General features: G+C 69.3%; 105 protein-coding genes and 1 riboswitch (2 of these 106 running past the window's edge). Of the genes, 36 read left to right on the top strand and 69 right to left on the bottom strand.

Annotated features, from left to right (window positions below; all coding sequences use genetic code 11):
- Both ACFYRH_RS13675 and ACFYRH_RS13670 read right to left on the bottom strand, forming a co-directional pair.
- Positions 1-528, bottom strand: partial view of a thiamine pyrophosphate-binding protein gene (locus ACFYRH_RS13675; RefSeq protein WP_387773218.1) — the beginning only. The gene continues 1,083 nt to the left of window position 1, outside the view; 528 of the gene's 1,611 nt are visible here — the first part of the coding sequence; it begins with the start codon at positions 526-528; its stop codon lies beyond the left edge, outside the window.
- Positions 525-1,310 (bottom strand): cyclase family protein, encoded by a 786-nt coding sequence (locus ACFYRH_RS13670; protein WP_387773215.1) that lies wholly within the window; start codon positions 1,308-1,310, stop codon positions 525-527. Before ACFYRH_RS13670 ends, ACFYRH_RS13675 begins: the two co-directional genes overlap by 4 nt.
- 116 nt (positions 1,311-1,426) lie before the next feature.
- On the opposite strand from ACFYRH_RS13670, the gene ACFYRH_RS13665 reads away from it, so the two are divergent.
- Positions 1,427-1,933, top strand: coding sequence for an NUDIX domain-containing protein (locus ACFYRH_RS13665; RefSeq protein WP_387773212.1), 507 nt, complete (start codon positions 1,427-1,429; stop codon positions 1,931-1,933).
- Here the strand turns inward: ACFYRH_RS13665 and ACFYRH_RS13660 are convergent.
- Genes ACFYRH_RS13660 through ACFYRH_RS13640 form a run of 5 tightly spaced genes read right to left on the bottom strand, consistent with a single transcriptional unit; the run spans position 1,914 to position 7,030 of the window.
- Positions 1,914-2,462 carry a nucleosidase gene (locus ACFYRH_RS13660; protein WP_387773209.1) on the bottom strand — a complete coding sequence of 183 codons (549 nt, stop codon included), beginning with the start codon at positions 2,460-2,462 and terminating at the stop codon, positions 1,914-1,916. The genes ACFYRH_RS13665 and ACFYRH_RS13660 overlap by 20 nt on opposite strands.
- Positions 2,463-2,464: 2 nt before the next feature.
- Positions 2,465-3,613 (bottom strand): flavodoxin-dependent (E)-4-hydroxy-3-methylbut-2-enyl-diphosphate synthase, encoded by a 1,149-nt coding sequence (ispG, locus tag ACFYRH_RS13655; RefSeq protein ID WP_387773206.1) that lies wholly within the window; start codon positions 3,611-3,613, stop codon positions 2,465-2,467.
- Positions 3,614-3,619: 6 nt separating this feature from the next.
- A complete protein-coding gene (locus tag ACFYRH_RS13650) occupies positions 3,620-4,930 on the bottom strand; it encodes a M50 family metallopeptidase (RefSeq protein ID WP_387773203.1) in 1,311 nt (436 codons plus the stop codon).
- The gene (dxr, locus tag ACFYRH_RS13645) at positions 4,927-6,138 is read right to left on the bottom strand and encodes a 1-deoxy-D-xylulose-5-phosphate reductoisomerase (protein ID WP_387773200.1); all 1,212 of its coding nucleotides are present in this window, start codon (positions 6,136-6,138) and stop codon (positions 4,927-4,929) included. Before dxr ends, ACFYRH_RS13650 begins: the two co-directional genes overlap by 4 nt.
- 58 nt (positions 6,139-6,196) lie before the next feature.
- Positions 6,197-7,030 carry an FHA domain-containing protein gene (locus ACFYRH_RS13640; RefSeq protein WP_387773197.1) on the bottom strand — a complete coding sequence of 278 codons (834 nt, stop codon included), beginning with the start codon at positions 7,028-7,030 and terminating at the stop codon, positions 6,197-6,199.
- 79 nt (positions 7,031-7,109) lie between these two features.
- Here ACFYRH_RS13640 and ACFYRH_RS13635 point away from each other — a divergent pair, with 79 nt between their 5' ends.
- The 5 genes from ACFYRH_RS13635 to ACFYRH_RS13615 are packed head-to-tail and all read left to right on the top strand — an operon-like array spanning position 7,110 to position 10,460.
- Entirely contained in the window at positions 7,110-7,814 is a 705-nt protein-coding gene (locus tag ACFYRH_RS13635; RefSeq protein WP_387773194.1) for a type 1 glutamine amidotransferase, read from the top strand.
- 21 nt (positions 7,815-7,835) lie between these two features.
- Positions 7,836-8,411 carry a DUF1707 domain-containing protein gene (locus ACFYRH_RS13630; RefSeq protein WP_387773191.1) on the top strand — a complete coding sequence of 192 codons (576 nt, stop codon included), beginning with the start codon at positions 7,836-7,838 and terminating at the stop codon, positions 8,409-8,411.
- Entirely contained in the window at positions 8,408-8,893 is a 486-nt protein-coding gene (locus ACFYRH_RS13625; protein ID WP_387773188.1) for an NUDIX domain-containing protein, read from the top strand. The genes ACFYRH_RS13630 and ACFYRH_RS13625 overlap by 4 nt, the downstream gene beginning before the upstream one ends.
- Positions 8,894-8,947: 54 nt before the next feature.
- On the top strand, positions 8,948-10,111 hold the full coding sequence (locus tag ACFYRH_RS13620) for an acyl-CoA dehydrogenase family protein (RefSeq protein ID WP_387773185.1): 1,164 nt from the start codon (positions 8,948-8,950) through the stop codon (positions 10,109-10,111).
- Positions 10,112-10,169: 58 nt separating this feature from the next.
- Positions 10,170-10,460, top strand: a complete 291-nt coding sequence (locus ACFYRH_RS13615) for a DUF6458 family protein (protein ID WP_387773182.1) — start codon at positions 10,170-10,172, stop codon at positions 10,458-10,460.
- On the opposite strand, the gene ACFYRH_RS13610 is transcribed toward ACFYRH_RS13615, so the two are convergent.
- Positions 10,439-10,930, bottom strand: coding sequence for a GNAT family N-acetyltransferase (locus ACFYRH_RS13610; protein WP_387773179.1), 492 nt, complete (start codon positions 10,928-10,930; stop codon positions 10,439-10,441). The two genes, ACFYRH_RS13615 and ACFYRH_RS13610, sit on opposite strands and share 22 nt — an antisense overlap.
- A gap of 45 nt (positions 10,931-10,975) precedes the next feature.
- Between ACFYRH_RS13610 and ACFYRH_RS13605 the strand changes: the two genes are divergently transcribed.
- The gene (locus ACFYRH_RS13605; protein WP_387773176.1) at positions 10,976-11,359 is read left to right on the top strand and encodes a nuclear transport factor 2 family protein; all 384 of its coding nucleotides are present in this window, start codon (positions 10,976-10,978) and stop codon (positions 11,357-11,359) included.
- On the opposite strand, the gene rny is transcribed toward ACFYRH_RS13605, so the two are convergent.
- From rny to recA, 6 genes are all read right to left on the bottom strand, one after another.
- The gene (gene rny / locus ACFYRH_RS13600) at positions 11,340-12,992 is read right to left on the bottom strand and encodes a ribonuclease Y (protein ID WP_387773173.1); all 1,653 of its coding nucleotides are present in this window, start codon (positions 12,990-12,992) and stop codon (positions 11,340-11,342) included. The genes ACFYRH_RS13605 and rny overlap by 20 nt on opposite strands.
- 885 nt (positions 12,993-13,877) lie before the next feature.
- Complete coding sequence (locus ACFYRH_RS13595) at positions 13,878-14,321, bottom strand: antitoxin (protein ID WP_387773170.1); 444 nt, start codon at positions 14,319-14,321, stop codon at positions 13,878-13,880.
- Positions 14,322-14,693: 372 nt separating this feature from the next.
- Complete coding sequence (locus tag ACFYRH_RS13590; RefSeq protein ID WP_387773167.1) at positions 14,694-15,098, bottom strand: MmcQ/YjbR family DNA-binding protein; 405 nt, start codon at positions 15,096-15,098, stop codon at positions 14,694-14,696.
- 50 nt (positions 15,099-15,148) lie between these two features.
- Positions 15,149-15,571: a GNAT family N-acetyltransferase gene (locus ACFYRH_RS13585; RefSeq protein WP_387773164.1), complete on the bottom strand. Its 423-nt coding sequence runs from the start codon at positions 15,569-15,571 to the stop codon at positions 15,149-15,151.
- Positions 15,568-16,062 (bottom strand): regulatory protein RecX, encoded by a 495-nt coding sequence (locus ACFYRH_RS13580; protein ID WP_387773161.1) that lies wholly within the window; start codon positions 16,060-16,062, stop codon positions 15,568-15,570. Before ACFYRH_RS13580 ends, ACFYRH_RS13585 begins: the two co-directional genes overlap by 4 nt.
- A 1,900-nt stretch (positions 16,063-17,962) precedes the next feature.
- On the bottom strand, positions 17,963-19,045 hold the full coding sequence (gene recA / locus ACFYRH_RS13575) for a recombinase RecA (protein WP_387773158.1): 1,083 nt from the start codon (positions 19,043-19,045) through the stop codon (positions 17,963-17,965).
- Positions 19,046-19,297: 252 nt separating this feature from the next.
- On the opposite strand from recA, the gene ACFYRH_RS13570 reads away from it, so the two are divergent.
- Positions 19,298-20,089, top strand: a complete 792-nt coding sequence (locus tag ACFYRH_RS13570) for a hypothetical protein (protein ID WP_387773155.1) — start codon at positions 19,298-19,300, stop codon at positions 20,087-20,089.
- Positions 20,090-20,117: 28 nt separating this feature from the next.
- A complete protein-coding gene (locus ACFYRH_RS13565) occupies positions 20,118-20,678 on the top strand; it encodes a GrpB family protein (RefSeq protein WP_387773152.1) in 561 nt (186 codons plus the stop codon).
- 22 nt (positions 20,679-20,700) lie between these two features.
- On the opposite strand, the gene ACFYRH_RS13560 is transcribed toward ACFYRH_RS13565, so the two are convergent.
- Both ACFYRH_RS13560 and ACFYRH_RS13555 read right to left on the bottom strand, forming a co-directional pair.
- The gene (locus tag ACFYRH_RS13560; protein ID WP_387773149.1) at positions 20,701-20,895 is read right to left on the bottom strand and encodes a DUF3046 domain-containing protein; all 195 of its coding nucleotides are present in this window, start codon (positions 20,893-20,895) and stop codon (positions 20,701-20,703) included.
- Positions 20,892-22,094: an LppM family (lipo)protein gene (locus ACFYRH_RS13555; RefSeq protein ID WP_387773146.1), complete on the bottom strand. Its 1,203-nt coding sequence runs from the start codon at positions 22,092-22,094 to the stop codon at positions 20,892-20,894. The genes ACFYRH_RS13560 and ACFYRH_RS13555 overlap by 4 nt, the downstream gene beginning before the upstream one ends.
- Positions 22,095-22,225: 131 nt before the next feature.
- Between ACFYRH_RS13555 and ACFYRH_RS13550 the strand changes: the two genes are divergently transcribed.
- From ACFYRH_RS13550 to ACFYRH_RS13540, 3 genes are all read left to right on the top strand, one after another.
- Entirely contained in the window at positions 22,226-26,863 is a 4,638-nt protein-coding gene (locus tag ACFYRH_RS13550) for an ATP-dependent helicase (RefSeq protein ID WP_387773143.1), read from the top strand.
- Between the two features lie 18 nt (positions 26,864-26,881).
- Positions 26,882-27,667, top strand: a complete 786-nt coding sequence (locus tag ACFYRH_RS13545) for an Fpg/Nei family DNA glycosylase (RefSeq protein ID WP_387773140.1) — start codon at positions 26,882-26,884, stop codon at positions 27,665-27,667.
- Between the two features lie 98 nt (positions 27,668-27,765).
- Positions 27,766-28,224 carry a DUF4262 domain-containing protein gene (locus ACFYRH_RS13540; RefSeq protein WP_387773137.1) on the top strand — a complete coding sequence of 153 codons (459 nt, stop codon included), beginning with the start codon at positions 27,766-27,768 and terminating at the stop codon, positions 28,222-28,224.
- Between the two features lie 8 nt (positions 28,225-28,232).
- Here ACFYRH_RS13540 and ACFYRH_RS13535 read toward each other — a convergent pair whose 3' ends face one another.
- Both ACFYRH_RS13535 and ACFYRH_RS13530 read right to left on the bottom strand, forming a co-directional pair.
- Complete coding sequence (locus ACFYRH_RS13535) at positions 28,233-28,523, bottom strand: helix-turn-helix domain-containing protein (RefSeq protein ID WP_167213467.1); 291 nt, start codon at positions 28,521-28,523, stop codon at positions 28,233-28,235.
- A gap of 163 nt (positions 28,524-28,686) precedes the next feature.
- Positions 28,687-29,280, bottom strand: a complete 594-nt coding sequence (locus ACFYRH_RS13530; protein WP_387773134.1) for a CinA family protein — start codon at positions 29,278-29,280, stop codon at positions 28,687-28,689.
- Between the two features lie 16 nt (positions 29,281-29,296).
- Between ACFYRH_RS13530 and ACFYRH_RS13525 the strand changes: the two genes are divergently transcribed.
- Entirely contained in the window at positions 29,297-30,478 is a 1,182-nt protein-coding gene (locus ACFYRH_RS13525) for a DUF2332 domain-containing protein (protein ID WP_387773131.1), read from the top strand.
- Between the two features lie 431 nt (positions 30,479-30,909).
- On the opposite strand, the gene pgsA is transcribed toward ACFYRH_RS13525, so the two are convergent.
- From pgsA to ACFYRH_RS13485, 8 genes are all read right to left on the bottom strand, one after another.
- On the bottom strand, positions 30,910-31,533 hold the full coding sequence (gene pgsA, locus ACFYRH_RS13520) for a CDP-diacylglycerol--glycerol-3-phosphate 3-phosphatidyltransferase (protein ID WP_387773128.1): 624 nt from the start codon (positions 31,531-31,533) through the stop codon (positions 30,910-30,912).
- Entirely contained in the window at positions 31,530-33,437 is a 1,908-nt protein-coding gene (locus ACFYRH_RS13515) for a MiaB/RimO family radical SAM methylthiotransferase (RefSeq protein ID WP_387773125.1), read from the bottom strand. Before ACFYRH_RS13515 ends, pgsA begins: the two co-directional genes overlap by 4 nt.
- A 65-nt stretch (positions 33,438-33,502) precedes the next feature.
- A complete protein-coding gene (locus ACFYRH_RS13510) occupies positions 33,503-34,261 on the bottom strand; it encodes a helix-turn-helix domain-containing protein (RefSeq protein WP_387773122.1) in 759 nt (252 codons plus the stop codon).
- A gap of 119 nt (positions 34,262-34,380) precedes the next feature.
- Positions 34,381-34,947: a hypothetical protein gene (locus tag ACFYRH_RS13505; protein WP_387773119.1), complete on the bottom strand. Its 567-nt coding sequence runs from the start codon at positions 34,945-34,947 to the stop codon at positions 34,381-34,383.
- Positions 34,948-34,951: 4 nt separating this feature from the next.
- Positions 34,952-37,381, bottom strand: a complete 2,430-nt coding sequence (locus tag ACFYRH_RS13500; RefSeq protein ID WP_387773116.1) for a DNA translocase FtsK 4TM domain-containing protein — start codon at positions 37,379-37,381, stop codon at positions 34,952-34,954.
- Positions 37,382-37,652: 271 nt separating this feature from the next.
- Positions 37,653-38,477: a DUF4184 family protein gene (locus ACFYRH_RS13495; protein WP_387773113.1), complete on the bottom strand. Its 825-nt coding sequence runs from the start codon at positions 38,475-38,477 to the stop codon at positions 37,653-37,655.
- A gap of 13 nt (positions 38,478-38,490) precedes the next feature.
- The gene (locus ACFYRH_RS13490) at positions 38,491-40,584 is read right to left on the bottom strand and encodes a DUF6351 family protein (protein ID WP_387773110.1); all 2,094 of its coding nucleotides are present in this window, start codon (positions 40,582-40,584) and stop codon (positions 38,491-38,493) included.
- A 136-nt stretch (positions 40,585-40,720) separates the two neighbouring features.
- Positions 40,721-41,236: a DinB family protein gene (locus tag ACFYRH_RS13485; RefSeq protein ID WP_387773107.1), complete on the bottom strand. Its 516-nt coding sequence runs from the start codon at positions 41,234-41,236 to the stop codon at positions 40,721-40,723.
- Between the two features lie 110 nt (positions 41,237-41,346).
- Positions 41,347-41,460, top strand: a riboswitch (SAM riboswitch).
- A gap of 16 nt (positions 41,461-41,476) precedes the next feature.
- Here ACFYRH_RS13485 and ACFYRH_RS13480 point away from each other — a divergent pair.
- A complete protein-coding gene (locus tag ACFYRH_RS13480) occupies positions 41,477-42,841 on the top strand; it encodes an aminotransferase class V-fold PLP-dependent enzyme (protein ID WP_387773104.1) in 1,365 nt (454 codons plus the stop codon).
- A 10-nt stretch (positions 42,842-42,851) separates the two neighbouring features.
- Here the strand turns inward: ACFYRH_RS13480 and ACFYRH_RS13475 are convergent, their stop codons facing one another.
- Together ACFYRH_RS13475 and ACFYRH_RS13470 are read right to left on the bottom strand one after the other, a co-directional pair.
- Complete coding sequence (locus ACFYRH_RS13475; RefSeq protein ID WP_387773101.1) at positions 42,852-44,921, bottom strand: prolyl oligopeptidase family protein; 2,070 nt, start codon at positions 44,919-44,921, stop codon at positions 42,852-42,854.
- A 240-nt stretch (positions 44,922-45,161) separates the two neighbouring features.
- Positions 45,162-46,688, bottom strand: a complete 1,527-nt coding sequence (locus ACFYRH_RS13470; protein ID WP_387773098.1) for an alkaline phosphatase D family protein — start codon at positions 46,686-46,688, stop codon at positions 45,162-45,164.
- Between the two features lie 109 nt (positions 46,689-46,797).
- On the opposite strand from ACFYRH_RS13470, the gene ACFYRH_RS13465 reads away from it, so the two are divergent.
- Complete coding sequence (locus ACFYRH_RS13465) at positions 46,798-47,886, top strand: fatty acid desaturase family protein (protein WP_387773095.1); 1,089 nt, start codon at positions 46,798-46,800, stop codon at positions 47,884-47,886.
- Here ACFYRH_RS13465 and ACFYRH_RS13460 read toward each other — a convergent pair.
- The 3 genes from ACFYRH_RS13460 to dapA are packed head-to-tail and all read right to left on the bottom strand — an operon-like array spanning position 47,860 to position 51,535.
- Positions 47,860-48,891, bottom strand: coding sequence for a LacI family DNA-binding transcriptional regulator (locus tag ACFYRH_RS13460; protein WP_387773092.1), 1,032 nt, complete (start codon positions 48,889-48,891; stop codon positions 47,860-47,862). The genes ACFYRH_RS13465 and ACFYRH_RS13460 overlap by 27 nt on opposite strands.
- A 38-nt stretch (positions 48,892-48,929) precedes the next feature.
- On the bottom strand, positions 48,930-50,624 hold the full coding sequence (locus ACFYRH_RS13455; protein WP_387773089.1) for a ribonuclease J: 1,695 nt from the start codon (positions 50,622-50,624) through the stop codon (positions 48,930-48,932).
- Positions 50,621-51,535, bottom strand: a complete 915-nt coding sequence (gene dapA / locus ACFYRH_RS13450; RefSeq protein WP_387773086.1) for a 4-hydroxy-tetrahydrodipicolinate synthase — start codon at positions 51,533-51,535, stop codon at positions 50,621-50,623. Before dapA ends, ACFYRH_RS13455 begins: the two co-directional genes overlap by 4 nt.
- A gap of 229 nt (positions 51,536-51,764) precedes the next feature.
- Here dapA and ACFYRH_RS13445 point away from each other — a divergent pair, with 229 nt between their 5' ends.
- The gene (locus ACFYRH_RS13445; protein ID WP_387773083.1) at positions 51,765-52,289 is read left to right on the top strand and encodes a hypothetical protein; all 525 of its coding nucleotides are present in this window, start codon (positions 51,765-51,767) and stop codon (positions 52,287-52,289) included.
- Here the strand turns inward: ACFYRH_RS13445 and ACFYRH_RS13440 are convergent.
- On the bottom strand, positions 52,280-53,089 hold the full coding sequence (locus ACFYRH_RS13440) for a metal-dependent hydrolase (protein WP_387775267.1): 810 nt from the start codon (positions 53,087-53,089) through the stop codon (positions 52,280-52,282). The two genes, ACFYRH_RS13445 and ACFYRH_RS13440, sit on opposite strands and share 10 nt — an antisense overlap.
- Before the next feature lie 122 nt (positions 53,090-53,211).
- On the opposite strand from ACFYRH_RS13440, the gene argG reads away from it, so the two are divergent.
- Positions 53,212-54,645: an argininosuccinate synthase gene (gene argG, locus ACFYRH_RS13435; RefSeq protein WP_387773080.1), complete on the top strand. Its 1,434-nt coding sequence runs from the start codon at positions 53,212-53,214 to the stop codon at positions 54,643-54,645.
- A 103-nt stretch (positions 54,646-54,748) separates the two neighbouring features.
- On the opposite strand, the gene paaE is transcribed toward argG, so the two are convergent.
- From paaE to paaA, 5 genes are read right to left on the bottom strand one after another with little or no spacing between them, the layout of a single operon-like run.
- Positions 54,749-55,837, bottom strand: coding sequence for a 1,2-phenylacetyl-CoA epoxidase subunit PaaE (paaE, locus tag ACFYRH_RS13430; RefSeq protein ID WP_387773077.1), 1,089 nt, complete (start codon positions 55,835-55,837; stop codon positions 54,749-54,751).
- On the bottom strand, positions 55,838-56,305 hold the full coding sequence (gene paaD / locus ACFYRH_RS13425; RefSeq protein WP_387773074.1) for a 1,2-phenylacetyl-CoA epoxidase subunit PaaD: 468 nt from the start codon (positions 56,303-56,305) through the stop codon (positions 55,838-55,840).
- Entirely contained in the window at positions 56,299-57,033 is a 735-nt protein-coding gene (gene paaC / locus ACFYRH_RS13420) for a 1,2-phenylacetyl-CoA epoxidase subunit PaaC (protein ID WP_387773071.1), read from the bottom strand. The genes paaD and paaC overlap by 7 nt, the downstream gene beginning before the upstream one ends.
- Positions 57,030-57,311 carry a 1,2-phenylacetyl-CoA epoxidase subunit PaaB gene (gene paaB / locus ACFYRH_RS13415; protein ID WP_387773068.1) on the bottom strand — a complete coding sequence of 94 codons (282 nt, stop codon included), beginning with the start codon at positions 57,309-57,311 and terminating at the stop codon, positions 57,030-57,032. Before paaB ends, paaC begins: the two co-directional genes overlap by 4 nt.
- A complete protein-coding gene (gene paaA / locus ACFYRH_RS13410) occupies positions 57,308-58,231 on the bottom strand; it encodes a 1,2-phenylacetyl-CoA epoxidase subunit PaaA (protein ID WP_387773065.1) in 924 nt (307 codons plus the stop codon). The genes paaB and paaA overlap by 4 nt, the downstream gene beginning before the upstream one ends.
- A gap of 164 nt (positions 58,232-58,395) precedes the next feature.
- On the opposite strand from paaA, the gene ACFYRH_RS13405 reads away from it, so the two are divergent.
- The 3 genes from ACFYRH_RS13405 (at position 58,396) to ACFYRH_RS13395 (ending at position 62,111) form a co-directional block, all read left to right on the top strand.
- Positions 58,396-59,586, top strand: a complete 1,191-nt coding sequence (locus ACFYRH_RS13405) for a DUF418 domain-containing protein (protein WP_387773062.1) — start codon at positions 58,396-58,398, stop codon at positions 59,584-59,586.
- 63 nt (positions 59,587-59,649) lie between these two features.
- Positions 59,650-60,261: a GNAT family N-acetyltransferase gene (locus ACFYRH_RS13400; RefSeq protein ID WP_387773059.1), complete on the top strand. Its 612-nt coding sequence runs from the start codon at positions 59,650-59,652 to the stop codon at positions 60,259-60,261.
- Positions 60,262-60,398: 137 nt separating this feature from the next.
- Entirely contained in the window at positions 60,399-62,111 is a 1,713-nt protein-coding gene (locus tag ACFYRH_RS13395) for an alpha/beta hydrolase (protein ID WP_387773056.1), read from the top strand.
- A 400-nt stretch (positions 62,112-62,511) separates the two neighbouring features.
- On the opposite strand, the gene ACFYRH_RS13390 is transcribed toward ACFYRH_RS13395, so the two are convergent.
- From ACFYRH_RS13390 to ACFYRH_RS13330, 13 genes are all read right to left on the bottom strand, one after another.
- On the bottom strand, positions 62,512-65,025 hold the full coding sequence (locus ACFYRH_RS13390) for an ATP-binding protein (protein WP_387773053.1): 2,514 nt from the start codon (positions 65,023-65,025) through the stop codon (positions 62,512-62,514).
- 155 nt (positions 65,026-65,180) lie between these two features.
- The gene (locus tag ACFYRH_RS13385; RefSeq protein ID WP_387773050.1) at positions 65,181-65,624 is read right to left on the bottom strand and encodes a hypothetical protein; all 444 of its coding nucleotides are present in this window, start codon (positions 65,622-65,624) and stop codon (positions 65,181-65,183) included.
- 36 nt (positions 65,625-65,660) lie between these two features.
- Positions 65,661-66,407, bottom strand: a complete 747-nt coding sequence (gene dapB / locus ACFYRH_RS13380; RefSeq protein WP_387773047.1) for a 4-hydroxy-tetrahydrodipicolinate reductase — start codon at positions 66,405-66,407, stop codon at positions 65,661-65,663.
- Positions 66,408-66,452: 45 nt separating this feature from the next.
- Positions 66,453-68,282: a hypothetical protein gene (locus tag ACFYRH_RS13375; RefSeq protein ID WP_387773044.1), complete on the bottom strand. Its 1,830-nt coding sequence runs from the start codon at positions 68,280-68,282 to the stop codon at positions 66,453-66,455.
- A gap of 29 nt (positions 68,283-68,311) precedes the next feature.
- Positions 68,312-69,328: an ABC transporter ATP-binding protein gene (locus ACFYRH_RS13370; protein WP_387773041.1), complete on the bottom strand. Its 1,017-nt coding sequence runs from the start codon at positions 69,326-69,328 to the stop codon at positions 68,312-68,314.
- The gene (locus ACFYRH_RS13365) at positions 69,328-70,326 is read right to left on the bottom strand and encodes an ABC transporter ATP-binding protein (RefSeq protein ID WP_387773038.1); all 999 of its coding nucleotides are present in this window, start codon (positions 70,324-70,326) and stop codon (positions 69,328-69,330) included. Before ACFYRH_RS13365 ends, ACFYRH_RS13370 begins: the two co-directional genes overlap by 1 nt.
- Positions 70,323-71,228: an ABC transporter permease gene (locus tag ACFYRH_RS13360; RefSeq protein ID WP_387773035.1), complete on the bottom strand. Its 906-nt coding sequence runs from the start codon at positions 71,226-71,228 to the stop codon at positions 70,323-70,325. Before ACFYRH_RS13360 ends, ACFYRH_RS13365 begins: the two co-directional genes overlap by 4 nt.
- On the bottom strand, positions 71,221-72,147 hold the full coding sequence (locus ACFYRH_RS13355; protein WP_387773032.1) for an ABC transporter permease: 927 nt from the start codon (positions 72,145-72,147) through the stop codon (positions 71,221-71,223). Before ACFYRH_RS13355 ends, ACFYRH_RS13360 begins: the two co-directional genes overlap by 8 nt.
- Positions 72,144-73,724: an ABC transporter substrate-binding protein gene (locus ACFYRH_RS13350; RefSeq protein WP_387773029.1), complete on the bottom strand. Its 1,581-nt coding sequence runs from the start codon at positions 73,722-73,724 to the stop codon at positions 72,144-72,146. The genes ACFYRH_RS13355 and ACFYRH_RS13350 overlap by 4 nt, the downstream gene beginning before the upstream one ends.
- Positions 73,725-74,081: 357 nt before the next feature.
- On the bottom strand, positions 74,082-75,845 hold the full coding sequence (locus tag ACFYRH_RS13345) for an ABC transporter ATP-binding protein (protein WP_387773026.1): 1,764 nt from the start codon (positions 75,843-75,845) through the stop codon (positions 74,082-74,084).
- Positions 75,842-77,638: an ABC transporter ATP-binding protein gene (locus ACFYRH_RS13340; RefSeq protein ID WP_387773023.1), complete on the bottom strand. Its 1,797-nt coding sequence runs from the start codon at positions 77,636-77,638 to the stop codon at positions 75,842-75,844. Before ACFYRH_RS13340 ends, ACFYRH_RS13345 begins: the two co-directional genes overlap by 4 nt.
- A gap of 65 nt (positions 77,639-77,703) precedes the next feature.
- Complete coding sequence (locus ACFYRH_RS13335; RefSeq protein ID WP_387773020.1) at positions 77,704-79,386, bottom strand: ATP-binding cassette domain-containing protein; 1,683 nt, start codon at positions 79,384-79,386, stop codon at positions 77,704-77,706.
- A 150-nt stretch (positions 79,387-79,536) separates the two neighbouring features.
- Positions 79,537-80,154, bottom strand: a complete 618-nt coding sequence (locus ACFYRH_RS13330) for a TetR/AcrR family transcriptional regulator (protein WP_387773017.1) — start codon at positions 80,152-80,154, stop codon at positions 79,537-79,539.
- Positions 80,155-80,238: 84 nt separating this feature from the next.
- Here ACFYRH_RS13330 and ACFYRH_RS13325 point away from each other — a divergent pair, with 84 nt between their 5' ends.
- Together ACFYRH_RS13325 and ACFYRH_RS13320 are read left to right on the top strand one after the other, a co-directional pair.
- Entirely contained in the window at positions 80,239-80,874 is a 636-nt protein-coding gene (locus tag ACFYRH_RS13325) for a hypothetical protein (RefSeq protein WP_387773014.1), read from the top strand.
- Positions 80,871-82,031, top strand: coding sequence for a cytochrome P450 (locus tag ACFYRH_RS13320; protein WP_387773011.1), 1,161 nt, complete (start codon positions 80,871-80,873; stop codon positions 82,029-82,031). Before ACFYRH_RS13325 ends, ACFYRH_RS13320 begins: the two co-directional genes overlap by 4 nt.
- A gap of 21 nt (positions 82,032-82,052) precedes the next feature.
- Here the strand turns inward: ACFYRH_RS13320 and ACFYRH_RS13315 are convergent, their stop codons facing one another.
- The gene (locus ACFYRH_RS13315; RefSeq protein WP_387773008.1) at positions 82,053-82,616 is read right to left on the bottom strand and encodes a TetR family transcriptional regulator; all 564 of its coding nucleotides are present in this window, start codon (positions 82,614-82,616) and stop codon (positions 82,053-82,055) included.
- Between the two features lie 87 nt (positions 82,617-82,703).
- On the opposite strand from ACFYRH_RS13315, the gene ACFYRH_RS13310 reads away from it, so the two are divergent.
- The gene (locus ACFYRH_RS13310; protein WP_387773005.1) at positions 82,704-83,129 is read left to right on the top strand and encodes a nitroreductase/quinone reductase family protein; all 426 of its coding nucleotides are present in this window, start codon (positions 82,704-82,706) and stop codon (positions 83,127-83,129) included.
- Positions 83,126-83,887, top strand: a complete 762-nt coding sequence (locus tag ACFYRH_RS13305) for an SDR family NAD(P)-dependent oxidoreductase (RefSeq protein WP_387773002.1) — start codon at positions 83,126-83,128, stop codon at positions 83,885-83,887. The genes ACFYRH_RS13310 and ACFYRH_RS13305 overlap by 4 nt, the downstream gene beginning before the upstream one ends.
- A gap of 12 nt (positions 83,888-83,899) precedes the next feature.
- Here the strand turns inward: ACFYRH_RS13305 and ACFYRH_RS13300 are convergent, their stop codons facing one another.
- From ACFYRH_RS13300 to ACFYRH_RS13285, 4 genes are all read right to left on the bottom strand, one after another.
- The gene (locus tag ACFYRH_RS13300; protein ID WP_387772999.1) at positions 83,900-85,213 is read right to left on the bottom strand and encodes a M16 family metallopeptidase; all 1,314 of its coding nucleotides are present in this window, start codon (positions 85,211-85,213) and stop codon (positions 83,900-83,902) included.
- Complete coding sequence (locus ACFYRH_RS13295; RefSeq protein ID WP_387775263.1) at positions 85,210-87,426, bottom strand: polyribonucleotide nucleotidyltransferase; 2,217 nt, start codon at positions 87,424-87,426, stop codon at positions 85,210-85,212. The genes ACFYRH_RS13300 and ACFYRH_RS13295 overlap by 4 nt, the downstream gene beginning before the upstream one ends.
- Positions 87,427-87,702: 276 nt before the next feature.
- Entirely contained in the window at positions 87,703-87,975 is a 273-nt protein-coding gene (gene rpsO / locus ACFYRH_RS13290) for a 30S ribosomal protein S15 (RefSeq protein WP_171670133.1), read from the bottom strand.
- 116 nt (positions 87,976-88,091) lie between these two features.
- Positions 88,092-89,063, bottom strand: coding sequence for a bifunctional riboflavin kinase/FAD synthetase (locus ACFYRH_RS13285; RefSeq protein WP_387772996.1), 972 nt, complete (start codon positions 89,061-89,063; stop codon positions 88,092-88,094).
- A gap of 119 nt (positions 89,064-89,182) precedes the next feature.
- Here ACFYRH_RS13285 and ACFYRH_RS13280 point away from each other — a divergent pair, with 119 nt between their 5' ends.
- On the top strand, positions 89,183-90,190 hold the full coding sequence (locus tag ACFYRH_RS13280; protein WP_387772993.1) for an SGNH/GDSL hydrolase family protein: 1,008 nt from the start codon (positions 89,183-89,185) through the stop codon (positions 90,188-90,190).
- Between the two features lie 40 nt (positions 90,191-90,230).
- Here the strand turns inward: ACFYRH_RS13280 and ACFYRH_RS13275 are convergent, their stop codons facing one another.
- The 8 genes from ACFYRH_RS13275 to rimP form a co-directional block, all read right to left on the bottom strand.
- Complete coding sequence (locus ACFYRH_RS13275) at positions 90,231-91,127, bottom strand: NAD-dependent protein deacetylase (RefSeq protein ID WP_387772990.1); 897 nt, start codon at positions 91,125-91,127, stop codon at positions 90,231-90,233.
- A 20-nt stretch (positions 91,128-91,147) separates the two neighbouring features.
- Entirely contained in the window at positions 91,148-91,987 is an 840-nt protein-coding gene (locus ACFYRH_RS13270) for an LLM class flavin-dependent oxidoreductase (protein WP_387772987.1), read from the bottom strand.
- A 189-nt stretch (positions 91,988-92,176) separates the two neighbouring features.
- Positions 92,177-93,067, bottom strand: coding sequence for a tRNA pseudouridine(55) synthase TruB (gene truB / locus ACFYRH_RS13265; RefSeq protein WP_387772984.1), 891 nt, complete (start codon positions 93,065-93,067; stop codon positions 92,177-92,179).
- An 8-nt stretch (positions 93,068-93,075) separates the two neighbouring features.
- A complete protein-coding gene (rbfA, locus tag ACFYRH_RS13260) occupies positions 93,076-93,513 on the bottom strand; it encodes a 30S ribosome-binding factor RbfA (RefSeq protein ID WP_387772982.1) in 438 nt (145 codons plus the stop codon).
- A 109-nt stretch (positions 93,514-93,622) separates the two neighbouring features.
- Positions 93,623-96,805 (bottom strand): translation initiation factor IF-2, encoded by a 3,183-nt coding sequence (gene infB, locus ACFYRH_RS13255; RefSeq protein WP_387772979.1) that lies wholly within the window; start codon positions 96,803-96,805, stop codon positions 93,623-93,625.
- Positions 96,806-96,983: 178 nt separating this feature from the next.
- Positions 96,984-97,274: a YlxR family protein gene (locus ACFYRH_RS13250; RefSeq protein WP_387772976.1), complete on the bottom strand. Its 291-nt coding sequence runs from the start codon at positions 97,272-97,274 to the stop codon at positions 96,984-96,986.
- 51 nt (positions 97,275-97,325) lie between these two features.
- Positions 97,326-98,318, bottom strand: coding sequence for a transcription termination factor NusA (nusA, locus tag ACFYRH_RS13245; RefSeq protein ID WP_387772973.1), 993 nt, complete (start codon positions 98,316-98,318; stop codon positions 97,326-97,328).
- A gap of 1 nt (position 98,319) precedes the next feature.
- On the bottom strand, positions 98,320-98,868 hold the full coding sequence (rimP, locus tag ACFYRH_RS13240) for a ribosome maturation factor RimP (RefSeq protein ID WP_387772970.1): 549 nt from the start codon (positions 98,866-98,868) through the stop codon (positions 98,320-98,322).
- A gap of 151 nt (positions 98,869-99,019) precedes the next feature.
- Here rimP and ACFYRH_RS13235 point away from each other — a divergent pair, with 151 nt between their 5' ends.
- Together ACFYRH_RS13235 and ACFYRH_RS13230 are read left to right on the top strand one after the other, a co-directional pair.
- Entirely contained in the window at positions 99,020-99,592 is a 573-nt protein-coding gene (locus tag ACFYRH_RS13235; RefSeq protein WP_387772967.1) for a cell division protein FtsK, read from the top strand.
- A complete protein-coding gene (locus ACFYRH_RS13230) occupies positions 99,589-99,996 on the top strand; it encodes a ferritin-like domain-containing protein (protein WP_387772964.1) in 408 nt (135 codons plus the stop codon). The genes ACFYRH_RS13235 and ACFYRH_RS13230 overlap by 4 nt, the downstream gene beginning before the upstream one ends.
- A 1-nt stretch (position 99,997) precedes the next feature.
- On the opposite strand, the gene ACFYRH_RS13225 is transcribed toward ACFYRH_RS13230, so the two are convergent.
- Complete coding sequence (locus ACFYRH_RS13225; protein WP_387772961.1) at positions 99,998-101,389, bottom strand: alkaline phosphatase PhoX; 1,392 nt, start codon at positions 101,387-101,389, stop codon at positions 99,998-100,000.
- Positions 101,390-101,543: 154 nt separating this feature from the next.
- On the opposite strand from ACFYRH_RS13225, the gene ACFYRH_RS13220 reads away from it, so the two are divergent.
- Complete coding sequence (locus ACFYRH_RS13220) at positions 101,544-102,722, top strand: cation:proton antiporter (protein ID WP_387772958.1); 1,179 nt, start codon at positions 101,544-101,546, stop codon at positions 102,720-102,722.
- Positions 102,723-102,744: 22 nt separating this feature from the next.
- Here the strand turns inward: ACFYRH_RS13220 and hisH are convergent, their stop codons facing one another.
- The 4 genes from hisH to hisD are packed head-to-tail and all read right to left on the bottom strand — an operon-like array spanning position 102,745 to position 106,419.
- On the bottom strand, positions 102,745-103,383 hold the full coding sequence (hisH, locus tag ACFYRH_RS13215; protein WP_387772955.1) for an imidazole glycerol phosphate synthase subunit HisH: 639 nt from the start codon (positions 103,381-103,383) through the stop codon (positions 102,745-102,747).
- Positions 103,380-103,979: an imidazoleglycerol-phosphate dehydratase HisB gene (gene hisB, locus ACFYRH_RS13210; protein WP_387772952.1), complete on the bottom strand. Its 600-nt coding sequence runs from the start codon at positions 103,977-103,979 to the stop codon at positions 103,380-103,382. Before hisB ends, hisH begins: the two co-directional genes overlap by 4 nt.
- Positions 103,976-105,094 carry a histidinol-phosphate transaminase gene (locus ACFYRH_RS13205; protein ID WP_387772949.1) on the bottom strand — a complete coding sequence of 373 codons (1,119 nt, stop codon included), beginning with the start codon at positions 105,092-105,094 and terminating at the stop codon, positions 103,976-103,978. The genes hisB and ACFYRH_RS13205 overlap by 4 nt, the downstream gene beginning before the upstream one ends.
- Positions 105,094-106,419, bottom strand: a complete 1,326-nt coding sequence (gene hisD, locus ACFYRH_RS13200) for a histidinol dehydrogenase (protein ID WP_387772946.1) — start codon at positions 106,417-106,419, stop codon at positions 105,094-105,096. The genes ACFYRH_RS13205 and hisD overlap by 1 nt, the downstream gene beginning before the upstream one ends.
- A 101-nt stretch (positions 106,420-106,520) precedes the next feature.
- On the opposite strand from hisD, the gene ACFYRH_RS13195 reads away from it, so the two are divergent.
- The 4 genes from ACFYRH_RS13195 to ACFYRH_RS13180 are packed head-to-tail and all read left to right on the top strand — an operon-like array spanning position 106,521 to position 108,655.
- Positions 106,521-107,192, top strand: coding sequence for an LON peptidase substrate-binding domain-containing protein (locus ACFYRH_RS13195; protein ID WP_387772943.1), 672 nt, complete (start codon positions 106,521-106,523; stop codon positions 107,190-107,192).
- Between the two features lie 60 nt (positions 107,193-107,252).
- Positions 107,253-108,092 carry an SDR family NAD(P)-dependent oxidoreductase gene (locus ACFYRH_RS13190; protein ID WP_387772940.1) on the top strand — a complete coding sequence of 280 codons (840 nt, stop codon included), beginning with the start codon at positions 107,253-107,255 and terminating at the stop codon, positions 108,090-108,092.
- Between the two features lie 24 nt (positions 108,093-108,116).
- The gene (locus ACFYRH_RS13185; RefSeq protein ID WP_387772937.1) at positions 108,117-108,353 is read left to right on the top strand and encodes a ribbon-helix-helix domain-containing protein; all 237 of its coding nucleotides are present in this window, start codon (positions 108,117-108,119) and stop codon (positions 108,351-108,353) included.
- On the top strand, positions 108,353-108,655 hold the full coding sequence (locus ACFYRH_RS13180) for a type II toxin-antitoxin system PemK/MazF family toxin (protein WP_387772934.1): 303 nt from the start codon (positions 108,353-108,355) through the stop codon (positions 108,653-108,655). Before ACFYRH_RS13185 ends, ACFYRH_RS13180 begins: the two co-directional genes overlap by 1 nt.
- Positions 108,656-108,783: 128 nt before the next feature.
- On the opposite strand, the gene ilvD is transcribed toward ACFYRH_RS13180, so the two are convergent.
- Positions 108,784-110,634, bottom strand: a complete 1,851-nt coding sequence (gene ilvD, locus ACFYRH_RS13175) for a dihydroxy-acid dehydratase (RefSeq protein ID WP_387772931.1) — start codon at positions 110,632-110,634, stop codon at positions 108,784-108,786.
- Positions 110,635-110,754: 120 nt separating this feature from the next.
- Between ilvD and ACFYRH_RS13170 the strand changes: the two genes are divergently transcribed.
- The 4 genes from ACFYRH_RS13170 to ACFYRH_RS13155 all read left to right on the top strand — a co-directional run.
- The gene (locus ACFYRH_RS13170) at positions 110,755-111,774 is read left to right on the top strand and encodes an SAM-dependent methyltransferase (RefSeq protein WP_387772928.1); all 1,020 of its coding nucleotides are present in this window, start codon (positions 110,755-110,757) and stop codon (positions 111,772-111,774) included.
- Positions 111,775-111,809: 35 nt separating this feature from the next.
- A complete protein-coding gene (locus ACFYRH_RS13165) occupies positions 111,810-112,694 on the top strand; it encodes a helix-turn-helix domain-containing protein (protein WP_387772925.1) in 885 nt (294 codons plus the stop codon).
- Between the two features lie 10 nt (positions 112,695-112,704).
- Positions 112,705-114,540, top strand: coding sequence for a DNA helicase RecQ (recQ, locus tag ACFYRH_RS13160; protein ID WP_387772922.1), 1,836 nt, complete (start codon positions 112,705-112,707; stop codon positions 114,538-114,540).
- 82 nt (positions 114,541-114,622) lie between these two features.
- A protein-coding gene (locus ACFYRH_RS13155) for a dihydrofolate reductase family protein (RefSeq protein ID WP_387772919.1) crosses the window boundary here: on the top strand, positions 114,623-114,648 show its 5' end (the start). Its footprint extends 544 nt past the window's final position; the window shows 26 of its 570 coding nt (coding positions 1-26); its start codon is at positions 114,623-114,625; the stop codon falls past the right edge of the window.

Raw genomic sequence — 114,648 nt, 5'->3', positions numbered from 1 at the left:
CGCGTCCCGCGCAGGCGGTGGCGCGGCGGCAGATGCGTCAGCCGGAACCTCCAATGCCTGCAGGGAAAGCGGGACATTCAGCAAAACCGTCCGTCGTTCGCGAAGGGCCGTCGCGACGGCGCCCACAGCCTCCACCACCGCAGTCTCGGCCGAAGTGACCCGCGCCGGCACCGCACCCACCGAGCGGGCGAGCGCGTCCTGGTCGACGGAGAAGTTCGAGCGCGGTTCAGTGGCCTCCGCGGCGAGGACGACCATCGGCGTACGGCTCTTCGCGGCCTCGGCGATCCCGGTCATCGCGTTCGTCAGGCCGCAGCCCTGGTGGACCGACAGCGCGGAGACCGTTCCGCTCGTCCGCGCGTACGCGTCGGCCATCGTCGCGGCGCCGCCCTCGTGCCGCGCGGCCACGAACCGTGCGCCGGCGGCGACCAGCGCGTTGGTCAGGTGGAAGTTGCCCGACCCGACGACGCCGAACACCTGGCGGACCCCCGCGGCGGCCAGGTTTCGGCCGACCGCCTCCGCGACGTTCACTGGCGTTCGACCAGGGCCAGCACCCGGGCCGGGGCGCCGGATCCACTCACGATCGGCAGCGGTCCGGCGATCACGACTGAACCGGTCGGCGGCAGCCGGTCGAGGTTCTGCAGCTGCGTCAGCCCGTACTTGTCACTGCCCATGAGATAGGAGTGGCACGGGAACGGCGGGTCGAACGAGTTCGCCTTGCCGGCGTCGGTGCCGACGGTCTCGACGCCGAGTCCGAGTACGTGTGTCTCCTGTGCGACCCACCGCGCGCACTCAGGTGAGAGGCCGGGCGTGTGCGGGCCGTTCTCGTCGGCGTTGAGGAACGCCTCCTGGGAATGGGAGTGAGCGCTCCACCCGGTACGGACGAACAGCCAGCCGCCGTCCGGCAGCGGCGCATGCTCCGCCTCCCAGGCTTTGATGTGGTCGATCTCGACCAGGAAGTCGGGGTTCTTCTCGACCTCGGCGGTGAAGTCCAGCACGACGGCGGGTGCGATCAGCCGCCGCGCCGGGACCGAGGCGACGTCGGCGAGGTCCTTGCCGGTGACCCAGTGGTTCGGCGCGTCGAAGTGGGTGCCGGTGTGCTCGCCGCTGGTGAAGTTGTTCCAGTACCAGGCCGGACCGCGATCGTCGTACCGGCTGATCTCCTCGAGCTCGAACCGCGCCGTCTGCCCGAACTCCGGCGGCAGTTGGATCACCGGCGTCGCAGCGGACAACGGCGAGGTCAGATCCACGACCTCCACCGACCCGTCAGCAAGCGCACCGACGAGCACCGACAACGGCGACGACTCAGTCATCCCGACCTCCACGCGTGGCGAACGAACCACCAGAAAACTAAGCCGCCGACCGAGCCGCGGTAAAGCGTTCTCCCAGCTCTTGATACCGCCCTGAGAATCCCGCCACCATGACCCACATGCTGCTGGGAACCTTCCGCGCCCACCGCCTCCCGCCCGGCGCACGGACAACCGAACGAACCGCCGCCCGCGGGGTTCTCCTCCGCGACGACGAATTGCTCCTACTGGCATCCCGGCACGGCGACTACAAGTTCCCCGGCGGCGGCGTCGAGCCCGGCGAATCCCTCGCCGACGCACTGGTCCGCGAGTTCCGCGAGGAGTGTGGGTACGCCGGGATCGTGGTCGGTGCCGAACTTGGGACGACCCGAGAGGAGACACCCGCGATCGAGCCGGAGTACGACGTTTTCGGCATGACCTCGCACTACTTCAGCTGCACCGGCGGCGCGCCTGCCGGCGAGCCGGTGCTTGACGCGTACGAGGCCGAGTTGGAGCTCACGCCGACGTGGGTCAGCCTGAGTGATGCGTTGGCCGCGAATCGTCGCGTGTTGGCGAGCGGGGTTGGCGTGATGCGCTGGCTGGCGCGTGAGATCGCCGTACTGGAGTGGCTCAGTGGGTGTAGGCGCTGACCCACTCGCCCAGGACTCTTGCGCTCGTGTCGACGAGGGCGGGCCAGTCGAGGGCGGCTTCGTCGGCTGCGTCCGAGACGTGTTTGACGACGCGCACGGGTACGCCGTACTCGCGGCAGGCATAGACGACGCCGTATGCCTCCATGTCGACCAGATGCGCCCGCTCCGCGAGCCTCGCCCGTACGGCGGCATCGGTCACGAAGACATCGCCTGACGCGAGGACCGTCCCGTCACCGCCCTCGACCGGCAGCTCGTCCTGCGGGTCGAGCCCGATGGCGCGGAGGGCGTCCGCGTTCACGTCGTGGTTGATCACTCTGCTCGGCAGGAACAATCCGGACAAACCGTCCCGCAATGCACCGGTGGTGCCGATGTTCAGGACCACCAGATCGGTGGTGTCGCATGCCGCCAGCGCGCGGCTGACCGCCACGGCGGCAGCCGTCTTCCCCACGCCGGTGACGACCACCGGAACGCCGTCCGGAACGTACCGCGCCTCGCCGGCGACGGCGCTGACGACCAGGTAGCCGGTCACGCTCAGCTGACGCTGACGGTCGGCTCGCCCGGCTCGGTGGTCTCCATCTGCTCGGCGATCCGCATCGCTTCCTCGATCAGGGTCTCGACGATCGCCGCCTCCGGGACGGTCTTGATCACCTCGCCCTTGACGAAGATCTGCCCCTTGCCGTTGCCGGACGCGACCCCGAGGTCGGCCTCCCGGGCCTCACCCGGACCGTTCACGACGCAGCCCATGACGGCGACCCGGAGCGGCACCTCCATGCCCTCCAGACCCGCGGTCACCTGCTCGGCGAGCGTGTACACATCCACCTGCGCACGGCCGCACGACGGGCAGGAGACGATCTCGAGCTTGCGCTCCCGCAGATTCAGCGACTGCAGGATCTGCAGGCCGACCTTGACCTCCTCGACCGGCGGCGCGGACAGCGAGACCCTGATCGTGTCGCCGATGCCCTTGGACAACAGCGCACCGAACGCGACCGACGACTTGATCGTGCCCTGGAACGCCGGCCCGGCCTCGGTGACGCCGAGGTGCAACGGCCAGTCGCCGCGCTCGGCGAGCATCTCGTACGCCTGCACCATCACGACCGGGTCGTTGTGCTTGACCGAGATCTTGAAGTCGTGGAAGTCGTGCTCCTCGAACAGCGAGGCCTCCCAGACCGCCGACTCGACCAGCGCCTCCGGCGTCGCCTTGCCGTACTTCTCCAGCAGCCGCTTGTCCAGCGAACCAGCGTTCACGCCGATCCGCAGCGACGTACCGTGGTCCTTCGCCGCCTGGGCGATCTCCTTGACCTGGTCGTCGAACTTGCGGATGTTCCCCGGGTTCACCCGGACCGCGGCGCAGCCGGCCTCGATCGCGGCGAACACGTAGCCCGGCTGGAAGTGGATGTCGGCGATCACCGGGATCTGCGAGTGCCGCGCGATCTCCGGCAGCGCGTCGGCGTCCTCCTGCCGTGGGCAGGCGACCCGGACGATGTCGCAGCCGGCCGCGGTCAGCTCGGCGATCTGCTGCAGCGTCTTGTTGACGTCGTTGGTGGGCGTCGTCGTCATCGACTGCACCGACACCGGCGCGTCCCCACCGACCAGCACGCTGCCCACCTTGATCTGGCGGGTCTTGCGGCGCGGCGCGAGAGTGGGGGGCGGGAGGGCCGGCATACCCAGGTTGATGCTCATGTGTCCTTATCCGTTGAACAGCTTGATGGGGTTCACGATGTCGGCGATGACGAGCAGCACGCCCATCACCACGATCACACTCGCCGCGACGTACGCGATCGGGAGCAGCTTGGCCACGTCGACGTACCCGGGGTCGGGCCGGCCGAACAGCTTCGCGAAGCCGCGCCGGATGCCCTCCCAGATCGCGCCGATCATGTGCCCGCCGTCGAGCGGCAGCAGCGGGATGAAGTTGAACAGCGCGAGGAACAGGTTCAGCGAGGCGAGCAGCATGATCAGGCTCGCGAACTTCGCGCCGACGTCGAGGCTGTTGGAGGAGGCGATCTCACCGGCGACCCGGCTGGCGCCGACGACGCTCATCGGGCTGTCCTGGTCGCGCTGACCGCCGACGATCGACTTCGCGACGCCGACCAGCTTCTGCGGGAACTGGCCGAGCGCCTTCACCGTGGCGACCGTGTAGGTGCCCATCTGGTCGAAGGCGTAGCCGACGCTCTGCCGCTCGAGCTTGTTCTCCGGGGAGACGCCGAGGAACCCGACCGAGACGAACTTGTCCGAGCCCGGCTTGTCCTGGACCTGGTTGACGATCGTGTTGGTCTTCAGGGTGACCTGCTGACCGTTGCGCTCGACAACGATCGTGGCGGCCTTGTCGGTGTTCGCCCGGATCAGCGGGGTGAGCTGGTCCCAGCTGTCGATCGTGGTGCCGTTGAAGGACACGATCCGGTCGCCGATCTGGAACCCGGCCTGCTTGGCCGGAGACAGCTTGTCCCCGTCCTGGCACTTGCGGTCCGGCGAGGCCTGGTCGGCCGGGATCACGCAGTCGGTGACGGTGGAGATCGTGGTCTGCGGGACCTGGGCGCCGTACAGAGTGAAGAGGCCGGTGAAGAGCACCGCCGCGATCAGCACGTTGACCAGCGGCCCGGACGCCATCACGATCAGCTTCTTCCACCACACCTTCTGGTAGAAGAGCCGGCCGTTGTCCTCGGGCGCGATCGTCTCGTACTCCGCCGTCCGCGCGTTCTCGACCATCGACTGGATCGGGCCGGTGTTGGCCTTGCGGACCTTCGTCGGGTCCTCGCCCTTGGCCGGCGGCATCATCCCGATGATCCGGACGAAACCTCCGGCCGGGATCGCCTTGATGCCGTACTCCGTCTCGCCGCGCCTGGTCGACCACACGGTCCGCCCGAAGCCGACGAAGAACTGCGTGACCTTCATCCCGAACGCCTTGGCCGGGACCATGTGCCCCAGCTCGTGCAGCGCTACCGAGAGCAGGACCCCGGCGACGAACAGCACGATGCCGAGGGTGGTGAGCAGCACACTCATGCCTCTTGGTTCTCCCGTACGCCGGTGATCTCACGAGCCCGGGTTCGGGCCCACGCGTCCGCGGCGAGCACGTCGTCGACGGACAGTTCCTGATATGAGGGTACGTCGTGGTCGGTCACCACCCGGGCCACAGTGTCGACGATCGCCACGAACGGTAACCGCCCGTCCCGGAACGCCTGCACGCACACCTCGTTGGCAGCGTTGAACACGGCCGGTGCGGTCCCACCCCGGGTACCCGCCTCGCGGGCGAGCTGAACCGACGGGAACTCGGCGTTGTCGACCGGCTGGAAGGTCCATGTGCTCGCCTGGGTGAAGTCCCACGGCGGCGACGCGTCCGCTATCCGGTCGGGCCAACCGAGCGCCAGCGCGATCGGCACCGTCATCGTCGGTACGCCGACCTGCGCGATCGTGGCCCCGTCGAAGAACTCGACCATCGAATGGATCGCCTGCTGCCGGTGGATGACCACGTCGATCCGGTCCATCGGGATACCGAACAGCAGGTGCGCCTCGATCAGCTCGAGACCCTTGTTGACCAGCGTCGCCGAGTTGATGGTGACGACCGGGCCCATCGCGAAGTTCGGGTGGTCCAGGGCCTGCTCGACCGTGACGTTCTCCAGCTCGCTGCGCGGCTTGCCGAGGAACGGGCCGCCGCTGGCCGTCAGCAGCAGCTTGCGGACCTCGTTCGGCGTACCGCCGCGCAGGCACTGGGCGATCGCGCTGTGCTCGGAGTCGACCGCGACGATCTGGCCCGGCTTGGCCCGCCGCGTGACGATCGGGCCGCCGATCACCAGCGACTCCTTGTTGGCCAGCGCCAGCGTGTTCCCGGCGTCCAGGGCAGCCAGTGTCGCGTGCAGCCCGACCGATCCGTTGATGCCGTTGAGAACCACGTCACACGGCATCGCCGCGAGCTCGCTGGAGGCGTCCGGCCCGGTGACGATCTTCGGGATCCGGAACTCGCCCTGCGCGTACCCCTTGCGCTGCGCCTCGGCGTAGAACGCGAGCTGCAGGTCCTGCGCGACTGTGGCCTTCGCCACGGCGACGACCTCGACGCCGAACTCGAGCGCCTGCTCGGCCAGCAGTGTCACGTTGTCGCCGCCGGCGGACAGCGCGAGCACGTGGAAGCGGTCCCGGTTGCGCCCGATCAACTCGAGCGCCGTGGTACCGATCGAGCCGGTGGAGCCGAGGATGACGACGCTGCGCGGGTTCACGGCGCCATTGTTCCAGGTGCGCACCGATCGTGACGATCCCGGTGCATTCAGCCCGGATTCAACCCAGGTACAGCCTGAACGGAAGCGCTCCGAGCGCGACCTCGTCACCGTCGCCGACCATCGCGGTCTGGATGCGTACGCCGTTCACGTGCGTCCCGTTGGTCGAGGCGAGATCCCGCAGCTCGTACCCGGTCTCGTCGATCCGGAGCAGCTCGGCGTGATGCCGGCTCACCTCCGGGCGGTCCAGGATCAGATCGCAGTCCGGCGCCCGTCCGATCCGGACCAGGTCGAGCAGCGGTACGACCTCACCGGTCTGTCCGACGAGGGCAGGCTGCGGTCCGGTCTCCAGCGCCGCGGCGATCTCCGCCACACCGGCGGTCCGGATCGACAGCGACACGATCAGGTCGTCGCCTTTGTCCACGTGCAGGTTGTGCTGAGCGCCGTACCCCTGCAAGAGGTCGCCGTGCTCGTCGATGACGACCGCGGAGACGTGGTAGTACCCAGGCGGCAGTTGCGCGTACGCCGCGGCACCGAGCGAGGTGGTGAGCACCACAGCGTCGTACTCGCGGTGACTCACGTCGGTGATGGTGATCAGCACCGGGTTGTGCGCTGTGAGGTGCGCCTCGGCGCCGGTGTCGCCCGGGGTGAACTCGACGGTCACCATGGGCGCCGGACGGATCTCGTCCAGGCCGACCAGCCGCCCGACCACGGGCACCGTGCCGGTGGGGATGTCCAGCGGCACGTACTGGCCGTGCGACCGGACCAGGACGTCCAGCTGCGGCCGGGTCCACCCGTTGCGCCGGGCGAGCAGGTACGCGCTGACCATGCCCTTGCCGAAGATGAAGGCGACATCCCCCACCACGGCTCGCACGAATCCACTGACAGGTTCCATCGGCACCCCCAGTGCATCAGTATCCAGGAATCGCGACTCCGGTACGCCGGTGTTCGGTGTGCCGCCGTACCGTTGCCCGGTGACCTCAGTTCCGGCCTCTGTGCTCATCATCGAGAACGACCGCGACAGCGGTCCAGGCAAACTCCTCGATTGGATGGACGACCGTGGCATCTCGCCGCTGGTCGTCCGGGCTTGGGACGGTGAACCCGTACCCGAGACCGTCGACGGCCATGCGGCGCTGATCCTGCTCGGCGGCGGGATGCTCCCGGACGAGGACGAGCGGTCGCCCTGGCTGCCGGCTGAGCGGGCGCTGCTGCGCGACGCGCACGGCCGGGTGCCGGTGCTCGGGATCTGTCTCGGTGGGCAGTTGCTCGCACACACCTTCGGCGGCGAGGTGCAGGGGAAGTACGGACTGCCGGAGAAGGGTGTGACGCCGCTGACGGTGCTGCCTGCGGCGGCAGACGACGTACTGCTGGCCGGGCTGCCGTCGACGGTGCGGGCAGTGGAGAGTCATCAGGACCAGATCACCCGGCTGCCGGACGATGCGGTGTTGCTGATGTCCAGCGAACGGTGCCCGAACCAGATGTTGCGGATCGGCCGCAGCTGGGGCGTCCAGTTCCACCCGGAGGTCACAGCAGACCGGGTACGGCGCTGGAACCCGGAGCGACTGCGCTCGATGGGATTCGACCCCGGAGCGGTCGTCGCCGACGCCGAGCGGTACGCCGTGGAACTCGACAAGACCTGGGCCACGGTCGTCGGGAGATTTCTCGATCTCACGGCCTGACTCGGCGCTACCTTTGGGGGCATGAGTCTGGAGCAGCCGCCGCCCGGCCACCGGGCATCCGACAACGACCGCGAGCGTGCCGCCGCCGTGGTCCAGGAAGCGCACACCGACGGGCGGCTGGACTTCGAGGAGCTCGACGAGCGGCTCACCCAGATCTACTCGGCGAAGACCCAGCTCGAGCTACGCAACGCGACCGCCGACCTGGTCCCGGTCGCGCACGGCAGCTCGCAAGAGCTGACGCTGCGGGCCAAGCACAGCGCGCAGAAGCGTGAGGGCGCGTGGACCGTGCCCGAGCGGCTGACCGCAATCGCCGAGCACTCCTCGGTGAAACTCGACTTCACCGACGCGATCGTGCACTGGGCGGAGATCCACGTCGACGCGCACGCCAAGCACAGCTCGGTCGTGATGGTGATCCCCGAGGGCTGGAGCGTCGACATCGATCAGGTCGACATGGTGCACAGCAGCGCCAAGAACAAGGCCGTCGCACCCCGCGCCGGCGGCGTCCGCCTCCGCGTCACCGGCCAGGCCCGCCACGGCAACATCGTCGTCCGCCACCCACGGAAACGCCACTGGTGGTGGCCCTGGTACAGCAAGTGATCCCGGTCCCCTACGAGCAGACGTACGCAGGCAACCTCCGCCAACAGGTCGGAAACCAACGCCTGATAACCCCCGGCCCACGCGCGGTCATCGTCAACGACTCCGGCGACGTGCTCCTGGTCCGCCGCTCTGACGACGACACCTGGGTGATGCCGGCCGGCGGCCTCGAGCTGGGCGAGTCGATCTGGGATGCACTTGTCAGAGAGGTGCAGGAGGAGACCGGCCTCGTTGTCGAGGCAGCGACACCCATCGCCCTGTACACCGGACCGCAGTACTGGTTCACCAACGCATACGGCGGTGAGCATCAGATGTTCGCGGTGGTGTTCCGGGTCGATCGTTGGAGCGGCTCCCTGGTCGGCGAGACCGACGAGACTCGCGATGCCCGGTTCTTCGCTCGGGATGGGCTGCCTCCGTTGCGGCCGGTGTATCGGGAGACGATCGCTGATCTCGACGCCTTCGACGGAACGCTGATCGTGAAGTAGGCGTGTGGCCTTCCACACCACCTCATCGCCGCCTCCACCGGCTAGCGTGAGCACATGGGTGCTTCTCTGGATCTTGTCGACGTCGACTCCCTGCTGACTTCCGAGGAGGTCGACGTTCGGGCGGCCGCGCGGCGGTTCGCGGATGAGCGGTTGCGGCCTTCGTTGGCGGAGTGGTTCGAGACAGCGTCGATTCCGGCGCGGGAGTTGGCGAAGGAACTTGGTGCGCTCGGGTTCCTCGGGATGCACCTGACCGGGTACGGGTGCGCCGGTCTCGGACCGGTTGCCTACGGCTTGGCGTGTCTGGAGATCGAGGCTGCCGACTCGGGGATGCGATCGCTGGTGTCGGTGCAGGGATCGCTGGCGATGTACGCGATCTGGAAGTACGGCAGCGAGGAGCAGAAGAACGAGTGGCTGCCGCGGATGTCCGCCGGTGAAGCGATCGGCTGCTTCGGCCTGACCGAACCCGACTTCGGGTCCAACCCGGCCGGCATGCGCACGAACGCCCGCCGCGACGGCTCCGACTGGGTGCTGAACGGCTCGAAGATGTGGATCACCAACGGTTCGGTCGCCGACGTCGCGGTGGTCTGGGCGCGGACCGACGACGGCGTGCGCGGCTTCGTCGTACCGACGTCGACGCCCGGTTTCTCGGCACCGGAGATCAAGCAGAAGATGTCGCTGCGGGCGTCTGTCACGTCCGAGCTGGTGCTCGAGGACATGCGGCTGCCGGAGAGCGCGATGTTGCCCGAGGCCCGTGGTTTGTCGGGTCCGCTCGGCTGCCTCAACGAAGCCCGGTTCGGGATCATCTTCGGCGCGATGGGCGCGGCGCGGGACTGCCTGGAGACAGCCGTCGCGTACGCCGGTGAGCGGATCGTGTTCGACAAGCCGCTGGCGGCGTACCAGCTGACCCAGGCGAAACTGGCCGACATGGCGGTCGAGCTGAACAAGGGCGTCCTGCTCGCCGTCCACCTCGGCCGGCTCAAGGAGAAGGGCACGCTCCGGCCCGAGCAGGTCTCGGTCGGCAAGCTCAACAACGTCCGCGAGGCGATCGCGATCGCCCGCGAGTGCCGCACGATCCTGGCGGCGAACGGGATCAGCGGCGAGTACCCGATCATGCGGCACGCCAACAACCTCGAATCGGTGCTCACCTACGAGGGCACGTCCGAGGTGCACCAGCTGGTGATCGGGCAGGCGCTGACCGGGCAGTCCGCGTTCCGCTGACGAATACTCTCCGCAACCTCCGGGTACCGGTTTGCCAACTGCTCAGGAAGGAGCATGTATGCGGATCGGGGCCGGGATCGCACTCGTCGTGGTCGGCGCCGTCATCGCCTTCGCCGTGCGAGACACGTCTGACACGTTCAACCTGACAGCGCTCGGGATCATCATCATGCTCGGTGGCGTGGCCGGGATCTGGCTGTCCTACCGGCTCGCCAACCAACGCCGGCGAAGCGCCCGGCCGGTGATCGACCCGGACGTCGAGCGGCAGTACCGTACGGCGCCGCCGGACCGGGTCGCGGACGAGCCGATCGACGTCACTCCGCGCAGTCCTCAGAAACGCTTCAACAAGTAGTCGCACTCGTCGGCGTGACTGTGGACGACGGTCCCATCGGCTGCCTGCTCGGTCCAGCGGTCGATGACCCGCGGACCTGACCACAGCTCGTACCCGAGCCGCTCGTACAACCGGCGAGCGGCCGGGTTGTCGGCGCCGACTCCCATCCCGATCGCCGCTCGCCCCCACTCTGCCGCGATCGCCTCGGCCTCCCGAATCAGCGCCGTACCGACGCCTTGGCCGCGGACGAACGCGTGCAGGGCGTTGATCTCGGCCGGGTCGGCGGCGGCGCGGAGTTCGTCGTACTTCGACCGTCGCAGGACCATGGTCTGGCCGACGAGTTCGCCATCCCGACGGGCGAGCAGGAACAATCCTTCGTCGCGCTGTTGGACTGCCCAACGATTGCGAATGTGGTGCTGGGCCGCAGGCGCCCCGGCGAGCGACTCGATCAACGTATCGACGTCGGAGCGGGTGGCCGGCCGGATGTCCATCCGCCGACTGTAGGCCGGGTCGCCGCCCGGGTGCACCATGAATTCATGGACCGCAACCGTGAGCTCCTCGAACGTCTCTGGCCGACGGACGGCCGGCTCGCGCTCTCGGCCGAGGCCGAACACGAGCTACGTACGGACGACTACGTGCTGGACATGCCGCAGTCCGGCGAACGCATCGTCGGCCGGGACCTGATGCGCGCGATGCAGCAGGAGTACCCGAACCCGCCGTCGATCCAGATCCTCCGCATCAGCGGCGCCGGCGACCACTTCGTGATCGTCGGCCGCTCGGACTACGACGGCGACATCTACTACGTCGCCAACGTCGTCGAGTTCCGCGACGGCCGCATCGCCCGCGAGACCCGGATCTACGGCGCTCCGTTCGAGCCGCCGCCGTGGCGAGCGAAATACGCTACTTCGCCACCTCGGTAGCCCGGGACTCCCGTACGACGGTCACGCGGATCTGACCGGGGTACGTCAGCTCCTCCTCGACCTGCTTCGCGATGTCGCGCGCCATCACCTGCGCCGCGATGTCGTCGACCGCGTCCGGCAGCACCATCACGCGGATCTCCCGGCCCGCCTGCATCGCGAACACCTTTTCGACGCCGTCGTGGTGCATCGCGATCTCCTCGAGCCGCTCGAGTCGCTGCACGTACGCCTCCAGCGACTCCCGCCGCGCGCCGGGCCGCCCGCCACTCACCGCGTCCGCGGCCTGAGTCAGCACCGCCTCGACGGTCCGCACCTCGACCTCGTTGTGGTGCGCCTCGATGCAGTGCACGACGTCGTCGCTCTCGCCGTACTTGCGGGCCAGCTCCGCGCCGACGATCGCGTGACTGCCCTCGGACTCGTGCGTGAGCGCCTTGCCGATGTCGTGCAGGAACGCGCCGCGCTTGCACAGCTTCGGATCCAGCCCGAGCTCGGCCGCCATCATGCTCGCGATATGCGCCGACTCGACCAGGTGCTTCAGCACGTTCTGCCCGTACGACGTCCGGTACCGCAGCAGGCCCATCGTCCGGGCCAGCTCCGGGTGCAGGTCGGTGATCCCGACCTCCGCCATCGCGTCCTCGGCGGCCCGCTCACACAGCTCCGCGACCTCGCCCTTGCTGCGCTCGTAGATCTCCTCGATCCGGCTCGGATGGATCCGGCCGTCGAGTACCAGCGAGTCCAGGGTCAGGCGGGCGGTCTCCCGGCGTACCGGGTCGAAGCAGGACAGCAACACCGCTTCCGGGGTGTCGTCGATGATCAGGTTCACGCCGGTGGTCTGCTCGAACGACCGGATGTTGCGGCCCTCACGGCCGATGATCCGGCCCTTCATGTCGTCACTCGGAAGATGGACGACCGACACCACGGACTCACTGGTCTGCTCGGACGCGAGCCGCTGCACCGCGCCGGTGATGATCTTGCGGGCCTTCGTCTCGCCCTCGTCCAGCGCCTGCCGCTCGATGTCGCGGACGATCGTGTGCGCGTGCCGCTTGGCCTCGTCCTCGATCGCGGACACCAGCTCGGTCTTCGCCTGCTCGGCGGTCAGATTCGCGACGCCTTCGAGGATCCGGCGGCGCTCGTCGTCCAGGTCCTTGATCTCCTGCTTCCGCTGCTCCAGCTCGGCCAGCAGAGCGGTCACCTCGGTGTGCCGCTCCTCGATCGCGCGGTGCTGCTCGTCGAGCCGCTCCTCGCGTTCGGTCAGCCGGTGGTCGCGCCGTTCCATCTCCAGACGCTGCTCACGCAGATCGTCACGGATCGACTGCGCCTCCGCCTCGGCTTCCCGCCGTACGTCGGACGCGCGCTGCTCGGCGTCCCGTCGTACCTCGGAGGCCCGGTCCTCGGCGGCACGCCGGATCTCCTCGGCCCGCTGCTCGGCCGCCTCCGCGCGGGTCCGCAGTACGGCGGCGTCCTCCTCGGCCTGCCGGCGTACCTGGTCCGCCGCGGACTTCGCAGCCTGCTCCACCTCGAGTCGGGCGGTCGAAGTGTCGACGGCCTTTCGGCGGGAGAGGGTCAAGCCGATCCACGCCAGCAGTCCGGCGATCAGCAATCCGATCAGGGTCAGACCAACAGACATCGCTGTCATCGGCGTCTCCCCTCTCCTTCGAGTCCCACGCGGGACTGTGGCCGTCGGTCGAAGGGACTCGCCACTCCTACGGTCGAGAGGACGGTACGGCGCCGCCGGGGTACGGCTGCGCGGGTGCCACCTCGGTGAGGCGGTACCGACTGCGTTGCCGATCCTGCGGTTCCGTGACGACGGTGTCGCTGCTCACCCGCTGCTCGCGGCCCGCGAACCCCCGTCCGCGGATTGCGTGGTGGCCGCGTTCGCGGCTGTCCAGCGTTTGCCTCGCTTGCTCACCGTGAGTCACCGCTAACACCTGGAGACCACGATGGGCCCGCCTCGCGCCCGGTTCGGCTCGGTCGCCATGCCGTCCGGGATATGCGTGCGGTGCCGCCTATCCGACGGCGCTTTTCAGGACGCCGTCGTCCTTCCTTCAGCTCGGTCGAGCGTGGTTGCGTCTTTTACCGGCCGGCCGTTTCACCGGCCGATCCTTATGTCCGCCACCGTTGCGGTGGGTTCGTCCCTTCTTGGTCCTGAGGCTAAGCGCGCCCCACCAGCCGGTCAAGGCGGACACTCACGCACGCCCCGACCGATCCCCCACCACACCCCGGCGAACCAGACCAGCCTCACCTGTGGTCTACTCCACAACGTCTGTCGCCGAGGTGCGTGACACACCTACGCCAGCCAGCTACCAGCACCAGCCCACACACCGAGGTGCGCGGCACAGCACGCCAGCCAGTCACGCCAACCAACTGCCAAGACCAGCCCACACGCCGAGGTGCGCTACACATCCGCGCCAGCCAGTCGCGCCAGCCAACTGCCAGGGCCAGCTCACACACCGATGCGCGACACGGCAACGCCAGCTGGCGGGCCGGCCCAGACAACTGAGGCGCGCAAACGGCGCCTGGGTCAGCCGGCTGCGGGGCCCGGTCCCGGCGTCGGACGGTCGGAACTCGCGGTCCCGGCCGAGGTCGCGGAGTTCCCAGTCGACTCATCAGACCTCGGCGCCTCACCGCTCGCCGCACTCTCGGCCGTTCCAGCGCTCGAAGGGCCGGCTGCGGCGCCAGCTGCCGGGCCGGCTTGGCCTTGCGCCGGGTCGGCTTGGCCGGGTGTCGAGTCGGCTTGGCCGGGTGTCGAGTCGGCTGCCGACTCGCTTCCGGCCTCATCGCCGCTCTGCTTGTCGACGAACCCGCCGACCTTCTCCTGGACCGCGTCGACCTTCTCCGCGTACTTCCCGCCGGTCTGCTTGTCGATCAGATCGCCGGCTTTCTCGACGCCGGCTTTGATCTTGTCCGGGTTCTGCTTGACGACATTCCGGAGCCAGTTCTTCGCCTGTTCCTGAAAATCGTTCATTGCACCCTCCGCGGTGTCTGGGGCGGATCGACGGAAAATCCCAGCCTACGGACCGGCCCAAATACCGGTCCTACTTCGGATAACACACCGTCATCCCCCACCCGTCAACGCCCCTCGCCGCTCACCCAACCCGATTCCAAACCACCCTCCGTTACAACCCCCACCCCACCCACCCAAATCCCACACCCCAAACCCCATCCCCAGCCGCCCGCCCCACTCACCAAACCGCCAACCCCCAAGCCAACGCTTCGTCGGCCCCAGCTCCGATTACAGCCCCAGCAAGCCGGCCAATCACCGGCCCGCGACCGCCTTGCCAATCACCCCGCGCGGCGGTCCGCCGATCATCAGACCGGTGCTCGACCGCTCACTCGGTCAGCGCTCGGTCGCCTCGCCGTCCAGATGGGCCTTCGCAAGGTCGGCCGGAGCATGCACCAGCCACCCGTCGAGCAGCGCCTCCCGCAGCACCGGCTCGGAGACTTTCTCCAACTCAACCAGCACCGCGGCGTACCCGTTGAAATGCGGAATCGTGAAGAACCCGTCCCCCGCCCGCGCAGCGAGCACCGCTTCCTTCTCCGCGAGATCCTCCACCACGATCGCGAGAATCTCCCCCGCCGGCGGCGTCTCATCGCCGTACCGCTTCAGATCAGCCTTGCTGAACGGCCGCTCCCACGCATACCCCTTGCCACCCACGGCCCAGGTTCGCCGCCCGTACCGAGTCGTCTCCTCGGTCCCCGGCAGCTCCCCGACCAACCGCTCCACATCCCCAATCCCAACCATGCCCCGACGCTACCTCCACTCCGACTCGTCTCCTGGGTAATCCGCCCCGCCTAGCCAGCCCACAACCACGGCCCGACGCAGCGCTGGAACCCAGCCGCCAGATAGAACTCCGCCACCTCATCACTGACCGCCGACACGAACACCACGTCGGCCCCCAACCCCGCCAACCACTGACGGCACTCCCCGAGCAACGCAGTACCCACCCCGCCCGTACGCCGCCCCGGAGCCACCACCAGCTCCTCAACCATCCCGTACGGCTCGTGCCCGTAGTCGACAAACGTCGCGACAACCACCCCAACGACGTCATCACCATCAGCCGCGACAAAGGTCCGGGCTTCCTGCCGCACCACCGGCAACGTCGCAGCACTCGCCGCATCCCCATGCAGCTCCCGCAGCAACTCCCGAATCGCCCCACCATCAACCGCCCCGGCCTCGCGCACCACCACACCCTCGCGAGACTCGGCGGGACTCATTCGGCTTCCAACCCCGATGAATCCAGCAGCGGGAACTCCTCGTGACTCGCATCGAGTTCCTGCTTGACGATGCTCATGGCAAGACCACCCGGATAGCCCTTGCGAGCAAGCATTCCGAGCAATCGGCGCATCGCCACCTGCCGCTCCAGCGAACGCATCGACCGCAACTTCCGGCGTACCAGCGCGCGGGCCGTCTCTTCCTCCTGCTCCGGATCCAGCTCCTCCAGCGCATCCCGCGCCAACTCGTCATCGACGCCACGCCGCCGAAGCTCCTGCGCGAGCGACCGCTTCCCCAGCCCACGCCCGCGATGCCGCGACTCCACCCACGCCTTCGCGAACGCAGCATCATCGATCAGCCCGACATCGGTGAACCGATCCAGCACCTGCTCCGCAACCTCGTCCGGAATCTCCCGATCGGCCAACACATCAGCCAACTCGGCCCGGGTCCGCGGCTGCCCCGTCAATTTGTCCAGCAAGATCGTCCGGGCCACCCCGTACGGATCCGATACCCCATCCAACTCCGGATCCCCCGGCTCCGCGCTCTCCCCCGACCGCGGTCTCCCCCGCCGCCCAAACCCACCCCCACCACGCCGCCCCGTCCGACGCACATTCCCGCCACCAGACCTAGCGGCTCCCCCACTCCGAGCAGACCGAGCCTCCTCGACACCCGAACCCCCCTCAAACGCCGCGCCCACCTCACCAGCCGAACCGACCTCCGACGTCGCGTCGACCTCACCCGCTGCGCGGACCTCCGACGTCGCGCCGGCCTCACCAGCTCCGCCGATCCCAGAAGCCGAATCCACCTCGCCCGCTGCACGGACCTCAGATGTCGCGCTGGCCTCACCAGCTCCGCGGACCTTAGAAGCCAGGCCGGCCTCCTCAGCCGGGCCGACCCCAGCAGCCGAGCCGAACCCAACTGCCGGGCCGAACCCAGCGGCCGCATCGACCCCGGCACCAGGGTCCCCTGCCGCCGAACTGCTTACTTCCGCCGGGTCGGCTTCAACAGACGCGACGACCTCAGCCGACGCCTCGTCCAACGTCGCAGGTGACGTCTCAGGCGACGGCACGCCGGACGACTCACGGGATGCACCACCGGTTGTCCCATGTGAGGCACTGGCAAACGACGCACTTGACGCATCGGCGGACGACACGCCCGACGGGTCGGCGGACGACCCACCTGACGCGTCGGCGGCAGGCGCAGGCGACCCGCCGGCAGAAGGCGCACGCGACGCGCCGGTGGAGGCCTCACCGGTGTTCTTATCCGCGCTGTGATCGGTGCTCTCATCGAGCAGCGCCGCTGGCTGGTCAGTCGATGCCTCGACGTCTGACCGGTTGGGCTTCGCGTGGGCGACCCGTCGCGACGTACCCACCGGACCCGACGAATCGTCCGACTCTCCCCACGGATCGAACCGGCCAGCAGCCGCACGAAGGTTGCGCTCAAAGGCCACCGTCGACGAGCGGCTGTCGGTCGAACGGCGCTCTGCGGACCGGCCGTCGGATGACCGGCCCTCCGCAGACCGTTTACCGACGGACCGGCTGTCGGTGGAGCCGCTCTCTGCGGACCGGCTGTCGGTGGAGCCGCTCTCTGCGGACCGGCTGTCGGTGGAGCCGCTCTCTGCGGACCGGCTGTCTGTGGAACGGCGTTCTGGGGAGCGACCTTCGGTGGGACGGGCGTGGGTGGTGCGGGGCGTAGGGGGTTCGGTGTCGTCGGCGAAGGCGCGTGCTTCGGCCTGTCGGTCGGCGGCCTGGGCTTCGAATGCCTCGGCCAGATCCTCGTCTTGGTCGCCCCACGGATCGGCCGTTTTCGCACCAGCGCTACGGCGCGAGGCGCCACGCCGCGGTACCTGCTCATCCTCCTGCGGCCCGCGCGCCGTCGCAGCAGACGCGGAAGCGTCGGTCCGCGCACGGCGGGATCGAGCCCTGGGAGCAGATTCTTCGTCAGGCTCTCGAGCGGCGTCGCGAGATGTGTCGGGCTCGTCCCAGGGGTCGACTGTGCCGACAGTTCGCCTGATGGAGCCGGGGCGTCGCGAGGTCTCCCATTCCGAGTCGTCCGGGGACACAACGTCGTCGGAGTCATCCCATGCCCTGCCCCGCTGTGCACTCGAGCCACGACCACGGGTACGTCGACTGCGCCGGCCCGATCCAGAACTACCCGCCGCCTCGGCCCCACGATCCTCGACGGAAGACCCACGGTTCGCGGCCGAAGGCGATGACGATGATGAAGATGGTGAAGGTGAAGGTGAGGAGCGCGACGTCGACGACGGCGGGCCGTCGGCCAGGAGTTTGCGGGCCAGGGCGAGCCGTTCGTCGTGGGGTAGAGACAGCGCCGCGGGGGCAGCGTCGTCGGCAGGTGGTGCCTGCCGGGGAACGCTGCCGCCCGCGGTGGGTCGATCAGAAGTCGACATCAACCTCGGCCTTGGCGGCCTCGTCGGCCGGGGCGTCGAGGGTCGGGCCGATGCCCATCTTCTCCTTGATCTTCTTCTCCAGCTCGTTGGCCAGATCGGGGTTGTCGCGCAGGAAGTTCCGCGCGTTCTCCCGGCCCTGACCGAGCTGGTCGCTCTCGTAGGTGAACCAGGCGCCGGCCTTGCGGACGAAGCCCTGCTCCACACCGAGGTCGAGCAGGCTGCCCTCGCGGCTGATGCCCTGGCCGTAGATGATGTCGAACTCGGCCTGCTTGAACGGCGGGGCCACCTTGTTCTTCACGACCTTGACGCGGGTCCGGTTGCCGACCACGTCGGTGCCGTCCTTCAGCGACTCGATCCGCCGAACGTCCAGCCGCACCGATGCGTAGAACTTCAGCGCCTTACCACCGGTCGTCGTCTCCGGGGAGCCGAACATCACGCCGATCTTCTCGCGCAGCTGGTTGATGAAGATCGCGGTCGTGTTAGTCCCGCTGACCGCACCGGTCATCTTCCGCAGCGCCTGGCTCATCAGCCGGGCCTGCAGACCGACGTGGCTGTCGCCCATCTCGCCCTCGATCTCGGCCCGCGGCACCAGCGCGGCCACCGAGTCGATCACGACGATGTCGATCGCGCCTGAGCGGACCAGCATGTCGGCGATCTCCAGCGCCTGCTCACCGGAGTCAGGCTGCGAGACCAGCAGGGCGTCGGTGTCGACGCCCAGCTTCCGCGCGTACTCCGGGTCGAGCGCGTGCTCGGCGTCGATGAACGCCGCGATCCCGCCGGCCCGCTGCGCATTCGCGACCGCATGCAGGGCGACCGTCGTCTTACCGGAGGATTCCGGACCGTAGATCTCCACCACGCGGCCACGCGGCAGACCGCCGATCCCGAGCGCGATGTCGAGCGAGATCGACCCGGTCGGGATGACCTCGATCGGAGGCCTGTCCTGCTCTCCCAGGCGCATCACCGAACCCTTGCCGCACTGCCGCTCGATCTGCGTCAGCGCGGTCGCAAGCGCCTTCTCGCGATCGGCCGCCGCGCGCTCCGCACTTGCCGCGCTCGCTGCACCCGCCATGTGACTGCCACCTGACCCATCTGATAATCCGGGGCCGCCGACCGGCCGCCCGAAGGAACTTCGTTGTCGCCAGAGAAGGTATTCGTCGGTACCGACAGTTTTCGTCGCAACTTCGAATCTGTGGACAAACCTGGCCGTCCACACACCTCCCGAGCACCCAAAGTATCCCGAACACGTGTTCGAATCACAACTGACACGCCGAACCCTGCCCGAGCAACCATGCTGACCCGCGGGCTCCCTACCCTTGCGGGCGTGACAGACCGTCCCGACGTACCCGATTCGGCCGTCATCCTGGCCCTCAGCCGGGTCGAGTTCGGCATCGACACCGTACTCGACGCGCTCCGCACCCAGGACCCGTTCGGGGTCCGCAGCATCCTGACGGAGTACTCCGGCCAGGAGAAGCCGAACCTCGCCGAGAAGGCCCTGATCCTGGCGATCGACCGGCTGCTGAAGATGAAGGTGCCCGGACACGCGGAGTGGCCGACGCTGCCGCTCGCCAAGCGGTGCGACTGGTGGGTGGCCCGGCTGGGCGGATTCGCAGCCGTCGTAGCAGCACTCCCCCGGCTCAGCGGTGCGGCCGCCGACCGGCTGCCGATCAAGGACACCCTCGGTGCAGCCGTCCAGGCGATGGTCATCGGCGCGGTCTGCCGTGAGTACGGCGTGGAAGCGCACGCCGACCGTACGGCGATCATCGCTCGCGTACTGACCGACCGGCCGATCACGCCGGACGAAGTACTCAAGTACGACGACCCGACCGTCGCCGGGCAGGACGTGGCGAAGCAGCTCGGCCTCGGTGACGAGTCGGAGGAGAAAGGCCTGCGTCAGGGCGTCCGGATGATCTGGCGGATCAGCAAGCTGTTCGGTGGGCTCAACGAAATCTTCGAGGAGCGTCCACGCGGCGGTCTGGCCGCGCGGTTCGTCGGGAAGCTCCCAGGCGTCGGCGTGGTCGGCGGGTACTTCGACGAGCGCAAAGCCATCCGAAAAGCGGCGTACGAGGCTGCTGATCTGCTCACGAACGGCGCGTTCCGGCTCAAGCCTGTCTGACCTGGCGGACTGCTGGGATGATCTCGGCATGACTGGGATCGTCATCGCCCGCCCTGACGACAGCTGGCCTGCGCAGTACGAGAAGACCGCCCACACGATCGGCGGACTGCTCGGCGAGTTCGTCCAGCGGATCGACCACATCGGCTCGACCTCGGTGCCCGGGCTGCCGGCCAAGGACATCATCGACATCCAGGTCACAGTGAGCGCCGACGCGGAGTTGGACGCTGTGGCGGAGCGGATGGTCGCCGCGGACTGGGAGCTCCGTCCACCGCGCCGGGATCGCCCTGTGCCGGGACTACCCACCGACGAGGCCCATTGGGTGAAGCGGATGCTGGTCGAGCCCATGTACCGGCGTCGGGTCAATCTCCACATCCGAGTGGCCGGCCGGGCCAACCAGCGGTACGCGCTGCTCTTCCGCGACTACCTACGCAGCCATCCGGAGACAGCCCGGGCGTACGCCGCCTTCAAGCAGCACGCCGCCACCCTCCGGCTCGAGATCGGTGATTACACCGACCTCAAGGATCCGGTCTGCGACCTCATCTACCTGCCGGCCGAGGAATGGGCGGCGCGCACCGGCTGGTCCGGCTGACGCGAGTTTGTTGCGTTAGGCATCAGCGTTCGCTGGCCGGGAGGTTGAGGTGCGCCCAGACGGCGCGCCACACCACCTTCGCAGCCTCACCGTCGTCCAGGGCCTCGACGACCGTGCGGCCGCCGAGCTCCTGAACCACCTGGGTCTCGGCCCAGGTCCGTGCGTACGCGGGCCCGAGATGGTGATCCATCCGTGCCCAGAATTCCGTCAGTCTCATGCCTGCCCGTCGTCATCCTTCTGCGGCGGCCCCCAGCCGCCCTGCTGCCCCCGCTGAGGCGATGACGGACCACCCTGCTGCTGTCCCCAACCACCTTGCTGCGGCGGCTGCTGGCCAGGCTGCTGTCCCTGGCCGGGCTGCTGTCCCCAGCTGCCCTGACCCTGCTGCGGCGGCTGCCCCTGACGAGGCGGCTGCTGCTGCGAACCCCACTGGCCCTGACCCTGCTGAGGCTGCCCAGGGTACTGCGACTGACCAGGCTGACCAGGCTGCCCCTGAGGCCCAGGCTGCCCACCGTACGGCGGCTGTCCCTGCTGCGGCTGGCCCGGGTACTGACCGGGCTGGCCGCCGTACTGACCAGGCTGACCCTGCGGACCGCCGTACTGACCTGGCTGCCCCTGGTACTGCCCACCGGGACCGGGCTGACCGTACTGCTGCCCGAATCCCTGCTGCCCGTACCCCTGCTGCCCGTACCCCTGCTGGCCCTGGTACTGCCCCGGACCGCCGTACTGACCAGGCTGACCCGGGTACTGCCCCGGGAACTGCTGTCCGTACCCCTGCTGCGCCTTCGCCTTGCGGCCGCGCAGCACGAAGAACACCGCCGCGCCGATGGCGAGCAGGACCAGCACGATGATCAGGATCAGCGCCCACGCCGGGAAGCCGCCGCCGGCCTCCGAGGTCAGCGAGATCTTCCCGAGCTTGTCCAGGCTGTCGTACGTCGCCGTCCGGCCACTGATCTTCGCGCCGTCGTCGTGCGAGAGGATCTTGCCGGGCATGGTGATCTTGAAGTTCACCTGCGGCTGACTGCCGGACGGAACGTTGCCGAGGTTGTCGGCCTTGACCGTCACCGAGACCTTGTCGCCGTCCTTGCGGAAGCTGACGCCGTCGCCGCTCGAACTGCCCATCTTGTCGAACGGCACGCTCTCGAACGTGCAGTTCGATCCGACGTACTTGTCGTCCTCGTACGACTTGCAGTTGACGCCTTCGGTGGTCGTCTCCTTGATGCCGCTCTCGATCTGCTGGCGCACCTTGTCGAGGGACTGGCCACTGGACTGCAGCAGCTGCTTGTCGACCCCGATCTTCATGGTGCCGGAGACCGTCTCGTTCGAACCGACCTTCAGGTCGGCGTCCAGGTTGACGCACCCGGTCAACCCCACGAGGCAGGCCACGACGACGAGGGCTGCACGTACGCGGTTCATCATGTTGCCGATCATCGCAGACGAAGGGGACAAGCCCGGCATCGGACGGAAAGCGTCTGCTCACGGTCGGCGACCGCGGCCGGCGGGCGGGGCTGTGAAAGGGGCCGTGAAAACTGTCGGCGGGACCCGGCAAGATGGTCGGCGTGAAGAAAACCAGCGCGTTGAGCCGGTTCTCGCCCGCGACCCGGGCGTGGTTCGGCGACGTCTTCGAGGCGGCCACCCCGGCCCAGCTCGAGGCGTGGGACGCCATCACCGCGGGCCGGGACGCGCTGGTTGTCGCGCCGACCGGCTCCGGCAAGACGCTGGCGGCCTTCCTCTGGGCGCTCGACCGGCTGGCCTCGACGCCGCCGCCATCCGATCCGAAGCTGCGCTGCCGGGTGCTGTACGTGTCGCCGCTGAAGGCGCTCGCGGTCGACGTGGAGCGCAACCTGCGCGCGCCGCTGATCGGCATCCGGGAGACCGCGCGCCGGCTCGGCGAGGCGCCGATCGACGTCGAGGTCGCGGTGCGGTCGGGCGACACCCCGGCCGGTGAGCGACGACGGTTCGCCTCGCGACCTTCCGACGTACTGATCACGACACCTGAATCGCTGTTCCTGCTGCTGACGTCGCAGGGCCGGGAGGCGTTGCGCGGCGTCGAGACGGTCATCGTCGACGAGGTACACGCGGTCGCGGGGACGAAGCGGGGCGCGCATCTGGCGCTGACCCTCGAGCGACTCGACGAGTTGTTGCCGAAGCCGGCGCAACGAATCGGCCTGTCGGCGACTGTGCGACCGGTGGAGGAGGTCGCGCGGTTCCTCGGCGGTGATCGGCCGGTGACCGTTGTGCAGCCGAAGTTCACCAAGCAGTGGGATCTGAGCGTCGTCGTCCCCGTCGAGGACATGGCGGAGCTGGCCGCGACCGAGGTCGAGACCTCCGGCTCCGCGGCGGGTCCACAACAGCACGCGTCGATCTGGCCGCACGTCGAGGAGCAGGTCTTCGACCTGATCAGCCAACACAAGTCGACGATCGTCTTCTCGAACTCACGGCGACTGGCCGAGCGGCTGACCGCCCGGCTGAACGAGATCGCCGCCGAGCGCGCCGAGCTGGAGCTGCAGGATCTGGGATCGCCTGCCCAGCTGATGGCGCAGTCGGGCGGATCACTCGCAGCTCCCCCACTGATCGCGCGGGCGCATCACGGATCGGTCAGCAAGGAGCAGCGCGCACTGATCGAGGCGGACCTGAAGTCCGGCCGGCTGCCGTGCGTCGTGGCGACGAGCAGTCTCGAGCTCGGCATCGACATGGGTGCGGTCGATCTGGTGATCCAGGTCGAGGCGCCGCCCTCCGTCGCGAGCGGTCTGCAGCGCGTCGGTCGTGCAGGTCACCAGGTGGGAGCGGTGTCGCGTGGCGTGCTGTTCCCGAAGTTCCGAGGCGATCTGATCGACACCGCCGTCGTCGTGCAGCGGATGCGCGAAGGCCTGATCGAGAGCTTGCACATTCCCGCCAACCCGCTCGATGTGCTCGCTCAGCAGATCGTCTCGATCGTGTCCCTCGACACCGTCAACGTCGACGACCTCTTCACTCTGGTACGACGCTGCGCCCCGTTCGCGACGCTCCCGCGCTCGGCGTACGACGGCGTACTCGACATGTTGTCTGGTCGCTATCCGTCGGACGAGTTCGCGGAGCTGCGGCCGCGGATCGTGTTCGACCGGGTCAGCGGGGAGGTCTCGGGCCGGCCGGGCGCGCAGCGGCTCGCGGTGACCAGCGGTGGAACGATCCCGGACCGCGGACTGTTCGGGGTGTTCCTGGTCGGCGAGTCGACGAACCACCGGGTCGGCGAGCTCGACGAGGAGATGGTCTACGAGTCGCGGGTCGGTGACGTCTTCACACTCGGTGCTTCGAGCTGGCGGATCGAGGACATCACCCACGACCGGGTGCTCGTCTCCCCCGCACCGGGCCAGCCAGGCAGGCTGCCGTTCTGGAAGGGGGACGCGGTCGGGCGACCCGCCGAGCTGGGCGCGGCGACTGGCGCGTTCGTCCGCAAGATGGCGTCGCTGCCCCCCGGCAAGGCCGTCGAGCGCGCACGGTCCGCGGGCCTGAACGAGTACGCGGCCAACAACCTCGTCGCGTACTTGGCCGAGCAACGTGAAGCGACGAGCCGCGTCCCGGACGACGTGACGATCGTGGTCGAGCGCTTCCGCGACGAACTGGGCGACTGGCGGGTGTGCGTGCATTCGCCGTACGGCGGTCAGGTGCACGGACCGTGGGCTCTGGCGATCGCGGCGCGGCTGCGCGATCGGTACGGGATGGATGCGCAGTCGGTCTCAGGTGACGACGGAATCGTTCTGCGGCTGCCGGAGACCGACGAGGCGCCGCCGGGCGCGGACCTGGTGCTGTTCGATCCGGCGGACATCGAGGATCTGGTGACCACCGAGGTCGGCGGGTCGGCATTGTTCGCGGCGCGCTTCCGCGAGTGTGCGGCGCGAGCCTTGCTGCTGCCGCGACGAAATCCTGGGCGCCGATCGCCACTGTGGCAGCAACGGCAGCGGGCGTCTCAGCTGCTCAGTGTGGCGAGCAAGTTCGGGTCGTTCCCGATCGTGCTCGAGACGTTGCGCGAGGTGCTGCAGGACGTCTACGACCTCCCGGCGTTGAAGGATCTGCTGACCGGGATCGGTGAACGCCGGATCTCGGTTGTGGAGGTGGAGACGCCAGAAGCCTCGCCGTTCGCGAAGTCCTTGCTGTTCGGATACGTAGGCGCCTTCATGTACGAGGGCGACAGTCCGCTCGCGGAGAAGCGTGCCGCCGCGCTGGCGCTCGATCAGAGCCTTCTCGCAGAGCTGCTCGGACGCACCGAGCTGCGCGAACTTCTGGACGCAGAGGTCGTGCTGCGCACTGAGGCTGAGCTGCAGCGGCTCGCCGAAGACCGTAGGGCGCGCGACGCCGAAGGCCTGTTCGACATACTGCGATTGGTCGGTCCGCTGTCGTTGTCCGAGGCAACGCAGCGCTGTATCGACGGTTCGGATGCGGAATCCTGGCTGACTTCATTGGCCGCTGCTCGCCGAGTCGTGCGGGTGCGGATCGCCGGCGAGCATCGATGGGCAGTCGTCGAGGATGTCGCCCGGTTGCGCGACGCCCTCGGCGTACCGCTGCCGCCTGGAGTCGCGGAAGCTCACGCCGAGCCTGTGGCCGATCCGCTCGGCGATCTGGTGTCGCGGTATGCGCGCACCCATGGACCGTTCCGGGCGATCGATCTCGCGACGAATCTCGGCATCGGGGTCGCCGTGGTCACGGACACGCTGCGGCGATTGGCTGCCGCCGGTCGTGTCGTCGAGGGCGAGTTCCTGCCGGGTGGGATCGCGCTCGAGTGGTGTGACAGCGAGGTCCTTCGGTTGCTGCGACGGCGTTCACTCGCCGCGCTGCGGAAGGAGGTCGAGCCGGTCGACCCGTCGGCGCTGGCCCGCTTCCTGCCGGCCTGGCAAGGGATCACGAGCAGCCGCGGACGTGGGTACGACGTGCTTCTCGCAGCGGTCGAACAACTGGCAGGTTGCGCGGTGCCGGCGTCGGCGCTGGAGTCGGTGGTGCTGCCGTCGCGGGTGCCTGGCTATCAGCCGTCGATGCTGGACGAGCTGACTGCCACGGGCGAAGTGATCTGGGCAGGCGCGGGCTCGCTGCCAGGGACGGACGGATGGGTGTCGCTGCATCTGGCGGACAACTGCGACCTGACGCTGCCTGATCCAGACCCGGCGGTCGAGTTGGGTGAGACACATCAGACAGTGCTCGATGCGCTGTCCGGTGGAGGTGCGTTCTTCTTCCGCCAACTGAGTGACGCGGTGGGCGCTGCATCCGGTGCTGTCGACGACGAGACGCTGGTCGGTGTGCTCTGGGATCTCGTGTGGTCCGGGTACCTGACGAACGACACGCTGACACCTGTCCGGTCACTCGTCGGTGGCGGGCGCGGCAGTCATCGGACACGCCGTGCAACGCCGCGTGCGCGACCAGGTCGACCGCGACCCGGGCGTCCGGCGATGCCGTCGCGGAGTGGTCCGCCGACAGCGGGCGGGCGGTGGTCGTTGCTTCCGGAGCGCAGTACGGACGCGACTCGTCGGGCGCATGCGGCGGCCGAGACTCTGCTGGACCGCTACGGGATCGTCACGCGCGGATCGGTGATCACCGAGCGGACGCCCGGCGGGTTCGCCGCCGTCTACAAGGTGCTGAGTGCGTTCGAGGAGTCGGGCCGGTGCCGACGCGGGTACTTCGTGGCGGGGCTAGGGGCTGCACAGTTCGCGCTGCCCGGCGCAGTCGATCGGCTGCGGGCGCTGGCCGAGCTGCCGACGTCGTCCGCAGCGAAGGCTGAGGGGCCGTTCGGTCCACCTGGTCGCTTCGGGCCCGGCAACGGTGGACGCACCCGAAAGGACGAGGAGCTGACCGCGCGAGCCGTCGTACTGGCGGCTTCGGATCCGGCTAACCCGTACGGCGCCGCGCTGCCTTGGCCCGAGCGTGAAAGCGCCGGCGGTCACCGGCCTGGCCGGCAAGCGGGTGCGCTGGTCGTGATGGTCGACGGCCAACTGATCGTGTACGTCGAGCGGGGCGGGCGGACCGTGCTGAGCTTCACTGAGGATCCTGATCTGCTGCAGCCTGCCGTGGACGCACTGGCGTTGGCGATCCGGGACGGCCAGCTCGGGAAGTTGAGTGTGGAGACCGCCGACGGGGAGCAGGTTCGGCACACCGCCTTCGGCGACGCCCTGGCCAAGGCTGGTTTCCACGCGACACCGCGCGGCCTGCGGCTGCGGGCCTGATGGCAGCGGCGGTCAGCCATGCCTGAAGGGGACACCGTCTGGCGAGCCTGCAAGCGGCTCAATCAGGCGCTCGCCGGGCAGGAACTGGTCCGCACGGACTTCCGAGTGCCGTCGCTCGCGACGACAGACCTCAGCGGCCGGACGATGACGGAGGTCGTTGCGCGGGGCAAACACATCCTGATGCGGATCTCGGGCGGCGTGACGCTGCACAGCCACTTCCGGATGGACGGAAGCTGGCATCTGTACCGCCCAGGCGAGCGGTGGCACGGAGGGCCTGATCATCAGGTCAGGGCGGTGCTCGAGACCGCGCCTTGGACGGCCGTCGGCTACCGGCTGCCGGTCCTCGATCTGGTGGCCACCGACGACGAGGACAGCGTCGTGGGGCATCTCGGTCCGGATCTGCTCTCGCCGTCGTTCGACCGGGCTGTCGCGATCTCCAACGTCGAGTCCGACGCCGGACGGACGATCAGCGAGGCACTGCTCGACCAACGGAACCTCGCCGGGATCGGAAACTTCTATCGCGTCGAGGTCTGCTTTCTGCTCGGTCTGCATCCGTGGCGCCCCGTGTCGGCAGTCGATGTCCCTGCTGCGGTCGACCTCAGCCGGAAGCTGATGAAGGCCAACGTGCGCAACGGCACCCAGGTCAGTACCGGCGTCGACCGGCCCGGGCAACGCTCCTGGGTGTTCGAGCGCGCCGGCAAGGCCTGCCGCCGCTGCGGTACGACGATCGTCTCCGCGATGCTCGGCGAACCAACTCGGGAGCGAGTCACGTACTGGTGCCCCGCCTGCCAGCCGGAAGTCTGATCTCCGGGAACTGCCCTGTGGACAACTCCATCGGCGGGGTCGACCACGGATATCTTCTCTGACGCATCGAACAACTGTTCGAGCGAAAGGAGACGGTGATGTGTGACGCGTGCGGCGGTGTGGCCGACGAGCAGTACTCACGGCAGATCGAGCGGAACATCCGGACCTACGGCTGGACGATGCAGTACGTCGAGGGCGACGGCGCCCGCAATCCAGCCTTCGGGTACACGCTCGGCCTCAGCCTGTACCGGCATCCGGAGATCATCGTCTTCGACCCGGAGCCGTGCTCGGCGTACCTCGGGCTCAAGTCGCTCGCCTGGGCGGTGATGGAGGGCACCCAGTTCGACGAGGGCGATGACCTGTCCGACTTCTTCCCGCCGCCGGAAAGAGCAGAACTGCTCCGATTTCCAGACTCGGCACTGCACCTGTACACGGCGAACCAGATGTTCCGGCAGCCAGGTTGCGCGCCGCTCCCGGCGCTGCAGCTCCTCTGGCCGAGCCGGACAGCTCTGATCCAGCCGTGCAGCAGTCCAACGCCCGAAGGCGGTACGCGATGACTCGAAGCTCAGGCGGCCGAAGCCACGACCTCGGGCTCGATAGCCGGGTGGGCCAGCACCAGCGCCTCTTCGCGCGCCAAGTCCTCGCTCACTTCGGCGAAGACCGTCGACAGCGGCACATCGAGCGCCATACAGATCGCTGCCAGCAACTCGCTGGAGGCTTCCTTCTGACCACGCTCGACCTCGGACAGGTAGCCGAGGCTCACCCGAGCGTCGGCGGACACCTCGCGGAGAGTACGTCCCTGGCGCAGCCGCTTACGCCGCAGTACGTCGCCCAGCAGGCCACGAACCAGCACCATGAGGTTTCTCCCTTCCACCTGTCCGGCCGCGTCTACTCGCACGGTAGCGCGACCGTAGGAACCAACGGTACCTGCTGCTGGGTCACTACCCGACGCAATGTCCACCTTCGGTGCGCCGTGCCAGTCTGCCTTACCTGTCCCCATGGTGGTCTCAACACCCCGTTCAGTCGAGTTCTTCCGCCACAACTGTGGCTCCGAGTTCGAGAACTGCCTGGACACTCGCCTCGCGTATCGCCGCCCGATCACCGGTCAATTGCAGCTTCCGCACCTGGACGGAGTCCGCACCGGCCGCTGCGACGTACACCGTGCCGGCCACGATCCCCGCCTGCGGGTCGGGACCAGCCACACCGGTCGTCGCGAGCCCGTAATCGGCCTCCAGACGCTCTCGCACCCCGATGGCCAAGGCCGCAGCCGTGTCCGGGTGCACGGGGCCCACAGCCGCCAGCAGATCCTCCGGCACGCCCGCGAGCTTGGCCTTCAGGTCAGTCGCGTAAACCACCACGCCACCCCGATACACAGCCGACACCCCCGGTACGTCCGTGAGAACCGCCCCAACCATCCCCCCAGTCAACGACTCAGCCGTCGCAACCGTCACGCTCCGCTCCAGCAACAACTCCACGAACCGCCCAACTGCCGCCTCAACACCGTCACCAGCCACCCGCCACCTCCGTCGCTCCAGCCAGTACCTGTACTCAACACCAACGCCGTACGTGACCCCGCCAACACACGCCAGCCCGTCCCTGATGTGCCGACCCATCGCTAAACTCCAGGAAATGCCGAGGCCGACCGCAGGACGAGCCAAGCCGGAGGGTCGCGCGCGCTCACTCGCTCAGGTCTATCGCCGCTTCGCCGAGAGCGACGCGAGCAAGAGCTCTCCCCTCAACCGCCGGATCGCGCTCGCGCTGAGCGAGTCCGACGAGGCGCTCGCCGCCATCGAGACAGCATCACCCCGGAAGCGCAACCCAACACTCATCCTCGCCGCGCTCCACTACCTCGCCCTCACCGATCAAGCCCCCGCCCTCGCCGCGGCTTTCGCCCAGACAACGAACGCTCCGACCGACTCAACCAACAGCGCAACTACTGATGAACCGGGTGTAGGCGGTGGATCGCTGGGTGGCTCCGGATATCGCCGGAGTGATGCGGCGGCGACTGCGGCTGCTGAGGCCGTGGTGCAGATGCGGGACTCCCTGGTCTCGCTTGCCGAGAGCCGGACTGTGCGTTCGAACGAGAGCGGACGGTACGCCGTGTTGTACCCGGCCGTCGCGGAGGTAGCGCGGCGGGTCGATGCGGAAGCGATTGCACTGATTGACGTGGGGCGGGCCGGTGGGCTCAACCTCAATGTCGATCGGGTTGGGATTGCGTACAGCGACGGGCAATCGTTGGGCGACTCAGGTTCGTCGGTGCAGGTGTCGGCCTCGATCGTGGGCGACCGACGTTTGCCGGCGGGTGCAATTCCACAGGTAGTCCGCAGAGCGGTCGTGGACGTCGATCCGGTGGATGTCACAGACGTCGATCAGACGCGGTGGTTGCGTGCCTGTCTGCCCCCAGATGACGGCGACGGGCTGGCGCTGCTCGGCGCCGAACTCGAACTGGCGGGTGCTGCAGCGCCAACGCTGATCCGCGGTGAACCCGTCGACATGTTGCCTCATGCGCTCGCTCAAGTGCCTGCGGACGTGGTGCCCGTTGTCACCACGACCTGGGCGTTGTCGAATGTTCCGCTCGAGGGTCGGCTGCGGTTCTTTCAACATCTCAACGACGCGGCCACCCACCGCCCGGTCGCGTGGGTCGCAGTCGAGGGCGTCGGCGTCGCCCCGGCAATCCCAACCTTCGGCGACCGCCGCGCCTCAGGCCACAGCATCATCAGCCTCGCGACCTTCAGCCACAGCTCCCTACACGCCGAATCAGTAGGCCGAACCTGGTCCCGAGGCAAGCTCCTCTCCTGGCTAGTGCCGTGACAAGAAACGTTGAGGTCGTCCATCAGCTCAGCGCGTCCCCCGGGTTATCCGACCCTGGAGGGTTTCCCCAAGCCATCCCCCCGGCCAGGCACCCCAGCCAGGAATTCGAGCGGTTCACCCCTGATGTTGTCCCTGTGCAGTTGGCATGCCGCGTGGGAACGGACCATTTCTGAGGTGAACCACCCAAACGGCACCACGACGGCGCGCGGGGCTGTGCCGGGCGCGGGCCGAGGCGGCGCGCCGCGCGGAGCGTGGGCGGGACGTGGGCCGAGACGGTGCCTGGGCAAGGCGCGGTGCGGGACGTAGGCCGGAGCAGAGGGCCAGCGTGGGGCGGGGACTGACCGTTGGGTCGCGGTGTGAGGTCGCGGTGTGAGGTCGCGGTGTGAGGTCGCGGTGTGAGGTCGCGGTGTGAGGTCGCGGTGTGAGGCGGGTTATGGGAGGGGGCGTTTGGCGGCGGCTCGGAGGCGGAGGGCTCGGCCTACGTAGTCGATGCCGGTTACTACGGTGACCAGGACTGCGGCGGCCATGATGGTTACGGCGGTCCAGTGGAGGATGGCTACGTCTTGCCACGGTAGGAGGTAGAGGCCCAGGGCGATCGCCTGGAGGACCGTCTTCAGTTTGCCGCCGCGGCTGGCGGGCATGACGCCGTGGCGGATGACCCAGAAGCGGAGGGCGGTGACGCCCCATTCGCGGACCATCACGAGGATGGTGACCCACCACGGGAGTTCGCCGAGGTACGAGAGACCGAGGAAGGCGGCGCCGGTCAGGGCCTTGTCGGCGATCGGGTCGGCGACCTTGCCGAAGTTCGTGACCAGGTTCCAGCGCCGGGCGATGTCGCCGTCGAAGCGGTCGGTGACGATCGCGACGACGAACACCGCGGTGGCGAGAAGGCGGTTGTCGGTGGTGTGACCGCCCTCGCGGAGAAGGAGCCAGACGAACAGCGGTACCAGGACCAGCCGGAGAACCGTGAGAGCGTTCGGCAGGTTCCAGGCGCTGGGCGCGTGGAGGTGACTGCCGGCTGCACGGGGCGCCGGGTTCGTCGGCGGGTTGGTCACGCGGTCAGGTTAACTGCCGAACGGGCGTCCGGCGCCGTGACGAGGGCCGCGAATTCGGCGATCAGGTCGACGCCGTCGCTCGCCACCACCTTCGCGGACACCAGATCGCCGACCTTGATGCCGTCCGGGAGGCCCGTCACCGTCGTGACGCCGTCCACCTCGGGACCCTGGTGCGCGGCGCGTCCCTCCGCCGTCCGGCCGGAGGCGAGCAGCCCACGATCGCCCGATTCGTCGCCCACGAGCTGCTCGGAGTCGGCACCTGCCACGTTTGCGTTCGCTGCGCGGTCCGCCGCGTCCGTGGCTTCGCCGGCCGGAGCGGAGATGCCGGCGCTTGCCGCTCCAGTGCCGGAGGAGGCGGTCGCGTCGGCGTCGGCGGGTTCGGGGTTGAGGGATTCGATGAGGACTTCGAGGAGTTCGCCGATGCGGGACTCGGCTCGGGCGGAGGTGAGGTCTTCGGCGAGGCGGGTGACCCGGTCGAGGCGGGCGGCGATGGTGTCCTCGTCGAGTTTGCCGTCGTAGGTCTCGGCCTCGGTGCCGTCCTCGTCGGAGTAGCCGAAGACGCCGATCGCGTCGAGGCCGGCGCGGGACAGGAAGTCGCAGAGGATGTCGACGTCTTCTTCGGTCTCGCCGGGGAAGCCGACGATGACGTTGCTGCGGATCCCGGCGGTCGGGGCGGCGGCGCGGACCTGGGCGATGAGTTCGAGGAAGCGTTCGGAGTCGCCGAAGCGGCGCATCCGGCGGAGCAACGGGCCCGAAGCGTGCTGGAACGAGAGGTCGAAGTACGGGACCACGCCAGGGGTCGACGACATCGCGGTGATCAGGGTGGGGCGCATCTCGGCAGGCTGCAGGTACGAGACGCGGACGCGGGTGATGCCGGCGACCTGGGCGATCTCGCCGACGAGGGTCTCCAGGAGACGGAGGTCGCCGAGGTCCTTGCCGTAGGAGGTGGAGTTCTCGGAGACCAGGAAGAGTTCGCGTACGCCGTTCTCCGCGAGCCACTCGGCCTCGCGGAGGACCTCGGCGGGGCGGCGGGACATGAAGGCGCCGCGGAACATCGGGATGGCGCAGAACGCGCAGCGGCGGTCGCAGCCGGAGGCGAGCTTCAGCGGGGCCATCGGACCGCCGTCGAGGCGGCGGCGCAGGACGCGGGGGCCGCTGGCTGGGGCCAGTTCGAGGTCGGGGGCGTCGATCTTCAGCTCTTCGGGGGCGCCGGTGACGAAACGTCCCTTGAGGCCGGCGGGCTCGGGCGTTGCGCCGTCCGTCTGCGTCGGCCGCAGCGCGGCGGGAATGTGGTCACCCAGCACCGGACCGGTCGCGGAGCCGCTCGTGACGGAACCCCCGGCCGGGGCGCCCCCGGAAGCACCCGAGGCGGCCAAAGCGGAGCCGTCTGACGGAGCACCCGCGAGCGTCTCGGCGGTTGTTGCGCCCAGGTTGCCGTGGCCGGGGATTGCTACGCCTTCAGTGGCGTGGCGGTCGGCGGGCGCGAGCGGGAGAAGCTTGCGGCGGTCGCGGGGGACGTGGGCCTGGTGCTTGGTGCCGGAGAGGATCGCGCGGAGACGGTCCGAGATGTCGGTGTAGTCGTCGAAGCTGAGGACCGCGTCCGTCTCCGGGAGGGCTTCGGCGAGCTGCTCGCCGTACCGCTCGGCCAGGCAGCCGACCGCGACGACGGCCTGGGTGCGGCCGGAGTCCTTGTAGTCGGCGGCCGCCAGCAGCGTGTCGACCGAGTCCTTCTTCGCGGCCTCGACGAAGCCGCAGGTATTCACCACCACGGTGTCCGCCTCGGCGGCATCGTCGACGAGCCGGAAGCCACCGGCTTCGAGCCGGCCGGCCAGTTCCTCGGAGTCGACATCGTTGCGGGCACAGCCCAGCGTGACCAGGGCGACGGTGGTGGGTGGCGTAGTCATCGCTACGAGTATGACCCGCGGTACACGCCGCGACCTAACTCACCAGCGGATCTCACACCCCGGGCTCAGGAGGCGGTCTTGCCGATCGTGCCGTTCGGGTGGGCAGTGAACTTGTAGAGCTTGGTGTCGAGGCGTTTGCCGTTCAGGACGATGATCAGGTTCGCGGGGTTGCCGACGGTCACGCGGATGTCGCCGGAACTGGTGACCGACTGCGCGATGCCGGGGCTGAGGCGGCCCTGGAACAGGCGCCGGTTCTTCTTGTCCCGGATCGTCAGGTAGGTGCCGTCGTTCTTCGCGGTCAGCGTCAACGCGGTCTTCAGGACCGGTGGCTTGGGCGTCTTCGGCTTCGTGGTCGGCTGGACCGTCGGCTTCGACGACGCCTTCGGGGTCGGCGTGGTGACGGTCGCCGTGGTGGTCGCGGTCTTGGACGCGTTGGCCTCGATGTCGTTGGGCAGTGTGAAGAGCCGCACCATGCCCCAGCCCATCAGAATGACCAGGATCGCGCCGACCACCAGAGCCCAGCGTGGGCGGGCCGGCCGCAGCGTCGGGCCCTTGACCGCGGCTCGTTCCTCGCGGCGCGACTTCTCCTCCTCGACGGCGTGTTCGGCGTCGAAGGTGGCCAGCAGTGGCGCGGGATCGGCCTTGACCACGCGAGCGATCGACCGGATGTGTCCACGGGCGTAGAAATTCCCGCCGCAGCGGGAGAAATCGTCGGCCTCCATGGCGATCAGCAGCCCGGTTCTGATCCGGGTCGCGGCACTCAGCTGCTCGATCGTCATGTCGGCCCGTTCGCGGGCCGCCGTGAGCTCGCTGCCGATGCTCACGTCCCCACCATCCTCTCCATCGCTCGGCGTTGTCGCACGGAGCGTCGACGCCCACCTGGCCGGCGACCGGTCCGCCGACACCAACTCAACGCCGTTGGTACGGCGGGGTCACGGACCACTCAGAGTTGTTCTCTGACCGGACATCTGGCATCCGCCAGCATGTGCAGAGCCTGCACAACCTCCCCATTCGACGGCCGAGCCGTCAACCCGAACGGTATCGCGAGTGAGGATCCGGTGAGTCGACGGTTCGCATCGGTTGTCTTACGGGTCGAACTCGGCATCGCACCCAGGATCGGCCCAGGATCCTGCAGGTGTACGGCGATCCGCCCGTCGTCGAGCGGATGCCGGCGCTGCAGCACCGTCACCTCTTCGATGTCCTCCCACCGCGTACCGATCCACTCGTTGCCGATTCGCAGCCGGATGCCGACGTCGTCCGCGACCAGCATGTCCCCCACCGTCAGGGCGCGGGCGCACACCACCGCGAGGACGGCGAAGGCGGCGGCGACGATCCAGCGCAGGATGCCGGTCGGACTCGTGGACGCCGACGCGGCGAAGCCGATCGCCACCAGCGCGGCGCCGACGGCCAGTCCGCCGTGCACCTTCTGGGAGGCGTGCACGGTGAACGGCGTCGGCTCCGGGTCGACGTCGAATCGTTCCTGCCTGGGCAGTGCGCTCGCCGCGGTCACGGTCTCACTCTCCTCGGAGGGTGCTGATGAAGTCCTCTAGGTCGTCGGGTTTGACCAGCACGTCCCTGGCCTTCGAACCTTCACTGGGACCGACGACGCCGCGGCTCTCCAGGATGTCCATCAGCCGGCCGGCCTTGGCGAAACCGACGCGGAGCTTACGCTGCAACATCGACGTGGAACCGAACTGGGTGGAAACGATCAGCTCCGCGGCCTGCACCACCAGGTCGAGGTCGTCGCCGATCTCGTCGTCGAGGTCCTTGCTCGGCCCCGGCGCCGCGGTGACGTCCTCACGGTACGTCGGCTGCAACTGCTCCTTGCAGTGTTCGACGACGACGTGGATCTCGTTCTCGGTGACCCACGCGCCCTGGATACGCATCGGTTTGCTCGCGCCCATCGGCAGGAACAGGCCGTCACCCTGACCGACCAGCTTCTCCGCGCCGGGCTGGTCCAGGATGACCCGGCTGTCGGCCAGCGACGAGGTCGCGAACGCCAGCCGGGACGGCACGTTCGCCTTGATCAGACCGGTGACGACGTCCACCGACGGCCGCTGGGTGGCGAGCACCAGGTGGATGCCGGCGGCGCGCGCCAGCTGGGTGATCCGGACGATCGAGTCCTCGACGTCGCGCGGCGCGACCATCATCAGGTCGGCGAGCTCGTCGACGATCACCAGCAGATACGGGTACGGCGAGAGCACGCGCTCGGACCCCGGTGGCGGCTTCACCTTGCCCGCCTTGACCGCCTTGTTGAAGTCGTCGACGTGCCGGAAGCCGAAGGCCGCGAGGTCGTCGTACCGCATGTCCATCTCGCGGACGACCCACTGCAGCGCCTCGGCCGCCTTCTTGGCGTTGGTGATGATCGGCGTGATCAGGTGCGGGATGCCCTCGTAGTTGTTCAGCTCGACCCGCTTCGGGTCGACGAGGATCATCCGGACCTCGTCCGGCGTCGCGCGCATCAGGATCGAGGTGATCAGCGAGTTGACGAACGACGACTTACCCGAGCCGGTCGCGCCGGCGACCAGCAGGTGCGGCATCTTCGCCATGTTCGCGACCACGAAACCGCCCTCGACGTCCTTGCCGAGTCCGGCCACCATCGGGTGGTGGTCGTTGCGGGCGGTCGCCGAGCGGATCACGTCGCCGAGGCTGACGGTCTCCTTGTCGGTGTTCGGGATCTCGATGCCGATCGCGGACTTGCCCGGGATCGGCGACAGGATCCGGACGTCGGCCGACGCGACGGCGTACGCGATGTTCTTCGAGAGGGCGGTGACCTTCTCGACCTTGACCGCGGAGCCGAGCTCGACCTCGTACCGCGTGACGGTCGGGCCACGGGTGTAGCCGGTGACCTGGGCGTCGATGCCGAACTGCTCGAACACCTCGGTCAGCCGGTCGACGACCTGGTCCGAGGCCTTCGTGCGGGCCTTGTGCACCGAACCGGGCTTCAGCATCTGGCCGTCGGGCAACGTGTACGTGATGTCGCCGGACAGGCTCAGCTGCTCGACCCGCTGCGGCAGCGGCGTATGCGGCGGCGGCTCGGGAGGCGGCGTGGACGACGAGGACTTGCTCGAGACGGCGGGCGCCTCGTCGACCGGCTCCGGCGCCGAAGCGGCGCCCTCGGCGTCGACGTCGTAGGCGCCCTCTTCCGGCTCAGGCGTCTTCGTCTTCCGTCCACGCTTGGCGATCTCGCGGTCCTGAAGCACGGGCGAGTCGTACGGCTTGACCGTCGGGTCGCCGTCGTCCTCGAGCTCCGCCTTCGCGCGGCGCTGCTTGCGCGTCAACCGGACCGTGTCATCGGTCGGCGCGGCCTGGACGGACGGCGCGTCCTCGGGCAGCTCGGTCCGTCCCATCAGTACGTCGAACGCCGCGCGGAACCGCAGCGGGATCGAGTACACCGGCGTACCGGTGACGACCAGCGCGCCGAAGATCGCGAGCAGCACGAGCAGCGGCGCCGCGACGTACTGCGTGAGCAGGTCGGAGAGGAACGACGAGATGAAGTACCCGATCGCGCCACCGGCGTCGCGCAGCGGCGCGTCGGCCGGGTTGCTGGGGCGGGGCAGACCGTTGGCGATGTGGATCAGGCCGAGTACGCCGAGGCAGACAGCGGTCCACCCGATGACCTGCCGGCCGGCCGGACCGTTGCGGTCGGGGTTACGCAGTGTGCGGACCGCGATCAGCAGCAGCATCAACGGCAGCGCCCAACCGAGCATGCCGATGCTGCCGCCGACGACCGTCCGGACACCGTTGCCGACCGCGCCCGGGAGGTCCCACCAGATCGCGGCGGCCACGACGACCGACAGACCGATCAGGAACAGCCCGGCACCGTCGCGGCGGTGCTCCGGCTCGAGGTCGCGGGCGCTGTTGCCGATCCCCCGCACCATGCTGCCGAGCAGGTGCGCGATACCGATCCAGACCTTCACCACTCCGCGACACAGAGCGAGCATGGCGGCCGCGAACGGGCCCGGTCCGCTGTTTTTGGGCGTGCTGGTCCGTGCGGCGGAAGTTCCACCGCGCTTCGTGCTCTGCCCACGCTTCTGGGCGCCGGACGGACGGGAGCGTCCACCAGCAGCCGAACGGGCCGTGCTCGGCCGTTTGGCTGCCGACTTCTGCGCCCGCGCCGGGGAAGACGTGCGGGTCGCCATACTCCTCAGGCTACCCCGATCACCCCTTGAGTCCCACGTGTCACACGCCGATCACGCTGCCCCATCCGTAGCGTCACAGCGTCGAGACTCGCCTCCGGAACCGGACGAGATGCCAGATCACGACGTACCACCCGAGAGCGGCCAGGCCGCCCGACACGAGCCCGGAGAGCAGCAGCCGTACGGCGGTTTCGCCGCCCAACTCACCGCCCAACTCACCGCCCAACTCACTGTCCGCGCGGCCGAGTTCGACGATCGCTCCGGTCGCCGCGAGGACGATCCCGCCGGCGAGGACGACGTACCGCACCCAGGGGGCGACGTGGTCACCCGGAGTGATCGGAGTCGGCGTCGACCGGCGGTACCAGCGGTAGAGCCAGACGCCGAGAACCAGACAGCCGCCGACGGTGCTGACGTACTGGAGGATCCGATTGACGTCCCAAGCCGGCGTCACGGCGGCGCGGAAGACGTCGGGGAAGTGACGGACGAAATAGCCGTCGCCGTGGGTGAAGGAGTCCCAGATGACGTGAGTCAGGGCACCGAGGATGGCTGAGACAACTGTCCACAGGAGAACTCGAGCGCCTGGCACCCGCGGAATCAGCCGCGCGGACGGAAGGCGTGCAGCGAGCGGCTGTGGCGCGAGGGCGATCAGCGGGCGTTTGAGGACCACGGTGAAGACCGCGAGCAACAGCAGAGCCAACAGCGGGTCGAGCCAGAGGGCCGACGTGAACTCGTGTGTCAGCGTCAGTGTGAAGTTGCCGCTGATGTACTGCGTGGCGAACCGGTAGATCGGGTCGACGTACAGCAGGTCGGGCGCGACCGCGCCGGCGACCAGCGCCGAGGCGACGAGCGGCCGGCGGACCAGCGGGAGGACGGCCGCGGGGTGGGCCAGCGTGAAGGGCACACCCCGCAGCCTCTCAGAAAGTGGGCCAGCCCGGGCCGGGATCCTGTTGGCCGAGGCCTGGCTTCGACCAGTCGCAGACGCCGGAGGGGAAGGTCTGGCGCAGCGTCTGCCACTGCGCCGCGGTCAGCTTGGCCTTGTAGTCGGACCGGTCGAGCGGATGCAGCCGGCACTTGATGATGTCGTTGGCAACGGATGCTCCAGCCACCTGCCGCGGCGCGGGCCACACCGGGTAAAGGGTGTTGCACTTGGTCGTTCCGATGCCGTTGACCTGTGTCTCGACGATCTTCTGGTTCTGCGGGCTCCAGCACGCGTCCGTGAGCGACGCCGGCTTGTTGCGGAGCAGACGCTGATGCGGTGACCCGGGTCCGTGGTCGGCGTCGGTCGCGTCCATCCACCGATCGAGCGCGGCCAACGCGTCGGTGAGCACCGGGTTCTTGGTGCTGAACCCGCCGGCCGCGTCGCCGGCCTGCACGAGCATCACGTGGTTACCGAAGTCACCGTTCGCCTTGCGCAGCCGCTCGCGGAGCGAGAACGAGTGGAAGATCAGGTGGATGTCGCCGTTCGGCAACTGGTCCCAGTACTGGCGGTAGTCGATGATCGGCGTACTCGCCAGTCCCCCACCACCGTTGATCAGCTGACCGGTCCGGTACGCCGTGTCGATCGCGCGCTGATCCGCCACGGTCCGGGTGGGGACGAAGTTCGCGTCGGTGTCGAACCCGCCGATCGACCGGTTCAGGTCCAGGAACTGCGCGGCCGTGATCTTGCCCGCGTTCAGTGCGTCGAGGCCGTACTGGATCCCGACGTTGTCCAGCGGGCGCCGGGCCGCGCCGGTCGCCGGATTCTTGCCCCAGATGTTGACCTGGTGGTCGTACACGTCGCAGCGGGCGCCGTCCGGGTTGCTGACCGGGTCGTAACGCAACGCGACCGGGAGCTGCGCGGGACAGTAGACCCGCGGGTCGATCCGGCGGCCGGCGCCGGCCAGGTTGGCGATCGTGGTGACCATGCCGAACCCGGACGCGGCTCTTTTCTGCTCGTCGGTCCAGCCGGTCGCGGACTTGAAGTAGTGGTCCAGCAGCAGCGCGTCGGTGATCGTGTGCAGCGTCGCGAAGCCGACCTCGGGGAACACGCAGGACGCGACGATCCCGTCCAGCAGCCCCGGATAGTCGTCGGCGATCTGGAACACCTGGTACGAACCGCCCGAACAGCCCCACCCGATGGTCTGCTTCGGTACGCCGATGCTCTCGACGATGTGCTCACGGGTCATCGCCATCGTCTCGGCCGCGAGTACGCCGTTGCAGTTCACGCCGAACACGTTCAGGCTCGACGACGCGACGGCGTACCCACGCCCGAGCAGTACGTCGTCGTTGATCCCGCCGGTGCCGCTCCCCTGCTGGTACCAACCGCCCGGACAGCCACCACCGAACGTGTAGACCAGGCGGCCGTTCCAGCCGGCCGGCGCCTTGACCGCGCTCGGTTCACCCGCGGCCGGGTCGTCGAGTACGGCGTACTCGTAGATCGACCGGTTGATCACGCCGGTCTCGACGCGGACGACGTACGGCACGGTCCGGCCGTCCGAGGTGGTGGTGGTCGCGAGGTCGGCCGGTTTAGTTGCCGGGAGCACCTTCAGTGAGCGGTCGACCGTCGAGCGGTACAGGTAGTCGACGCGGGTCGGCACCGAGCAGTTCGCGTCGGTCGGCGGCCCGAGCTTGACCTTCGCGAGCGTGATGAAGTCCGCCGTACCGCAGACGAACGGGGTCTCGTGCGGACCGGCGAGCAGCGGGCCGGTCCGCGGATGGTTGGTGACCACGAGCCGGGCGCCGGCCGCGGTGACCGTGTTGCGGCCGTTGACGAGGCCCTGGACCACGCCGACCAACTTGTCCGCGGTGCGGGTAAAGGAACCGGTGACGTCACGGCCGTTCAGGCGGACCTTCAGGTCCTCCAGGTGCCGGCCGGTGACGGAGATCAGCGCGTTGCCGTCGCTGACCATGTCGGGGCGGGGTGTGGACAGCACCTCGATCCGCACCCCGGACGCCGCGCTGGCAGGTAACGCCAGGACAGCGGCAATCATCGCCGTTGCAAGCGCCACGAGGGCGGTCGTTCGCTTCATGTGACGAGTCGAGCACAGCAAGTCCCCGCCGGGAAGACCGAACGGCAATCGTTTTCCAGCCGCGGTGGACCACTGGGGGTGTCTGACGGTTCCGTGCCGAGTGCCGCGCAGTAGGCGGGGAACCGTCAGGCACCCCCTAGGCGCCGGTGGTGCCGTCCAGCTGCTCGCGGAGCAGGTCGGCGTGACCGCAGTGCCGGCCGTACTCGCCGATCAGGTGGATGTAGATCATCCGCAGCGTCGACTCGGTGCCACTGAACGTGAACCGATCATCCAGGGACCGGCCGGCGGCCGCCGCGTCGGACAGCTGCCACTCGGCGATCAGACCCTCGTACGCCGCCTGTGCGTCCGCGGGATCGATCAGCTCGAAGTCCGCGTCCTTGCCGAGCTCGGGAGCGAACAGCGGCTCGGCGGGCGCGTCGGCGAAGTGAATCCGGAACCAGATCCGCTCGACCTTGGTGAGGTGCCGGATCAGGCCGAGCAGCGACAGGTTGGACGGCGGCGACGGGTGCTCGGCCAACTGCTCGGCGGTCAGCCCCGCGCACTTGAACAGCAGCGTGGTGCGATAGAAATCCAGGTAGCCCTGCAGCAGTTCACGTTCGGGCGCAGTCAACGAGCCGTCCGGCCGCTCGACCGCAGGTGCTCTCCAGGTCATTCGCATTCCTCACTGTGCAATCCCCACCGTGTCCACGATGTGTTCGCCTATCTCATCACATGAGATTCGCACTGGCGGACCCCGTGTCCCGTTCGTTACCGTTCACGGCAGGTCATGAGTGCCAGCGACAAGCCCCGGCTAGCTGGCCGGCAACCCTCCTCCGCGGTGGGGTGCCCCGGGTGAAGACCAGGCCGTGCGGATACCCCGTTCGGCAAGTGCGGACTTCCTGGGAGCATCCTCATGTCGATCCTGTCCATCCTCGAGCCGGCCAGTACGACGTCCTCGCGACCGACCGTCGCCCGGCTCGCGACCGGCAGCATCCCCGCCACCGTCGGCTCGGATCTGCTGGTCCCGCTCGCCGACGGCCGCGTCACCGACTACGCGAACTTCGACCACGGTGCGAGCGCGCCGTGTCTGGAGTCGGTGCGGAACAGCGTCGAGGCCGCGCTGCCGTCGTACGCGTCAGTGCACCGCGGAAACGGGTACGCCTCGCGCATCACCACCCAGTGGTACGAGCGGGCGCGCGCCGAGGTGCACGCGTTCGTCGGTGCTCGGGCGGACGACCAGGTGATCTTCACCCGGCAGACCACCGACGCGTTGAACCTCCTGGCCCACGCCGTGCCGGCGGACGCGACCGTGATCGTGTTCGAGTCCGAGCACCACGCGGCGCTGCTGCCCTGGCCGGCTGAGCGCACGGTGCGTCTGAAGGCTCCGGCGAGCCAGACCGAGGCAGTGAGCAACGTCGCCGACGCCCTCCGTCGGGCGCCCGAGGGTCCGCGTCTGGTGGTCGTCACCGGCGCGTCCAACGTGACCGGCGAGATCTTCCCGATCGCCGAGATCGCCGCCGTCGCCAAGGCCCACGGTGCCCGGGTCTGCCTCGACGCCGCGCAGCTGGCGCCGCACCGCCCGGTCGACATCGCCACGCTGGACGTCGACTGGGTCGCACTGTCCGGTCACAAGCTCTACGCCCCGTACGGCGCCGGCGCACTGATCGGCCGCTCCGACTGGCTCGACGCCGCCGACCCGTACCTGTACGGCGGTGGCGCGACCCACGCGGTCACCGAGGACACCGTGATCTGGTCGACCGGGCCGGCGCGGCACGAAGGTGGCTCCCCGAACGTCATCGGTGCGATCGCCCTCGCTTCGGCCTGCGCCGCGATCAGCAAGCACCGCGACGCCATCGAGCAGCACGAGCGGAGCCTGCTGGCCCGCCTGCGCACCGGGCTCGCGCAGATCGACAACGTCACGACGTACTCGATCTTCGGTGCAGACGCCGACCGCGTCGGCACGGTCTGTTTCACCGTCGCCGGTCTGACCTCGACGCTGGTGTCCGCGGCCCTGAGCGCGGAGTACGGCATCGGTGTCCGCGACGGCAAGTTCTGTGCACACCCGCTGGTCGGCCACCTGCTCGCCAACTCCCCGGAGCACGGTACGGCGGTCCGCGCCAGCCTCGGCCTCGGAACGACCCGGGAGCACGTGGACCGCCTCGTCAACGCCGTCCGGACGCTCGCGACCACCGGACCGCGGACGGAGTACGCGGAGAGCGCGCACGGCTGTCAGCCGGCCGACGACCCCCGCGACCTCCAGGCTCCGCGGATCTGGTGACGCAGCCCTCCTACTGCTCAGGAGGTACGAGACCTACATCGAGACCTACATGGTGAGCAGCGAACGCCAGTAGGTCCGCCCACTCCGCAGCGACCATCGCGGCGGGCTTTCCGAAGCCATGGCCGGTGTTGACCTCGACGCGCGTCAAGACTGGCCGCGGATCGGACTGGGCATGCTGCAGGGTCGCGATGAACTTGTGGCTGTGCAACGGCACCACCCGGTCGTCGTGGTCACCTGTGACCACCAGAGTCGCCGGGTACGCCGTCCCGTCGCTGACGCGATGCAGCGGCGAGTACGCCAACAGGTCCTCGAACTGCTCGGGATCATCCGGCAGACCGTAGTCCGACGCCCACGCCGCTCCCACGGTGAACTTGTGGAACCGCAGCATGTCCAGCACACCCACACCGGGCAGTGCGACCGCGAAGAGGTCCGGGCGCTGCGTCATGACCGCGCCGACGAGCAGTCCGCCGTTGCTGCGGCCGTGCATGGCCAGCTGCCCCGGAGTGGTCACGCCGGTGTCGCGCAGGTGCTCCGCGACCGCGATGAAGTCGTCGAACACGTTCTGCTTGTTCTTCAGCCGGCCCGCATCGTGCCAGTCGGTCCCGTACTCACCACCGCCACGCAGGTTGGCGATGACCAGTACGCCGCCCGCGGCGAGCCACGCCGGCCAGCCAGGGCGGTAGTCCGCCTGGATCGGGATGCGGAAGCCGCCGTACCCCCACATCAGGGTCGGGCGCGGTGTGGAGAAGTCCAGGTCGGACCGGGTGATCAGGAAGTACGGCACGTCGCGCCCGGGAGCCATCTGGCGCGTCACGGTGACCTGCGGCGGTGTGAAGCCACCAGAGCCGCGGACCAGCTCCGGCAGTGCCCGTACCTCACCTGACCCGGTCGACACGACATACGACAGGGTGGGGTCGGTCGTCGTCGACAGCCCGATGAACAGCTCGTCGTACTCCGGTGACGCGTTGAGCCCCACCACTCCCCCACCCGGTACGTCGACCACGCGCGCACCGGAGCCGTCCAGCGCATAGAGCGTCAGCACCGACTGCGCGTCGACGAGTGTCAGCGTGGCCAGACCGTTCGCCGTACCGCGGACTGCCTGCAGCGTCGCCTCGCCCTCCGGGATGAGGTCGGTGAACTCGCCGTCCAGCGTCGACAGCACCACACGACCCCGTGACGCGTCCCGGTCGGTCCGCAGCACGAGGTGGTCGCCCGACATCCGCACGAAGGCGATCTCGTCGGTGAACTCGTCCACGACCTTGATCGGCTCGCCCAGCCCGTCGGAGGTGGTCGGGTAGACCCAGAGCCGCGTGCTCGGGTCGGTCCCCTCGGTGATGTGGACGACGAGGTACCGGTCGTCGTCGGACACCTCGGGTGCGTAGAAGTACTGCTCCTTGTCCGGGATGGTCAGTACCAACTGGTCCTCGGACTGCGCAGAGCCGACCTTGTGCAGCATCAGCCGCCCGGCAGCCAGCGAGGTGGTCTCGGTCCCCTCACTCCGCCCACTCGTCGGGTAGTGCAGATAGAGGTACGCCGAACTGTCCGGGAGCCACGTCGCCTCGGAGAACTTGGCCTCGGACACCACGTCGTCGACCGGCGTACCGGTGGCGATGTCGAGCAGCCGGAACGTCGTCCAGTCGCTGCCGCTCTCGTTGATGCCGTACGCGAAGTACTTGCCGTCCGGGCTGACGGTGAACGAGCCGAGCGAGTCGGTGCCGTCGGCGGACAGCGTGTTCGGGTCGATCAGGACCCGGCCGCCGGTGAGCAGTTCGTCGAGCGACTCGGCGACATAGATCACGTCCTGCGCCTGCGTGCCGTCGTTGCGCCCGGCGAAGTACCAACCGGCCTTCTTCACCGGTACGCCGGCTCGCGGCCGCGCGAGGATCGCGGACATCGTGCGCTGGAACCACGCGCGTTCGGCATAGCCCGACAGCTCGTCCTCGGTGAAGGCGTTCTGCCGGCGCACCCAGTCCTGGGTGTCGTCCGCGTCGGGGTCTTCCAGCCAGCGGTAGGGATCGGCGATCTCGTGCCCGTGCAACGTCTCGACCACATCGTCGCGGCGGCTTTCCGGATAGGTCATGGGGTCTCCCGCCCTGGACTGAGGAGCGTAGGGAGCGAAGCGACTGGAGCGACGAGGGAAGGGCGGGAGTTCCAGCCCCATGACCCGCCGCGCCGGAGGCGTGGCATCAGTACAGTCATGGGGCCAAACTTAGCCGGAGAAGGCGTCGTACTCACCGGCCCCGGTGGGCGGCATCCCGCGCAGGCGCCGGGGCCCGGTGAGTACGACGGACCCGTCAGTGACGGGCCTCTCAACCACGCTCTATCGGGTGGGGTTGATGTCCTTCGACCAGAGCACCTTGCCGAACAGGTTGCGCAGCGACACGGTGAACACGCCGGTCCGTGGGTCGATCGTGGTGTGACCGAAGAACTGGTTGCCGCCGGCCGGCGACTGGTTCGGGAAGTCGGCCGCCTTCGACCACACGACCTCCGGCCCGAACGTGCCGTCCAGCGCGTTCGGCCCGAACGTCCCGGCGTTGATCGGACCGGCCACGATCTCCCAGAACGGGTCGAAGTCGGTGAACGCCGCGCGGGCCGGGTCGTAGTGGTGGGCCGCGGCGTAGTGCACGTCCGCGGTCAGCCAGATCGCGTTGCGGACCTTGCGCTTCTTGAACTGGCTCAGCACCCACGCGATCTCGTGCTCGCGACCACCGGGTGCACCGGGCAGACCGTTGCCGACCGCCTCGATCAGGTCGCCGTCGGGCACCAGCAGTCCGAGCGGCATGTCGCTGGCGATCACCTTCCAGGTCGCCTTGGACGCCGCGACCTCACGCACCAGCCAGGCGGCCTGCTCGGCGCCGAGCATCGCGACCGGGCCGACCGTCGACGGCACCGGGTTCGCACCGCGGTACGTCCGCATGTCCAGGCAGAACACGTCGACCAGCGGGCCGTAGCCGACCTTGCGGTAGATCCGGTCTCGCCCGCCGACGTGCTCCATCGGCAGGTACTCGAGGAACGCCTTCTTCGCCCGCGCCGCGAGTACGTCGACGCGCTTCTCGGCGTACCGGTCGTCGCTGAGGATCTCCCCCGGGTACCAGTTGTTCAGCGTCTCGTGGTCGTCCCACTGCGCGATCAGCGGTACGTCGGCGTACAGCGACCGCACGTTGCCGTCCATCAGGTTGTACTTGTACCGCCCGCGGTACTCGGCCAGCGTCTCGGCGACCTTCGAGACCTCCTCGGTCACCACGTTCTTCCAGACGGTGCCGTCGGCAACCTTCAGCTCGGCCTGGATCGGGCCGTCGGCGTAGATGTTGTCGCCGGAGTGCAGGAAGAAGTCCGGCCGGGTGTCGTGCATCGCCTGGTACGCGATCATCCCGCCGAGGTCCGGGTTGATGCCGTAGCCCTGGCCCGCGGTGTCGCCGGTGAAGACGAACGACACCGGCCGGTTGCGGCCCGGCGTACTGAACGAGCCGTCCAGGGTCTCGCCGATCCGGCCGTTCGCGTCCTCGAACCCGATCCGGTAGTCGTAGCGCTGGCCCGGCCGCAGACCACGCAGCGGCAGCCGCGCGGTGAAGTCGTCGACGGGGTCGGTCTTCGGACCGCGCAGGCTGATCGCCTTGTCGAAGCGTCCGTGGCTGGTCAGCTGGACGACCAGCCGGCCGGGGCGGTCGGTGCGCGACCAGACGACGGCCGAGTTCGGCGTGACGTCGGCGCTCGCGATCCCGGACGGCAGCGCGGCCCGGTCGCGACGGACGAGGTTCGGCACGGCGGTTGCGGTCACGCCCGGTACGGCGAGGGACGCGCCCGCGGCCGTGGATGCGGCCAGGAGCTGGCGGCGGCTCAGTGTCATGACCCGAAGGTGCGCTTCACGAGTGACCGCAAGGTGACTCCCCGGCGAACTTGGCGGCAAATCACCAGCGTGCCTATGCCTGGCGGATCGCAGGCCCGATGATGAACGCGTGCGTCCCCCTCAGACAGCGCAGCAGCAGTACGTGAGTCTTTACACCGATCTCCTCCAGGCCGTCCGTGACCTCGGCCTGCTCCGGCGTCGGCAGGGGTACTACGTCACCCGGATGAGCATCGTGCTCGGCGCCCTGGTCGCCGTCGCCGCGTGCTTCGTTCTGCTCGGCAATTCCTGGCACCAGCTCTGGCTCGCCGGAGCGTTGGCGCTGGTTCTGGTGCAGGTCGCGTTCCTCAGCCATGACAGCGCGCACCGGCAGATCTTCCACTCGAACGCCCGCAACGACTGGACGGCCCGCATCCTGGCCGGCGGCGTACTCGGCATGAGCGTCAGTTGGTGGCGGGCCAAGCACAACAAGCACCACGCGGCCCCGAACCAGGTCGGCAAGGATCCCGACGTCCAACTCAGAGCCGTCGCCTTCCACCCGGGAGCCGTCGCCGCGCGCGGGCCGCTGGGCCGATGGATCGCCGCGCGGCAGGGCTGGTTGTTCTTCCCGCTGCTCACCCTCGAAGGGGTCGGCCTGCACGCGTCGAGCCTCACGCATCTGCTGCGGCCCGGTGCGAGCCGGACCGATCGGATCGAGGCCGCGGTCGTTGCCTCGCGCATCACGGCGTACGTCGCCGCGCTCTACCTGCTGCTGCCGGTCGGGAAGGCGAGCGCGTTCCTCGGGCTGCAGCTCGCGGTCTTCGGGGTCTGCCTCGGTGCCGCCTTCGCCCCGAACCACAAGGGCATGCCGATCGCGCCGGCCGGAACGAAGCTCGACTTCCTGCGCCGCCAGGTGCTGATGTCACGCAACATCCGCGGCGGTGTGCTCACCGACCTCGCGATGGGCGGGCTCAACTACCAGATCGAGCACCACCTGTTCCCGAGCATGCCGCGACCGACGCTCCGGCGGGTGCAGCCGATCGTCCGCGAGTACTGCGAGATTCACGGCATCCCGTACGCCGAGGTCGGCCTGTTCACGTCGTACCGGATCGTCGTCGGCTACCTGAACAACGTCGGTCTCCGGGCCCGCGACCCGTTCGACTGCCCACTCGCCACCGAACTGCGGACCGCGGGGTCAGCGGGCGGGCGGGATCTCGCCTGAGCCGCGGATCGTCAGCTTCACCGGGACGCGGACCGTGCGCCCGGGGCGGTGTGGCTCCGGGAGGCGTTCGGTCATCAGCTGGATCGCGGTCCGGGCCATCACGTCGGCCGACTGGGCGACCGCGGTCAGGCCAGGACTGAGTAGGTCGCCGAGCTGCAGGTCGTCGAACGAGACCAGGGCGACCCGGTCCCGGCGGCCCGCGAGGCCCCGCAGTACCTCGGCGGTCGTCATGTTGTTCGCCGACAGCAGCGCCGTGGCGGGCTCGGCGCGGTCGAGGACGGCCGACAGCGTGATACCGATGCCCTCGGTGGTCGGCTCGGACAGGTGCACCAGGTCCTCGTCGACGTCGATCCGGTGCCGCGCCATCGCCGCCCGGTAGGCCACGACGCGCTCGCGGGCGGTGAAGATCCGCTCGTCGTCACCGAGGTACGCGATCCGGCGGTGACCCTGCCGGACCAGGTGATCGATCGCCTGGTCGATCCCGCCGGCGTTGTCCGCGAGGACGGCGTCCGCCTCGATCCCGTGCGCGGGACGGTCGATCGTGACGACCGCCATCCCGGCGTCCACGTGCGGGGCGAGATAGTCCTGGGTCTCGCCGATCGGCGCCATGATCAGCGCGTCCGGCCGGCGAGCGACGAACTCCAGGCAGACGTCCTTCTCCCGCTCCGGGTCCTCGTCGGTCAGACCGATCATCACCACCGAGCCGGACGACCGCGCCCACAGCTCGACCGCGCGGCCGAGCGAGGCGAAGAACGGGTCGCCGATATCGCGGATCACCACGGCGATCGTCCCGGTCTTGCCGCGGCGCAGCATCCGGGCCGACTCGTTCGGGGTGTAGTTGAGCTCCTTGATCGCCGCCTGGACCTTGGCGGTCAGCTCCGGGCTGACGTTCGGCTCCTCGTTCACCACCCGGGACACGGTCTTCAACGCGACCCCGGCCCGGGCGGCGACCTCCTTCATCGTGGGCCGGCGCTGGCCCGTCCCGTTCACTCCACTGACACTCATCGCCGGCCCACCCCTTCGTCTAAGTCGCGCCGACGTTACTAGCTTTCGACGACGACCGGAATGATCATCGGGCGGCGGCGGTGGGTGTCGCTGACCCACTTGCCCACCACCCGGCGGATCACCTGCTGCAACTGGTACATGTCATCGACGCCGCCGCCGATCGCCTTCTCGATCTCGGCCTCGATCTTCGGCTTCAGGTCGTCGAAGACCGTGTCGTCCTCGGCGAACCCGCGGGCCTGGATCTCCGGCCCGGCGGTCAGCTTCCCGGTCACCGAGTCCATCACCGCGATCACCGAGATGAAGCCCTCGTCCCCGAGGATCCGGCGGTCCTTCAGTGAGGTCTCGGTGATGTCTCCGACGGTCGAGCCGTCGACGAACACGTACCCGCAGTCGACCTTGCCCGCCACCACGGCCTTGCCGTCGATCAGGTCGACCACCACGCCGTCCTCGACGACGACCACGTTCTCCCGCGGTACGCCGGTCTGCACCGCCAGGTCGGCGTTCGCGTGCAGGTGCCGGACCTCGCCGTGCACCGGCATCACGTTGCGCGGCTTCACGATGTTGTAGCAGTACAGCAGCTCGCCGGCGCTGGCGTGACCGGAGACGTGCACCAGCGCGTTGCCCTTGTGGATGACGTTCGCGCCGTGCCGGATCAGGCCGTTGATCACCCGGTAGACCGAATTCTCGTTGCCCGGGATCAGCGACGACGCCAGCACGACGGTGTCACCCGGCTGCAGCTGGACGACGTTGTGGTCGTTGGCCGCGATCCGGGACAGCGCCGACATCGGCTCGCCCTGCGAACCGGTCGACACCAGCACCACCCGCTCCGGCGGGTAGTTGTCCAGGTCCCGCATGTCGATCAGCGTGTCGCCGGGCACGGTCAGGAAGCCGAGGTCCCGGGCCACGCCCATGTTGCGGACCATCGAGCGGCCGACGTACGCGACCTTGCGGTGGTGCTTCACCGCGGCGTCCATCACCTGCTGCACGCGGTGCACGTGCGAGGCGAAGCAGGCGACGATGATGCGCTGGTTCTTCGCCTTGGTGAAGACCCGGTCCAGCACCGGCGCGATGTCGCGCTCGTGGGTGGTGAACCCGGGCACCTCGGAGTTGGTGGAGTCGACCATGAACAGGTCGACGCCCTCCTCGCCGAGCCGGGCGAACGCGCGCAGGTCGGTGATCCGGTTGTCCAGCGGCAGCTGGTCCATCTTGAAGTCACCGGTGTGCAGCACGACTCCGGCCGGCGTCTTGATCGCCACCGCCAGCGCGTCCGGGATCGAGTGGTTGACCGCCACGAACTCGCAGACGAACGGTCCGATCTGGAGTTTCTCGCCCTCGACCACGGTCTGCTGCGGCACGTTGCGGTGCCGGTGCTCCTTCAGCTTGCCCTCGAGCAGCGCGAGCGTGAGCTGCGACCCGACAACCGGGATGTCGCCCCGCTCACGCAGCAGGTAGGGCAACCCGCCGATGTGGTCCTCGTGGCCGTGCGTCAGAACCACCGCGACGATGTCGTCGAGACGGTCCCGGATCGGCTCGAAGTCCGGCAGGATCAGGTCCACGCCGGGCTGGTTCTCGTCCGGGAAGAGTACGCCGCAGTCCACGATGAGCAGCTTGCCGTCGTACTCGAACACCGTCATATTCCGGCCGACCTCGCCGAGGCCGCCGAGCGGGATGACCCGCAAAGCGCCCGGAGCGAGAGGTCCGGGCGCGTCGAGATCTGGATGGGGATGGCTCATGCAATCAGTCCTGCCTGCTTCAAGTCGGTGGTGAGCCGGTCCACTTGCGCTGCCGTCGCCTCAACCAACGGCGACCGGAGCGTCGCGTGCTCGATGACGCCGGCCAGCTTGAGCGCGGCCTTCACCATGATGGCGCCCTGGGTCCTGGTCATGATCGCCTCGACGGCGGGCACCAGCCGTCGGTCGATCTCCTGCGCGGTGGCGAGGTCGCCGGCCACCACGGCGTCGATCAGCTGCCGGTACTCCCGGCTCGCGACATGGGCTACCACGCTCGCGATGCCGACCGCGCCGATCGCCAGGGAGGCGAGATTCAGCTCATCGGCACCGCAGTAGTAGAACAGATCGGTGTTCGCCAGCACCTTGGTGGTCCCGGCGAGGTCACCCTTGGCGTCCTTCACCGCGACGATCCGCGGGTGCTCGGCGAGCGCGATCAAGGTCTCCGTCTTGATCTCGACGCCGGACCGGGCGGGGATGTCGTACAGCATGTTCGGCAGGCCGGTGGCGTCGGCGACCGCGGTGAAGTGCGCGCGCAGCCCGTCCTGCGGAGGCTTGTTGTAGTACGGCGTGACGACGAGCAGACCGTGTGCACCCGCGGCCTCGGCCTGCTTGGCGCACTCGATCGTGTGCGCGGTGTCGTTGGTACCGACGCCGGCGACGATCAGGGCGCGGTCGCCGATCGCCTCCCGGACGGCCTCGATCAGCTGGACCTTCTCCTGGTCCGACGTGGTCGGCGCCTCGCCGGTGGTCCCGTTCAGCACCAGGGCGTCGTTACCGCCGTCGACGAGATGGGTCGCGACCCGCTGGGCGGCGTCGAGATCGAGCGAACCGTCGGCCCGGAACGGGGTGATCATCGCGGTCGTCAGGCGGCCGAACGGCAGCGCCTGCGAGGGCGTGGACTCTGGCGAGGACATGAGCCTCAGATTACCGCTCCCGGACCCTGAAGAAATGAGTAGGCCTGGTGGCTGTCCGCTCGGGGGTCCGGGCAGCCACCAGGCTCACTCGTCCTATCGGGCCCCGCCCCGTAGTCGTTACAGCTTCCACCAAAAAAGTCCGGAAAAACTTCTGCGAATACTTTGCGTGATCATACGAGTGCTCTGTGTCGATAAATCGGTGACTTCCGAGACCGCTAGGGTCATCCGCGTGTCGACATCCTCCACACCATCCTCCACACCGCCCGCGGCTCAGCAGAGTCTCACCGTCACCTGCGCCGCGATGGCCGGTGCGATCCCGATGATCACTCTGGTGCTCTGGTTCGTGCTCGCCACCGACGGAATCGGCGAGTTCCCGGCGACCTGGGCGCCGCTCGTGGTGCTGGCCGCGGCCGCCGCCGCGTACTCGTTCTGCGAGCTGGCCGGATTCCGTACTCCGGCACTCGAGCACTCCGCTCACTCCGCCCGCTCCGCCGCCGAGATCGAAGCCGAGTCGTGGCGGCGGTTCACCGCGTCGACGTTCACCCGGTTCGCAGTGTGCGAGGGCGTGTTCCTGGTCTCGGTCGCGCTGGCGTTCGTCGTCCAGAGCTTCTGGGTGGTGCTGATCGGAGCCGTGCTCGCCCTCCCGCTGTTCTTCCTGGAGGTGTGGCCGAACGCGCGCAACCAGCAACGCTTCGCCGCGTCACTCGAGTCGCGGGGCGTCCCGTCGTACCTGGGTGGGCGGCTTCAGGACTGACCGGCGATCCAGATCGACGTCGCGTCGAAGAACCGCTCGACCACTTGGACAGCGCCCGGTAGGAGCAGTACGGCGCCGACGGCCAGGAGCGGTACGACGACCAGGTGCTCCACCCAACTGCCGGTGCGGAACCGGAGGAGTTTCGGCAGGCGGATCTCGTACCAGGTCTCGCCGGCGATCGGGAGTGGCCACAGCCAGGGGCAGCCCGAGCGCGTCAGACTGTCGCCGAGGCAGTGCACGAACATGCCCAGCGCGACGGCGACTCCGATCCAGCCGCCGATCTGGGTCAGACCTGTTTGGAGCGCGTCGGCGGCCGCGGTTCCGGGGAGCGCCGTACCCGCGCCTTGGGTGCTGATCACGGACCACCCGGCGGCGCCGAGGACGGCGAGGACGATCCAGTCGCCGAGTGCGTCGGCGGCGAGCACCAGTCCGGTCACAGCTACTGCCAGCACGGCCCACTTGCCGCGGTCGCCGAGGCCGGCTGCGAGCATGCCGAGCAGGATCGCCGCGACGACCGTGTGGGTCGCGTGGCGGTGCTTGCCGGTGCTGTCCTCGTCGCGTGGGCCTTTGGTGAGGTTGTAGAGGACACCGGAGAAAGCCCGGACGGCTCCGGACACGAGCCGGGTCACCGGGCCGAGCAGCCGGGAGGCGCTCGCTCCTGGGTGGTCCAGGTCGGGCACCAACGCGTAACCAGCAGTGGCCGCCGCGAACGGCACCACCTCCGCCACGGTGGTCAGTCCGATCAGCGGGGCCACCGCCAACCCGGCACACCACCCCGACAGAGCATGCGACCGCCCCATCATCCGCGCCTCACTCCCCTCACTCGAGCTACATCCTCCCCCACTCGACGCACCAGTCACACCAGCCCCGCGATTTCCTGACCTGCTTTGCATAATCATCCAGGGTGATGCATACTCTTCCTGTGTCCAAGGTGCTTACTTCTTTGCCGGTCGGTGAGCGGGTCGGGATTGCCTTCTCGGGTGGTCTCGACACGTCGGTTGCGGTTGCGTGGATGCGGGACAAGGGTGCGATCCCGTGCACGTACACCGCCGATCTGGGTCAGGCCGACGAGCCTGACATCGAGTCGGTCCCGGGCCGCGCCACGGCGTACGGCGCCGAGATCACCCGCCTGGTCGACTGCCGTACGGCGATGGTCGAGGAAGGTCTCGCGGCGCTGGCCTGCGGCGCCTTCCACATCCGGTCCGGCGGCCGGACGTACTTCAACACCACCCCGATCGGACGGGCGGTGACCGGCACGCTGCTGGTCCGGGCGATGCTCGACGACGACGTCCAGATCTGGGGCGACGGGTCGACGTTCAAGGGCAACGACATCGAGCGGTTCTACCGCTACGGCCTGCTCGCGAATCCGCAGCTGCGGATCTACAAGCCGTGGCTGGACGCGCAGTTCGTGCACGAGCTGGGCGGCCGGAAGGAGATGTCCGAGTGGCTGGTCGCCCACGGCCTGCCGTACCGGGACAGCACCGAGAAGGCGTACTCCACCGACGCGAACATCTGGGGCGCGACGCACGAGGCGAAGACCCTCGAGCACCTCGACACCGGACTCGAGACGGTCGACCCGATCATGGGTGTGAAGCACTGGGACCCGGCGGTCGAGATCGCCCCCGAGGACGTCACGATCGGGTTCGAGCAGGGCCGGCCGGTGACCATCAACGGCAAGGAGTTCGGTACCGCGGTCGACCTGGTGCTGGAGGCGAACGCGATCGGCGGCCGGCACGGGCTGGGGATGTCGGACCAGATCGAGAACCGGGTCATCGAGGCGAAGTCCCGGGGAATCTACGAGGCTCCTGGGATGGCGCTGCTGCACGCGGCGTACGAGCGGCTGGTGAACGCGATCCACAACGAGGACACGCTCGCGAGCTACCACACCGAGGGCCGCAAGCTCGGCCGGCTGATGTACGAAGGTCGTTGGCTGGACCCACAGTCGCTGATGATCCGGGAGTCCCTGCAGCGCTGGGTCGGTACGGCGGTCACCGGCGAGGTCACGCTACGGCTGCGGCGCGGCGAGGACTACTCGATCCTCGACACCACCGGCCCGGCGCTCAGCTACCACCCGGACAAGCTGTCGATGGAGCGGATCGAGGACTCGGCGTTCGGCCCGGTCGACCGGATCGGCCAGCTGACCATGCGGAACCTGGACATCGCCGACTCGCGCGCGAAGCTCGAGCAGTACGCCGGCCTCGGGATGTTCGGCTCCTCGAACCCGGCGCTGGCGTCGTCCACCGACCTGATCGGCGAGCTCCCGACCGGTGGCGCCGAGGCGATCGCCTCCCGCGGCGAGGCCACCGAGGAGGACGAACTCCTCGACCGCGCCGCCATGGAAGCCGGCACCGACTAACTCAACGCTGCTTGCCCGCTCAAGCGATGGCTTGCCCCCTTGAATTCCGAGGGGGCAAACCTCCAACTCGAGGGATGACCCCCGAGTTGGAGGGTTCGCGCTGTCAGGCGTCGTAGTCGAGGGTGACCGTGGGCGTGGTGGGGTGGGACTGGCAGGTGAGGACGTAGCCTGCGCGGATCTCGTCGGGCTCGAGGGCCCAGTTGGTGTCCATCCGGACGCTGCCGTCCAGGACCTTCGCCCGGCAGGTGCCGCAGACACCGCCCTTGCAGGCGAACGGCGCGTCCGAGCGAACCGCGAGGGTCGCGTCGAGGACCGCCTTGGCGTGCTCCGGCAGCGCGAACGTGGAGCGGCGGCCGTCGAGGATGATCGTCACCTGGGCGGCGTCCTCGTCCGTCGCGGACTCCTCGACGGGTGCTGTCGGTGCGTCGTCGCCGACGTGGAAGAGCTCGGCGTGCACGTGCTCGCGGGCAACACCCTCGCCCAGCAGTAGCTCCTGGGCGCCGACGACCATCGCGTACGGCCCGCAGAGGAACCACTCGTCGACCGAGTTCAGCGGGAGGATCGTCGCGAACATCCGCTGCAAACGGTCCCCGTCGATGCGGCCGCTGAACAACTCCACCTCGGTCGTCTCCCGCGACAACACGTGCACCAGGTGGAAGCGTTCGGCGTACCGGTCCTTCAGATCGGCGAGCTCGTCGGCGAACATCACCGAACCAGCGGTGCGGTTGCCGTACAGCAGCGTGACGCGGCTCGCCGGCTCGACCGACAGGACCGTCGCGACCAGTGACAGCACCGGCGTGATCCCACTTCCGGCGGCGACGAACGCGTAGTGCTTCGCGTTGCCCGGCTCCAGCGTGGTGCCGAACCGGCCGAGCGGCGTCATCACCTCGAGCTCGTCACCGACCCGCAGGTCCTTCGCCGCGTACGACGAGAAGTCGCCGCCCGGGATCCGCTTCACCCCGATCCGCAGTACCCCTGATCCCTCCGGCGAGCAGATCGAGTAGCTCCGGCGCACCTCTTCCCCGGTACGCCGGATCGTCAGGTGCTGCCCCGCGGAGAACTCGTACTCCCCCGCGAGCTCCGGCGGTACGGCGAACGTGATCGCGACCGAGTCGTCGGTGATCGCGTCGATCGCCGCCACCTTCAAGGAATGGAACGTCGCACGCCGCCGGGGCGCCCTTGTGGTCGTCATCTAGATCGCCTTGAAGTGGTCGAAGGGTTCACGGCACGCGTTGCACCGCCAGAGCGACTTGCACGAGGTGGAGCCGAAGCGGCTGAGCTCGCTCGTGTCGAGCGATCCACACAGCGGACACCGCACGCTGAGACTCACCATCACCGGGCCGGTCCCGGTCGGCGGCGCGATCCCGTACTCCGTGAGCTTGGCCTTCCCCGCCGCGCTCATCCACTCGGTCGTCCACGCCGGCGACAGCACCGTCTCGACGCGACCGTCGACGCCCAGCTGATTCAGCGTCAGCTCGACCTCGTGGCGAATCAGATCCATCGCCGGGCACCCCGAATAGGTGGGCGTGATCGTCACCACCACCTCGTCGCCTTCGTGCCGCACCCCACGCAGCACTCCGAGGTCAGCGATCGTCAGCACCGGGACCTCGGGGTCCGTGACCTCGCCGACCGCCTCGAAGACCGCCGCGTCGGTCACCATGTCGCACCGGGATGGGATCGCGCCACATGCTGCATCTCGGCAAGCAGGTAGCCCATGTGCTCGGTATGCCGCCCCTCGCGGCCACCACTGTGTTGGTACGACGAAGTAGGCCGCTCACACGTCGATTCGTCCACAACCGCCAGGACACGCTCCAGCCAGACCTCCTGCAGCGCGGACGGATCGACAGCAACCGGCAACCGCCGCACGAGCTCGTCGGACTCGAACATTTCCCCCGTGTACGGCCAGAGCGCGTCCAACCCGGCCTGCATCCGCCGGTGGCTCTCGTCCGTCCCGTCGCCGAGCCGCAGCACCCACTGCGTCGCATGGTCGACGTGGTACGCGACCTCCTTCACCGCCTTCCCCGCCACCCCGGCCAGCGTCTCGTCACCGCGGGCTCGCAACTCGTCGTACAACAACTGCTGGTACGTCGCGAAGTACAGCAACCGTGCCATCGCGAAGCCGAAGTCGCCGTTCGGCAGCTCGCAGATCTGCAGGTTCAGGAACTCGCGCTCGTCCCGGAAGTAGGCGAGGTCGTCCTCGGTGCGGCCGTCGAGCGAGCCGGCGTACTGCAGCAGCGACCGGGCCTGTCCGAGCTGGTCGAGCCCGATGTTGCCGAGCGCAACGTCTTCCTCGAGCTGCGGCGCGGACGCGATCCACTCGGCCGTCCGCTGCGCCGCGATCAGCGCGTCGTCGGCGAGCCGGAGCGTGTACGCGAACAGGTCGTTCACAGGTGCTCGACGCCTTCCGGGACCTCGTAGAACGTCGGGTGCCGGTACACCTTGTCGGCCGCCGGGTCGAAGAACTCGTCCTTCTCGTCCGGCGAGGACGCGGTGATGTCGGCCGCGCGCACGACCCAGATCGACACGCCTTCCTGACGCCGGGTGTAGACATCCCGCGCGTTCCGCAGCGCCATCGTCGCGTCGGGGGCGTGCAGGCTGCCGACATGCGTGTGCGACAGTCCGCGCCGCGACCGCACGAACACCTCCCACAACGGTTCGACGCTCATGCGGCACCCGCCTTCACCGATCGCTTGGCCGCATAGGCAGCCGCGGCCTCGCGGACCCACGCGCCGTCCTCGTGCGCCTTCACCCGCTTGGCGAGCCGCTGCTCGTTGCACGGACCGTTGCCCTTGACAACGTCGTACAGCTCCGCGTAGTCCGGCTCGGTGAAGCGGTAGTGCCCGGTCGAGTCGTCGTACGACAGCCCGTCGTCCGGCACCCGGATCCCGAGTACGTCGGCCTGCGGGACGGTCATGTCGACGAAACGCTGCCGCAGTTCGTCGTTGCTGTGCCGCTTGATGCCCCACGCCATCGACTGCTCGGAATGCGTCGACGCGGAGTCCGGCGGGCCGAACATCATCAGCGACGGCCACCACCAGCGGTTCAGCGCGTCCTGCGCCATCGCCTTCTGCCCCTCCGTGCCGTTGCACAGCGTGTGCAGGATCTCGAAGCCCTGCCGCTGGTGGAACGACTCCTCCTTGCAGACCCGGACCATCGCCCGCGCGTACGGCCCGTAGGAGCAGCGGCACAGCGGCACCTGGTTGACGATCGCGGCGCCGTCGACCAGCCAGCCGATCGCGCCGATGTCGGCCCAGGTGAGGGTCGGGTAGTTGAAGATGCTGGAGTACTTCTGCTTCCCGCTGTGCAGCAGGTCGAGCAGGTCCGCGCGATCCACGCCGAGCGTCTCCGCGGCGGCGTACAGGTAGAGACCGTGGCCGGCCTCGTCCTGCACCTTGGCCATCAGGATCGCCTTGCGGCGCAGCGACGGCGCGCGACTGATCCAGTTGCCCTCGGGCTGCATGCCGATGATCTCGGAGTGCGCGTGCTGCGCGATCTGCCGGATCAGGGTCTTGCGGTACCCGTCCGGCATCGCATCCCGCGGCTCGATCCGGCCGTCGGCGTCGATCGTCGCCTGGAAGCTGTCCATGCCTTCAGCATATGTGACACTTTTTCTCAGAATCAACAGGAACTGTCACAAAGGTGGAGCTGGACCTACCTCGGGAAGTGGGGGTGACGCACTGGGGCGCCCGGCCGGACCCGGCGAGGATTCTGTTATCCGTTCAAGGGCTTAACAGTTTCCCGGAGGACCCCGTGACCACCACCCTTACCGCCGCCCCGGCCGTCGATCACCGCGGTCCGGTCACCGGACGCGAGCGCGCGCTGGCGCCGGACCTGATCCGCGGCGCGATGCTGCTGCTGATCGGCCTGGCGAACAGCGCCAACTTCGCGTTCGCCGGCCAGCCCGGCCTGGAGAGCGCACCGCACGGCTTCGAACGCATCCTGAACTTCCTCAAACTCACCCTCGTCGACGCCCGGGCGTACCCGGTGTTCGCGGTGATGTTCGGCTACGGCCTGGTCCAGCTGGCCCGGCGGCAGCAATCGGCGGGCGCCACGCCCGGCGCCGTACGGCGGATCCTGGTGAAGCGCAACGCCTGGCTGGTCGTCTTCGGCCTGATCCACGCGACCCTGCTGTACTTCGGCGACTTCCTCGGCGCGTACGGCGTCGTCGGCATCCTCTGCACCGTGTTCCTGCTCAATCGCAGCGACAAGTTCCACCGGATCGTGTTCGTGATCTGGGGCCTGATGGCGGTCGAGGCCCTCGCCTTCGGCGCCAAGGCCGTGCTCGCGGTCGTGAACAGCTCCGGTCCCGCGCAGCCGTTGACCAACTCCCCGAACCCGTCGCTGGGCGCGACGTCCTACGTCGCGAGCCTGGTCGACCGGCTGCAGGAGTACCCGATGCACGCGGCGAGCGTCTTGGGCGTCAGCGTCATCGTCTGGCTGGGCATCTGGGCCGCACGCAAGCAGATCCTGGAGAACCCGGGCGCACACAAGACCCTGCTGACCTGGACCGCAGCCGTCGGCCTCGGGCTGACCATCGTCGGTGGTCTCCCGCTCGCGCTGGTCGGCGCCGGCTGGCTGCACGTCGACAAGACCGCGGTCGATGCCATGGGCACCCTCTCCCACGTCAGCGGGATGTTCGGCGGTCCCGGGTACGTCGCCCTGTTCGGGCTGCTGGTCACCCGGGTCAAGAAGCTGTCGCTGCCGGTCCGCGCGATCTCCGCGCTCGGTCAGCGGTCGCTGTCCGGGTACCTGTTCCAGTCGGTCGCCTGGACGCTGCTGCTCACCCCGTTCATGCTGAACCTGCGGCTCAGCAGCACGGCGTACACCGCGGCGCTGGTGGCGATCGGGGTCTGGATCATCTCGGTCCTCGGCGCCTACGCGATGAGCCGCCGTTCCTACCGCGGCCCCGCCGAAACCCTGCTCCGCCGACTCGTCTACTGACCGCCTACCCGCACTGCGAGGGTGCAGGAAAGCAAACGGAGCGGGTTTGGGAGGATGGCGGGCATGAGCGACTTCGGCGTACCGGAACCCGCCAACCTCTCCGACTTGTCCGCCCCGGCAGGCGAGTCCCCGGTGGCCGAGACGAGTGTGCGACTCGCACTCCCGGCGGAGGCGAACGACATCGGCGAGATCCAGGTCGCGGCCTGGCGGACGTCGTATGCCGGACTGCTTCCCGCCGACGTCCTCGCCGACCTCAACCCGGCGCAGTTCGCGGCCCAGTGGCGGGCCGCGCTGCTCGCGCCGGGTGAGGCACGCAACCGGGTGATGGTCGCGCTGGCCGGCCGGACGCTGGTCGGCTTCGCGGCCATCACGCCGTCGGACGACCCGGACGCCGACCCGCAGCACGACGCGTTGATCGCCGAGCTCGCGGTCAGTCCCGAGGCGACCCGCGCCGGCCACGGGTCCCGGCTGCTGAACGCGGTCGTCGACACGATCCGCGCCGACGGTTTCGGCCGCGTGACGGTCTGGGTCAACTCCACCGACGACGTACTGCGGGCCTTCTACACCGAGTCCGGCTGGGCCCCCGACGGCGCGCACCGCGAACTCGACCTGTACGGCGACGCGTCGGTCCGCATCAAGCAGATCCGCCTGCACACCGACCCGGGCACCGAGTAGGCCCGGAGTAGGTACCGAGTAGGCACGCCTTAGCAGGCTGGTGATCGGCGACGAGCCGGGGGTGGTGCTCGACCGCGCCTGGGCGACATGACAGATTGTCACGGTCCGATCACGCAAGGCCATCCGCTGGAGTCTGCATGAAGTACCTCACCCTGGCCGTCGGCCTAGGGCTTTCCGCAGTCGCCGTCCTCGTCGTTCCCGGCTCGGGAGCGACCGCGTCGATGAACGCGGCGACCGTCGTCGACGCACCGCACCGGGTCGCGAACAAGTACCTCGACCAGAAGCCGCGCTGGATCCCGTGCGGTGACACCGAGCTCCGCACGTACTGCGCGAAGATCACCGTCCCGCGCGACTGGGCCAATCAGTACACCGGGAACGACCTGCAGATCGCGGTCAGCAAGGTCGCGCCCGCCACGGGCACCAAGCCCAGCCGGGTCGTGTTCGGCAACCCGGGCGGCCCAGGCGGCGCCGGCCTCGGAATGGCGCCGTACCTGGCCAGCCAGGCGCCGCTCGCCAAGGACCACCTCGCCGTCGGCTTCGACCCGCGCGGCACCGGAGGCAGCTCGAACGTCAGCTGCGACGGCAGCCCCGGCTACACGATGGATGCCCGCGACCGCGACCCCGCGAACCGCGCCCTGATCTCCGAGGCCTCCGAAATGGCTCAGCAGTACTGCGACCGGCAGTCGCGCGGCCTGCTCCCGTACATCACCACGGCGCAGACCGTGCAGGACATGGACCTGATCCGCCGGCTCCTCGGCTTCGAGACGATCGACTACGTCGGGTACTCCGGTGGCACCTGGCTCGGCGCGTACTACCAGACCTACTTCCCCGACCACGTCGGCCGCTTCGTCCTGGACTCGAACACGGACTTCACCAGCACCTGGCTGGACACCTTCGCCGGCCAGCCGCAGGCGTTCGAGCGCCGGTTCCGCGAGGATTTCGCGACCTGGGCGGCGAAGTACGACGACCAGCTGCACCTCGGATCGTCACCCGGCGAGGTCGTCCGTGCCTACGAACGGTTACGACGGTCGCTGAAGGAGCGGCCCGCGACCGAGGAGTTCATGGACGCCGGCGTCCAGGTCACCTATGACCAGAACACCTTGGACCAGATGGTCACCGAGGATATGTACTCGAAGCTCGACTTCCATTCCCTGGCGGTCGACCTGGCATTTCTCCGGGACCTTTCCGCGGCCCAGGAACACGGCGGTCCGCAGGCCGCGCAGCGCCGCGTCGACGCCCTCTCGACGGCCCGCCAGCGGCAGCTCGTGCAGCGCGCGAACCGCGCCCCGGTCGGCCTGCGGACGGTCGGCGCGGACGACGCCGAGGACGCCACCTTCACCGCGATCACCTGCAACGACACAGCCTGGCCGCAGGGCCGCGAGTACGGCGAGCAGCTGGCCGCCCGTCTCGGCCCGCACTTCCCGCTGGTCGGCTGGACGATGACCGAGAACCCCTGCTTCTACTGGGACCGGCCGAACCTCACCATGCCGACACCCACCGGGAAAGGCTTGCCCACAACGCTGATGGTGCAATCCGTCCACGACCCGGCCACCAACTACGGCCTCGCCACCGCGGCCCACAGCCGGTACGCCGGGTCGCGTCTGCTCACGGTCACGAACGAGGGCGACCACGGTGTCTACGGCGGCGTGAACGCGTGCGCGGACCGGATCGTCAACACGTTCCTCACCACCGGCGTCGCGCCGGCCGAGGACGCCAGCTGCCGCGGCACCGGAATCCCGGCGCCGGACCGCGAACAGCCCGGACTCGACGACCTGACCGGATACTCGCACGGTGCTCCTTTACGAAAGATCGCCGGATTCACAAAAGCTATTTCCGGATATCTGCCCTGACGGGAAATCCGGCCGGCCGAGCGTTTGAATCCGGCCGCTTCTTTCCCTACGCACCGGAAGAATCCGGTCACCGTGGGCGAATCCGGCCCGGCGCTTTCGTTGTCAGGACAAATTTGTCAGGGCGATGTCAGGGTTCCGTCCCTGTGCGACGCTGTGTGATCACGGCAACCTTGAGTCAGCGCGGAGGAACCGGTCGTCGACTGGGAGGGCTCGATGACGGTGCCGTCGCCGACGTGGCTTCGGCCGGCTGTGGGGTGGGGGGACTGCCTGGGGGGTCAGACAGAGGACACAGCCGGCCGGGTCACGCATCACGAACCGCGCCTTCAGATCCCTCGCGGGGCATCGTCGATCCCCCAGGTCGTGGTGCTCCGCGAGGCATGCGCACGGTGCGCCGGGTTTGCTAGAGGGGATCGCGGGTCCAGCCCGCGGCGGGTCTCGGACCCGGTGGCGGGTAGCCGTCGGCGACCGCCGCCAACGGCGCGGCCCGGCCGGCCGACCAGGCGACCCGGAAGTCCCGCCGTTCGAGTGACGCTTCGACCGCGGCTCGGGTGGCTTCACAGTCGGCCTTCTCGATCGCCGGCACCGGCGCCTGGATCACCTCGCGCACGCCGTCCGCGGCCCCGAGCAGGAACGCGGCGTACTCGCTGCGGCCCCGGTGCTGCGCGACCGCGGCCAGCTCCTCGAGCACACTGGCCGACCGCCACCGGTCTCCCAGGTCGCGATGCTCGGCGAGGCTCTCGTCGAGCAGATGTACGGCGCGTTCGGTCAGACCGCGGCGGCGTTCGATGATGCCGAGCTGATTCAGCGACCAGGCGACGCCCTCGCGGTAGCCGAGCCGTTGCGACAGCGCGAGCGCCTCCTGCAACAGGTCCTCGGCCTCGATGAGTTCACCGCCGTACTGCGCTATGGCGCCGAGGCTGATCAGCGACCAGGCGAGTCCTTCGCCGTCACCGACCACCCGGAAGCTGTCGCGGGCGCGCCGGCAACGCCGGGCGCCGACCTCGAGATCGCCGCGCAGCCAGGCGACGAATCCGAGATGGTTGTGCGCGGATGCCATCCCGGCGCGGTCGCCGAGGCTCTCGTACAGGTCGTAGCTCTCGCAGTGCAGGTCCTCCGCGGCCTCGTAGTCGGCGCGTTCGCGGGCCACGCCGCCGAGGCGTTGCAGGACCTGCGCCGTGCCGACCTTGTCGCCGAGGTCCTTGAACTGCTGCAACGCGGTCTGCAACCGCTCGGTCGCCACGTCGTACTCGCACTGGAGGAAGGCCAGCGTGCCTGCGCCCAGGTTCGCCTTGGCGCAGGCATCGGACAGGTCGGCCATCACCTCGGGCGGCATCTCGTCCCCGAGCGCCAAGGCACGCTCCAGCCACCGGCTTCCTTCGGCGTAATGCCCGCGCAGGTAGCAGAACTGCCACAGCCCGCTGGCCAGGCGCAGGGCCTGGGCGACCGAATTGGTCCGCAGCGCCCACGCCATCGCGGCCCGGAGGTTGTCGAGTTCGCGCTCCAGCAGTTCGAGCCACTCCCCCTGCCGCGGGCCACGCAGGTGTTCCTCGGACTCCTCCGCCAGCCGGAGGTAGAACTGCGCGTGCCGGCCGGCTGCCTCCTCGGCATGACCGGCGGTCCGCAACCGGTCGCCGGCGAACTCGCGGATCACGGCGAGCATGTAGTAGCGCGCGACGCCGCCGCGCCGGATCACCCGGATCAGCGACTTGTCCGCCAGCCGTCCGATCAGGTCCACCGCCGCGGCCCGCTCCTCAGGCCCTGGGTCGGTCCGCCCGGACATCACCGTGGCGGCCGCGTTGAGCGTCCACCCGCCGACGAAGACCGACAGCTGCGCGAACACGTCCCGCTCGGCGGGAGTGAGCAGCGCGTGGCTCCATTCGATCGCGCCGTACATCGAGGCCTGGCGCGGCGTCGCGGTGCGCGAGCCGCCGGCCAGGATGCTGAACGAGGTCTCGAGCTCCGTGGCGAGTTCCTCGATCGTCATCACGTTGGTCCGGGCCGCGGCGAGCTCGATCGCGAGCGGCATGCCCTCCAGGCGGCGTACCACGCGGGCGACCTGGTCCAGCTCGCCGGTCGGGTCGTAGCCGCGCGCACTGGCCCGCTCGACGAACAGCCGGACCGCGTCGGACGACTCCACCTCGTCGTCGTGCGGCAGTCCGAGCGCGGGTACGACGTACACGCTCTCCCCCGGCAGTCGCAGGAGCTCGCGGCTGGAGGCGAGGATCGAGAGGTTCGGGCAGTATTCGAGCAACGCGGCGCAGACCTGTCCGACCGTCGCGACCACGTGCGAGCAGTTGTCGAACACCAGCAGGATCGTGCCGCGACCGATCCGCTCGGCGATCTCCTCGACCAGCCGGGTGCTCTCCAGCGGGTGCAGTCCGATCGATGCCGCGAGCGCCGGGACGACGGCCGCCGCGTCGGTGAGGTTCGCGAGCGGCACCCAGCAGATGCCGTCCGGGAACGCGTCCGCGACCTCTGCGGCGACCGCCATCGTGAGGCGCGTCTTCCCGACGCCGCCAGGGCCGGTCACCGTGAGCAAACGCGTGATTCGCTGCCCGAGCACGCGGCTCGCGGCGGTCAGTTCGGTCGTCCGCCCGATCAGTTCGTTCGTCGGCGCCGGTGGCTGCCGCATCGGTGGACGACCGGGGTCGGTCTCCTGCCGGGCAGCCGCGGTGAGCACGGACAGGTCAGCCTCGCGCAGGCGCAGGGCGTCCGCGAGCAAGCGCAGCGTGTGCGCTCGCGGCGCCCGCCGGCGTCCGCGCTCCAAGGCCGCGATCGCGTCGACGCTCAGGCCGGCGAGTTCCGCCAGCGCCTCCTGCGACAGCCCGGCCTCTCGCCGGTGCCGACGCAGCAAGCCACCGAACCCGGCCACCTGCACGTCGTCCGAGCCGCGGCGAGACCCGTCTGTCGGCACAGGACGGCCCCACCCAGTCTCCGACCTTTACGTGGCGGTTGCCACGTACCTTCGGTCCGAAGGTATCCCGTCCGGCGGCGGCTTGTCAGTCATCTCGGGCGGTTCACAGCGAACTCCCAGGGAACTCACGGCGGGTCCAGACAGGTCGCGGGGGGTCAGGACGCCGCGTCGTGCTGCCCGATCGCCTTCCGCATCGTCTCGCGGGCCCGCCTGCGGTCCCCCGCGGCGTCGTACGCCGTCGACAGCCGGAACCACACCCGCCAGTCGTCAGGCGCTGCCTCGGCCTCGGCCCGGTACCTCCCGAAGGCTTCGTCCGCAGCGGCCCGGTCAACCCGTCCGGACGGCCGGCGCGGCAGATCGTCGACCGGCAGCCCACCGGCCGCCTCCAGTTCGCGCGCCAGTACTTCGGTCTGCCGGCCGAACTGGATCTCGCGCCAGACCAGGTACGCACCGATCAGCGGGATGACCAGAACGGCGAGCCCGAGCACGACCGAGACCGGCGTACCGACCTTGATCAGCAGGACGCCGCGCCAGCCGATCAACCCGGCGTACGCGACGAACACCGCCGCCAGGACGAACGCGGTCCGCTTGGCCGTCATCGCTGCATCATCTCGCGCCTCGCCCGGCCCCGCGGGTCAGGCCAAGTCCATGAAGTTCTCGAGGCCGACGGTCAGGCCGGGGGCGCTGCCGATGCTGCGGACGCCGAGCAGGACGCCGGCCATGAACGAGACCCGGGCCATCGAGTCGTGCCGGATCGTCAGCGTCTCGCCCTCGTCCCCGAACAGCACCTCCTGGTGCGCGATCAGGCCGCGCAACCGGACCCCGTGCACCCGGATCCCGTCGACGTCGGCGCCGCGGGCCCCGTCGAGCGCGGTGGTGGTCGCGTCCGGGATCGGCCCGGCGCCGGCCTCCCGGCGCGCGGCCGCGACCAGCTCCGCCGTACGACGGGCCGTGCCGGACGGAGCGTCCACCTTGTCCGGGTGGTGCAGCTCGACGATCTCGACGGACTCGTAGTACCGGGCGGCCTTCGCGGCGAACTGCATCATCAGCACGGCACCGATCGAGAAGTTCGGCGCGATCAGGACACCGGTCCCCGGGTTCGCGGCGAGCTGCGACTGCAGGGTCGCCAGGCGCTCGTCGTCGAATCCGGTGGTGCCGACGACGGCGTGAATGCCGTGCTCGATGCACCACGCGAGGTTGTCCATCACGACCTCAGGCCGGGTGAAGTCGACCACGACCTCGGCGCCGGCCTTCGTCAGCTGCTCGAGATCGTCCCCCTGGTCGAGCCGGGCGACCAGCTCACAGTCGGCGGCCTCTTCGACCGCGAGGCACGTCTGTGCGCCCATCCTGCCTCTGGCCCCCAGGACACCGACCTTGATCATGCGCACCCTTCCCGATCCGAACCCGTCCGAACGAGGAACAGGATCTCATCCGGCGGCCGGGACGGTCCGCTCGGCCTTCGGAATCCACACCTGCAGACCGATCGTCTGCCGCGCCGCGGCGAGCTGTTCGTAGTCCGCGTGGAAGTCCAGCCCGCAGGTGTGCAGCGCATTGATCTCCAGGTCCGAGATCGCCCGGTTCAGGATGATCAACGGCGGGCGCCCACCGTCCCACGGGCGGCCGTCGCGGCAGACCTCCTCGATCCCGGCGGCGGTCCGTTCCCGTTCCCGCGGCGCGACCCAGGCCTCGCCGACCGGGCGGCCGCCGAGGATCAGCACCAGGCCGGCCATCTTGTCGAAGGCCAGTATCGGTCGCCCGCCCGGCTCCGTGTAGGGGCGCAGGTCGGAGGCGAGCCGGCTGAAGTTCTGCTCGGCCTGCGGCGAGAGGCGCAGGCCGCGCAACGCGGGCAGCGTCGCCGGCGCGGTCAACTGCGAGTGCCCGACCGAACGGTACGGGTAGTGGAACAGACCTGTGTACGCGATCGTCGCCGTCACCACCAGCGAGCCCATCAGTACCAGCCCGAGCGTGGCCCGGGCCGCGATCGGCGTGGCCCAGATCCCGGTCAGTACCGCGATCATGACCGCGGCCCAGGCGGCGAAGCCGTTGAAGCCGATCGTGTAGAGCGGTGTGTTGGTCCCGAACGCCTGCACGAACGGCAGCAGCACGAGCAGCGCGAGGATGACCCAGGTTCGCAGGTTCTCCCGGCTCAGACGCGAGCAGTCCGTCACGCCGAAACGACCCGCGAGCACCGCGCCGGCGGCGGCCACAACAGCAACCAGTACGGCGGCCAGCAGTGTCTCGGCGTACATCGGGGTGTGTTGCGACCCGCCGAGTGCGCCGTCGTGGACGAGCACCCGGCGTACCGAGAGGGCGAGCGCGACCACGGCGAGGACGGCTGCCACGATGCGGAGCCAGCGCCAGCGGGCGATGACGGCCAGCGCGGTCGCGAGCAGGAGAAGGCCGTGCGCGGACAGTGTCCGGCCGAACAGCTTGACGGTGCTCGTCCAGTAGAGCTGCAGCAGTTCCGCCGGCGAGTACGACGTACCCGCGATGAACCTGTTGACGGTCAGGATCCCGGGCACCGCGACGTTCAGCCGGACCACGAACAGTTGCACGACGAGCGCCGCCAGCCCGAGTCCACCGAGCGCGAAAAGGATGCCGCGGGCAACGGCACGCCGGCCCTCCCCGGCCAGTACGACGACCGCGGTGACCACGATCAGCCCGATCACCACGACCGAGGTCCATTTCGCCAGCACCATCACGCCGATCACCAGACCGGCCAGGACTAACACCCAGATCGGCACCGGGCGACCACGATCGACCGCTGTCGCCATCCAGAGCACGCAGGACACCAGGGTCAGCGCGCCGAGCAGCACAACGTCGTTGTAGCCAGGCGATTGCGGCAGCCAGCTGTAACACATCCCGCCCGCGGCGAGGATGACCGCCATCCCGGCCGGCTCCCACGCTCTGGTCGGCGGCATCCCCGGGCGCCGGCCGCGCAGCCACCGCATGAAGCTGTAGCCGAAGCCGAGATGGACGATCACCACGGTCGCCAGCCGGAAGATCCGGAGCGCGACGATGTTGTAGCCGAACCACTCGAATACCGGTCCGTACAGGTACTGCACGCCGGTCAGCGCCAGCGGATTGCTGTCCCACCACCGGTACGAGAGCAGGTAGTACCCCTCGTCGGTGATGTCGAATCCTTCGCGGGCGGCCCGGGCCGCGGTGACGATCCACCACACGGCCAGGCCGCCGGCGATCGCGATCACCCCGACGAGCAGCACGAAACGTCTGCCCGCCGGCGAAACCGTACTCACGGCCGCAACCCTAGGCCATCACTCGACAGCTATCCCGCGCGCTGCTCTTTCACACCGGTCGAGTAAGCGTTCTGCGCATCTTCCGCGAAGTGGCACGCAACGGTCTGACCGGACCCGATCTCCCGGAGTTCCGGAACGTCGGTACCGCACTTCGCCTCGGCCCGCAGGCACCGGGTGTGGAACCGGCAACCGGACGGCGGCGACACCGGCGACGGTGGGTCACCGGCCAGCACGATCCGCTCCCGGCCCTGCCGGGCCAGACCGGGCTCGGCGGACAGCAGCGCCTGCGTGTACGGATGCGCGGGGACGTCGTACACCTGCTGGTGCTCGCCCAGTTCGGCGACCTTGCCGAGGTACATCACCGCGACCCGGTCGGACACGTGCCGGACGACGGACAGGTCGTGGGCGACGAAGATGATGCTCAGACCGAGCTCACGCTGCAGCCGCATCAGCAGGTTCACCACCTGGGCCTGCACCGACAGGTCCAGCGCCGACACCGGCTCGTCACACAGCAGTACGTCGGGATTCAGCGCGATCGCCCGCGCGATGCCGATCCGCTGCCGCTGACCACCGGAGAACTGGTGCGGGAACTTGGTCTCGTCCTCGGGCCGCAGACCGACCAGTTCGAGCAGCTCGCGGACCCGCGAGCGGATGTCGATCCCCTTCGCGACGTCCGGGTGCACCTGGAACGGCTCGGCGACGATCTCGCCGACCCGCATCCGCGGGTTCAGGCTCGAGTACGGGTCCTGGAACACCACCTGGACGTTCCGCCGCCAGCGCCGCAGCTCGCGGCCGCGCAGCTTGCTGACGTCCACGCCGCCGTACTCGATCTGGCCCGACGTCGGCTTCTCCAGCGCCGCGAGCAGCCGGACCAGCGTCGACTTCCCGCAGCCGGACTCGCCGACGATGCCGAGCGACTCGCCCTTGTTCAGGGTCAGGTCGACGCCGTCGACCGCGCGGACCAGGGTCTTGGCGCCGAAGTTCAGCGCCGGGCTGATGTCGTAGTGCTTCACGACATCCGTTGCCACCAGCAACTCTTCCGGCATCAGACCGCCTCCTTCTCGAGCGTCGTACGCCGGATGCACGCGGCATCGCGGCCCGGGCCGACGGTCAGCAACGGCGGCACCTCGGTGGCGCAGTCGTCGATCGCGATCGGGCACCGGGTCCGGAACGCGCAGCCGGACGGGATCGCCCGCAGCGACGGCGGCGTTCCCGGAATGGTCGGCAGCTCCCGGCCCTTCAGGTCGGCCGACGGCATCGAGCCGAGCAGGCCTTCGGTGTACGGATGCACGGGATGCTCCAGCGCCTCCGACGTCGCGGCCCGCTCGACCACGTGGCCGGCGTACATCACCACGACGTTGTCGGCGACGTCCGAGACCACGCCGAGGTCGTGGGTGATCAGCACGACGCCCATCTCCCGCTCGGCCTGCAGCTCCGCGATCAGCTCCAGGATCTGCGCCTGCACCGTCACGTCGAGAGCCGTCGTCGGCTCGTCGGCGATCAGTACGTCGGGATCGAGCGCGAGCGCCATCGCGAGCATCACGCGCTGCCGCATACCGCCGGAGAACTCGTGCGGAAAGTCCCGCACTCGCTTCGCGGCGGCCGGGATCCGCACCTGGTCGAGCATCTCCGCGGCACGCTTCATCGCGTCCTGCTTGGACAACCCGCGGTGCACCCGGTAGCACTCGGCGATCTGGGTCCCGACCGACTGCACCGGGTTCAGCGCCGACAGCGAGTCCTGGAACACCATCGTGATCCGGTCGCCGACGATCTTGCGCCGTTCCTTCACCGTCATCGAGATCAGGTCGGCGCCGCGGTACTTCGCCGTACCGGACACGATCCGGCCGGGCGGCATCTCAAGGATCCCGGTCAGCGCCTGGGTCGAGACACTCTTGCCCGACCCCGACTCTCCCAGGATCGCCAGCGTCTCCCCGGCCCGGACCTGCCAGGACACCCCGTCCACGGCCCGCACGGCACCCCGCGGAGTGTCGAACTCGACCGACAGGTTGTCGACCTTGAGCAGTACTTCGCCTGTCTTCTTCATCGCATCAGCTTCGGGTCGAGGGCGTCCCGGATGGAGTCGCCGATGATCATGAACGAGATCGTCATCGTGGAGATGAACAACGCCGGCCAGATGAACAGGTGCGGAGTGTCGCGGTACGACGCCGCGACGCCGAACTGCGAGCCCCAGGAGATCGACGGCGGCTGCAGACCGACCCCGAGGAACGTCAGCGCGGCCTCGAGCCCGACCATGCCGCCGATGCCGAGCGTGGTCATCGCCAGCAGCGGCGCCATCGCGTTCGGGAACACGTGCTTGCGCAGGATCCGGACCGGCGGCACCCCGATCGAGCGGGCCGCCAGCACGTACTCGCGGTTGCGGACCGAGAACACCGTGGCCCGCATCAGCCGCATCCCACCCGGCCAGCCGATCAGCAGGATGACGCCGACGATGATCCAGATGCTCCGGTTCTGCACCGAGTTCAGGATCACGATCAGCACTACGATGCCCGGGATCGAGAACAGCACGTCCGCGGTCCGCGAGATCAGCCCGTCCACGAAGCCGGGGAAGTACCCGGCCAGCAGGCCCAGCGAGCCGGCCAGCAGGAACACCCCGAAACTCGCGCAGATGCTGACCAGCACCGACGGCCGGGCACCGTAGATCACGTTGGCGAAGTAGTCGCAGCCCTGGATGTCGAAGCCGAACGGATGCCCGGGACCGCGGCCCTGCCGGCTCTTGGCCAGCTCGCAGAACCGCGGATCGACGGACGTGAAGAGCTTCGGCACCGCCGCCATCGTGAAGAACAGCAGCAGGAGCAGACTGCACAGCACGAACTGCGGCTTGCGCAGCAGCGCCCGCAGCAGCTCGCGGTTGGACAGCGTGCGGCCGTCGCCGAGTTCCTGGGCCTCGGCGCCGACGGCTGCGGAGATCTGTTGGACGTCAGACATTGCGCACCCTCGGATCCACGACGCCGTACAGGACGTCGACCAGCAGGTTGATCACGATGAACGAGATGAAGGCCAGCGTCGACAGCAGTACGACGACGCCGCCCTCCTTCAGCTTGATCGCCTGGAACATGAACTGGCCGAGCCCGGGCAGGTTGAAGATGGATTCGGTGATGATCGCGCCGCCGAACATGCCGGCCAGGTCGAGCCCGATGAACGTGATCACCGGGAGCAGCGCGTTCGGCAGGATGTGCCGCCACAGCACCCGCTGCTCCCCCAGTCCCTTGGCCCGCGCGGTCTTCACGAAGTCCGCGTTCACCGTCTCCACGATCGACGTCCGCAGCAGCCGGGCGAGGCCCGCGAAGCCGAGGACGCCGATCACCAGCGACGGCAACAGGTACGACCGCGGGAACCCTTCGAGCACACCCGACACCGGGAACCACTTCAGCTGCACGCCGAACAGGAACTGTGCCGCGAAGTACGCGACCAGGCCCGGCACCGCCAGCAGCACCAGTGTTGCCAGCAGCAACGACCTGTCGATCAGGCCGTTGCGCTTGAAGCCGGCGTAGATGCCGAAGAACAGCCCGAGCGTCCACTGGAAGGCGTTCGCCAGCAGCGTCAGTTTGAGCGTGACCGGGATCCGGAGCCGGAGCTGGTCGGCGATGTCGGCGCCGGCGAACGTCGTCCCGAAGTGCCCGGTCAGGATGTCCTTCATGCTCAGCAGGTACTGGACGATGAAGGGATCGTCGAGGTGGAACTGGGCGCGCTTGGCGGCCAGTACCGCGGCCGGAATCGGTTTGTCACCGGCCAGTTCCCGCAGGGGGTCTCCGGGCATCGCGAAAACGAGCGCGTAGACCCCCAGCGTGACGACCAGTCCGATCGGAATCGCCGCAAGCACACGGCGCAGTACGAAGCGGATCACTTGAAAGTGGCCCAGAGTGCCGAGACGCCGACGTACTTCGAGACGCGCGGCTCGATCTTGGCCGAGTGCAGGTACGCGTTCGACTTGGTGTACAGCGGGATCAGCGGCATGTCCTCGAGCGCGATGTCCTCGGCCTGCTGGTAGAGCTTGATCGCCTTCTCCGGGTCCGGTTCGGCGTCACCCTTGGCCAGCACGGCGTCCAGCGCCGGGTTGGCGTAGCCGGCGAAGTTCGCGTCACCGTTGGACTTGAACATCGGCGTCAGGTAGTCCTCGATCGACGGGTAGTCGTGACCCCAGCCGGAGAACCGCAGCCCGTCCAGCTTGCGGCTGTCGGCGAGCTCGGTGATCTCCGAACCCTGCTTGCCGGTGTACTTCACCTGCAGGCCGAGGTTCTGCCGGAGCATGTTGCCGATCGCCTCGGCGAAGATCTGACCGGTCGCCGACGTGGTGTTGTAGTTGATGTTCAGGACACCGGAGAAACCGCCGGCCGCCGCCAGATCCGCCTTCGCCTTGGAGGCGTCGAAGTCGCAGTACTTGCAGGCGTTGTCGCGGTAGCCCTGCATGTCCGGCGCGACCAGGCCCTTGGCCGGCTCGGACAGACCGACCAGGTCGGCGAACGCCTTGCGGTCGATGGCCTCCGAGATCGCGTGCCGGATCTTCGGGTTCTTGAACCGGGCGTCCCAGGCCGGGATCACCAGGTAGTTCGCGCCCGAGCTGACGCTGGTCACCCACTGGTCCGGCGCGTCGGTCTTGAAGCTCTTCACCTTGGTCGACGGCACGTCGACGAAGTCGATGTTGCCGGCCAGGAACTCGTTGTACGCCGTGTCCGCGTTCGGGATGAACCGGTACGTGATCGCGTCGGCCTGCGGCGCGGGGCCGGCCTTGTAGCCGTCCCACTTGGCCAGCTTGATGTCGTCACCGGCGTTCCAGTCGGCGGCCAGCTTGTACGGGCCGTTGCCGATCGGCTTGCGCTTGTAGGCGTCCGGGTTCTTCCGCACCTCTTCCGGCAGCGGAGCCAGGCCGAGGTACTGCAGGGTCAGGCCGAACTGCGAGAACGGCACCTTGAGCTTCACCGTGAAGGTCAGGTCGTCGACCTGCTTCAGGCCGCTCAGCGTCTTCACCGCGGTCGGCTTCGGGGTGGCGCCGTCCGGAGTCGGCGGGTTCAGCGCGTCGTACCCGTCGACCTTGGAGAAGAAGCCGTTGTTCTTCCAGCCGTTCGAGCCCTCGGCGGTCATGTTCCAGCTGTCGACGTAGTCCTTGGCCGTGATCGCCTGGCCGTTCTGGAACGTGTTGCCGGCCTTCAGCTTGATCGTCCAGGTCTGGCTGGTCTTGTCCGGCGTGACCGAGTCGGCCATCACGTTCTGCAGCTTGCCGGTCTCCGGATCGGTCGTGACCAGCGGGGCGAACATCGCCATCGCGATCTGGATCCCCGGGCTGCCGTTCTCGTTCAGCGGGTTGATGTACTCCAGCGGGTCGGCGGCGATCGCGATGGTCTCGCTCTTGCTACCGGAGCCGCTACCGCTACTGCTCTTGTTGTCACCACAGGAGGACAGCAGCAGCGCGAGACCGACTGCCACCCCCACAACCCCAGTCAGACGTCGCACGGTCAAACCAACTTCCTCGGCAGGAGGGCCGCTAGGCGGGCGAATCAAGCGTCATGGTGGCTGGTCGAAACTGCGCATGTCAACGTTGTCAGGCACAAAGCGGCGGCGCGTAACGCGAGCGTTACTTTGCCAAGACCTCAGACGACCGGGCCCCACATTCGGACCGAACCCTCACTTAATCAGATCAATGCGTGAGAGTCATCAGATGACAGGTCAGATCACGGCAAAACCGTGCGGTTGTTCACAGCTGCGCACTTCGGCGGGTGCGCTGAGTGTCCGCGCCCGTGCGTGCTGTGGTTGGTGCACCCGACGGTCGGCGATCGGGCCAGCTCAGCGGTAACCGGCCGCTTGCAGACTGTAGAGCTCCGCGTAGGTTCCGGCCCGGTCCATCAGCTCCGCATGCGTACCCTGCTCGGTCACCAGACCGTTCTCGAGCACGATAATGAGGTCCGCGGCGCGTACCGTCGAGAAGCGATGTGAGATCAGCAACGTGATCCGGCCGTCGGCGCGACCGGCCTGTGCCTCCTCGGCCAGGCGGTCGAAGAGGGCCGCCTCGGTCTGCGGGTCGAGCGAGGCGCTCGGTTCGTCCAGGATCATCAGCAGCGGCGCCGGCCGGACCAGCGCCCGCGCGATCGCGAGCTTCTGCCATTGCCCGCCCGACAACTCGACGCCGTCGTGCCACGACGTACCCAGTTGGGTGTCGGCGCCGCGCGGCAGGTCCTCGACGAAGGTCGCGTCCGCCTTCTCGAGTGCGACGCCGACCTGCTCCGGGGACTCGGACAGCCCGCCGACCGCGACGGCCTCGCCGACGGTCAGCTGATAGCGGACGAAGTCCTGGAATCCGGCGCTGACCTTCTGCCGGTACTTTTCGATGTCCATCGAGGCGAGGTCGACGCCGTCGACGAGCACCTCACCTGAGACGGGGCGGTACATGCCGGTGAGGAGTTTGACCAGGGTCGACTTGCCCGCGCCGTTCTCGCCGACGATGGCGACCGTCTGTCCGGCGGGGAGAAGCAGATCGGTGCCGGGCAGCGCGAGGCGATCGTTTGCGCCGTACCCGAAGGTCACCTGCTTCACCTCGATGCCGTGGACGAGGCGATCCGGAACGGGCGCGGTGCCCGGCTCTCGCCGAGCCTGGTGTTCGAGCCACAGGTAGTGCTCGGCCGAGGTGCGCACGCGCAGTACGGACCCGGCGAGGTCGAGGATGCGGTTCGCTGCGCTCACCACCGCGCCGGCGAGGGCCAGCGCCAGGGCCACGTCGCCAGGGGTGGCGCGTCCGGCGACCGCCTCGCGGAGGATGATCACCATCGCGGCGACGTACGCGAGTGGGAACAGCGACCACCCGGCGGCCCCGATCGCGACGGATCTGAAGAGCGCGGAGTGGACGACTCGGTTCGCTTTCCCGGCCGCTTCACGATGCTCACGCAGCAGCTCGTCGCCGAGCGAGGCGACGTGGATCTCCTGCGCCGACGACGGGGCGACCGACAGCATGAACAGCTGCTGCGCGAGTCGCCGCTGCGGCGCCGCCTCCAGCTCGGATCTCCGGCGCAGCTTCTCCGCACGACGGCTCAGCCACAGCGCTGGTACGGCGACCAACGGCAGCGCGACGAGTACCAGCTCGAGGTTCGCCAGCAAGACGGTGCTGATCGCCAACTGGGCCACGACCAGCGGGCCGATGAACGGCAACGTCACGCTGTCGCCGAGCTCGGGCGCCTCCCGCCGCAGCGATTGCAGACGGTCCAGGTACTGCGGCCGCTCGAAGTGCTCGATCTGCGGTGCCTCGGCGGCCAGCCGCAGGACCCGCCGCTCGGAGACGAAGCTGGATCGCTCGCGCATCCGGATCGTTGCCCAGCGATAGCCGATCGGCGCCACCAGCACGAAGAACAGCGCGACGGCGACGGCGATGCCACCGGCAACTATCTGCCCCGGCTCCCCCGAGACCACGCCGTCGACCAGCGGCCGCACCCCGAGAGCGAGGAGCAGCGGGCTGATGAAGGTCGACATCGTGACCGCGGTGTAGAGCAGGAACAGTCCCGGACCGATCTCCCAGCCGAGCCCGATCAGCAGGCGGGCAGTGGCGACCCACGACTTCATGCCTGGCCTCCGTCGAAGCGAGCGGCCTGGAGCCGGAACAGATGCGCATAGGTTCCGTCGAGCTCGAGCAACTCGTCATGCGATCCCTGCTCGATCACCCGGCCGTCGTCGAGCACCACGATCGAGGACGCCTGCCGCACCGTGGAGAAGCGATGCGAGATCAGGATCGTCGTCAGACCCGCGGTCAGGTCGAGGAAGCGCCGGTACAGCTCCGCCTCGGAACGGGCGTCGAGGTGCGCGGCCGGCTCGTCCATGACCAGTACGGACGCTCCCTGTTGTACGGCGTACAGCGCCCTCGCGAGACCGAGCTTCTGCCACTCGCCTCCCGACAGCTCGACACCACCCTCGAATTCGGACGACAACACCGTCTCCCAGCCGTTCGGCAAGGCCTCGACCACGCTCGTCGCCCCTGCCCGCTCGACCGCCCGCTGCGCGACGTCGAGGGACGGCGCCGCGTCGACGCTGCCGAAGCGGACGTTGCTGAACGCCGACATCGGCAGCCGCAACGGCTGCTGAAAGACGACCGCCAGCCGGCGTCGCCAGTCGTCGATGTCGAGCTCGCGCAGGTCGGCGCCGTCGATCATCACGGACCCCTGGGTCGGTTCGTACAGACCGCAGAGCAGCTTGACGAGACTGGTCTTCCCGGCGCCGTTCGCGCCGACGACCGCGAGCGATCGCCCGGCCGGGATCACGAGCTCGAGATCACGCAGTACCCGTCGATCCGTTGCCGGGTAGCTGAACGAAAGGTTGCGGAAGGCAATCTCTCGCCTCGGCATCCCCTCGGCCGGCCGGATGCCACGGTCCGCGGGCTCGGCTGCCGGGGCGACCGCGTCCATCGCGTCGTCGTAGCGCTGCAGCGTCGCCAGCGCGAGTTCGGTCTGCAAGCCGGTCCAGGACGACTGCTGGATGCCGGCCAGCGCGACCATGAACGTCTGGACGTACGTCGCGGTTCGGCCGGCCGGGAGATGTCCGGCCATCGCCTCGCGAACCACCAGGACGATCCCGCCCAGCACGACCACACCCAGCGCCGCGGTCGCCAGCGCGGGACGACGACCGGGTCGGGTCAGGACATGCTGCATCGTCTCTGCCCAAGTCTCGCCATGGCGGCCGACGACGAAGTCCGGCAGTCCGAAGAGGCGAATCTCCTTGGCCGCAGCGGGCGTGGTTCCCAGATCGTTGAAGTACTGCATCCGGCGCGCCGACTCCGTCGCGCCGTAATGGTGCCCGGCCTCGGTCCGCGACGCCACCTTGTCCTCGTACGCCGCCCACAGGCCGGCCGCGAGCAGACCCGCACCGAGCCACCAGTGAAACCCGGCGAGAATCACTCCCGAGGCCAGCAGGATGACCCGGCCGGTCGCCAGGCCACCGGCGGTGCTCGCCAGCCGGCCGGGACGCGCCCAGTCGGCCCTCAGCGTGTCGCGCCCGACCTCCACCAGCACCGCCGTCGCCGGGTCCTCCAGATGACGGACGCCGCTCGGCGCGGACACGGCTCGCATCAGGTCGTGCTGCAACAGCGCATCGACGCGCTCGCCGAGCGCGGTCGCGGATGCCCGCTGCAACGCACCCGCAAGCCACTGCAGCAGCAGGCATCCGGCCGCGACGCCGGCCCAGGTCACCGCGCGGTGGAGACCCGTGGCCGCCAAAACGCTGGCGACGACCTGCCCGATCGCCACCACGGTCCCGATCGGAGCGGCGGCTGACAGCGCGATCGACACTGCGGTCAGGACCGAAAGTCCCTTGCCCGCTCGCCAGGCGATGGAGGCGAATCGCCGGAGTCCGGCACCGACTGCCATGACCACCGCCTTCGATCTCGTCTGCCGGCACCGCGAGGGCCAGCCAACTTACCACCGCTGAGTGGTCACTCCTGCTGTGCTGCGAACAGGCGGGCGAAGCGGCCACCGGGCTCGGCCATCAGCTCGGCGTACGTGCCCTCCTGGACGACCGAGCCGTTGTCGATGACGTAGATCCGGTCCATCTCCCGTAGCGTCCAGGCCCGATGCGACACGACGATCGTGATCCGCTCCGCGCTGGTACGCCGGAGTTCCGCGAAGATCTCGCGTTCGGCCTCGGCGTCGATCGCCGACGTCGGCTCGTCGAGGATCCAGATTCCCGCGTCCCGCAACCGGATCCGCGCCAGCGCGAGCCGCTGCCACTGACCGCCGGAGATGCCCGTACCGCTCCATTGCTGCCCCAACTGGGTGTCGAGCGGCAGGTCCGCGGCAAAGGTGCCGGCGAGCGCCGCGCGAATCGTGTGGTCCCTGACCGGGTGCGGCGCCCCGAGACCGACAGCGTCCCGCAAGGTGAACTCGAAACGGCCGAACTCCTGCACCAGCAGGCCGAAGTGCCCGAGGCGCTCGGACTCGCTCAGCTCGCTCGCATCCTGACCGTCGATCAGCACCCGGCCGGAGTCCGGAGTCAGCCCGCCGACGAGAAGGTTGACCGCGGTCGACTTGCCCGCGCCGTTCACCCCGACCAGCGCGACGAGCTCGCCCCGCCGAGCCTGCACACAGACCTTCCGCAGTGCAGGCTTCCCCGAGTAGCTGAAACTGACGTGCTCCAAGGCGACCGAACCGACCTCAGGCACGACGCGCTGCTGCTGCGGCGCCGGCGCCGCGTGCACGAACCGCTGATAGATCATCGCCTGCGGGGTCGTGGTGACGATGCTGCCGAACGCGTACCCACACTGGCGGATCGCGTTCAGGCCGGTGATCGTGCCGGCGACTGCCGCGGCCGCCGCTCCCCCGGTCGCTCCACCTGCCACCAGCGCGACCAACGCTCCGCCGAACAACAGCACCGTGAGCACGGCGGCACCCAACTCGTAGTACATCGCGATCGCAATCATCCGATCGAGGACGTCCGTCGCCCGCGCGCGGCTCTTGGCGATCAGCTCGGCCACCTTCCAGCCGGAGCCGAGCACCGCCAGTTCGGTCCCCGGTCGCTGCTGGATCAGCTGCTCGGTCGCGTACGCCGCCGCGCGCTCGTGTTCCCCGACCCGCGGCCAGCCGCGCTCCTCCATCCGCGAGATCAACGTGAACGCGAGCACCGTCGGCACCAGCGCCGCGAGGACCAGCACTCCGGACAGCACGTTGATCGACGAGATCGCCACGCACAGCACCACCGACGTCGCGGCTGCGCTCAGCACCTGCACGGGCTTCCCCGCCACATCGCTCATCGGATGCGTCGCGGTCTGACTCGCCTCGAGGTCCCGAACCACCTCCGGATCCGCCAGGCGGTTCGGACTCAACCGCGCCGCGACTCGCGCCAGCTCGACCCGCAGGTGCAGCCGCAGCCGCAACATCATCCGTTGGCCGACGGCGTTCGACACCTGCGTCAGCGGATACATCGACCCGACGACCACGGTCAGCCCGAGCAGCGGCCGCCAGGTCTCGCCACTCTCGATCAGGTCGCGGATCAACACCACCTGCACACCAGGCAGCAGCGCGAGCAACAGCTGCAGCAACGAGTACGCCGCCAGCCACCCAGGCGCGACCCGGACCGCATCGGTGAGCGAATCGCGGGCAGTACGGAACGCATCCAGCACAGGGATCCTCTTTCACACAGGAGCAGCCGGATCCACGCCGGTGCTCCGACGCGGATTGAGGCGCAAAATGCGTGTCATCCCAGCAAGCGAGCCTTGCCCGTGCGTCCAGGGATCCAGTGGCAGATCACGTTGTGAAGCAGTCCCGCCACTCTACCGATCCGGCAGCAACTGCGTCACGAGCGCGTCCGCGGTCCATTTCTCCCAGCGGTCGGCCGCCCAACCTCGACGTACCGTGAAGAACTGGTAGACCTCGGGACTGAGCAGGGCGAGAGCCACGTCGGTCGCCTCCGCCGTGTCGAGCCCGGCGCGCAAGGGCGTCTTGGTCGCGAGCGCGGCGATCAACTGTTCCATCACGACGGCCCGCTGGGCGTTGTTGGTCTCCCAGAGCTCGTGGATCTCGGCATCGGCTGTCGCAGCGTGCGCGACGACCTGCAACACCGGGGCGACCCGCTGGTAGATCTCCCTCGCCAGTCGCGCCTGCGCGCGCAACTGCGCCTCCGGGTCGGGATCGGCGATCGCCGCTCGCACCCGCGGCCGGTCCAGGGTCGGGACCGGCTCGTCGTCGCCGGCGACCGCTACGTCGAGAAGCTCGCTGAGCAGCGCGCGCTTGGTGCCGAAGGTGAAGTACAGCGTCTGCACGGCCATCCCCGCCTCGTCGGCGATCGCCTGCATCGACGTCGCGGCGTACCCCTTGCTGGTGAACAACGCCTGCGCCGCCGCCCGCATCCGCTGCCGATTCGCCTGGGTCTTGTCCGCTCGTCGCGCCATGGTGGCCAGCATAGCCGTTGACTAGAGCGCCTCACTAGTGATTCGCTAGTGGCTCACTCTAGTGAGAGCTTCAGGAGGTCCCCGATGACCGAAACCCTGCCCACGCCGACCAGCCTGCGCCGGACCCTGCACAGCACCGCCCGGCTGACCGCATTCGCCGGCGGTCCGCTGTTCTGGCTCGGAACGCTGCTGCATCCGGCCCGCGACGGCTGGAGCATCGCGGCGGTCGGCGAGCGGTACGGGCTGACCCACGACATCCAGGCCCTCGGACTCGGGCTGCAAGTCGTCTGCCTCGCCAGCATGATTGCACTGGGCAACCAGCTGACGCGGCGCCGCGACCTGCGCTCCTGGTACGCCGCCCTGGCCGGCACCTTGTTCTGGTTCGCCCTGATCATCTTCGACGGGTCGCACAACCCGGTCCGCGCGGAGTACGCGCCGAGTGTGGTGCACCAGCCGGCCGACCTCGACACACCGGCCGCACTGATCGTGTTCCCGGCCCTGCTGATCTTCCCGCTCGGCTACGTCTGGCTCGGCTGGACGCTGAGCCGCCACGGGCTGCGACTGGCCGGCGTACTGCTCGGGGTCGGCGCGGTCGCCTACACGCTCGGTGGTCTGTTCATCTTCACGGCCGGACCGCGCTTCGGCCTGATCCAGCTCTTCGAGGTCGCCGGCGCGACGCTGTACGCGGTCGGCTACTTCCTGATCGGCCGCCGCGCATGACGGCACTCGAGATCCTCCAGGAGCTGATGTCCCCGGCCGGCCGCGCCGACCCGTTCCCGCTGTACGGCGCCGCGCACCGGCTCGGCCCCGTGCTGCCAATCGCCGACGACGCCTATTTGGTCGTGGGGTACGACGCCGTCGACGACGTACTGCGCAGCCCGATCTTCGAGATCCCGTCAGAGCCTTCGACCCGGCCCGCGCTGGATCTGATGCAGCGATCGATCCTCCGGACCAATCCTCCCGACCACCGACGAATGCGGTCCTTGATCTCCCAGGTGTTCACCCCTCGCCGCGTGGCCGCTCTGCGACCGGTCGTCGAAGCGGCGGTCGACGACCTGCTCGACGGTCTCCCGGGCGAGGCCGACTTCATGGACCGGTTCGCGTTCCAGCTCCCGGTCACGGTCATCTGCGAGCTGCTCGGCGTCCCGGCGTACGACCGCCATCGCTTCCGGCCGCTCGCCTCCAACCTCACCGCGGCCCTCGAGCTCACCGACACCGCGGATGCCACCGCCGACGCGGCCGCGCGCGAGTTGGGTGAGTACTTCGCCGACCGCATCCGAGATCCCGCTGCCGACGGGTTGGTCGGTGCTCTGGTCGCCGCTCGGGATGCGGGCGACGAGCGGCTCTCCGACGAGGAGTTGCTCGCCAACCTGATCCTGCTCCTGGTCGCCGGCTTCGAGACCACCACCGACCTGCTCGGCAACGGGCTCGCGATCCTGATCGACCAACCGGATCGGCTGACCGATCCCGCGGCGTTCGTCGAGGAGGTCCTGCGCTACGACTCCCCCGTGCAGGTCACGACCCGCGTCGCGCGCGACGGCCGGACGGTCGCAGGCACACCGATCCCCGCGGGCAGCAATCTCGTCCTGCTGCTCGGCGCCGCCAACCGGGACCCGGCACGGTTCCCGCATCCCGACCGCTTCGACGCAGGGCGAGCGGACAACAAGCCGCTGAGCTTCGGCGCGGGCGCCCACATCTGCCTGGGCAACACCCTCGCCCGGCTCGAGGCCACGATCGCGTTCCCCCGACTGCTCGAACGCTTCCCCACCATCGCCCCAACAGGCGAACCCACTCGCCGCGACCGCCTCGTCCTCCGCGGCTACCAAACCCTGCCGATCAGACTGGATGACGGGCGTGGGGGGTCATCACAGAACTGATCGACGTACTGCGCCGCGATGTCAGGATGGCCCCGCGAAACGGGTGACGGCTGCGACGACGGCCTGACGGTGGGCCTTGATCCGCTCCGGGTCTTCCGGATCGGACCCGTCCGCCTTCAGGAGGCCGACCGGCGTCAGGTACCAGGCCTGCGACATTGCGTAGATCAGGACCAGCAGGTCGACCACCGTGAGCGGCGGTGCTCCCACATCGGCGAGGGCGGAGATCTTCGCGAGATAGCTCTCCAGCGGCTCGGACGCGGCCTGAGGGCGTTCGAGTTGGGCCCACATGTTGATGCGCAGCGCCGCCGGCTCGCGCTGGTGGTAGTCGAACAGATCGCCGGCCCAGGCCGGAAGATCCTCAGGTCGCGGCGGGACCGCGGCGGCCATCGACTGGATCGCGCTGGTCAGCGCCGCGTCGAACAGGCCGTCCTTGTTGCCGAAGTAGGCGTAGATCATCCGCACGTTCGTCTCGCCGTCCCGGGCGATCCGTTCGATCCGGCCGCCGGAGTACCCATGCTGGGCGAATTCCACGACGGCGGTACGCAGAATGCGCGCCTTGGTGGCCTGGGCATCCCGTGGGCTCATCGACCCTCCCGTCCGGTGCGGTCTTTGACAGTGCTCGGTGCGGGACCTAGTCTACAAGTAAATGAATACTTACTTATTGAGTGTGCCATGAACAGCGAGATACGGCGGGCGCTCGCGATCACCCCGGCGTCACGCTCGTGGGAACGCACCATCGACATCACCACCACCGGGGCACGGACCGGCCGGCCGCGACGGATCGAGGTGTGGTTCTACCGGGTCGACGGGCAGATCTACCTGAGCACGGTGCCGGCGCGGCGCAGCTGGTTCGCGAACCTGCTGAAGAACCCCGCGTTCACGTTCCACCTCAAGCACGGTGTGCGCGCGGACCTGTCCGCGATCGGTACGCCGGTGCGCGATCCCGGGCTGCGCGAGCAGGTGTTCCGCGCGATCATCGCCGACCTGAACCAGCCGTGGAACCCGGCCGGTATCCCCCAGCCGGTGCGACCGCTCGAGGAATGGATGGCGGGCAGCCCGCTGGTTCGCGTCGACTTCATGGAAGGAGCTGGAGAATGACAGATCGCAGAATCGCCCTCGTCACCGGCGGGGGCCGGGGTATCGGCCGCAGTACGGCACTCGCCCTGGCCGCTCAAGGCACGCGGGTCGTGGTGACCTACCGCAGCGGTGCGGACGCCGCGGCCGGCACTGTGCAGGAGATCCGGGCCGCGGGCGGGGACGCGTTCGCGATGCGTCTCGACATCGGCGACGTTGGCTCCTTCGGCACCTTCACTACCGAGCTCGCCACCACGCTGCGCCGGCGGTGGGGCAGCTCGCGGCTGGACGTGCTGGTCAACAACGCCGGCATCGGGTTGTTCGGACGGCTGGAGGATGTCACTCCGGAGGCCTTCGACGAGCTCGTCGGCACCAACTTTCGCGGGACGTTCTTCGTGATCCAGGCCCTCGTCCCGCTGCTCGGCGACGGCGGCCGCATCATCAACGTCTCGACGTCGCTGACCAGGCACATCAGTCCCGGAACGTCGGTGTACTCCGCGAGCAAGGCCGCCGTGGAGGTACTCTCCCGGAGCCTTGCCTCCGAGCTCGGACCGCGCGGCATCCGGATCAACACCGTCGCTCCCGGGCCCAGCGCCACCGACTTCAACAGCGGCGCCATGCGGGACGACGCCGGGCTCCGCGAAACCCTCGCCGCGCAGACGTCGCTCGGACGGGTCGGCGATCCGCAGGAGATCGGCGACGCGATCGCCGCTCTGGCCTCGGACGGCCTCCGCTGGGTCACCGGCGAGCGCCTCGAGGTCTCCGGTGGCGCGCTGCTGTAGCGCAGCACCGGATCAGCCGTCGAAGGCGGTGGTGTCTTCGTCGAAGGGGCCCATGACGGTGAGGGCGGGGGTGCCGGCGTAGAGCTCGCCGGCGAGTTGGGTGACGTCGTCGAGGGTGACCGCGTCGATGCGGTGCAGGATCTCGTCGACGGTCGGGAGTTCGCCGTAGACCAGTTCGGCCTTGGCGATCCGGGTCATCTTGGCGCCGGTGTCCTCCAGGCCCATCACGACCGAGCCGCGCATCTGCCCCTTGCCGCGGAGCAGTTCCTCCGGCGTGATGTTGCCGCCGGCAATCGCTTCGAGCTCGCCGCGGATCACGTCCAGGACCTCGGGCGCCTTCTTCGGCAGACAGCCGGCGTACACGCCGACCATCCCGGAGTCGGCGTACGCCGAGCCGAACGTGAACACCGAGTACGCCAGGCCACGCTTCTCGCGCACCTCCTGGAACAGCCGCGACGACATCCCGCCGCCGACGATGCCGTGCAGTACGCCGGCCACGTACCGCCGGTCGTCGTTGCGGATCAGCCCCGGCATCCCCAGCACCAGGTGCGCCTGCTCGACGTCACGGTGGTGCACCCGCACCCCGCCGTACGTCGGAACCCGCTTGGCGGCACCGCTACGGACCAGCGCGGGCTCGGCCTCGGTCGTCACCCAATGCCGCTCGAACGCCTTGCGGACCAGGCGGACCATGTCGGCGTGGTCGACGTTGCCCGCCACCGAGACGACGATGTTCGAGGGCTTGTAGCGGCGCCGGTACCAGCCGACGACCTGCCGGCGGGACAGTCCGGCGACCGATTCCGGCGTACCGGTGATCGACCGGCCGAGCGGTGACTTGCCCCAGAGCTGCTCGGCGAACAGGTCGTGGATGTGGTCCGACGTCTCGTCGGCGTGCATCGCGATCTCTTCGTCGATGACGTCGCGTTCACTCTCCACGTCCGCGGGCGTCAGCGTCGCGGAGGTGATCATGTCGCAGATGACGTCGACCGCGAGCGGGAGGTCGGAGTCCAGCACCCGCGCGTAGTAGCAGGTGTACTCCTTGCCGGTGAACGCGTTCATCTCGCCGCCGACCGCGTCGATCGCGGCGGAGATCTCCAGCGCGTCGCGGCGCTCGGTGCCCTTGAACAGCAGGTGTTCGAGGAAGTGCGTGGCGCCGGCCAGCTGCTCCGGTTCGTCCCGGGAGCCGACGCCGACCCAGACTCCGAACGTGACCGATCGGAAGCCGGGGACGGATTGGGAGAGCACACGAAGCCCGGAGGGCAGGACGGTCCGTTTCACCGGACCGCCCGCCTCCGGGCTCAGCAGTGTGCTGGTGGTCGCTCGAGTCACTCGGCGGCTTCGGCCTTGTCGTCGGCCTTCTTGTCCTCGCCCTCGATGACCGGGATCAGCGACAGCTTGCCGCGGTCGTCGATCTCGGCGATCTCGACCTGCAGCTTCTGGCCGACCGACAGCACGTCCTCGACCGCCTCGACGCGCTTGCCACCGGCCAGCGGACGCAGCTTCGAGATGTGCAGCAGGCCGTCCTTGCCCGGCAGCAGGCTGATGAACGCACCGAAGTTGGTCGTCTTCACGACTGTGCCCAGGTAGCGCTCGCCCTTCTCCGGCATGGTCGGGTTCGCGATCGCGTTGATCGCGGCCCGGGCGGCCTCGGCCGACGGGCCGTCGGTCGCGCCGATGTACACCGTGCCGTCGTCCTCGATCGAGATGTCGGCGCCGGTGTCCTCGGTGATCTGGTTGATCATCTTGCCCTTCGGGCCGATGACCTCGCCGATCTTGTCGACCGGGACCTTCACCGAGATGACCCGCGGCGCGAACTCGCTCATCTCACCCGGCGCGTCGATGGCCTTGGCCATCACGTCGAGGATCGTCAGGCGGGCGTCCTTGGCCTGGGTCAGCGCACCCGCGAGCACGCTCGCCGGGATGCCGTCCAGCTTGGTGTCCAGCTGCAGGGCGGTGACGAAGTCCTTCGTCCCGGCGACCTTGAAGTCCATGTCGCCGAACGCGTCCTCGGCGCCGAGGATGTCGGTCAGCGCGACGTACTGCGTCTCACCGTCGACCTCACCGGAGATCAGACCCATCGCGATACCGGCGACCGGGGCCTTCAGCGGCACACCGGCGCTCAGCAGCGACAGCGTCGAGGCGCAGACCGAACCCATCGAGGTGGAACCGTTCGAGCCGAGCGCCTCGGACACCTGACGCAGCGCGTACGGGAAGTCCTCGCGGGACGGCAGCACCGGCACCAGGGCCCGCTCGGCGAGCGCGCCGTGACCGATCTCGCGGCGCTTCGGCGAACCCACCCGGCCGGTCTCACCGGTCGAGTACGGCGGGAAGTTGTAGTTGTGCATGTAGCGCTTGCGCGTCTCCGGGGAGAGCGTGTCCAGCTGCTGCTCCATCCGCAGCATGTTCAGCGTGGTGACACCCAGGATCTGGGTCTCGCCGCGCTCGAACAGCGCCGAACCGTGCACGCGCGGGAGCACCCGCACCTGCGCCTTGAGCGGCCGGATGTCGGCCAGCCCGCGGCCGTCGATGCGGACCTTCTCCTTGAGTACGCGCTGCCGGACCAGCTTCTTGGTCAGCGAGCGGAACGCTGCGGACAGCTCCTTCTCGCGGCCCTCGAAGTCGGCGGCCAGCTTGTCCACCGTGGCGGCCTTGACCGCGTCGGTGGCGTCCTCGCGCTCGTGCTTGCCGGCGATGGTCAGCGCCTGCGCCAGCTCCTCGGACGCGGCGGCCTCGACCGCGGCGAACGCGTCGTCGGCGTAGTCCGGGAAGACCGGGAACTCGCCGGTCGGCTTCGCGGCCCGCGCGGCCAGGTCGGCCTGCGCCTCGACCAGCGTCTTGATGAACGCCTTGGAGGCCTCGAGGCCCTCGGCCACGATCTCCTCGGTCGGCGCCTGGGTACCGGCGGCCACCTTCTCGAAGGTGCCCGGGGTGGACTCGGCCTCGACCATCATGATCGCGACGTCACCGGTCTCGGTCACCCGGCCCGCGACCACCATGTCGAAGACCGCGTCCTCGAGCTCGGTGTGGGTCGGGAACGCCACCCACTGGCCCTCGATCAGCGCGACGCGGACGCCGCCGATCGGGCCGGAGAACGGCAGGCCGGCCAGCTGGGTCGACATCGAGGCCGCGTTGATCGCGAGCACGTCGTACAGCTTGTCCGGGTTCAGTGCCAGGACCGTGATGACGACCTGGATCTCGTTCCGCAGGCCGGAGACGAACGACGGCCGCAGCGGGCGGTCGATCAGCCGGCAGGTCAGGATGGCCTCTTCCGAGGGCCGGCCCTCGCGGCGGAAGAACGAGCCGGGGATCCGGCCCGCGGCGTACATCCGCTCCTCGACGTCGACCGTCAACGGGAAGAAGTCGAACTGGTCCTTGGGCTTCTTGCTGGCCGTGGTGGCCGACAGCACCATCGTGTCGCCGTCGAGGTAGGCCGCGGCGGAGCCGGCGGCCTGCTGGGCCAGACGGCCCGTCTCGAAGCGGATGGTGCGGGTGCCGAAACTACCGTTGTCGATCACGGCTTCGGCGAATTCGGTGCCCTCCATGGGCGTACCGGTGGATCCCGTCACGGGATACCCCTCTCTCACAGTGTCGACGACTGCGAGGCGCGAGCTTCCGGGGTGCCGGTCTTCGATCGAGGCCCGCGGGTTCGGTGCTACCTGTACCCGAAAGCCACTACCGAGGACCGGTCGTCCTCCCGCAACGCGCTTCGCGATCGCCTTGTACGTCGTTCTACGTATTCAGTTGTCGGGTTCCACGCTACTGGGCGTGGATACGCCAGGAGCGGCCACCCAGGTTTCGGGGGGCCGCTCCTCGCGACGTCATCGGCGGAGGCCGAGCCGCTCGATCAGGGACCGGTAGCGGTTGATGTCCTTCTTCGCCAGGTAGTTCAGCAGCCGGCGGCGCTGGCCGACGAGGAGCAGCAGGCCACGACGGCTGTGGTGGTCGTGCTTGTGCTCCTTGAGGTGCTCGGTCAGGTGGCTGATCCGGTGGGTCAGCAGCGCGACCTGGACCTCGGGGGACCCGGTGTCGCCCTCGGTCAGGGCGTACTCGCCCATGATCTTCTTCTTCGTAGCAGCGTCAACAGCTGACACAGGTGTCCTCTCGATTTCCGTTGCGCGGCGCACCGGGGCATTCTTCACCCGAGCACTCTCTGTCCGCGGCCGTTCAGACGGCAGCAGCCAGCGTATCAGTCCGTGGACGCGTCACCCTAATCAGCCGCTCGGGCGCCGAGGATGCGGCGCGCGCCGTCGACGTCGGCCTTCATCTGCACCAGCAGCTCGTCGATGCTGTCGAACCGGATCTGGGTGCCCCGCAGCCGCGCGACGAAGTCGACCGCCACCGTGGCGCCGTACAGCTCGAGGTCGTCACGGTCCAGCACGTACGACTCCACCCGGCGGTCCAGACCGTCGAAGGTCGGGTTGCTGCCGACGCTGATCGCCGCGGGCAGCGGATCCGGGTACGCCGGACCTCCCGGCGCCGGGGTGAGTACGGTCAGCCACCCGGCGTACACGCCGTCCTGCGGGACCGCGGCACCCGGGTCGGCCGGCAGGTTCGCGGTCGGGTACCCCAGCTCGCGGCCGCGTTTGTCCCCCTCGACGACCACGCCGGTCACCCGCAGCGGCCGCCCGAGGGCCTCCGCGGCGGCCTCGACGTCACCGTCGGCGAGCCGCTGCCGCACGTACGTCGACGACCACGGCTGCTCGTCACCCGCCAGGCTCAGCCCTTCGACCTGGAAGCCGTACCGCGTACCCGCCTCGACGAGCGTGTCGACGTGCCCGGCCGCCTTGTGGCCGAAGCGGAAGTTCTCGCCGACGACGATCGCCTTGGCGTGCAGGGCGTTCACCAGGACGCGCTCGATGAACTCCTCCGGCGACCAGCCCGACACCTCCTTGGTGAACGGCAGGATCAGCACCGCGTCCGCGCCGTGCGCGCCGAGCAGTTCGGCGCGCTGCTCGGGCCCGCTGAGCATCAGCGGCGCGTGATCCGGCCGCAGGACCCGCATCGGGTGCGGGTCGAAGGTCAGTGCGACGACCGGCAGTCCGCCGAGCTCGGCCGCCCGCGCGCGGGCGTGCGCGAGCACCTGCTGGTGACCGCGGTGGACGCCGTCGAAGTTGCCGATGGTGACGACCGTCGGCCCGAAATCCGGGCTCACCTGGTCCACTCCGTGCCAGACACGCATGGCAGCAGGATTCCATGTCCCGGCGATGAACCGCGCATCAGGTCCACGATCACCCCTTGTAATCGCACGGTGACTCAACTTAGGGTGGGCCGCGCATCTGGTGAGCCTGGGGAGGTCTCGTGAAGTTACGCCGTCTTGCCGCCGCCTGCGCGGCGCTCGCGCTGCTGGCCGGCATGCCTGCCGCCCACGCCGCGGCGACTCCGCGTTTCGAGAGGTACGTGGCACTCGGCGACTCCTACACGGCCGCCCCGTTCGTCCCGCTGCCCGAGGTGCTGTCGCTGGGCTGCTTCCGGTCGTACAACAACTACCCCAAGCAGCTGGCGGCGAAGCTGCACGTTCGGCACCTCACCGACGTGAGCTGCGGCGGCGCGGACACGACCAACATGACGCAGCCGCAGAGCACCCTGCTCGGTACGGCGGCGCCGCAGTTCGACGCCCTGACCCCGGACACCGACCTGGTCACGGTCGGGATCGGCGGCAACGACTTCGGGGTGTTCGGCAGCATCATCGACACGTGCCCGAAGCTGCGGTCCTCGGACCCGACCGGCGCGCCGTGCAAGGCGCACTTCACGGTCAACGGCGAGGACACGCTGCGGGCGAAGATCGCCCAGACCCAGACCCGGATCGCGATCGTCGTCCAGGGCATCAAGGCCCGGTCGCCGAAGGCCGAGATCCTGCTCCTGGGTTACCCGAAGATCGCGCCCGAGCACGGCACCTGCCCGTCGGTGCTGCCGTTCGCCGACGGCGACTACACCTACCTGTACTCGATCGAGGAGGCGCTGAACACAGCCGTCTCCAACGCGGCGGCCGCGGGCGGAGCGACGTACGTCGACACCTTCGGACCGTCGACCGGGCACGATGCCTGCGCACCGGACGGGCAGGCGTGGATCCAGGGCAAGGACGTCGACCTGCTCCGCGCCTTCAACTACCACCCGCGCTACGAGGGCGAGGCAGGTATGACCGCCCTCAGCTACAAGACGCTGACCGGACAGCCGGCGGTCGTCACCGCCGCCGAGCAGGCCACCTGGGCCTCGCAGGCGCGGGCGCTGGCCAAGCAGGCAGCTGTGTCACCCCAACAGGCCCACGTGGCCTCCCTGAACCGCGTACGGACCAGCGCGCAACGCTGACCCTTTCCAATCCGTACCGCGGACTCCGGGCCGGGCCACCTCACGCGTGGCTCGGCCTGGTGGTTTCTCTGAGTACTTCGGTCAGCGCCTGCCCGAGCGGCAGGTTCACCCGGTACGTCGCGTAAGGATCGCCGCGGGTCAGGCCCTGGTTGATGATCAGCACCGGTGTGCCGGCCTTCGCGGCGTACCGGACGAAGCGGAAGCCGGACATCACGGTCAGCGACGAACCGAGCACCAGGACCGCGTTCGCCTCGTCGACGAGCGAGTAGCAGCGCTCGACGCGGCTCTTCGGGACGTTCTCGCCGAAGTACACGACGTCGGGTTTGAGGACGCCACCGCAGACGGTGCACGGGACGACGACGAACGTGCGGACGACGTCGTCCGGGAGTTCGACGTCGCCGTCCGGGTTGATCCTGGTCGCCTCGGCGGCGAACGCCTGGTTGGCTTCGCGGAGGCGCTGGTCGAGGGTTTCGCGAGCTGACGTCGTACCGCAGTCCAGGCAGATGACGCGGTCCAGGTTGCCGTGCAGCTCGATCACGTCGCGGGCGCCGGCGGCCTGGTGCAGGCCGTCGACGTTCTGGGTGATCACGCCGCTCAGGTGGCCGCGGGCCTGCAGGGCGGCGACCGCGCGGTGGCCGTCGTTCGGGGCCGCGCGGGCGATCGTGCGCCAGCCGAGGTGGCTGCGGGCCCAGTACCGCTGGCGGCCGGTCTCGCCGGCCACGAAATCGCCGTACGTCATCGGGGTGTGCGTGCGCAGGCTGCCGGTCTCGCCGCGGTAGTCGGGGATGCCGGACTCGGTGGAGATCCCGGCGCCGCTCAGTACGACGACCTTCCCCGCGGCGAGCGTCTCCGCGATCGGGCCGATATCGGTCGACCCCGGCTCCAACGCCAGCACCTCCGGGCTCGGGGCCCATTCCAACGTCGGACGAGAACGCACCTCTCCAGAGTACGTGCGGGTCAATCGACGCGGGGTGGACCTGCTGCGAGGCGGCGTTCGGCGTTCTGCCGGGTGACCGCCCGATCCATCGAGGACCAGTCGGCGTCGATCCACCAGGTGGCGCCGGCGTCGGCCCACGGGCGGACCGCTTCGGCTGCCTTCGCGTCGTCGGCCGCCGTCGTGCCCTCGGCAACCACGTCGTACCCGTCCATGGTGAGACCGTGCTCGGCGCGTTCCTTGCGGATCCACTCGACACCCTGCGTCAGCAGCTCGGGGGTCAGCTCGGCGCCGACGGCCGCCGGCAGCCAGCCGTCCTGCAGCGCGGAGCGGCGCATCGACTTCGGTCGCGGCCAGCCGCCCACCACCCAGGTCGGCACGCGTGGCTGCTGCACCGGCGGCGGTGGCGCCGGTGGGTTCAGCTCGGCGACCTTCTTGGCCTGGTAGTGCTTGCCGGCGAACTCGAACGGCTCGTCACGCCAGAGGAACGGCAGCATCTCCAGCGACTCGTCCATCAGCTCGGCACGGACCTTTCGGCCCGGATCCTGCTCGAACAGCCAGAACCGGTCGTCGCCCGTCACCCCGAGCCCGACCGAGAGAATCACCCGGCCGCCGCTCAGGTTGTCGACGGTCGAGACCTGCCCCGCGACGTCCCACGGTTTTCGCCGCGGGAGCGGGGTGAGCATCGTCCCGAGCCGGATCCGCTCGGTGGTCATCGCCGCGGCCCCGAGCATCACCCAGGCGTCGATCCCCCAGATCGACTCCCAGACGAAGAACCCGTCCCAGCCGTTGGCTTCCGCGAGCGGGGCCAGCTCGGCCGCGTCGCGAGCATCGCCGTACGCCATCACGAACCCGTATCTCATGCCCGTGACGCTACGCCGCCCCACCGACACCTTTCGCCGCCCACACACCCACTGCCCGCGCACCCGCCGCCCGCACCCGCCGTACGAAGCGCCCGCCGTTTGAGGGGCCGACCCCTGAAGCGGTGGGTAGCGGAGGCGAAATACGGGGTGCCGACCCACCGTTTGAGGGGCCGGCCCCTCAAACAGCCGTCAGGCGACGAAGACGGCGGTGGGTTTCGCGAGCGGGCCGTGGGGTTCGTAGAGGGCCAGGAAGGTGCCGTCGGGAGCGAACATCGCGGTCTGCCCGGGCACCAGGTTGAGCCCCGGCAACGGCCGGCCGGTCCGGATCGCGGCGGCCTGCGCGTCGTCGGCGTCGTACCTCGGGAAGGTGCCGCCGGCAACGTCCGCGATCGGGAGCCAGTCGAACGACTCCGCGAGCGACTCCAGCGTGTGCGCGACCTTGAGATCGAACGCCCCCACCCGGGTACGGCGCAGCGCCGTGAGGTGACCGCCGACGCCCAGTTCAGCGCCCAGGTCACGGGCCAACGCGCGGATGTAGGTCCCGCTCGAGCAGTCGACGGTCACGTCGACGGCGATCCCGTCGGCCTCCGCCCGGACGTCGAGGATGTCGTACCGCGACACGGTCACCGCGCGGGCCTTCAGCGCGACCTCCTCCCCCGCGCGCACCCGTTCGTACGCCCGCCGGCCGTCGACCTTGATCGCCGACACCTTGGACGGCACCTGCGAGATCTCGCCGCGGAAGCCGGCCACCGCGGCCGAGATCGCCTCCACGGTCACGCCGTCGACCGGTGCGGTCGACACGATCTCGCCCTCGGCGTCGTCGGTCGTCGTCGTGGCACCGAGCCGGATCGTCGCGTCGTACGACTTGTCGGCGAGCTGGAGATGGCCCAGCAGCCGGGTGGCCCGGTTCAGGCCGACGACCAGGACACCGGTCGCCATCGGGTCCAGCGTGCCGGCGTGCCCGACCTTGCGGGTGCCGGCCAGTCGGCGGATCCGGGCGACGACGGTGTGCGAGGTCAGGCCGGCCGGTTTGTCGACGACGACGATCCCGTCGGACGTCGAGGTGAAGTCGAGGCTCAACGCAGTACTCAGTCCTGCTCGTCCTCGTCGTCGGCCTTGTGCTTGTACGGGTCCGCGTCACCGGCCGGCTTCGCGCCTGACGCGCTCTTGGCGACCTCGGCGTCGGCGATCCGCGCCTTCTCCAGCAGTTCCTCGATGTGACCGGCGGTCTCCGGTACGGCGTCCAGGAAGAACTCGACGCTCGGCGTGTGCCGCAGGCCGAGGGCCTTGCCGACCTCGCTGCGGATCAGGCCCTTCGCCGACTCCAGCGCCGCGGCGGTGTTCGCCCGCGCCTGCTCGTCGCCGTACACCGTGTAGAAGACGCTGGCCTCGCGCAGGTCGCCGGTCAGCCGGGCGTCCGTCACCGTGACGAACCCCAGCCGCGGGTCCTTGACCCGGCGCTCGAGCAGCTCCGCGACGAGCACCTGGATCCGGTCGGCCAGCTGCTTCGCCCTTGCTTCACCCATCAGGGCTCACTCCCTCATTCATGAACAACGTCCGGAGAGACCGTGGTCTCTCCGGACGCTACTCCTCGGTGACCCGGGGCCGGGTCACCGCCTGCCTGTCATGGCACTGTCAGCTGCGCGGCTTCTCGCGGAGCTCGAACGCCTCGACCACGTCGCCGATCTTGATGTCGTTGAAGTTGTTGATGGTCAGACCGCACTCGAAGCCCTCGCGGACCTCGGACGCGTCGTCCTTGAACCTCTTCAGCGACGACAGCTCGGTGTTGTCGACGACCACCGCGCCGTCCCGGATCAACCGGACCTTGGCGTTGCGGCGGATCAGGCCACTGGTCACCCAGCAACCGGCGATGTTGCCCACCTTCGAGGAGCGGAAGATCTCGCGGATCTCCGCCTGGCCGAGAGTGACCTCCTCGTAGATCGGCTTGAGCATGCCCTTCAGGGCGGCCTCGATGTCGTCGATCGCCGAGTAGATGACCGAGTAGTACCGGACATCCACGCCCTCGCGCTCGGCCAGGTCTCCGGCCTTGCCCGCCGGCCGCACGTTGAAGCCGATGATGACGGCGTTCGACGCGATGGCCAGGTTGACGTCGTTCTCGTTGATCGCACCGACACCGCGGTCGATGATCCGCAGGTTGACCTCGTCGCCGACCTCGATCCGGACCAAGGCGTCTTCCAGTGCCTCGACCGAACCGGACACGTCGCCCTTGAGGATCAGCAACAGCTCCTGGCTCTCGCCCTTCTCCATCGAGGCCATGAAGTCCTCGAGGGTACGGCGGGCGCGACGCTTGGCGTTCGCAGCCGCCCGGGCGCGGGCTTCCCGCTTCTCGGCGATCTGCCGGGCCCGCCGGTCGTCGTCGACGACCAGGAACTTGTCACCGGCACCCGGCACGGCGGTCAGACCGAGGACCAGCACCGGACGCGATGGAGTCGCCTCCTCCACGGGCTCGCCGTGCTCGTCGAGCATGGCCCGGACCCGGCCGTACGCCGGACCGACCACCATCGAGTCGCCGACCCGGAGCGTGCCGCGCTGCACCAGCACGGTCGCCACCGGACCACGGCCCTTGTCGAGGTTCGCCTCGATCGCGATGCCCTCGGCGTGCATGTTCGGGTTCGCCCGCAGGTCCAGCGCCGCGTCCGCGGTCAGTACGACGCCCTCGAGCAGGCCGTCGATGTTGATCCGGGACTTCGCCGAGACGTCGACGAACATCGTGTCGCCGCCGTACTCCTCGGGCACCAGGCCGTACTCGGTCAGCTGACCGCGCACCTTGGCCGGGTCCGCCGCCGGGACGTCGATCTTGTTGACCGCGACCACGATCGGGACACCCGCCGCACGGGCGTGGTTCAGCGCCTCGATCGTCTGCGGCATCACGCCGTCGTCGGCCGCGACCACCAGGATCACGATGTCGGTGGCCTGCGCACCACGGGCACGCATGGCGGTGAACGCCTCGTGACCCGGGGTGTCGACGAAGGTGATCGCCCGCTCCTGGCCGTCCACCTCGGTGGTCACCTGGTACGCACCGATGTGCTGGGTGATCCCGCCGGCTTCCTTGGCCTGGACGTTCGCCATCCGGATCGCGTCCAGCAGCTTCGTCTTACCGTGGTCGACGTGACCCATCACGGTCACCACCGGCGGCCGCGGCGCGAGGTCGCTCTCGTCGCCCTCGTCGGCACCGAAGTCGATGTCGAACGACTGCAGCAGCTCGCGGTCCTCGTCCTCCGGCGAGACGATCTGGACGTCGTAGTTCAGCTCGGTCCCGAGCAGCTCCAGCGTCTCCTCGTTCACCGACTGGGTCGCGGTCACCATTTCACCGAGGTGGAACAGCACCTGGACCAGCGACGCCGGGTCGACTCCGACCTTCTCGGCGAAGTCCGTCAGCGAGGCACCACGAGGCAGCCGCACGACCTCGCCGTCACCGTGCTTGACGCGCACGCCGCCGACGGCCGGAGCCTGCATGTTGTCGAATTCCTGGCGCTTGGCCCGCTTCGACTTGCGGCCACGGCGCGCCGGACCGCCCGGACGCCCGAAGGCACCCTGCGTTCCGCCACGGCCACGGTTGCCCGGACCCGGACGGCCACCGCCGCCACCGGGCGGACCGCTCGGGCCGCCGCCACCGGGACGGAAGCCGCCGCCACCGCCGCCGCCACCGCGCGGACCGGCACCGGGACCGCCGCCGGGACGGCCACGACCGCCACCGCCAGGACCACCGGAGCCGCCACCGGGGCGACCGGTGAAGGTGCCCGCCGAGGACTTCGGCATCATCGCCGGGTTCGGGCGCGGAGCGCCCGGCACGCCGCTCGAGCGCGGACGGTCGCTACCGCCACCGGCACCGCCACCCTGACGGTTCTGCGGAGGCCGCGGCGCCATTCCGGCCGGGCTCGGAGCAGGCCGGTCGTTACCGCCGCCGCCCGGACCCGGGCGGCCACCACGCTGCATGCCCTGGGTCGAGCTGAACGGGTTGTTGCCCGGACGCGGCGCACCCGGACGCGGACCGCCGCCCTGGGAACCGCCCGGACGCGGAGCGCCGGGACGCGGAGCACCCGGACGGGGCGCACCCGGACGCGGGCCGGAGCCCTGTCCACCCGGACCCGGACGGCCACCGCCGCCACCCTGGGAACCACCCGGACGCGGAGCGCCCGGACGCGGACCCGGACGGACGGAGCTGTCGCCACCGGTACGGCGCGGCGCGGGGGCCGGAGCCGACGCGGCCGGGGACTCGGGGGCCGCCTTGGCCGCCGGGGCCTCGAACGACGGGGTCGCCGGAGCCGGAGCCTCGGGGGCCGGAGCCGCCGGGGCCGAAGCAGCCGGAGCGGACTCGGCCGGGGTCGGCTCGGGACGCGGACCCGGCTTCGGGCCCGGACGCGGGCCCGGCCTGGCACCCGGCGCCGGAGCGGCCTTCGCCGGAGCCGGCTCGGTCACCGGAGCCGTCGCCGCCGGGGTCGCCGGAGCGGCCGGGGCAGGCGCGGACTCGGCCACCGGGGCCGGGGTCGGCTCAGCAGCCGGCGCGGGACGCTCGGCAGGAGCCTTCGGGGTCGCCGGCTGGGCCGGCTTCGGCGCCGCGGGTGCGACCGGTGCGGTCGCCTGCGGCGCGGCAGACGTGCTGGCAGCGGCCTTCTTGGCCGTGCGCTTCTTCGGCGGGTTCTTCTCGAAATCCTCCGCCAGTCGCCGGACGACAGGTGCCTCGATCGTCGAGGATGCCGACCGGACGAACTCGCCCATGTCGTTCAGTCTGGTCAGAACGACCTTGCTGGTAACTCCGAGCTCCTTCGCGAGCTCGTAGACCCGGACCTTTGCCACTACTCTCCCTCTGGTCCGAGCCTGGGCGCGGACCGTTAGTTGACGTACGTGCTCATCGCTTTGCACTCATCGGTAGACACTCATCGAGTGGTCATGAGTCGATGACCCGCCTTCAAGTCGTCACGACGGCACGGTCTGAACCGTCGTGGGCAGCCCGGAGGCTGCCATTGGTTACTTCTTACTTATCACGCTGCGCGACGTAGTCCCGCAGCCCGGTCACGTCGAGCGGACCCGAGAGCCGGAAGGCCCGGGGGAACGCCTTGCGCCGGACGGCGAGGTCGAAGCATTCGGTCGCCGGGTGCAGGTGCGCCCCACGGCCGGGTGCCCGACGATCGGGATCCGGCAGTACGAGACCGCCAGAAACCGTCATCCGCAGCAGGTCAGCCGGACCGGATCGCTTCCGGCACCCGATGCAGGTGCGCTCCCGGGGGTGAGATGAACTCAGTCCAGGGCGCGCGTCCGCCGTCACTGTCAGGTGATCCTCAGGGTGTGGTTGCGACTCAGTCGACCGACCGAGCACTCAGTCTACCTGCTCGCCATCCCGAGTCACATCGGTATCCGGCCGGATGTCGATCCGCCACCCGGTGAGCCGCGCGGCGAGGCGGGCGTTCTGCCCCTCCTTGCCGATCGCCAGCGAGAGCTGGTAGTCGGGGACGACGACCCGCGCGGCGCGTGCCGCGGCGTCGACGACCTCCACAGACGTAACCTGCGCCGGGGACAGCGCATTCCCGACGAAGGTGGCCGGATCGTCGCTGTGGTCGATGATGTCGATCTTCTCACCGTGCAGCTCGTGCATGATGTTCCGCACCCGCTGGCCCATCGGCCCGATGCAGGCGCCCTTGCCGTTCACCGACGGGTTCAGCGTCCGGACCGCGATCTTGGTCCGGTGACCAGCCTCACGGGCGATCGCGGTGATCTCGACCGTTCCGTCGGCGATCTCCGGGACCTCCAGCGCGAACAGCTTCTTCACCAGGTTCGGGTGCGTCCGGCTGACGGTGATCTGCGGACCCTTGAAGCCCTTGCGGACGCCGACGACGTACACCCGGAGCCGGGAGCCGTGCTCGTACTTCTCCCCCGGCACCTGCTCGGGCGCCGGCAGCACGGCCTCGATCTTGCCGAGGTCCACCATCACCGAGCGCGGGTCGCGGCCCTGCTGGACGACACCGGAGACGATGTCGCCCTCCTTACCCGAGAACTCGCCGTACCGGACCTCGTCCTCGGCGTCGCGGAGCCGCTGCAGGATGATCTGCTTGGCCGTGGTGGCGGCGATCCGGCCGAAGTCGGCGGGAGTGTCGTCGTACTCCCGGGCCACCGTGCCGTCCTCGGCGAGCTCGCGGGCGTAGACGGTCACGTGTCCGGTCTTGCGGTCCAGCTCGGCGCGGGCGTGCTGCTGGGCGCCCTCGGTGCGGTGGTACGCGACCAGCAGCGCCTGCTCGATCGCCTCGACGACCACGTCCAGGGAGATGTCCTTCTCCCGTTCCAGTGACCGCAGCACGGCCATGTCGATGTCCATGTCAGTTCTCCTCCACCGTGCCGTCGGCAGGTGTTTCTCCACCTAAAGAAGATGGCTCAGTGTCGTTGCCGGCAGCCCGGTTGAACTCGATCTGGACCTTGGCCTTGGCCACGTCGGCGTACGCGACGGTCTGCCGCTTGCCGTCGACGTCCAGTTCGGCCGCCTCGTCGGAGGCGGACTTGATCCGGCCGGTGAGCTTCCCGCCGGCGGTCAGCGTGACCGCGACCAGCCGGTTGGTGTTGCGCCGCCAGTGCCGGGGCAGGGTGAGCGGCCGGTCCACGCCGGGGCTCGAGACCTCCAGCGTGTACGCGCCCTCGCCCATGATGTCGTCGGTGTCGAGGGCCTTGGAGATGGCCCTGGTGACATCGGCGACGTCGTCCAGGTTGATCCCGCCGTCGCGGTCGACCAGGACGCGCAGCAACCGGCGGCGGCCGGCCGGCGCGATGTCCGCGGCCTCCAGATCGCAGCCGAACTGCTCGACGATCGGCCGCAGGAAGTTCTCGAGGCTCGTGGTGTCCGTGTGGCCCGTGGGATTCGGCTTTCGGCTCACAGGTTGACCTGCCTCTCTCCAGTTGTGCACCCGTTCCACCCCTGACCATCGCGCCAAGGGCAGTAGCCCACCCTATCCGGCCGGTACGCCGATCCGGGTCACCGGCTCGTCCCGGACCGGATGTCGGCGCGTCACCGGGTATCGTTCCGCCGTGCCTGAACGCCGCCTCCCCCGTCGAGTGCTGACCCGACGCTCCGTCGTCGTGACCGCCGCCCTCGTGCCCGGCGCGGTCGCGCTGGCCGGCTGCAAGGACGATCCCGCCGCGGGGTCCGGTACGCCGGGTGCCGTGAACGGATCGCCCTCGTCGTCGCAGGGACCGGCCGAGGAGACGCCGACGGTCGACCCCGCGGTCGTCGCTGCGCTCAGTACGGCGGCGACCCAGGTGACTCAATTGTCCCAGTACTACGCAACCCTGGGCCGGAAGTTCCCCGCGCTGCGGGCCCAGCTCGCCGCCGGAGCGAAGTACCACGTGAGTCATCTCGCGAAGCTGAAGGAGACCCAGGGGGTGGCCGCGAAGGCCGTCCAGGCGCCGAAAGTGCCCGCGTCCTCGGCGGCCGCGCTGGCGGCGCTCGCCCAGCAGGAGAAGCTCGCCGCGACCGCCCACGCGGCCGCGGCCGGCAGGCTGAGCGGCGCTCCGGCCCGGTTGCTGGCGACGATCGCCGCCGCCGAGACCCAGCTCGGCTCCACCCTGGCACCCAAGAACAAGAAGAAGGCGGCGTCGTGAACCAGGTCGAAGCCCTGCAGGCCGCCCTGGCCGGTGAGCACGCCGCGATGTACGGCGTCGGCGTCGCCGGCGGCAAGCTGACCGGTGCCCGGTTCCGCGACGCCACCGACACCTTCGAGCAGCATCGCGACAACCGCGACAAGCTGAGCGCGCTGCTGGTCGCCGCCGGCGAGACCCCGGTCGCGGCCGAAGCGGCGTACGACCTGCCGCAGGCCGTGACGAACACCGCGACCGCGACCGCGCTGGTGCTGCTGATCGAGCGCCGGATCGCGGCGGTGTACGGCGACCTGGTCGAGGCCGCCGAACAACCCGCGGTCCGGGCGTTCGCGGTCGAGAGCCTGCTCGGATCCGCGACCGCGCAGCTCGCCTGGGGTGGCGCTCCGCTCGCCTTCCCCGGCGCCTAGTTCACCGGCGGCGCCGCCACGGACCCGTGATCGCGTAGGTGATCCCGGGGTTGTAGACGTTGAAGAACATCGTCCGGCCGTCCGCCGCGAAGCCGACGCCCGAGAGTTCGCCGTACGACGGGTCGGCCGGCGTACCGATGTTCACCCGGTTGCGGGCGAACTTGAACACCTCGCCGGTCGCGGTGGTACCGAGGATGTGCTGCTCCCCGAGCCCGTCCTCGCACATCATCAGACCGCCGTAGGGCGACATCGTGATGTTGTCCGGGGCGTCGAACTCGGGGTCGTCGGAGCCGGGCTTCGGCCGGGTGAAGATCACCTCGAGGCGCAGCGTCCGCTTCCGCGGGTCGAGCTTCCAGACCTGGCCGTCGTGGTCGACCTTCGGTCCGAGCTCGGTGCGGGCGAACGACGAGACGAAGTACACGCAGCGATCCAGGTCGCCCCACCAGCAGCCCTCGAGCTTGTAGCCGCCGGTGATCGGTTTGGCGTAGTCCTGCGCCCGGACCGACTCGGTCTTCGCGAGCGGGTCCGGCACCGGCACCCACTGCACGTCGTGGAATTCGGCCCCGGCCTCCTGGACGACGGACAGGTCCGGCAGGTCCGGGATGTGCATGGCCTGGAGCTCGCCGCCGGCCCGGAGCGCGCCCCAGCCGCCGCGCGGACGGTTCGGCAGGAAGCGGTAGAACCCGCCGAGCGGCGCGACGAACGCGTCCTCGGTCTCGTAGACGATCCCGGTCCGCGGGTCGATCGCGACCGCCTCGTGCTGGAAGCGGCCCATCGCGGTCAGCGCCACCGGGTTCACGTTGCGGCGGTCGTCGTACGGGTCGACCTCGAAGATGAAGCCGTGGTCCTTGGTATAGCCGCTCTCGCCGGCCTTGAGTTCGGTCTCCTCGCAGGTCAGCCAGGTACGCCAGGGCGTGTGGCCGCCGGAGCAGTTGATCGCCGTACCGCCGAGGCTGACGAGCTCCTTCGTGGTCGCGTTGTGCCGGTCCACCGCGAGCGTGCTGGTGCCGCCGGCGGCGGCCGGGTCGTAGGTGCGCTCGGCGGGCGCGACGACCTTGATCTTCGAGGTCGGGCTGCACTCGTGGTTGCGGACGAGCCGGCTCCCGCCGTCCCGGTCCGGGAACACACCCATCCCGTCGAACCGGCTCGGCGTCTGCAGCCCGTCGGGCCGGACCGTGCCCTCCCGGGACAGGATCCGGTAGCTGAACCCGCGGGGCAGGTCGAGCATGCCGTTCGGGTCCTCGATCAGCGGGCCGTACCCGATCGCCGGTCCCGACGTACCGAGGGCCGGCTGCGCGGTGTAGAGCGCGTCGACCGATCCGGCCACGCTCACCGCGACCCCGGCCGCGGCCGCTCGACCGACGAACTGACGCCTCGACAAAGGAATGGACATGGGGCGGCCTCCTGACTCGATGACAAGCAGTGGTGAGCAGTGAACGTACGGTAAACAACTGACCATCAGCAAGTGAACGCGTGTCAGGAAGTACCGCAACGATCGTCCGATCTGAGGGAGGACCGGCGTACCGCGACGTGGTCAGGCTGATGGGATGGGCAGCGAACTCGGGTCGGGACTGACCAGCCTCTTCGTGGTCACGCTGGTGGCGGCCGTGGCCCCGGTCGTGGTCGGGTTGCTCGGTCGGCTCCGGGTCCCGCAGGTGGTCGTGCTCCTGGTCGGCGGTGTCATCGTCGGCCCGCACGTCCTCGGGCTGGCCGATCCGGACAGCATCGCGCTGCTCTCGAACGTCGGCCTCGGATTCCTGTTCCTGCTCGCCGGCTACGAGCTCGAGCTGTCGCTGTTCAGGCAGCGGGCCGGCGGCCTCGCCGTCACCGGGTGGCTGGTCTCGGCGGCGCTGGCCGCCGCGGTCGTCGGAGGGCTCGCGGCGCTTGGTGTCGTACGGGCGTTCCTGCCGGTCGCGCTCGGCCTGACCACGACCGCCCTCGGGACGCTGCTGCCGATCCTGCGGGACAACGACATGCTGCGCGGCCGGTTCGCCCCCTACGTCCTCGCCGCGGGCGCGGTCGGCGAGTTTCTGCCCGTGGTGGCGATCGCGATCCTGCTCGGGTCGTACGGGCGTTTCGTCGGGCTCTTCTCGCTGGTCGGGATGGGCCTGTTCGCGCTACTGCTGGCCGTGGCGCTGCCCCGGTTGGTGCGCGGTCGCCGGATCTCCCGGATCCTCTCGGAGGGCGAGGACGCGACCTCGCAGTTGACGCTGCGGTGGACGATCGCCCTGTTGCTGCTGCTCCTCGTGGTCGCCAGTGACTTCGGGCTCGACGTGGTCCTCGGCGCGTTCGTCGCGGGCGTCGTCCTGCGGCACTGGGCGCCCGGCAACATCCAGGGCCTCGAACGCAAGCTGGACACGATCGGCTACGGCTTCTTCATCCCGATCTTCTTCGTCTCGTCGGGCATGGGGCTCGCCGTGGAGTCGATCGCGAAGGCTCCGGCGCGACTGTTCCTGTTCTTCTTCCTGCTGCTGATTGTCCGCGGATTGCCGACGCTGCTGGTGTACCGGAACGCACTCCCGTGGGCGCGCCGGTTCGAGCTCGTCTTCATCGTGTCGACGGCGCTGCCGGTGCTCGTCGCGCTCACCACGATCGGGCTCGAGACCGGCAAGATGCTGCCCGAGAACGCCGCCGCGCTGGTCGGCGCAGGTGCCCTGTCGGTGCTGGTGTACCCCTCGCTCGCCGTCTCGGTCGACCATCGGAACCGGGCTCGTCGCGGTCGATGACGAGCCCGGCACTGCGTCACGGTCAGAGCGAGCGGACCCAGTTCTCCAGCAAGGCGGCGCCGGCGTCACCGGACTTCTCCGGGTGGAACTGCGTGGCGCTCAGCGGGCCGTTCTCCACCGCCGCGACGAAGCGGTCCCCGCCGTACGTCGTCCAGGTGACGGCCGGCGTGACCGACGCCCGGGTGTTGGCGAGCTCCCACGCGCGGACGCCGTACGAGTGCACGAAGTAGAAGCGCTCCTTGTCGATGCCCTCGAACAGCTTGCTGCCGGACGGTACGTCGATCGTGTTCCAGCCCATGTGCGGAACCGGCTCACCCGTCTCCGGCTGGAGCCGCTCGACGGTGCCGGGCCACTGATCGCAGCCCTCGGTCTCGACGCCGTGCTCGATGCCACGGGCGAACAGGATCTGCATGCCGACACAGATACCCAGCACCGGGCGACCGCCGGTCAGCCGGCGGTCGACGATCACGTCGCCACGGACCGCTTTCAGACCTGTCATACAGGCCTCGAAGGCGCCGACGCCGGGCACCAGCAGACCGTCGGCGTTCATCGCCGCGTCGAAGTCGGCCGTGACCGTGACGTCCGCGCCGACGCGTTGCAGCGCCCGCTCCCCCGACCTGATGTTGCCGGAGCCGTAGTCGAGCAGGACGACCTTCTTCACAGGGCGCCCTTGGTCGACGGGATGCCGGGCTGCCGCGGGTCGAGCTCGGCGGCCGCCCGGAGCGCTCGGGCGAACGCCTTGAACTGCGCCTCGACGATGTGGTGCGGGTCACGACCGGACAGCACCCGGATGTGGATGCAGATCGCGGCGTTGAACGCGAGCGTCTCGAACACGTGCTGGGTCAGCGAACCGGCGTAGTCGCCGCCGATGATCGCGTACACCTGGCCCTCGGGTTCGCCGGTGTGCACGCAGTACGGCCGGCCGGACAGGTCGACCGTGCAGTGCACGAGCGCCTCGTCCAGCGGGACGGTCGCGTCGCCGAAGCGCCGGATGCCGCGCTTGTCACCCAACGCCTCGCGCAGCGCCTGCCCGATGCCGATCGCGGTGTCCTCGACGGTGTGGTGCGCGTCGATCTCCAGATCGCCGACCGTGTTGACGTGCAGGTCGAGCAGCGCGTGCTTGGCGAGCGCGTTGAGCATGTGGTCGTAGAACCCGACGCCAGTTGAGATGTCGGCCCGGCCCTCGCCGTCGACATTCAGCTCGACGAGAACCTTGGACTCACTCGTCTCGCGGTCGATCCGCGCCGTACGGCTCATATCAGCCTTCCCGTGTCTGTCTTGAGGATCCGCTCCAGCGAAGCGCGGAACGCGGCCATCTCCTCGCCGGTGCCGATCGAAACCCGCAGCCAGCCGGCCGGCCCGGTCTCGCGGATCAGGACGCCGTCGTCCAGCAACGCCTGCCAGACCGCGTGCCGGTCGGCGAACGTGCCGAACAGGACGAAGTTCGCGTCCGAGTCGACGGCGCGCAGCCCCAGCGACCGCAGCCAGTCGACGGTCTCGTCGCGCTCGATGCGCAACTGCTCGACCCGGCCGAGCAGCTCGTCCGAGTGCCGCAGGGCCGCACGGGCGGTCGCCTGTGTGACCGCGGACAGGTGGTACGGCAGCCGGACGATCCGCAGGGCGTCCACGAACTGCTTGCTCGCGGCAAGGTATCCGACCCGGCCACCGGCCATCGCGAACGCCTTCGACATCGTCCGCGCGACGGCGAGGTTCGGGTACGCCGGCAACAGGGACACCGCACTCGGGGTCCCGGCGCGGCGGAACTCGGCGTACGCCTCGTCGACCACGACGACCGAACCGAGCGCCGCGGCCTGCGCGACGATCGCCTCGGTGACGTCGATCGGGAGCGCCGTCCCGGTCGGGTTGTTCGGCGAGGCGAGCAGCACGACCGACGGGCGGTGCCGGGAGATCGCGGCGATCGCCTTGCTCCGGTCCAGCGTGAAGTCCTCGGCGCGCCGGCCGGTGACCCAGGCGGTGTTCGTGTCCCGCGCGTACTCCGGATACATCGAGTACGTCGGCGCGAAGGACAACGCCGTACGACCGGGGCCGCCGAAGGCCTGCAGGATGTGCAGCATCACCTCGTTGGATCCGTTGGCCGCCCAGATCTGCTCGGGCTCCAACTGCGCGCCGGACTCCCGGGCCAGGTACGCCGCGAGGTCGGCGCGCAGACCGAGGAACTCGCGGTCCGGGTACCGGTTCATGCCGCGGGCGGCCTCGGTGACCGCCGCCGCGATGTCCGCGACGGTCGCCTCGCTGGCCGGGTACGGGTTCTCGTTGACATTGAGCAGCACCGGGACGTCGAGCTGCGGGGCGCCGTACGGCTCGAAGCTCTTCAGCTCCTCGCGGATCGGCAACCCGTCGAAGCGGCCCATCAGCCCTCCTCGGGGAATCGGGCCGACACCGCGGCGCCGTGGGCGGGAAGATCCTCGGCGTGCGCCATCGTGACCACGTGACCGGCGACCTGGTGCAGCGCGTCGCGGGTGTAGTTCACGACGTGCACGGCCTTGAGGAAGCTGCGCACGGACAGACCGGACGAGTGGCAGGCGCAGCCCGCGGTCGGGAGCACGTGGTTGGAACCCGCGCAGTAGTCGCCGAGGGACACCGGGGACCAGCTGCCGACGAAGATCGCACCGGCGTTGGTGATCAGACCGGCCCGCTCCTCGGCGTCCGCGGTCTGGATCTCCAGGTGCTCGGCCGCGTAGGCATCCACGAACGCGGTGCCCTGGTCGAGGTCGTCGACCAGGACGACGGCCGACTGCTGACCGGACAGCGCCTCGGTGACGCGGTCCTGGTGCTTGGTTTGCGCGACCTGGACCGGCAGCTCGGCCTCGACCGCGGCGGCCAAGGTCTCCGAAGGCGTGACCAGCACGCTGGCGGCCATCGGGTCGTGCTCAGCCTGGCTGATCAGGTCGGCGGCGACGTGCTTCGGGTCGGCCGTGTCGTCGGCGAGGACCGCGATCTCGGTCGGGCCGGCCTCGGAGTCGATGCCGACCTCACCCAGCAGGAAGCGCTTCGCGGCGACCACGAAGATGTTGCCCGGACCGGTGATCAGGTTGACCTTCTTGCACCCGTCGAAGCCGTACGCGAACCCGGCGATCGCCTGCGCGCCACCCATCGCGTACACCTCGTCGATCCCGAGCAGTGCGCACACGGCGAGCACGGTCGGGTGCGGCAGACCGCCGAACTCCTTCTGCGGCGGCGATGCGACGGCAAGCGAAGGCACCCCGGCGACCTGCGCCGGTACGACGTTCATCAGCACCGACGACGCCAGCGGCGCGCGACCGCCCGGAACGTACAGCCCCACGCGCTGCACCGGGACGAACCGCTGCGTCACCCGGCCGCCGGGGGCGGGCTCGGAGGCGACATCGGCGGTGAGCTCGTCCTGACTGACCTCGCGGACCCGGCGGATCGACTCCTCGAAGGCGCTGCGCACCTCCGGGTCGAGCTCCTCCAGCGCGGTCTTCAGCGCCGCGGCCGGGACCCGGATGTCGTCGACGCGCACATGGTCGAACCGCTCGCCGTACTCCCTGATCGCCTCGAGGCCGCGATGGCGGACGTCCAGGCAGATCGGTCGGGCGACGTCGAGGGCCTTCTCGACGTCGAACACGGCTCGGGGAACGAGGGCAGGTACTTCGGCTTGGAGGTCGGTCACCTCTCCGGCCGCCACTCGGCCCCGCAGGTCGACGCGGCGAATCATGGCCTCAGTCTAGTGGTGACACCCCGTCGGCCCCGCGCCGCATCCACAGGGCGGCCAGTCACCGGGCGTCATCTCCGCCCGCGTCCACTACGCTCGTCGACATGGACTCCCGCCTGCCGTTGCTCACTGTCGACACGGTGATCTTTCCCGGGCTGGTGCTGCCGATTCCGGTGACCGACGTCCAGGGCCGAGCGGTGGTCCGTGACCTGGTCGAGAACGGGGGCGAGCTGGCCTGCGGCGCCCTCGCGGTCCGGGACGGGTACGAGCTGGGCGAGCGGGTCTTCCGGTCGCTGTACGGGACCGGCTGCGCGGCCACGATCTCCGAGATCACGCTGGACCCGGACGACGACGGACCGGTCGAGGTCACACTCACCGGGAACCGCCGGTTCAAGGTGACCGAGCTCGACGGCAGCGGCGACTACCTGGTCGCGGACGTCGAATGGCTGGACGACGAACGCGGCGACGACCCCCTGGGTACGGCGATGGTCGCGGTCGAACGGTTCCGGAAGTATGCCGCGGCGGTCAGCGAGATCAGCCGGCCCGGACTGCACATCGGCGACCTGCCGGACGACCCGGGCACGCTGTCCTACCTGATGTCGGCCGCGATGAAGCTGATGACCCCGGACCGGCAGAAGCTCCTCGAAGCCGCGGACACCACCACCCGGCTGGCGCAGCTCGTCGGCCTGATGGACAGCGAGATGACCGCGATCGCCGCACTCCCCTCGCTCCCCGCCACCGACTTGATCTCCTGGTCGGCGCTCTCCCCGAACTGATCCCGCCGGTCGGCACCCGTCTCTACACTGCGATGGGGTGACCAGGGAGGGAGCCGGGGGATGAACGACAGGTACGTACTCATCACGGGTGGCACCAACGGAATCGGGCTGGCGGGTGCCCGTGCGCTGGCGAAACAGGGTGCTCGGATCGGGCTGGTCGCGCGGAACGGCGCGAAGGCGGCGCAGGTCGCCGGCGAGCTCGGCGGCGCGGACGTTTTCGAGGCGGACCTGACCTCACAGGCCTCGATCCGCGCGATGGCCGACGACGTCGCGGCCCGGGCGCCGATGATCGACGTACTGATCAACAACGCGGGCGCGATCTACGGGAGCCACCAGGTCTCGGCCGAAGGCATCGAGCTGACGTGGGCGCTGAACGTCGTCGCGCCGTACCTGATCACCACGCTGCTCGCCGATCGGCTGGTGCCCGGGGCCCGCGTGATCGGGACCGCGTCGGACGAGCACGAGAAGGCGAAGGCCATCGACTTCGACGACCTGGACGGCGAGCGCTTCTTCTCCGCGTCGGCGAAGCTGACCGGCGGGTCACTGCGGCGGTACGGCGAGACGAAGCTCGCCCTGATCCTGCTCAGCGGAGAACTCGCGCGCCGGATGCCGGGGATCCACACCTACACGTTCGAGCCCGGTCTGGTCGCGACCGGGTTCAACCTGAACAACGGGCGGCTGATGAAGCTGATGATGGCGATGACCAAACCGTTCGCCCGCACGCCGGAACAGGGCGCCGAGACGATGGTCTGGCTCGCCACCTCCCCCGACGTCGCCGACGAGTCGGGGCTCTATTACTCGCGCGAACGCCGTACCGATCCGTCGGCGGCGGCGCAGGACCGGGCGGCGGCCGAGCGGCTGTGGAAGACACTGGAGGGCCAGACAACGCTACCGAAATGAATCCCGGGGCGGTATGGTTTTGGTATGAGTAAGCAGATCACTGTCCGGTTGCCGGACGACCTCGTCGACTTCATGGACGAACTCGTCGCCACCGACAAGGCGACCAGCCGGGCGTCCGTGGTCGCCCGGGCGATGGAACGTGAACGCCGTCGCGAGCTGGCCGCCCGCGACCTGGCCATCCTGTCCGCGCACGGCGACTACCCCGACCTCGAAGGCCTGGCGCCGGCCGCCGCCGGCACGGTGCTGAGCGACCTCGACTGATGCGCCCGCTGCACATCGCCCGGCTGGACAAACCCCGGCCGGTGCTGGTGCTGACGCGCGAACTCATCCGCCCGCGCCTCACCAACGTGACGGTCGCGCCGATCACCAGCACGATCCGCGGCCTGTCCACCGAAGTCCTGGTCGGCCCCGACAACGGCCTCGACCACACCAGCGCGATCTCGTGCGACAACATCCAGACCATCCCGAAGGCCCAACTCGGCCGCCTGATCGGCTACCTCCACCCCGACCAGGAACCAGCCCTCGCCGAAGCCATCAACCTCGCCTTCGACCTGGAGCTCTAGCCCACTGGAGCGGATATCCGTCCGAGTTAGGGGTTCTTCACTCGTACACCAGCGAAGAACCCCCAACTCGGACGGATATCGGCTCGAGTTGGACGGACGCACCGCGGCGGTCTCGCCGCGGCCGGAGGTCAGCCGAGCTTGCTGAGGTCGCGGACTGCGCCCTTGTCGGCGCTGGTGGCCATGGCGGCGTAGGTCTTGAGGGCGTTGGAGACCTTGCGCTCGCGGTTCTTCGGGGCGTAGACGCCGTTCAGTGCCGCCTCGCGGGCCGCCAGCTCCTCGTCGGAGACCAGCAGTTCGATCGAGCGGTTCGGGATGTCGATCTTGATCCGGTCGCCGTCCTGGACGAGAGCGATGGTGCCGCCGGACGCCGCCTCGGGTGAGACGTGACCGATCGAGAGTCCCGACGTACCGCCGGAGAAGCGACCGTCGGTGACCAGCGCGCAGACCTTGCCCAGGCCGCGGCCCTTCAGGAACGAGGTCGGGTACAGCATCTCCTGCATGCCCGGGCCGCCCTTCGGGCCCTCGTAGCGGATCACGACGACATCGCCGGGCGTGACCTGCTTGGCGAGGATCTTCTCGACGGCCTCTTCCTGCGACTCGCAGACCACCGCGGGACCCTCGAACGTCCAGATCGACTCGTCCACACCGGCCGTCTTCACGACGCACCCGTCGACGGCCAGGTTGCCCTTCAGTACGCCGAGACCGCCGTCCTTCGAGTACGCGTGCTCACGGTCGCGGATGCAGCCGTTCGCGGCGTCGGTGTCGAGGGTGTCCCAGCGCTCCGACTGCGAGAACGCGGTCGCGGACCGCTTGCACCCCGGCGCGGCGTGCCACAACTCGACGGCCTCCGGCGACGGCGAACCGCCGCGGACGTCCCAGGTCTTCAGCCAGTCGTCGATCGAGTCGCTGTGCACGGTGTGCACGTTCTCGTTCAGCAGGCCGGCGCGGTGCAGCTCGCCGAGGATCGCCGGGATGCCACCCGCGCGGTGCACGTCCTCCATGTAGTACGTGCCCTGCGGCGCGACGTTCGGCGCGACCTTGGCCAGGCACGGGACCCGGCGCGACACCGCGTTGATGTCGTCCAGGTCGAAGCCGACCTCGGCCTCCTGCGCGGCCGCGAGCAGGTGCAGGATCGTGTTCGTCGACCCGCCCATCGCGATGTCCAGCGCCATCGCGTTCCCGAAGGCTTCCTTCGAGGCGATGTTCCGCGGCAGCACGGTCTCGTCGTCGTTGTCGTAGTACCGCTTGGTGATCTGTACGACGGTCTCGCCGGCCTTCTCGTACAGCGAGCGGCGGGCGGTGTGCGTCGCGAGCACCGAACCGTTGCCCGGCAGCGAGAGGCCGATCGCCTCGGTCAGGCAGTTCATCGAGTTCGCGGTGAACATGCCCGAACACGAACCACAGGTCGGGCAGGCGTTCTCCTCGATCCGCAGGATGTCGGCGTCGGAGACGTTCTCGTTGACGGCCTCGGACATCGCGTCGATCAGGTCCAGCTTGCGGACGGTGCCGTCGACGAGCGTCGCCCGGCCGGCCTCCATCGGGCCGCCCGAGACGAACACGGTCGGGATGTTCAGCCGGAGCGCGGCCATCAGCATGCCCGGGGTGATCTTGTCGCAGTTCGAGATGCAGACCAGCGCGTCGGCGCAGTGCGCCTCGACCATGTATTCGACCGAGTCGGCGATCAGGTCGCGGGACGGCAGGCTGTAGAGCATCCCGCCGTGCCCCATCGCGATCCCGTCGTCGACGGCGATCGTGTTGAACTCGCGCGCGATCCCGCCGGCCGCGTGGATCGCCTCGGAGACGATCCGGCCGACCGGCGCGAGGTGGGTGTGCCCGGGGACGAACTCGGTGAAGCTGTTCGCCACCGCGATGATCGGCTTCCCGAAGTCCTCCCGGAGTACCCCGGAGGCCTGCATGAGCGCGCGGGCGCCCGCCATGTTGCGGCCGTGGGTGACAGTACGGGACCTCAGAGCAGGCACGACGACATCTCCTCGCAGCTAGTACGTATCTCTCGATACTGCCACGCCGGTCCGGATGGCGGTACGTCGGTCCCGGATGACGGATCCTCCGGCGCCACCCCGGCACCGTATCTTGGCCGCGTGAGCACATCTGGGGACACCGATCCACTGGTCCGCTTCGCGTCGGCCGGCGCGGCACGCAGGACGCTGCAGGCCTGGGCGGACGGTGCGTACGTCCTGCACCTGCTGACCGCCCTACGCGACAAGGGCTGGACGGCGTTCCTGACCGAACCGCGCTCCGTCGAGGACCTGGTGGCGTACTCCGGCCTTCCGCCGGAACGGGTCGCGGACATCGTCGACGTGCTCGAGGCGTACGGCGTGGTCGGCCGGCGCGCGGAGACGGTCCGGCTGACGGCGGAGTTCGCGGCGCTGTCCGCCGACGACGCGTGGGTCGGCCTCGACGAGTTGCTCGACCGGATCGAGCTGACGGCGCGGCTGGTTCCGGCGACCGCCGAGACCGGCCTGCTGTCGCTGTCCGAAACCGACGCCTTGGTGATCGCCCGCTCCTCCGGCGGCAACTCGACCCGGATCACCAGGGCTCTGTTCGACCAGCTGTTCGTGCCCAAGCTGCCCGAACTGGCCGATGCCGTCCGCACCGAACGGTGGCTCGACGTGGGGTGTGGCGTCGCCGGATCGACATTGACGCTGGCCGGCCTCTTCCCCGAGCTGAAGGCGGTCGCGCTCGAACTCGTTCCCACCGTGGCCGCCGAGACGCGGCGCCGGGCGGCGGTCCAGGGAGTGGCCGACCGAGTGGACATCCGGACGACGGACGTCCGCGACTTCGACGAGCGGGACGCGTTCGGCGGGGCGTTCTGGGCGCAGCCGTTCTTCCCCGAGCCGACCCGGGCCGCGGCGCTCGCGACGATCCTGAACGCTCTGCGCCCAGGTGGCCTGCTGTTCCTCCAGGAGATGGAGCCGGTGCCGGACGAGGCTGCGCGGCCCGCGTACACGATGCGACGGCTGCTCGCGCAGGCTCAAGGGATCCCGTTCGGGCGGACCGCTGAGGAGCTGACGGAGGAAACCGTCGCTGCCGGGTTCGAGCCGGTACGGGTGGCACAGACCGATCTCGGGCGGATCGTCATCGTGCGACGCCCGAGCTGATCGCAACTGTCGGTGGCTGGACCTAGCCTTGATCCATGCCCGGAGCCGAGCACGGTACGACGGGGTACGCGAACCGGCCCGTCCACCCTGCCCTGCGGCAGTATGTCGACGACGTCATCGGGTACTCGTCCGACGCCCCGCCCCCGGAATTGCACCGCGGACTGCCGTCGCGCCACCTCACCATCGTGGTCACGCTCGACGAACCGCTGGGCATCCGGTGGCCCGGCGGTCCACTCCAGAAGCACGACGCACTGATCGGCGGCCTGCACTCGACCGCGGTCGTGATCGCCGGTACGGCCAGTTGCGCAGGCGTGCAACTGGCGCTGACGCCCGCCGCCGCGCGGACACTCTTCGGGCTGCCGCCGGGCGAGCTCGGCTCCATGGTCGTGAACCTGGACGAGCTACTCGGCCGTCGAGCCGCTCAACTGACGGACCAGCTTCGCGAGACCCCGACCTGGTCGCAGCGCTTCGACCTGCTCGAAGGCCTGCTGCTACGACGGCTCCAGGACCGCCGCCCGGCGACGGTCCGTCCCGAGCTCGGATGGGCCTGGCTCCGGTTGTGCGAGTCCAACGGCGCGGTCGGCGTGCAAGAACTGGCGTCCGAGGTCGGGTGGAGCCGGCGGCATCTGACCGACCGCTTCGTCACCGAGTTCGGCCTGGCCCCGAAGGTCGCCGCCCGGATCCTGCGGTTCGAACGCGTGACCGCGCACCTCCGCCGGCAGCCGCGCCCGCGGCTCGTCGACGTGGCGGCCGCCGCCGGGTTCGCCGACCAGTCGCACCTGACGCGCGAGTTCCAGGCCATCGCGGGCTGCTCTCCGCGCCGGTGGATGGCCGAGGAACTGCCCAATCTGCCCGTCAATCCGTCCGGTAATCCACAGGCTGCGGCGATCGTGCCAGCATCGTCCGCAGGATCTCACTAAACTCGCCGGGGTGAGTGAGACGACCGAGCTGCCCGATTCCGAAGCCCTTCAGGTCCTCCGGCGGGTGTTCGGGTACGACGCCTTCCGCGGCGAGCAGGCCGACATCATCGATACCGTGGTCGCGGGCGGTGACGCACTGGTGCTGATGCCGACCGGCGGCGGCAAGTCACTGTGCTACCAGATCCCGTCCCTGGTCCGCTCCGGCGTCGGTGTGGTGATCTCGCCGCTGATCGCGCTCATGCAGGACCAGGTCGACGCGCTGACGGCCCTCGGCGTCCGCGCCGGATTCCTGAACTCCACGCAGGACTTCGAGCAGCGGCGAGACGTCGAGCAGGCGTTCCTGGCCGGCGAGCTCGACCTGCTGTACCTGGCGCCCGAGCGGTTGCGGCTCGACGCGACCGTGCGGTTGCTCGACCAGGGCAAGATCGCACTGTTCGCGATCGACGAGGCGCACTGTGTGTCCCAGTGGGGCCACGACTTCCGGCCCGACTACCTGATGCTGTCCGAGCTGCATGAGCGCTGGCCCGACGTACCGCGGATCGCGCTGACCGCGACGGCGACCGAGGCGACGCACCAGGAGATCGCGACCCGGCTGAACCTGTCGGACGCGAAGCATTTCGTTGCGAGCTTCGATCGGCCGAACATCCAGTACCGGATCGTCCCGAAGGACAATCCACAGCGGCAACTGCTCGACCTGCTGCGCAGCGAGCACGCGGGTGACGCCGGGATCGTCTACTGCCTGTCCCGCAACAGTGTCGAGAAGACCGCGGCCTTCCTGACCCAGAACGGGATCGAAGCCGTGCCGTACCACGCCGGTCTGGACAGCCGGACCCGCGCGGCGAACCAGGCGCGGTTTCTCCGCGAGGACGGGCTGGTCGTGGTCGCGACGATCGCGTTCGGGATGGGGATCGACAAACCGGACGTCCGGTTCGTCGCGCATCTCGATCTGCCGAAGTCGGTCGAGGGTTACTACCAGGAGACCGGCCGTGCGGGGCGGGACGGACTGCCGTCGACCGCCTGGCTGGCGTACGGGCTGCAGGACGTCGTGCAGCAGCGGAAGATGATCGACACGTCCGAGGGCGACCTGGCGCATCGGCGGCGGCTGAGCTCGCACCTCGACGCGATGCTCGCGCTGTGCGAGACCGTCCAGTGCCGGCGGTCGCAACTGCTCGCGTACTTCGGTCAGCACGGCGACGCCTGCGGGAACTGCGACACCTGCCTCACGCCGCCGGAGTCCTGGGACGGGACGATCGCGGCGCAGAAGCTGTTGTCGACGGTGTATCGACTGCAGCACGAGCGCGGCCAGAAGTTCGGCGCCGGGCAGCTGATCGACATCCTGCTCGGCAAGGAGACCGAGAAGGTCAAGCAGTTCCGGCACGAGCAGTTGACCGTGTTCGGGATCGGCACCGATCTGAAGGACGCCGAGTGGCGCGGGGTGATCCGGCAGCTGCTCGCGCTGCGACTGCTCGCGGTCGAGGGCGACTACGGCACGCTGGTGCTGACCGAGGAAAGCGGCGAGGTGCTCGGCCGGCGCCGCGAGGTGATGATGCGCCGCGAGCCCGAGCGGACCAGGTCCAGGTCGAGCCGGTCGTCGGGCGGCAAGAAGGCGGCCGCGGACCTTCCGGCCGAGGCAGCGCCGGTGTTCGAACGGCTGCGCGCGTGGCGGGCGGCGGCCGCCAAGGAGCAGGGCGTCCCGGCGTACGTGATCTTCCACGACGCGACGCTGCGGCAGATCGCCACCGACCTGCCGTCGTCACTGGCCGAGCTCGGCACGATCAGCGGGATCGGCGAGAACAAACTGGCCAAGTACGGCGAGGGCGTCCTGGAGGCACTCGCCGCGGAGTGATGTCGAATCGGGCGTCGCCGGTTCGACGCGAAGGCAGGAGGGCAGGGACGAACCCGTGCCCGCGGAGCGAAGGAGAACGCTCATGTCTTCATCTGTGCTGTTGATGTC

The organism is Kribbella sp. NPDC004875, from assembly GCF_042873375.1.
Taxonomy (GTDB): domain Bacteria; phylum Actinomycetota; class Actinomycetes; order Propionibacteriales; family Kribbellaceae; genus Kribbella.
The sequence above is the reverse complement of the archived record's forward strand: the minus strand, read 5'-3'. Positions and strand labels throughout refer to the sequence as shown.

Coding starts and splice junctions, on each gene's coding strand:
- ACFYRH_RS13555 (WP_387773146.1), bottom strand. CDS start 22,094: ATGATGAACCGCGTACGTGCAGCCCTCGTCGTCGTGGCCTGCCTCGTG.
- ACFYRH_RS13295 (WP_387775263.1), bottom strand. CDS start 87,426: ATGGAGGGCACCGAATTCGCCGAAGCCGTGATCGACAACGGTAGTTTC.
- ACFYRH_RS13220 (WP_387772958.1), top strand. CDS start 101,544: ATGGGCAGCGAACTCGGGTCGGGACTGACCAGCCTCTTCGTGGTCACG.
- ACFYRH_RS13515 (WP_387773125.1), bottom strand. CDS start 33,437: ATGACTACGCCACCCACCACCGTCGCCCTGGTCACGCTGGGCTGTGCC.
- ACFYRH_RS13305 (WP_387773002.1), top strand. CDS start 83,126: ATGACAGATCGCAGAATCGCCCTCGTCACCGGCGGGGGCCGGGGTATC.
- ACFYRH_RS13595 (WP_387773170.1), bottom strand. CDS start 14,321: ATGAACGATTTTCAGGAACAGGCGAAGAACTGGCTCCGGAATGTCGTC.
- rbfA (WP_387772982.1), bottom strand. CDS start 93,513: ATGGGTGAAGCAAGGGCGAAGCAGCTGGCCGACCGGATCCAGGTGCTC.
- ACFYRH_RS13490 (WP_387773110.1), bottom strand. CDS start 40,584: ATGAAGCGAACGACCGCCCTCGTGGCGCTTGCAACGGCGATGATTGCC.
- ACFYRH_RS13615 (WP_387773182.1), top strand. CDS start 10,170: ATGCGGATCGGGGCCGGGATCGCACTCGTCGTGGTCGGCGCCGTCATC.
- ACFYRH_RS13540 (WP_387773137.1), top strand. CDS start 27,766: ATGTGTGACGCGTGCGGCGGTGTGGCCGACGAGCAGTACTCACGGCAG.
- ACFYRH_RS13560 (WP_387773149.1), bottom strand. CDS start 20,895: ATGAGACTGACGGAATTCTGGGCACGGATGGATCACCATCTCGGGCCC.
- ACFYRH_RS13195 (WP_387772943.1), top strand. CDS start 106,521: ATGGACTCCCGCCTGCCGTTGCTCACTGTCGACACGGTGATCTTTCCC.
- paaD (WP_387773074.1), bottom strand. CDS start 56,305: ATGGTGACCGACGCGGCGGTCTTCGAGGCGGTCGGCGAGGTCACGGAC.
- ACFYRH_RS13665 (WP_387773212.1), top strand. CDS start 1,427: ATGCTGCTGGGAACCTTCCGCGCCCACCGCCTCCCGCCCGGCGCACGG.
- ACFYRH_RS13590 (WP_387773167.1), bottom strand. CDS start 15,098: ATGGTTGGGATTGGGGATGTGGAGCGGTTGGTCGGGGAGCTGCCGGGG.
- ACFYRH_RS13180 (WP_387772934.1), top strand. CDS start 108,353: ATGCGCCCGCTGCACATCGCCCGGCTGGACAAACCCCGGCCGGTGCTG.
- ACFYRH_RS13670 (WP_387773215.1), bottom strand. CDS start 1,310: ATGACTGAGTCGTCGCCGTTGTCGGTGCTCGTCGGTGCGCTTGCTGAC.
- ACFYRH_RS13440 (WP_387775267.1), bottom strand. CDS start 53,089: ATGGGGCGGTCGCATGCTCTGTCGGGGTGGTGTGCCGGGTTGGCGGTG.
- ACFYRH_RS13475 (WP_387773101.1), bottom strand. CDS start 44,921: ATGACCTATCCGGAAAGCCGCCGCGACGATGTGGTCGAGACGTTGCAC.
- ACFYRH_RS13605 (WP_387773176.1), top strand. CDS start 10,976: ATGGACCGCAACCGTGAGCTCCTCGAACGTCTCTGGCCGACGGACGGC.
- ACFYRH_RS13370 (WP_387773041.1), bottom strand. CDS start 69,328: ATGCCGGAAGAGTTGCTGGTGGCAACGGATGTCGTGAAGCACTACGAC.
- ACFYRH_RS13525 (WP_387773131.1), top strand. CDS start 29,297: ATGCCGAGGCCGACCGCAGGACGAGCCAAGCCGGAGGGTCGCGCGCGC.
- ACFYRH_RS13640 (WP_387773197.1), bottom strand. CDS start 7,030: ATGGAACCTGTCAGTGGATTCGTGCGAGCCGTGGTGGGGGATGTCGCC.
- ACFYRH_RS13185 (WP_387772937.1), top strand. CDS start 108,117: ATGAGTAAGCAGATCACTGTCCGGTTGCCGGACGACCTCGTCGACTTC.
- dapB (WP_387773047.1), bottom strand. CDS start 66,407: ATGATCAAGGTCGGTGTCCTGGGGGCCAGAGGCAGGATGGGCGCACAG.
- ACFYRH_RS13455 (WP_387773089.1), bottom strand. CDS start 50,624: ATGAGCCATCCCCATCCAGATCTCGACGCGCCCGGACCTCTCGCTCCG.
- hisB (WP_387772952.1), bottom strand. CDS start 103,979: ATGAGCCGTACGGCGCGGATCGACCGCGAGACGAGTGAGTCCAAGGTT.
- ACFYRH_RS13585 (WP_387773164.1), bottom strand. CDS start 15,571: ATGAGTCCCGCCGAGTCTCGCGAGGGTGTGGTGGTGCGCGAGGCCGGG.
- ACFYRH_RS13310 (WP_387773005.1), top strand. CDS start 82,704: ATGAACAGCGAGATACGGCGGGCGCTCGCGATCACCCCGGCGTCACGC.
- ACFYRH_RS13535 (WP_167213467.1), bottom strand. CDS start 28,523: ATGGTGCTGGTTCGTGGCCTGCTGGGCGACGTACTGCGGCGTAAGCGG.
- ACFYRH_RS13460 (WP_387773092.1), bottom strand. CDS start 48,891: ATGAGTGTCAGTGGAGTGAACGGGACGGGCCAGCGCCGGCCCACGATG.
- ACFYRH_RS13630 (WP_387773191.1), top strand. CDS start 7,836: ATGAGTCTGGAGCAGCCGCCGCCCGGCCACCGGGCATCCGACAACGAC.
- ACFYRH_RS13395 (WP_387773056.1), top strand. CDS start 60,399: ATGAAGTACCTCACCCTGGCCGTCGGCCTAGGGCTTTCCGCAGTCGCC.
- nusA (WP_387772973.1), bottom strand. CDS start 98,318: ATGGACATCGACATGGCCGTGCTGCGGTCACTGGAACGGGAGAAGGAC.
- ACFYRH_RS13285 (WP_387772996.1), bottom strand. CDS start 89,063: ATGCGTGTCTGGCACGGAGTGGACCAGGTGAGCCCGGATTTCGGGCCG.
- ACFYRH_RS13340 (WP_387773023.1), bottom strand. CDS start 77,638: ATGGCAGTCGGTGCCGGACTCCGGCGATTCGCCTCCATCGCCTGGCGA.
- paaA (WP_387773065.1), bottom strand. CDS start 58,231: ATGGACAGCTTCCAGGCGACGATCGACGCCGACGGCCGGATCGAGCCG.
- ACFYRH_RS13550 (WP_387773143.1), top strand. CDS start 22,226: ATGGTCGGCGTGAAGAAAACCAGCGCGTTGAGCCGGTTCTCGCCCGCG.
- ACFYRH_RS13325 (WP_387773014.1), top strand. CDS start 80,239: ATGACCGAAACCCTGCCCACGCCGACCAGCCTGCGCCGGACCCTGCAC.
- ACFYRH_RS13400 (WP_387773059.1), top strand. CDS start 59,650: ATGAGCGACTTCGGCGTACCGGAACCCGCCAACCTCTCCGACTTGTCC.
- ACFYRH_RS13500 (WP_387773116.1), bottom strand. CDS start 37,381: ATGCTCGCTCTGTGTCGCGGAGTGGTGAAGGTCTGGATCGGTATCGCG.
- ACFYRH_RS13650 (WP_387773203.1), bottom strand. CDS start 4,930: ATGAGTGTGCTGCTCACCACCCTCGGCATCGTGCTGTTCGTCGCCGGG.
- paaB (WP_387773068.1), bottom strand. CDS start 57,311: ATGAGCGTCGAACCGTTGTGGGAGGTGTTCGTGCGGTCGCGGCGCGGA.
- paaE (WP_387773077.1), bottom strand. CDS start 55,837: ATGACGACCACAAGGGCGCCCCGGCGGCGTGCGACGTTCCATTCCTTG.
- ACFYRH_RS13360 (WP_387773035.1), bottom strand. CDS start 71,228: ATGTCTGACGTCCAACAGATCTCCGCAGCCGTCGGCGCCGAGGCCCAG.
- ACFYRH_RS13225 (WP_387772961.1), bottom strand. CDS start 101,389: ATGTCCATTCCTTTGTCGAGGCGTCAGTTCGTCGGTCGAGCGGCCGCG.
- ACFYRH_RS13345 (WP_387773026.1), bottom strand. CDS start 75,845: ATGAAGTCGTGGGTCGCCACTGCCCGCCTGCTGATCGGGCTCGGCTGG.
- ACFYRH_RS13165 (WP_387772925.1), top strand. CDS start 111,810: ATGCCCGGAGCCGAGCACGGTACGACGGGGTACGCGAACCGGCCCGTC.
- ACFYRH_RS13190 (WP_387772940.1), top strand. CDS start 107,253: ATGAACGACAGGTACGTACTCATCACGGGTGGCACCAACGGAATCGGG.
- rny (WP_387773173.1), bottom strand. CDS start 12,992: ATGACAGCGATGTCTGTTGGTCTGACCCTGATCGGATTGCTGATCGCC.
- ACFYRH_RS13365 (WP_387773038.1), bottom strand. CDS start 70,326: ATGAAGAAGACAGGCGAAGTACTGCTCAAGGTCGACAACCTGTCGGTC.
- recA (WP_387773158.1), bottom strand. CDS start 19,045: ATGGCGGGTGCAGCGAGCGCGGCAAGTGCGGAGCGCGCGGCGGCCGAT.
- ispG (WP_387773206.1), bottom strand. CDS start 3,613: ATGAGCATCAACCTGGGTATGCCGGCCCTCCCGCCCCCCACTCTCGCG.
- ACFYRH_RS13330 (WP_387773017.1), bottom strand. CDS start 80,154: ATGGCGCGACGAGCGGACAAGACCCAGGCGAATCGGCAGCGGATGCGG.
- ACFYRH_RS13485 (WP_387773107.1), bottom strand. CDS start 41,236: ATGACCTGGAGAGCACCTGCGGTCGAGCGGCCGGACGGCTCGTTGACT.
- ACFYRH_RS13320 (WP_387773011.1), top strand. CDS start 80,871: ATGACGGCACTCGAGATCCTCCAGGAGCTGATGTCCCCGGCCGGCCGC.
- ACFYRH_RS13270 (WP_387772987.1), bottom strand. CDS start 91,987: ATGAGATACGGGTTCGTGATGGCGTACGGCGATGCTCGCGACGCGGCC.
- ACFYRH_RS13610 (WP_387773179.1), bottom strand. CDS start 10,930: ATGGACATCCGGCCGGCCACCCGCTCCGACGTCGATACGTTGATCGAG.
- ACFYRH_RS13205 (WP_387772949.1), bottom strand. CDS start 105,094: ATGGGCCGCTTCGACGGGTTGCCGATCCGCGAGGAGCTGAAGAGCTTC.
- ACFYRH_RS13470 (WP_387773098.1), bottom strand. CDS start 46,688: ATGACACTGAGCCGCCGCCAGCTCCTGGCCGCATCCACGGCCGCGGGC.
- ACFYRH_RS13480 (WP_387773104.1), top strand. CDS start 41,477: ATGTCGATCCTGTCCATCCTCGAGCCGGCCAGTACGACGTCCTCGCGA.
- ACFYRH_RS13565 (WP_387773152.1), top strand. CDS start 20,118: ATGACTGGGATCGTCATCGCCCGCCCTGACGACAGCTGGCCTGCGCAG.
- ACFYRH_RS13545 (WP_387773140.1), top strand. CDS start 26,882: ATGCCTGAAGGGGACACCGTCTGGCGAGCCTGCAAGCGGCTCAATCAG.
- ACFYRH_RS13620 (WP_387773185.1), top strand. CDS start 8,948: ATGGGTGCTTCTCTGGATCTTGTCGACGTCGACTCCCTGCTGACTTCC.
- dapA (WP_387773086.1), bottom strand. CDS start 51,535: ATGTCCTCGCCAGAGTCCACGCCCTCGCAGGCGCTGCCGTTCGGCCGC.
- hisD (WP_387772946.1), bottom strand. CDS start 106,419: ATGATTCGCCGCGTCGACCTGCGGGGCCGAGTGGCGGCCGGAGAGGTG.
- ACFYRH_RS13385 (WP_387773050.1), bottom strand. CDS start 65,624: ATGACGGCCAAGCGGACCGCGTTCGTCCTGGCGGCGGTGTTCGTCGCG.
- ACFYRH_RS13315 (WP_387773008.1), bottom strand. CDS start 82,616: ATGAGCCCACGGGATGCCCAGGCCACCAAGGCGCGCATTCTGCGTACC.
- ACFYRH_RS13530 (WP_387773134.1), bottom strand. CDS start 29,280: ATGGGTCGGCACATCAGGGACGGGCTGGCGTGTGTTGGCGGGGTCACG.